Source organism: Pseudomonas sp. OTU5201, from assembly GCF_038440135.1.
GTDB classification, from domain to species: Bacteria; Pseudomonadota; Gammaproteobacteria; order Pseudomonadales; family Pseudomonadaceae; genus Metapseudomonas; species Metapseudomonas resinovorans.
Genome location: NZ_JASATC010000026.1, coordinates 1 through 85,613 on the forward strand (window position 1 = coordinate 1; position 85,613 = coordinate 85,613).

Below are 85,613 nucleotides of genomic sequence, written 5' to 3' on the forward strand. Positions count from 1 at the left end.
AATCCTCGAAAGGCAGAAGGCGCCACGTGTGGCGCCTTCTTTCTTTATCGGGAGCGCAAAAACCAATGACTGGAGATGCTTACTCTGTGGCGGCGAACTGATTCGCTATGTCTGCGTGAGCTGTTGCGAGATTTACCCTCGGGCCGAGAGCCTTGTAGGAGCTGGCTTGCCAGCGAAACGCCGCCACTCGCTGGCAAGCCAGCTCCTACGGGCAATGCAGCTGCCTACAACACGTCATGCAGACATAGACAATTGATTCGTCAAATGACGCGTAGCTACCGCAGGACGTGCGAGAGGCAGAGCCGAGGTTTGCTTGGCAATGGCAATCGGAGCCATAACGCCGCCCTCAACAATCCCAGCACTCGGCCTCAACACGCAATACACGCCTCGAACGCCGACCGCAGCTCAACGGCATCCACCGCCCCGCGCGCTCCGATGACGATCAGTTGGGTATGCGGCGCCCTGCCCTCCCAGCTGTCTTCCGGCTTGATCTCACTGCGGCTGCCAACCAGATGCAGAATACAGCGCTTACCCGGCGCCTCCGCGATCTGGCAGACGCCCTTGGCGCGGTAGATTCCGTTCGGCAGCGCCGCAATCGCCTTGCGCAGCGCCTTGAGGGACAGCGGTCGGTCGCTGACGAAACTCCATGTGTCGAAGATGACGCCATGGTCGTGTGACTGCTCTGAAACCAGCGCCGGTGTGGGCCTCGCGGTTACCGGCCTGAAGCTCCAGGCCGCATTGAAGCGCCCCACACCCAGCACCAGTTCCAGCGGTACCTCGCCGTACTGACTCTCCAGCACCCGAGCATTAGGGTAAAGCCAGCGAGCTTTGAGCGCGTCAATCTGCTCCCGACTGACCCGATCCACCTTGTTCACTACGATGATGTCCGCAACATCCAGCTGCTCCATCGCCAGTTGGGCCATGGTGCCGTCCAGCTGCCCGAACTGCTCGGCATCGACCACCGTCAGGATACTGTCGATGGCCAGCGCTTCGCGGAACTGCGGGTAACGCAGCGTGTTGGCGATCTTGCTCGGATTGGATACCCCGCTCGCCTCGATGACGATGTACTCCGGCCGATTGGCGCGGTCGTCCAGCAAACGCCCGAGCTGCTCGATCAGATCGCTTTCCACGGTGCAGCAGATACAACCGTTGGCCAGGCTGACCATGGTCTGGGTCTGGCTGACGATCAGTTGGCTGTCGATATTGATGGCACCGAAGTCGTTGACCATCACTGCCATGCGCAGACCGTGATCACTGGAGAGGATGCGGTTCAGCAAGGTGGTCTTTCCGGCGCCGAGAAAGCCGGAAACTATGGTCACGGGAATGGGATTGCGTTTACTCATCGTCCTGCCTCTTGGCCGTCGGCCGGGATGCTCCCGGCCTTGCGCATCAGAAGTTCGGCAACTCGCCACGCCAGGTGGCGGCGTAGCTGGTTTCGTCGAACTCGCCATGTCGGTCCCAGGTCACTTCGCCTTCCAGCAGGGTCAGCTGCACTTGGGTGTTGTGGATGTTGCCCTTGGGCGCCACCTCGAACAGGTTGCGATCGAGCACGATGAGGTCGGCGGACTTGCCCACCTCGATGGAACCCGCCTTGTTTTCGATCCCCATGCACCAGGCACCATTGAGCGTCATCACGCGAATGGCCTGCTCCAGGCTGATGGGGCTGCCATAGAACTGACCCTCTTCCTCGCCGTAGGGATTCTCGCGAGTGACCATGGCCTCGAATCCGATCCAGGGATTGATACTGGAAACCGGCCAGTCGGTGCCCATCACGGCCACCCCGCCGTGCTCCAGCACACCCTTGAAGTTGTAAGCGCGCTGCATGCGGTCCTCGCCGAACACGGCGCGGGCGTTGGCGAAGGACGATGGGAACCAGCCCACTGGAGAGAACTCCGCCGTAACCTGCAATTCGGCGAAGCGCGGCAGGTTGGCGTCCAGCAGTGTGGTGCTGTGGGCGCACTGATGGCGCACGCCACTCTCGCCGTTACGCCGGCGCGCTTCGGCTACGGCATCGAGGAACAGGTCGGAGGCGCCGTCGCCGGTGCAATGGGCGATCACGCGAATGCCCTTGCGATCCATGTCCACCACCATGTCGGTGATGTGCTCCGGTGTCAGGTTGAGGTGCCCGCGCCAGCTGCTTTCACCCGGCCAGGCACTGGACAGGTAGGACGAGCGCGACTCGTGGGTGCCGTCGAAGTGGAACTTCACCGCATTGGCATTGAGCCGCGCACTTCTATAGAAGTGCCGCTCGCCGGCCAGCAGCTCCCAACGGCGCTTCACCGGGAAAATATCGTCTTGCCAACTGATGGCGGCTTCCACGCGGACTGAAAGCTCGCCGACCTGGTCGATGGACTTCAGCGCATTGAGGCGGTGTTCGCAGACATGCACGTACTTGGTACCAACCACGCCATGACCGCTCTGGAACCAGACGCCTTCGCGGTACGCACGCCTGAGCGCGTGCTGGGGAGTTGGTGGCATGGCGGCATGAATCAGCGCGTAGGCGCCGTCGACCAGAATGCCGGTGGGCTCACCTGTCACGCTGTCGCGCTCGATGTAGCCATGACGCGGGTCCAGGGTATTGGCGTCGATACCGGCCAGCTCCAGGGCCCTGGAGTTGACCATCATGCAGCCCCAGGACCGGTCGAGGATGGCCACCGGGCGATTCGGCAGCACACTGTCCAGCCATTCGCGATCCGGCACCAGGCCGGCCTGCTTGAAGGTGTAGCGGACAAAATACTGGCCGTAGACCCAGCCATCGCCAGGATGGGCAGCGGCGTAGTCGAGAATGGCTTGCTTGACCTGCTCCGGTGTCGGATCCTCGACGCCGACTTCCAGATAACCCGCGTAGCCAGGCGCCAGCTTCAGGTCCGGATGGGTATGCATGTCGTAGATGCCAGGCATGGCGAAGCGGCCCTTCAGGTCGAGGACCTGGGTATGGGCGCCGATCAGGCCATCCATCTCGGCGCTGGAGCCGACCGCGACGAACCGCCCGCCGCGAATGGCCACCGCTTCGGCCCAGGTGTTGGACTCGTCCACGGTGTAGATGCGGCCGTTGAGCAGCACGAGGTCGGCGGCGCCGGAGGGCCCCGGGAGGTTCGACGAGCGGAAGTCGGTGTGTTTATCCATGGCAGTGAAGTCCGAATCGGGAATCTTGTTATGGGCTTGGGGCCGGGGTACCTGGCGGCACCCCGGCAGCCGGTCAACTGGTCAGCCGACGATCAGGTGGGCCAGCAGCGCCAGGATCGGCAGCGAAACCAGGACCCGCACTACGTAGATCAGCAGCAGGTCACGCAGCTTCAGGCCGATGTCAGCGCGGATCAGCAGAATGGCCGCTTCGGTGAAGAAGATGATCTGGTTAACCGCCACGCCCACCATCACGAAGCGAGTGACCTCGCTCTGGATGCTGGCCCCCAGGATCGACGGCATGATGCTGTCGACCATGCCTGCCAACAGCGCAGGGGCGGCCTTCTCGGCTTCTGGCAACTGCAGCAGTTCCATGTAGGGCACCAGCGGGATCGCCATGTATTTGAACAGCGGAGTGAACTCCACCAGGGCCAGGCCCAGGCAGCCAATCACCATCATTGCCGGGTAGACGGAGATGGCGATGTCCATGCTCACGTGAACGCCATGTCGCACCTGGGCGAAGATCGACGGTGCGGTGTCCGCACGCTCGATGGCGCGGCGCAGGCCCAGGGCGAACAGACCTTCGCCTTCGCGGCGATCGGTCTTCAGTTGCTTGCCCACGACGGGGTGATAGGCATTCGGCTTGCCACGCAGCGGCGGCAACTTGGGCACGATCAGGGCACAGAGCAGGCCGGTGATGGCCACTGCGATGTACCAGGGCACGAAGACGTGCTCCATGCCGATCAGTTTCAGCAGCAGGTAGGAATAGGCAATCGACACAATGGAGAAGTTGGTGGCGATCACACAGGCCTCGCGGCTGGTGTAGAAGCCCTGGCGATACTGCTGGGTGGTAAGGATGATGCCCACGCTGGAGGCCGCCAGCCAGGAGGCCATGCAGTCCACCGCGGCGCGGCCGGGCAGGCCGAACAGCTTCTCGAAGCCACGGCTGACCAGGCTGCCGACGAACTCCATCAGGCCATAGTCAGTGAGCAGCGGCAGCAGGATGGCCGAGAGGAAATAGATGGCCAGCACGACCGGGCCGACGTCATAGAGCATCACGCCGCCGGTGTTGCGGTGCCAGATCCACTCCGGCCCGATCTTCCAATAGGTCATCACCATCAGCACGGCGCCGATGGCGCGCACGGCGGTCCAGCCCAGCCCCGGGTTGAACAGCTGGATGAAGCGGTTGGGGTTCTTCTTCAGTGCGCTGAAGGTCACCAGCAGGGTGATCAGACTGGGGATGGTCGCAACACCGACGGTGACCGGCACCATCATCGGTTTGACCACGTCGTTGATGTAGTCGATCACGTAGGCAATGAGGATGTTGCTCTTGCCGTTGATCTCGAACGGCACCAGGAACAGCATCACGCCGATCAGCGACGGGATCAGGAAACGCAGCAGCTGTGCGGTGCTGTACTGGCTCAAGGGACCTCCGGACTGGGGAAGTACCGATCCGGCATCAGGTTGTTCTTGCATGGTCACACCTTTTTGTATTTGTAGTGGATGATGCACCGGTCGCTGGTGGCCCCGGCTCGCACGGCAGATTCAAGCGTTCGGAACGGGCATCAGGCCCTGAAGGTCGCGCCCAGGCGGTCCAGTCGACGCAATTCGGCCTGCCAGACCAGGTCGACGCTTTCCAGGTGGTAGCGTTCGTTATCGAACTGACGGGCCGTGAAATCACAATCGTCATGAGACGGAATGCGCAGCGGGCGGCCAGTTTTCATGGCCTCCAGCTGAATCTCGCAGGCCTTGTTCAGGTAGAACATCAGGAAGTAGGCCTCAGCCACACTGCGGCCGACAGTCAGCAGTCCATGGTTGCGGAGGATGGCGGACTTCTTGTCGCCCAGCGCGGCGACGATGCGCTGGCGCACTTCCAGGTCCAGCGGAATGCCTTCGTAGTCGTAATAGGCAACCCGCTCGTAGAACGCCATGTTGGTCTGGTTCAGCGGCAACAGCCCTTCTTCAAGGGCCGCCACGGCCATGCCGGCCAAGGTGTGGGTGTGCATTACACAGACGGCATCGTGGCGGTGCATGTGAATGGCGCTGTGGATGGTGAAACCGGCGGGGTTAACTTCGGGGGCGCGGTCGTCGAGCTTGCGGCCGTTGACGTCGATCGCCACCAGGTTGGAGGCGGTGACCTCATCCGGGCGCAAGCCGTACTGGTTGATCAGGAAAGCAGGCTCATCCGTCGGCAGCCTGACCGAGATATGGGTGAAGACCTGGTCGCTCCAGCCATTGACCTCCAGCAGCCGATAAGCGGCAGCGAGGTCGGTACGGAGCATCTGTTCATTGCTGCTTGTTGTCATGGAGCATTCCAGCCGGTCAAGTATCGACATCGCTGGGCAGCTCGGCGCGTCCGTGAGCCTACGCAACCGGGGGATGCGCCTACCCTTCAATGGTCCCTCGGGGCGGAGATTAGAGCGCTTGCCCAGGTGCGAATATCGATATATCTTGCTGACAATCATTCCAAAATGTAATGAACTGCAATGCGCCGCCAGCTCCCCAGTATGATTTCCCTCAGCTGCTTCGCCGCTTTCGCCCGACACATGAGCGTGACCCGCGCCGCCGAGGAGCTGAACCTCACCCAGAGCGCCGTCAGCCGGCAGATCAAGAATCTGGAAGACATGCTCGGCTGCCCGCTGGTGGAGAAGGTGCGCCAGCGCCTGCTGCTGACCGACCAGGGCCGTGAGTACGTGCAAGAAGTCAGCCTGCTGCTGGACCAACTGGAAGCCGCCACCATGCGCGTACGCAGCAGCCACTCCGGACGCCTGAGAGTTGGCGCCGAACCCTCCTTCACCACCCGTTGGTTGCTGCCCAAGCTCAAGGAATACGCCCGAGAGCATCCCGAAGTCGAACTGGAAATCATGAACGACCTGCGCCGCCTCTATGACCGGCACGAAGGTTATGACGTGGGTATTCTGTACGGTGACGGCGACTGGCCGGAGTTCGATGCGCGATTACTGATGGAGGGCGAGATGGTCGCCGTTTGCACGCCGGACTTGCTGGAACGCTTCGGCCCCATCGTCGAGCGGCGCGATATCCTGCGCTATCCCCTGCTCCACCACAGCTCGCTCACCAGCCTGACCAAGTCCTCTACCCAGCTCTGGCTGCACAGTGCCGGCCTTTCTGCCAAGGAAATAGAGGCCTTGCCCGGCCAGCGCCTGGAACATTTCCAGTTCGTGCTCGACGCAGCCCTGCACGGCCTCGGGGCAACAGTGCTGCCGCGCTTCTTCGTCGATCGCGAGGTCAAGGATGGCCACTTGGTGATCGCCTGCCAGCAGCCGCTGGTGGCAGGAAAATACTACGTAGTGATACCGAAGCAGAGCCGTGACCCGAAACTCAGGCGCTTTGCCGATTGGCTGCTGCAATGGGCGGAAGGTCCAGGGGCGGATAGCGACTGAAGGGTGATGATTTCAATGGCAGAGTGAGCCGCAGGTTCGCCCCGCGGCCCTCCCCCGACAACGCTGCCGTCAGACCGGATCGCGGCGCAGCGGCTGGCACATGCAATGCACGCCACCACCGCCTTTGGCGATCATGCTGATGTCCGGGTCATAGACCTTCAGGCCCAGCGCCAGGCACTTCTCCTTCAGCGTCTTGCTGGTGGAAGGCAACAGTACCCTGCCCTCGCCTAGCGCCACCACATTGCAGCCCAGCTCCATCGCATCCTTGAAGGGGATATCGACGATCTCAATGCCCTTGGCCTTCAGCCAGTCAACCAGCTCCGGCTCCACGGCATCCACGCACACGGCGGCCAGACGCTCGGCCAGCATCACGCAGAGGGCGTCCATGTGTACGAAGAACGGGTCCATGCCGTAGAGCTTCACTTCCCAGCCTTCGGCCTCCAGCCAGCCCTTCATCTGCTGCACCGCCGGCTCCTGGGAGCGCTCGCCGGTATAGCCGCAGAGAATCACGCCCGGCTGCAGCATCATGAAATCGCCGCCTTCGAAAGACCCGGCGGTGACCATGTCGTAGATCGGGATGCCGTTGTCCTTGTAGAACTGGATCACCGGCGCGTACTCGCCGCGACGCCACCACTGGGCCATCTGGGTGACGATAGGACCGAAGGGCGTCATCACACTGGAGTCTCGGGCGAACACCTGATACTTCAGGCTCGGGTCCGTCGGCAGCATGTGCACCGTCACGCCCGCCTCCCGATACGCGTCCACCATCTCCGCATGCTGGGCACGCGCGACGGCGGCGTCGAAGCGATAGCCAAGGCGCAGGCTCTTGCGCGAGATGGAGCTGGTTTCCAGCCAGTGGTAGTGATCCACCGGGCCGAGCAGGACGTCACGCAGGACGCCGTACTCGGAATCGGCCCCCCAGTTTTCCAGACGTGGGGTATCGCCACCGTCGCGGCGGTGTTTCAGGGTGAATGCGCTCATCAGGTTCTCCAGGTCAGGATTGAGCCATGCGCAGCATGGCGTGCAGCAGGACGTTGGCGCCGGCCTCCAGGTCGGCAGGTGCGGCGTTTTCCGCCTCGTTGTGACTGATGCCCCCTTCGCAGGGGACGAAGATCATGCTGGTGGGGGCGACCCGCGACAGGTACACCGAATCATGGCCGGCACCGCTGCACATCCGCAGATGCGAATAGCCGAGCTCATCCACTGCGCCTTGCACAGCCGCCACGCAGTCGCCATTGAAAGTCACCGCCGGGGAATGCCATTCCTCGCGAATGTCTGCCTGCAACCGATGGCGACTGGCCTCCTCGGCAACGATGCGGCGAAACTCGGCGTCCAGTCGCTCCAGCACAGCCTGGTCGGGGTGGCGCAGGTCCACCGCCAGTACCAGGCGCTCCGGCACCGTATTGCGCGAGCCGGGCTCGGCGCGGATGTCGCCAAAGGTCACGCGAGCCCAGGGCCCATGTTCCTCGGCCAGTTGGTAGAGGCGCGGAAGGAGGGCGCCAAGCCCCATGAATGGATCGCGACGCACCGTCATCGGCGTGGGGCCGGCATGCACCGGCTGTCCTTCCAGTGTCAGGTCGTACCAACGGATACCTTGCACCCCGGTGACCACGCCCACCTGCAGACCCTCGGTTTCGAGGATCGGCCCCTGCTCGATATGCACTTCGAAGGAGGCCGTCAGTGGGCGAGCCCGCGCAGGGCGCTCTCCCAGGTAACCGATGCGGGCCAACTCGCTGGCGATACTCGCGCCCTGCTTGTCCGTGCGGCCGTGGCCATAGGCAAGGTCGAAGGTACCCGCCCAGACACCCGAGCCGATCATGGCCGGCGAGAAGCGCGCGCCTTCTTCGTTGGTCCACACCGCCACCTCCAGCGGGGCACGCGTGCGAATACCGGCGTCGTTCAGGGTCTGGATCACTTCCAGCCCCGCCAGCACGCCATAGACGCCGTCGAAGCGGCCACCGGTAGGCTGGGTATCCAGGTGCGAGCCGGTGAGCACCGGCGGCAGGTCGTCTTCGAGGCCGGCGCGGCGGGCGAAGACGTTGCCCATCTGGTCCACGCTGATCTCACAACCCGCTTCGCGGCACCAGCCCACGAAAAGGTCGCGACCGGCCTTGTCCAGGTCCGTCAGGGCCTGCCGGTTGCAACCGCCCTGCTCGGTGGCGCCGATCCGCGCCATGTCCATGAGGCGGCCCCAGAGGCGCTCGCCGCTGATGCGCAATGAATGGATTTGTGTGTTGGCCATGCTGCTGTCTCCCGGTTGGCCACCGGCGCGCGGCCGGCGGTGACGATGGGGGACAGCCTAGGTTCGGCCATCGGGCGGAACCATACCCAGATTAGGGTAAGTGCCCGGTCATGCCGCGCCCGGCGTGGCAATGGCGGCCAGGAACAGCGAAAACAGTTCGCCCTGGGAGCTGATGCCGAGCTTGGCATGGATATTCTTGCGATGGACCCGCACCGTATCCGCGCTGATGGCCAATTCATGCGCCACCGATTTCGACGAGTGCCCCCGCAGGATCAGCCGCGCGACTTCAGCCTCCCGATCAGTCAGGCAGTCACCACCGAACCGATTGAAGGCGCGTTCCAGCTGCGCGTGCAGGGCCTGCCCCGCGCCATCGCCGCTGACCGCTTCCGCTGCCCAGTGCCTGCGGGCAGCAGCGGCCACCAGAGGCTCGATAGATGCCAGCACGGCAAGCTCCTCGGGCGCAAAGGCGCCGTGGGAAGCGATTCGCCCCATCGACAGGGCAATACCACCTGCGCGCTCCAGGCCGATAAGAATGTTCACTTCATCCGCCAGCCCGTGGGACGAGTAGAAATTGCGGTAGTACTCGGACTCCTGGAACTGGTCGGGCGCGATATCGGCCAACCGCACCAACCCCTGGCGACGCCCCTCGACACACGCCAGGTGCACCGGGTCCAGCAGGTAGGGGCCGGCCAGATAGCGATGAACCTCCTCGCGCCGCACGGGCAGCACCCGCCCTTCCTCCAGCATGGCCGGGGGTTGGCCCGGGGCATGGGCGACGATGAAGGCCGTGTCGATGGGCACGGCAGCGAAGAGTGCCTGCAACAGGCGCGCGGGAAATTCCGGCTGGCCGATGGTATCGATCAGGCTGGCTTCCAATCGTAGCCACTGGGCGAGGTCGAAGACGGAGGAGCTCAAGGCATCGCGACTCGGGAAAGGAAAACGCTGCATTCTCCACCAGCCCCGGACCGCAGGTCACCCTGCCAGGTATCGCGTTGACAAGAATGTTATCGCTAACATAGAGTCCGCCACACCCAAATACGACTCAGCCGGTGCCCGATGTCCAACTCGAAACCTCGCGTGGCGCTCTTTCACACCTGCCTGGTGGACCTCTACCGCCCCAGTGTCGGCTTCGCTGCCGTCCGCCTGTTGGAACAGGCCGGCTGCCAGGTGGAGGTGCCCGCGAACCAGACCTGCTGCGGCCAGCCGGCCTTCAACAGCGGTGCCACAGGACTCGCGCGTGAACTCGCGCAGAAGCTGATCGAAGCGTTCGCCGGCTATGACTACGTCGTGGGGCCCTCCGGCTCCTGCGTCAGTCTTCTCAAGCTGCACTACCCGCAGCTGCTAGAGGACGACGCGGCCTGGCATGGACGTGCACTCGACCTGGCCGGTCGCAGTCATGAGCTGTTGAGTTTCCTCGACGAGGTCATGAACTTCCGCCCCGCCGCACGCCTGCCTGGCATTGCCACTTATCACGACAGCTGCTCCGGCCTGCGTGAGTTGGGCATCAAGCACCAACCACGGCGCCTGTTGGCGGGGGTCGACGAGCTGGAACAGGTGGAAATGGACGAAGCGGAAACCTGCTGCGGCTTCGGCGGCACCTTTTGTGTGAAGTACCCCGACATTTCCGCGCGCATGGCCAGCCAGAAGGTCGCGAACATCCATGCCAGCGGCGCCGACACTGTGCTCGGCGGCGACCTCGGTTGCCTGCTCAACATCAGCGGTCGCTTGACCCGGCTGGGCAGTCCGGTACGGGTATTCCACGTCGCCGAAGTGCTGGCGGGCATGGCAGATGGCCTTGCAATCGGCGAAGGGAGAAGCGACTGATGGAATTGCGTTCCGCCCGCTTCAAGTCCGCGGCCCGTGTTGCGCTGTTCGACCCCGAACTGCAAGAGGCGATGGCCGATAACCGCCACTTCGCCGCCCACGTTCGCCGCCAGGTAGGTGCCACCGGCAGTTTCCAGGCCCTGCGCGACGAGGCACGCGCCATCAAGGATCACACCCTGGCGCACCTCGACCATTACCTGGAGCGCTACGAAGCCGCCGCTTCCCAACGTGGCGTCCAGGTCCACTGGGCCGCCACGCCGGAGGAGGCCCAGGCGCAAGTCCTCGCCATCTGCCGGCAGGCTGGAGCGCGCCAGGTTATCAAAGGCAAGACCATGATCGGCGAAGAAATGGGCATCAACGCTGCCCTGGCCCGAGCCGGCATCCAGCGCTTCGAAACCGACCTGGGCGAGTACATCCTCCAGTTGGCCGACGAGCCGCCCAGCCACATCAACGGACCGGCGATCCACAAGACGCTCAGGCAGGTCCAGGCGCTGTTCCATGAGCACCACCAGGACCTGGGCCGCGACGAGTACCTGCTCGACCCGGCTGACCTGTTGGCGGAAGCCCGACGATTGTTGCGCCAGCGGTTCATCGACGCAGACGTTGGCATCACCGGCGCCAACTTCCTCGTTGCCGAAGACGGCACGCACGTGCTGGTGACCAACGAGGGCAACGGCGACCTGACCAGCCTGCTGCCACGGGTGCGCATCGTCCTGGCGAGCATCGAGAAGGTGTTGCCGACGCTGGCCGACGCAGGCACCCATCTGCAACTGCTGGCCCTCAGTGCCACCGGCCAGCCGCTGACCAGCTACACCTCGATCTACGGCGGCCCAGCCGATGACGGTCCCGAGGAATGCCATGTGGTGTTGCTGGACAACGGCCGCAGCGAGATGCTCGCCGGCGCATTCCGCCCCATGCTGCGCTGCATTCGCTGCGCCGCGTGCATGGACAACTGCCCGGTGTACAACTGGGTCGGCGGACATGCCTATGGCTGGATCTATCCCGGCCCCATGGGATCGGTCTGGACGCCGAACCTCGCCGGCCTCGAAGACACCCGCGACCTGCCCAACGCCTGCACCCTGAATGGCCGCTGCAAAGAAGTCTGCCCGATGCAGATTCCTCTGCCCGACATGCTCCGCGAGCTGCGCCATCAGCAGTGGCAGCGGCACCTGACACCAACCGGCAGTCGCTGGGGCCTGCGCCTGTGGGGCGCCTTGGCGCGCCGCCCTGCCCTTTACCGGTTCGCCAGCGCGATGCTCGCGCAAATCCTGCACCGGGTCGCTGGCAGTCGAGGACGCTTGCGTCGCCTGCCCCTTGCAGGTGCCTGGACAGCCGAACGCGACATGCCGGCGCCACAGGGTGCGACCTTCCAGCGACTCTGGGAAAAGCAACAGAAGAGGGATGCACCATGAGCGACTCACGCGCAGCGATCCTCGACAAGGTTCGCCTGGCAGTCGGACGTCAGCCGGGAGATGCACCAGCGCCCAGGCCGTTCTCCAGCGCAATCGCCCTGGCCGCTGACGGCGACCTGGAGCAACGCCTGCGCGAACGGCTCGCCGCTACAGGCGTGACCTTGGAATACCTGCCAGGCATGCAGGCGCTGCCCGACGCCCTCGCCGGCTATCTGGCGCGGCGGAGACTGGCAGGACCGGTCGCCCTCGCCCCATCCCTGGCCAGCGTGGATTGGCGTGACCTTCCGGTGGACGTCGGCAGCGCCCTGCCCCATCACAGGGTCGCCGTGGGCGAGGCCTTCGCCGGCATCGCCGCGACGGGCAGCCTGGTGATGCTCGCCGATACCAACAACCCGCCCCGGCTCAACTTCCTGCCGGAGCATCACCTGGTGGTGCTGTCACGCAGCCGACTGCTGGCGCGTCTGGAGCAACTCTGGCCATTACTGAAGGCGCGCGACACCCAGGCGGTGCACTTGGTGACCGGCCCGTCCAGTACGGCGGATATCGGCGGGCAGTTGCTCTACGGCGCCCATGGGCCGCACGCGGTGCATGTGCTGTTAACGCCTTAGCGCCGTCGACTCCCGCGCCACCAATTCGCTGCCCACGTCCACCAGTGCGTCCCAGGAGTGCTCGCCGCGAATGCGCTGACAGAGCAGCTCCACGGTGGCGTTTGCCACCCGCTCGGAGGGGATTCGCACGGTAGTCAGCGAGGGCATCGCCACCCGCGCAATGGGTAGGTCACCAAAGCCACAAATGGCGACTTCGTCCGGAACCCGGACGCCTAGGCGCTGGCAGGTGAAGAGCGCGCCAATGGCTGGCATGTCGTTGGTAAAGAAAGCGCTGTCGCAGTTGATCTCACCGCGGGCGAGGCGCTGGATCACCTCCACGCCGTCATCGATGTGCGGCACAGGCGAAGTCTTGAAACGCTGCGGTTCGATGCCCAGGCCGTCGAGAATGGCCTGGCGGAAGCCGGCGAAGCGCAGGTTCTCGCGCTCATCGTCGTACCCGAAAAAGGCCGGCTTGCGGTAACCGCATTCCACCAGGTGACGTCCCGCCGCGGCGCCGGCGGCCCAGTTGGAGAAGCCCACCACTTGCCCCACAGGCTGGCGCGGCATTTCGCCCTCGGGCAGGTCCCAGAGTTCGATCACCGGAATGTCGGTGGACTGAAGCAGTTCCAGGGTCTCAGGCGCGTGATAGCCATAGGCGAGGATCAGGCCGTCCAGTTGGCGGCCGAGGAACGCCCGCAACAGCTTGCCTTCTTCTTCCTGGGAGAAACGGGTTTCACCGATCAACAGGTGGTAGCCGGCGCGGGCCAGACCCTGCTGGAGGATTTCGATGGTGGTGGCGAGGATGGGGTTGGTGATGGTGGTGATCAGCGCCCCGACGATGCCGCTGCGGCGTGTCACCAGTTGGCTGGCGGCGAGGTTGGGCACGTAGCCCAGCTCGCGCACCGCCTGCTCGACCTTCAGCCGGGTCTGCTCAGAGACCACGTCGGGCTTGGAAAGGGCCCGCGACACCGTCATGCCGGAAACCCCGGCGAGCCGGGCTACGTCCTGCAGCGTGGGTTTGCTCTTGGTCGACATCCTGGCCTCTGGCGGCGTTCTCGGGGAGGGGCATTATTCCCGAACACCCCCTGTGGTGGCGATTCGTGATTTGTAGGGGCGATTTCAATCGCCAAGCGGACCGCAGGTTCGCCCTGGGTTCCACCCGGGGCGGCTACGCCGCCCTAGGCGAATGAATTCGCTATGTCTGCGTTAGCGGTTGCGAGAGATTTCCCATCCGGCCAAGAGCCTTGCAGGAGCTGGCTTGCCAGCGAAACGGGGCCATTCGCTGGCAAGCCAGCTCCTACGGGCAGTGCAGCTGCTTGCAACACGTAATGCAGACAGAGCCAATGAATTCGCCCCCACAGAAAAGCGAAGACCTCGCCTGGATCAGGCCAGGAACTCCGCGTGCTCCCACACCTCGATCACCGTCGGGCGGTCGGCCTTGGCGGCCGTCTTCAGCAGCTCGGCCAGGTGGTCCAGGCTCTCGGCCTTCTCGGCATTGCAGCCAAAGGCACGGGCCAAGCCCTGGAAGTCCGGCGTGTAGATGTCGACGCCGATGGTGGGGATATCGCGGTTCTTCATGTAGCGCTTGATCTCGCCGTAACCGCTGTTGTTCCACAGCAGCACGATGATCGGCGCGCCGGCTTCCACGGCCGAGGCCAGTTCCGGCAGGGTGAACTGAATACCACCGTCACCGATCAGGGCGATTACCGGGCGCTCGGGCGCGGCCAACTTGGCGCCAACGGCCGCCGGCAGGCCGTAGCCCAAGGTGCCGTAGCCAGTGGCGGAGTTGAACCAGCTGCGCGGACGGGTCGCTTCGAACAGGTGGTTGCCGGAATACACCGGCTGAGTCGAGTCACCCGCCACGATCAGGTCCGGCAGGGTCTGCTGCAGGGTCTCCAGTACCTTGCGCTGGCCATTCCAGGTTTCCGGCCACTGGGCGTCCAGTTCGTCACGCACCTTGGCGGCACGCTGCGAACCTGCGCTGTCAGCACTGAAGGCAGCACCCGCGCCGAGGGCGTCGGCCAGGGCAGCCATGGCCTTGCCGGAGTCGCTGAGGATGGCGATGTCGGCCGGGTAGTTGCGGTTCAGTTGTTCGGCGTCGATGTCGATACGGATCAGTTGGCTCTCGATGCGGAAGTTGCCGTCGAACACCACGTCATAGTCGGTTTCGCCCAGCTCGGTACCAATGGCCAGCACCACGTCGGACTCCAGCACCATCTGGCGCACCGGCACCCAGGCCTGGTTGCAGCCCAACGCCAGCGGGTGGCCCTTGGGCAGCACGCCCTTGGCGTTGATGGTGTAGGCGGTGGGCGCATCCAGCGCTTCGACCAGACGCTGCGCTTCGGCGCCCGCATCAGCGCAGCCGCCACCCAGCAGGACCAGCGGGCGCTTGGCGGTCTTGAGCATTTCGGCAGCGCGGGCGATGGCGTCCAGGCAAGGGCCGGGGCGGCTCGGCAGTGCGCCCAGCTTGCGACGTACATGGTCGGCCGGGGCCGTGATCACGTCGATTGGGATCTCGATGTGCACCGGGCGCGGACGGGCGCCATTGAACACGGCGAAGGCGCGGGTCAGTACCTCCGGAAGTTCGTCCGGGCGCATCAGGGTGTGGCTGAAGGCGGCGACACCGGACACCAGGTTGCGCTGCGACGGCAGCTCATGCAGGCGGCCACCGCCCATGCCCAGTTGTTCGGTGTTGTTGACGCTGGAGATCACCAGCATGGGAATGGAGTCGGCATACGCCTGGCCCATGGCGGTGGTGATGTTGGTCATGCCCGGGCCGGTGATGATGAAGCACACGCCTGGCTTGCCAGAGACACGGGCATAGCCGTCAGCCATGAAGCCGGCGCCTTGTTCGTGGCGGGGCGTCACATGACGGATACCGGTATTGGGCAGGCCGCGATATAGCTCCACCGTGTGCACACCCGGGATACCGAACACGGTATCCACACCAAAGCCTTCCAGCAGCTCAACCAGCAGCTCTCCGCAGGTCAACATGGGCAGTCCTCCAAAGGATCGGTCAACGAATGTGGCGCACTCTAACATCAGATTGTTAGCGTTAACATCGCTTTTGTCGGAATTGCCTGTAGGAGCCCGCTTGCTGGCGAAAATGTCCGCGTTCGCTAGCAAGCTAGCTCCTGCAAGGGACTCCAGGGCCTTCAACACTTTACGCAGACATAGCCGCTTCATTCGCCATGGCCAGCAACGCTGCCCCCTTCGGATGTCGAAAGGCGAACCTGCGGTTCGCTTGGCGATTGAAATCACCCCCACAAAAAAGCAGACGCTATCCCAGGAACAGCTTGCAGGCCGGGTTATCGCTCTCCTCCCGATAGGGATAGCCGATTTCGTCCAGTGCCTCGTGGATCAAGTGGGACTCATCCTCCGGCACTTCCAACCCGGCAAGCACGCGACCATTGGCGGCGCCGTGGTTGCGGTAGTGGAACAGGGTGATGTTCCAGCGCCCGCCCAGCTTGTCGAGGAAGTTGAACAATGCGCCGGGGCGTTCGGGAAATTCGAAACTGAACAACCGCTCTTCGCCGATGTACGCAGCGCGGCCTCCCACCATATGACGGACGTGCAACTTGGCCAGCTCGTTATCGGTCAGGTCCAGCACCGGGAAACCCTGCCCCTGCAGATTCTCCACCAGAGCCACGCGCGGATCGGTCAGCGGATGGGTCTGCACACCGACGAAGATGTGCGCCTCGTCCCCCGAGTTGTAGCGGTAGTTGAATTCGGTGATCTGCCGACGGCCCAGGGCCTCGCAGAAAGCCTTGAAGGCACCGGGGCGCTCCGGCAGGGTCACGGCGATGATTGCCTCGCGCTTTTCCCCCAACTCGGCACGCTCGGCCACATGGCGCAGGCGGTCGAAGTTGATATTGGCGCCCGAGTCAATGGCCACCAGGGTGTGATCGCTCACGCCATCGCGCTCCACGTACTTCTTGATCCCCGCCACCGCCAGGGCACCGGCGGGCTCGGTGACCGAGCGGGTGTCGTCGTAGATGTCCTTGATCGCCGCACAGATCTCGTCGGCGCTCACCGTCAGCACCTCGTCGACGAAATGCCGGCAGACCTCGAAGTTATGTGCACCGATCTGCGCCACCGCCACGCCATCGGCGAACAGCCCCACCTGGCTGAGCACCACCCGCTCCCCGGCGGCCAAGGCAGCCTGCAGGCAGTTGGAATCCTCCGGTTCGACACCGATCACCTTCACCTCGGGGCGCAGGTATTTCACATAGGCGGCGATGCCCGCGATCAGGCTGCCCCCGCCTACGGGCACGAAGATCGCGTCCAGGCGGCCGGCGTGCTGGCGCAGGATTTCCATCGCCACGGTGCCCTGGCCGGCGATCACGTCCGGGTCGTCGTAGGGCGGTACGAAGGTCAAGCCGCACTCCTCCGCCAGTTTCAGTGCATGAGCCAGGGCATCGGGGAAGGCATCGCCATGCAGTACCACCTTGCCGCCACGCGAACGCACGCCCAGCACCTTCAGTTCGGGTGTGGTGCGCGGCATCACGATGGTCGCCTGCACGCCCAGCTCACGCGCTGCCAGCGCCAGCCCCTGCGCATGATTGCCAGCTGAAGCGGCGATCACCCCGCGCGCACGCTCTTCGGCGCTCAGCTGCACCACGCGGTTGTAGGCGCCGCGAATCTTGAACGAGTACACCGGCTGCAGGTCTTCGCGCTTGAGCAGCACCTGGTTGCCTAGGCGCTCACTGAGCTGGCGTGCCGGCTGCAGGGGCGTTTCGATGGCAACGTCGTACACCGGCGCGGCGAGAATCTTGCGCACATAGTGTTTGATCAGGCCTTCGCGCTCATCCAGTGGGCGCTCGGTGAGCGGGGTGCCGGGTTGGGTGGTGAAGGTGGTCATGCTGGGCTCCTGGTTTCGATTTCAGCGCCCAGGAGACAGAAGGAAAAAACCCGCCTCGAGGGCGGGTTTCTGTTTGGTCGTCGGCTAACCCGCCACTGCTGGAATGGCGGTAATAATCGCGGGGCCGGACAACCAAGGGAATTGAGTCATGGCGGGCAATCTAGAAGCCCGAATGCCTTCAGGTCAAGCAGCAATTTCATTCAATCGAAACAGCAGCATCCCCTTGCAAGAGTTCAGGAGACATGGTCACGCACCACGCGCAGCTCGGCCGCGTCCTGATTCATTCGCTGGATCACATTGAACAGCTGTTCTTTCAGCGCGGCGTCGCCGATTCGGTCGGCTGCGCGCATCACGGCCACGGCGGCGGCCTCGTTGTTCAGGGCCACGGCGTCGAGGGTCTTGCGGAAGTTTCTAACGATACGGGTCACACCAAAGGCCTCAGTTTAAGCTGCTAGCACCCTATTAGATGAATATTTCCTTATGATTTCAGTGGCTTGGATCAATACAACCGTGCGTCGAATTTGACGTTGTCCCAGCCATTCACCAAGCTACCGCGCTCGAATCACTCACCAGGAACACCACGACGTGATGGCCCCCCTCTTCCGCCGAGGTCGGCTGGCGCTCTGCGTCACCGCCCTGCTCTCCCTGCTCGCCGGTTGCGACAAGGAGCCCGCCAAGCCCGAACCGCCCAAGGTCGACACCTATTCCAAGGCCCGTTGGGAAGACCTCCCCGCCAGCAGCGATGCCGATGTGATTGCCGGCTTCAACGCCTGGCGTTCGGCCTGCGCGCGACTGGCCAAGGACCCGATCTGGTCGGCCACCTGCGCCAGCGCCACCCAGGTGCCGGAAGATCCGGTCGCCGTACGCGCCTATCTGAAGTCCCAGCTGGAGGTCTACAGCCTGCGCAACGCCCGCAATAGCCCCGAAGGCCTGATCACCGGCTACTACGAGCCGGTGTATGCCGGCAGCCTGGAGCAGACCGAGCAAACGCCGATTCCGGTCTACGGGATTCCTGAAGACATGATCGTGGTCGCCCTGGACAGCCTCTACCCCGAGCTCAAGGGCAAGCGCTTGCGCGGCCGCCTGGAAGGTCGCGTCCTCAAGCCCTATGACGACGCCGCCACCATCCGCACCCAGGGCGTCAAGGCCCCGGTGCTGGCCTGGCTGACCGACCCGATGGACCTGCAATTCCTGCAGATCCAGGGCTCTGGCCGCATCCAGCTGGAAAGCGGTCGCCAACTGCGCATCGGCTATGCCGACCAGAACGGCCACCCCTATCGCCCCGTGGGGCGCTGGCTGGTGGAGCAAGGACAGCTGAAGAAAGAAGATGTCAGCATGGGCGCAATCCGAGACTGGGCGAAGGCCAACCCGCAACGGGTGCCGGAACTGCTGGCGAGCAACCCCAGCTTCGTGTTCTTCGGCCTCAACCCAGACAGCAACGAAGGCCCGCGCGGCTCCCTCAACGTGCCACTCACCGCCGGGTACAGCGTTGCCATCGACCGCAAGGTGATCCCCCTGGGCAGCCTGCTCTGGCTCTCCACCACCCGCCCCGACGGCAGCCCGGTGACCCGCCCGGTAGCCGCCCAGGACACCGGCGGCGCCATCGCCGGCGAAGTACGCGCGGACCTGTTCTGGGGTACCGGCGCCGAAGCGGGTGAACTGGCCGGTAACATGAAGCAGCAGGGCCAGATCTGGCTGCTTTGGCCCAAGGGCGTGCCTCTGCCCGGTGCCGCCCCGGCCGCGAAACCGGGCGCCTGAACACGCACCGCCCCAGCACGCCCAGGCTGGGGCATTCTGCGGCGCCTGCACGCAAGCCGACGAGATCGACCTCCTCGCCGCCGAAGCCACTGCCTGAATCCTGGCTGATTCGGTATAAGAAGGCTTTGCGCAAGGGAAGGCGCCAACCGAATCGGCCAGCACGGGGGCAGCCATGAGCGATGACATCGAATCCACCCAGGAGGTATACAAGGCCCTGCTGGAGTCCACCCGGGCGATCCCCTGGAAGATCGACTGGCCGACCATGACCTTCGCCTACATCGGCCCCCAGATCGAGGCACTGCTGGGCTGGAGCCAGTCCAGCTGGGTGACGGTCAACGATTGGGCCGAACGCATGCACCCGGACGACCGTGACGCGGTCGTCGCCTTCTGCGTTTCCCAGTCCCAGGCCGGTACCGACCACGAGGCGGACTATCGCGCCCTCACCTCCAGCGGCGACTACGTGTGGATTCGCGACGTGGTGCATGTGATGCGCAACAGCGAGGGTGACGTGGAAGCCTTGATCGGCTTCATGTTCGACATCAGCGAGCGCAAGAAGGCCGAGCAGCAACTGATCGACCTGCAGAAGCAGCTCGAAGAGTATTCCTACAAGGATGGCCTCACCGGCGTCGCCAACCGGCGCATGTTCGACTCGATGCTCGACATGGAATGGGCCAACGCCCAGCGCACGGGTGAGCCGCTGTCGTTGATCCTGCTCGATATCGACTACTTCAAGCAGTACAACGATCACTACGGCCATATCCAGGGCGACGACTGCCTGAGGAGTGTCGGCCGCGCCCTGATGAATGCCGCCATCCGCCCCCGCGACTTCGTCGCCCGTTTCGGCGGCGAGGAATTCGTCCTGATCCTCCCGGCTACCGACGAGCCTGCCGCCCGCCAGGTGGCCGAGCGCTGCCGCAAGCTGATCCGCGAGCAGTGCATCCCCCACGAGAAATCCGGCGTTGCTTCGCTGCTCACCATCAGCCTTGGCGTCGGCACTGTGGTTCCCCGTCACGACGACCAGCCCCTGCCCTTCATCCAGGCCGTGGACCGACTGCTCTACCAGGCCAAGCAACGCGGCCGTAACCGGCTGGAGTCGGCGCAATGGCGTGCAGCTGACTCCGTGGCCCAGTCGGCGGAGCAAGCCGAACCGGGTTGACCCTTCCGATGCTCATCGGGAGCCGTCAGGTCCCAAATCGAGCCAGGTCGAACAGGATCGTAGTCCTTCACGCCGGATCTGGCGTGCGGAATCGCAGCATTACCGAGGCCCTCACGGGCCTTGGGGGCGGTAGAGGATCGACACAGCCCAGCCCCTTGCGCTGTATACGCCCCATGACGACGACGTCAGCATTCTCCGAGTCGGCGAACTCGACGATTCCCGATATCGGATGCCCCATGACGAAGTGGCGTTGCTCTGTGGATAGGCCGTGGCGCTCGGCCAGGTCGACGAATGCCTGATGCCGGTCTCAACCACACGATGTGATGTGAATCAAACGTGTCCGCGCGCCCCGGCCAGAGGCTGATGGCGTGATACAGGCGGCATTCAGCTGACAGAGTAGAAGCATTAAATATTTCAAACTCAGATACTTAAATCATCAAATAAACAGCAGAAATTTGTTCGCCATAAAACGGACGAACAGCCGTACTCAGGGCACTTCAACCCACTAAACTAAGTGTTTGAAATACTGAACAGGCGCATTCCATGACACATGACTCGCTGGGCAGCACCCCGGAATCGGAGGCGCGGTTGAATATCAACTGCCACGACTGCTCGCTGAGCCGTTTTTGCCTGCCCGTAAGCCTGCTCGAGGCTGAAATCAGCGAGCTTGAAGGCATCATCAAGCGAAACCGACCGCTTCATAAGCACGACTACCTGATCCGCGCGGGTGAACCCGTTCAACACGTCTATGCACTGCGTTCAGGCGCTATCAAGACCTACCTGCTCTCCGCCGACGGCGTGGAGCAGATCACTGGTTTCCACCTGCCAGGGGAACTGATCGGCCTGGACGCCATAGGCTGCGACAACTACCCCAGCTATTCGGTCGCGCTGGAAACCTCGGCGGTCTGCACCATTCCCCTGCACCAGCTCGAAGAGTTGGCGGGGACGATGCCTGTGCTGCGAAAGCAACTGCTGGGCATCATGAGCCGTGAAATCCATGCAGAGCATGAACGTCACAGCCACTCACGAGACAGTGCAGAGCAGCGTTTTGCCGCGTTCTTGCTCAACTTCTCCGCTCGCTACAGCCAGCGCGGCCTGTCGGCATCGAACTTCGTCCTGCCGATGAAACGCTGCGACATCGGCAACTTCCTGGGCATGACGACAGAAACGGTCAGCCGGCTGTTTACCCGCTTTCGCGAGCAGAGCCTGATCGGCAACGAGGGCCGGGAAGTGCACTTGCTGGACCTTCCCGCCCTATGCCTGCAGGGCCGTGCTGTCGAACAGGACGCCCTGGCAGAAGACTCAGACTGACTCGGGACGCACGGCAATGAGACCGGGCACCTTGTAAAGCACCTGCTCTGACGTACTGCCCAGCACCTTGTCTATTCCGCTATGCGTCAGCGTCCCCATGACCACCACATCAATTCCGTCGCGCACCGCAAACTCGGCGATCGTCCTGGCCGGCGCCCCAGCCAGCAAGTGCTGTCGATGGGAGGGCACGCCATGCCGTTCTGCGAACTGGCTGAAGGCTTCATGCACGTGCCCTGTCAGCGTTTTCTGAAGGGCTTCGGTCCAGCCGACCGGACTTGCGGCGTAGGCCAGAAATGACGGAGATACGTCGTAAGCCGCTATGAGGTGCAGGCGGGCGCCACATTGCTTGGCGAACTGCTCTGCCACCGAGACGATGCGCTCGTTCAGCCGGTCGCTTTCCACATCTTTGGCCGACAGGTCCACCGCCGCCGCCACCTTCTTCGGCAAGGGGTTGTCCGCCGTGGTGACGAGGTGCAAGGGAGTCGGGCAACTGCGCAACAACTGCCAATCCAGCGGAGTAATGAACGCGCGCTTGAATCCGGATTCGTGCCGGGTGGCCTTGATCACCAGGTCCGCAGATGAGGACGACAGGATTCGCAGAACCTCCTGCTCCGGCTCATCCGCCCAGAAGGCCTCCAGCGAAACCTGGATACCCCTGGCGCGCAAATGCTGCTCGAGTTCGTCTAGAAGTTCGCGCTGGCGCTGCAGGTACCCCTGCCTGACCTGTTCACGGACCTTCTCGTCCAGCAGCCAGAGACTGCCCGCGGCGCCGCCGCAGACCACGACATCCAGAATTGCCCCAGTCGCCTCTGCCAGTGCGGCTGCACGTGCTACTGCGGGCGTTGCGATACTGGCCGAGTCACTGATCAGTAACAGACGTTGCAGGGTCATGTTCACCTCCGATCTGCGGGCGACGTGGCACTACCACTCGTTCCCGGATTGCCCCAGTCGATACCAGGGTGGGCTGTTTGACGCACGCCCCGGTTGCCCAGGTGCCGAAGCGAGGCCGTGACACCTTCAATAGAGCCAGTCGCCGAACCGTGGCACCTGGGGCTGGCAATGGCGAAGCTGCTGCAAGTAATGGTCGTAGCGGAAAACCGGGCCGTGCATGCAGACATAGGCCGTGCCGAAATGGCAGTGACCACACAGGCCGACGCCGCATGACATACGCCGCGCGATGGACAACCAAATGCTCTCCGGCGCCACTCCTCTGGCCACGCTCAAGCCTGCTGCGGCCTGCATGACCGGCTCGGGGCCGCAACAAAACACGGCATCCGGCCGCTTCTCGGCAAGCAGCCGAGCGATTTGCTGCAACGCCTGACCTTCGGGCTGGACGTCTGTGATGTCCGGTACGACCAGCTCCGCCACGTTGAACGCCTGCTTCCAACGCGCACAGGCCGTATCGAACTCCAACGACGCGCAGCCATTGCTGATACGCAGCAGCCGCAGATTCGCCGGTAGGTTCCAGTTGCACGTTTCCTTAATGTAGGAAGCCAGGGAAACCAGCCCATAGCCCACGGCAATGATCAGGATGGAATTCCGGCTTATCAGCAAGGGCCAGCCCACGCCGTACGGTCCGCGGTAGCCCAGCACCGTTCCTACAGGCTGAGCCACGAGCGCAGCAGTCAGTCGCCCCTTGGAGCGAATGAGCGCACTAAAGCTTCCCAGGCTGTCCGGCAGGTCCAGGTAACTGAACGGCCCTTCCCCTACGCCCGACAGACTAAGCATGAAGAACTGCCCAGGGATGGTTGCGAGGTCCTCATCCTGGGGATGCTCGATAACAAAGCGCAGGACATACGCCTTGTCGCCATCCTTCTGGCGTCTCGCCAGCTTCAGCCTTCTGGGCGTGAGGCAGATCATGGTCTGGCAACCCGGCGCAACGCCTCCTTCGATCCGATGTCCTTGCGTGGTGCGCGCTCGCAACGACCACAACCGACGCAGCCACAGCTGCCGTATCGCTTTTTGAAAGCATTCCCGAACTTATGAAGCCAGATATGTTTCGTGCGCTGTCCGGAACTGCTGCTGGGGTTATGGCCCTGGGCCTCCGATTGGATATCTGCGGACAGGCAGGAATCCCAGCCCTGCTCGCCAATCGACGATTGACCATCGCCAACGGGCTGCATATCCACCGTGAAGCACGCACACCTGGGGCACAGACTCGCGCAGTCTCCCGTCCCCAAGAAGTCCAGTGCGATGGCTTCCCAGGTGTCAGCCGCCTGTTGCCAATGCCACGCCGACCCTTCGCCCGGGCGCACCTCGAAAAACCTGCGACCGTTCACCAGGTATGACCGCAGCTCCTCGGGATGTTCCAACCTGTAGACCCCCATGGTGTTCCTCGCTCGACGCCTGTCGATGATTGTCAAATCCACGCTATGCCCTGGGCAGGCTGGCGCGATTGATCAACATCAAGGAATCCCGATCGCTCCGACCTGTTAGAGAAATCACCCATCGCAGCCTGTGCACTCCGCACAGCCAGACCGGGGGTCATGGGTAGAAATCAACTACTTGACGAAGATCAAAATTCCTTGGCGGAAGGCTCACAGAATCGTTGAAGAGCCGTCCCGAGAAACCGATCGAGGAGCAAGCCACCATGGCCGACACCGAACGCAACCGTCCTGAAGAGATCAAGTCCCCGCCTGCCAAGAGCCCCGCAGTACCGGAGCAATGGCATCCCTTTGAATCCCTTCGCCAGCAGATAGACCGCCTGTTCGAGGATTTCGGCCGGTCTCCCCTGCACTTCCCGCCCGGGCGCAGCGCGCCAGACGTCGATTCGTTCTGGGGGCGTACCTCCCCCGGCCGCGGCATACCAGCAATCGACATTGCCGAGAAGGAAAACTCATTCGAAGTCACCGCCGAGCTGCCAGGGATAGAAGAGAAGGACATCCAGATCCGACTCTCCAATGGCAACCTCGTCATCAGTGGCGAAAAGAAGGCCGAAAAGGAGGAAAAGCAGAAGGACTACCACCTGTCCGAACGGCACTACGGTGCATTCCAACGCGCGTTCAGTCTGCCCAAGGGCGTTGACGCAGAACGGATCGAAGCCAGCTTTTCCAAAGGTGTGCTGACAATTTCACTGCCCAAGCGCCCAGATACCATCAAGCCTGAGAAGCTGATTCCGGTGAAGTCCGCCTGACGGCCCTCACATCAGCGCCGGTGGCTGACTGGCGCCGACGGGGCAACGGCCCCGTTGCCGCCTGTTTGGAGGTGAACCGATGAGTCGAGACATCCCGCTGCTCTTCGCACTCCATGAAGCGCGCCCCTTTGCGGAACGGGTCGCCCGGCACCTGGGTATTCCGTTGGGAACAGTGGCGGAGCGAACCTACGAGGATGGCGAATACAAGTGCCATCCCCTGGAACCCGTCGCCGGCAGGCCAGTCGTGGTGTTTGCCGGCCTTTATGCGGAGCCCGGCCTCAGCGTGCACGACAAGCTCTGTCGGCTCCTGTTCCTCTGTTCCAGCATCAAGGATGCCGGCGCGAGCCATCTGCTGGTGGTTTCCCCCTACCTCTGCTACAGCCGCAAGGAGCGGCGAATCCAGGCGCAAGACCAGGTGATCAGCCGCTATATCGCAACGCTGCTGGAAGCCTCGCGGGTCGACAGCCTGATCACCATGGAAGCGCACAATCAGGCCGCCCTGGACAATGCCTTCCGGATTCCCACCGTCAACCTGGAGAACGCCCGGCTGTTCGCGGAGGGTTTCATTGCCTGGGACGATGGCGGACCAGTGGTAGTCGCCTCTCCAGACCTCGGCGGAATCAAACGTGCCGAGTTGTTCCGGCAAGCGCTCGAGGTGCGCCTGGGGCGCGCAATCGGCCATGCCTGCGTCGAAAAGTATCGGCGCGATGAAACGCTTAGCGGCGGCATGCTCGTGGGCGAAGTCGAAGGCTGCACCGTGATCCTCCTGGATGACCTCATCAGCACCGGTTCCACCCTCCTGCGCGCGGCCCAGGCCTGCCATGCCGGAGGTGCACGCCGAATCTTCGCGATGGCCACCCACGGCCTCTTCACCGAGGGCACGGGGCTGCTGGAGTCGCCCCTGCTGCAGGGCGTCGCGATCAGCGACAGTGTCCCCCTTCCGGGCGTGGAACGGGCCCTGAAGGCCGGTCGCCTGATCGTGGTGGACACCGCCGAGAGCATCGCGGCCACCCTTGTCGCCCGCTACGGCTTGATCCACAACGCCGACGTTCACAAGTCGCCGTCCGCCTGAAAGCAGCGGGGGTCCGCCGCTCGAACCCTCGTAAATTTTTTACGCATTTTTTACGCCGGCAACGCCGGACAGAACGGATACTTGGCGCCCTTTTGTGCGCCACCCCGCCGCAACCCCAAATCCGCATCATCCTCGTGACCACTACGCCATCCGTGACACGCACCTTTCCAGGAGTGATTCGATGAGTTCCACAGCCCTGGAGCCGCAGGCCCATTCTCATGCCGGCTCTTCGTCCTTTGGCCTGCTCGTGGCCGCGGCCGGCGTGGTCTATGGCGACATCGGCACCAGCCCGCTATACACCCTGAAGGAAGTGTTCGCTGGACATTACGGCGTACAGGTCAACCACGATGGCGTGCTCGGCATTCTTTCGCTGGTGCTCTGGTCCCTGCTCTCGGTGGTGTCGCTCAAGTACGTGCTGTTCATGTTGCGCGCCGACAACGATGGCGAAGGCGGCGTGATGGCGCTGACCGCACTGGCGCGCCGCGCTACGGCGGCCCATCCCAAGCTGAGCGGACTGCTGGTGTTGCTGGGGTTGTTCGGTACCGCGCTGTTCTACGGCGATAGCATGATCACCCCGGCCATTTCCGTGCTATCGGCCGTCGAGGGCCTGGACGTTGCCCTGCCCGGGCTGAGCCACTGGGTGGTGCCGGTCACTGTGGTGCTGCTGATCGGCCTGTTCCTGATCCAGAAGCACGGCACGGCGCGCATCGGCATTCTCTTCGGGCCGGTGATGGTGATCTGGTTCGTGGTACTGGGCATCCTCGGCATCCACGGCATCATCCAGCGCCCCGAAGTGCTCCAGGCGGTGAACCCCTGGTGGGCCTTCAACTTCTTCCTGGCCCACCCCGGCATCGGCATCACCATCCTCGGTGCCGTGGTACTGGCCCTGACCGGCGCCGAAGCCCTGTACGCCGATATGGGCCACTTCGGCCGCAAGCCCATCGCCCGCGCCTGGTTCAGCCTGGTGCTGCCCGGCCTGGTGCTGAACTACTTCGGCCAAGGCGCCCTGCTGCTCGCCGACCCGGCAGCCGCTCGCAACCCCTTTTACCTGCTCGCCCCTGAATGGGCACTGCTGCCCATGATCGGCCTCTCGACCCTGGCCACGATCATTGCTTCCCAGGCCGTGATCTCCGGCGCCTTCTCCCTGAGCCAGCAGGCTATCCAACTGGGCTACATCCCGCGCATGCATATCCAGCACACCTCCAGCGCCGCCCAGGGCCAGATCTATATCGGCCTGGTGAACTGGGCCCTGATGGTCTGTGTGGTGCTACTGGTCATCGGCTTCGGCTCCTCCGGCGCGCTCGCGGCGGCCTACGGCGTGGCCGTGACGACCACCATGCTGATCGACACCCTGCTGGTCTCGGCCGTTATGTTGCTGCTCTGGCGCATACCACGCTGGCTGGCGGTGCCGCTGTTGCTCGGTTTCCTGTTCGTGGACGTGCTGTTTTTCAGCGCCAACGTGCCGAAAATCTTCCAGGGTGGCGCCTTCCCGGTAGTCGCCGGGGTCATCCTTTTCGTGCTGATGACCACCTGGAAGAGCGGCAAGCGCATCCTCATCGAACGCCTCGATGAAACCGCCCTGCCCCTGCGTGGGTTTATCGACAGCATCTGCCTGCAGCCGCCGCACCGTGTCGAGGGTACGGCGGTGTTCCTCAGCGCCAGCCCGGATGCCGTCCCCCATGCCCTGCTGCACAACTTGTTGCACAATCAGGTGCTGCACCAGCAGGTAGTGCTGCTGACCGTCGTCACCCGCGACACGCCACGCATCGAAGACGGCCAGCGCTTCGAAGTCAGCCGTTACGAGGGCGGCTTCTACCGCGTGCTGCTCCACTTCGGCTTCATCGAAGAGCCCAACGTGCCAAAGGCCTTGCAGGCGTGCCGCGTCGAGGGCCTGGACTTCACCCCCATGCGCACCACCTACTTCCTCAGCCGCGAAACGGTGATTCCCACCAAGGGCCTGGGCATGTCGCTCTGGCGTGAAGGCCTGTTCGCCTTCCTGCACAAGAATGCCAACAGCAGCCTGCGCTACTTCCAGTTGCCGGTTAACCGGGTAATCGAACTGGGCACCCAAGTCGAAATCTGACATCCGAACGGGTGCTGGCGGCATCAGCACCCGCTCCTGCGTCTTTCCGGTCCTCGATCCTGAACTGCGCGAATCGCGACTTGCACATCCAAGGGTGGGTCACGCTTCACCGACCCACCCTTGGCGCTCGATCCAAACTCCGGACGGTCAAATGCACGACCTTAGCGGCGCACCGCAAGATGCGAAAACGATGCATTTTATGAATGCTCATCGTTCGTGAGTTTGACTGTCACGGTATGAAGTGCCGGATTGCGCCTTGGCACCGTGGCGGTCTTTTTTGGCGCAGAACGCGGCGGAATTCGATGCGGGCCGACAAAAGCCGCCCTGAATCGCCCCGGCTTTCGTCGACACCTCCAAGCCTCATAATGAGGCCCATCAGGAGGTGCCATGAGCAACCAGCGTTACCTCAAGATCCAAGCAGTCAAGCCAGTCACCGAACGCGGTTTGCGTGGCGCCTGAGAGGCCAAGCTCATACCGGTCACCGCCACCCATGTCGCTGGCATGCTCGTACCCACCGACACCCCCTCGGTCGGCATCTCCCTGGTCAGGGCTGATAACAGAGTCAAGGCGCCCCTCAACGAATGGTTCAGACGGCATGGCGGCTCCTATCGAGAAGTCGTCAAGATTCCCTTCCGGGCCGACCTGATCTGGCGGGAAGACAGTCCGCAGGTCGGGCCACTCAGTGCAGCGGTCATGGTCGAACGGCCCCACTACTGGCTCATCGAAACGGCGATAAACCGCAACTAACCTGAAACCAGGACCTTCGCCCTGGTTTCTGCCTTCGGGGGTTCGGACACCACTACAGTCCGTCGCCACTGGGAAGCCAGCAGTCGTCGGGCCAAATAGTGGCTATTTCATAGCTATGCTTAAGCGGCAGACGAGTCCAACCGATGCGGCCCTGGCTGCTTCGGTCATTTCCAGTCTGGACTGCCACCCAGCGCTATCCGCTTGCAAATGCAGCGCCTGATTGGACGTTTGCGCGACGCTGCTACAGGGACTTTGCCCGGAGATCGTGAAATGGATTCTTTCGAAGGTGGAAGCGCCGCCAATCAGGTCCTATCCAGCCATTCCGACAAGCCGCGCTCGACCCGATGGCACCGCATGTACTTCTTTCTCGCCGGTTTCGACGTACTGGTCGTCGTGCTTAGCGTGCTGCTGAACCACCTTATCGTCGACACCTATCACCGCTCCATCAAGGCGAATCAGTCCTGGGTCCAGCAACTGTCGGCCTATTCGACACTGGGCAGCCTGGCATCGGACGTGAACGCCCCCGGCAACAACGTGTTCGACACCCACGATGTCGAAGCCGAGTCGCGCAATATGACGATGGCCTTGCAGGCCTTCAACGAACACCTGGCGATGGTCAAGCAGCAACTGCAAGCGCGGATAGCCCATCAAGCGGAGCACAGCGCCGATATCCAAGTGTTCACCCTGGCGTTGAAGGACGAGGTGGCCGAAGTCGACGCCGCGATGGGCGAGATGGTGAAGGAGGCCTCGCTGATCTTCTCCTTCTTCCGGGAAGGCCAGTCGGACAACGCAGGCAAGCGCATGGCCACAATGGACAGGAAATACGCCAAGCTCCTCGACTCGCTGGCCGCGGTGCGGGAGCGCGTTGGCCTGATTCAGAGCGAGCTGCTGGAAGAGGAGCTGGAGTCGGTCGAGGAACTGCGACGGATCGAGTACTCCATCATGCTGTTCGTGCTGCTGATGGTCAGCGCGGCAGTGTTCTATGGCCGTCGAATCAAGCGCGAAATGGAAGCGCACGCAGCTGAGCGCGAGGGCTACCTGGCCGTGTTGCGCGAGAGCGAAAAGCAATTCCGCCAACAGGCGTCGCTACTGGACAAAGCCCAGGACGCCATCGTCGTGCACGACATGGATCACCGTATCCTGTACTGGAACAAAAGCGCCGAGCGCCTGTACGGATTGTTCAAGGAAGAAGCGCTGGGCAAGTCAGCGCAAGACCTGATCTATCAGGGCCACGCGGCTGTCGATGTAGCCACTCACTGCCTGATAGAGACCGGGGACTGGTCGGGTGAAGTGACGCTTCGTCGCCGGGACGGCAGCACGATCACCTTCGAAAGCCACCGAACCCTGGTGCGCGACGATAACGGCGTGCCGCAATCCGTTTTGTCCATCAACACTGACATCACCCACCGCAAAGCCGCTGAACAGGAGGTCCGGCGCCTGGCCTTCTACGATCAACTGACCGGCCTGGCCAACCGCCGGCTGCTGCTGGACCGCTTGCAACATGTCCTGGCAGGCAGCGCCCGCAACCCGCACACGAGCGCCGTCATCCTGATCGATCTGGACAACTTCAAGGCGCTGAACGACACCCTCGGGCATGACCGCGGCGATAGATTGCTGCAGGAGGTCGCCCACCGCCTGGCCGGTTGCATACGCGAAAGCGATACCGTGGCTCGACTGGGCGGTGATGAGTTCGTCGTCCTGCTCGAAGGACTCAACGAAAACCCTCCAGATGCCGCCATCCAGGCCAGGGCCGTCTGCGAAAAAATCCTCAACGCGCTCAACATCACCTACCAGATGGATGGCTACGAGCATCACAGCACGCCCAGTTTGGGCATCGCGCTGTTCCAGGGGCAGTTGAACTCGGTTGACGACATCATGAAACGCGCAGACCTCGCGATGTATCGCGCCAAGGCGGCGGGGCGCAACACGATGCGTTTCTTCGATCCCGAGATGCAGGCAGTCGCCACTGCACGTGCCCGACTGGAAGCGGATTTGCGCCACGGTCTGCAGGGCAAGGAGCTGCTGCTGCATTTCCAACCGCAGGTGAACATCGAGGGCCGCATCATCGGCGCAGAGGCGCTCATGAGATGGCAGCACCCCGAGCGCGGTCTCGTGTTGCCTGCCGAATTCATTCCGCTGGCCGAAGAGACTGGGCTGATCCTGCCGCTGGGCCACTGGGCGCTGCAGACCGCCTGCGCCCAGCTGGTGGCCTGGGCGAGGCAACCGGAGATGGCGCGGCTGGTGATGGCAGTGAACGTCAGTGCCCGTCAGTTCCACCATCCCGACTTCGTCGAAGAAGTGCTGACCGTACTGCGCTATACAGGCGCCGACCCGAAGAAGCTCAAGCTGGAACTGACCGAAGGCCTGCTGGTGGAGGACATGGAAAGTACCGTCGCCAAGATGATCGAACTGAAGGAGATCGGCATCGGCCTTTCGCTGGACGATTTCGGCACCGGCTACTCGTCACTCTCCTACCTGAAGAGCCTGCCGCTGGACCAGCTCAAGATCGACCAGTCCTTCACCAGGGATGTGCTGGTCGATCCCAACGATGCGGCCATCGCCTGCGCGATCATCAGCCTGAGCCAGATTCTCGGGCTCTCGGTGATCGCAGAAGGTGTGGAGACCGAAGCGCAGCGTGCTTTCCTGGCCACCCATGGCTGCCAGACCTACCAGGGCAACCTGTTCTCCCGCGCGCTGTCGGCTGAGCGGTTCAGTCAGTACGTTCACGAACGGATACTGGCCGAGCACTGAATGCCGCTTCGTTGATGGGTATCGCAGGCTCCACCCATCCTACAAACTGCGGGTTTGTGGCCAGAATCGGCTTTTTCCCTTGTGGGGGCGATTTCATTGGCTATGTCTGCGTTTGCTGTTGCGAGAGATTTACCCTCTGGCCAAGAGCCTTGTAGGAGCTGGCTTGCCAGCGAAACGGGGCCATTCGCTGGCAAGCCAGCTCCTACCGGCAATGCAGCTGCCTAAAACACAATGCAGAGATAGCCAATGAAATCGCCCCCACAACGACAACGCCCGCACACTGCAACGACTTGATGTGCATCAACTCGGCCCATCACGACGCGATCAGACTTGAACAGTGGGCGTTCGCAGACGCTTGCTTTCGGGATTCCAGCTGGAGGGGCCGTCATGGAGAAACAGCATCAGTGGAGCATCTGGTACTTCATCGTCACCTTCAGCGCGCTGATGCTCCTGCAGAGCTGGTGGACGGAACAGCGTGCCGTCGAAACCCTCCCCTACAGCGAATTCCTGATCCTTTTGCAGCAGAACAAACTCGCTGAACTGCAGATTACCGATCAGCGCATCTCCGGCACGTTGAAAGATCCGATCAATGGTCGAACTCACTTCATCACCAATCGGGTGGAGCCTGCCCTTGCCGACGAGTTGGCCTATGCCGACGTACGCTTCACGGGCATACGCGAAAACACGCTGATCAGCACCCTGCTCGGCTGGTTCCTGCCGCTCGTGCTTATCTTCGCCCTCTGGAGCTTTATCTTTCGAGGCCTGGCGGAAAAGCAGGGGTTGGGCGGCCTGGTCAATGTCGGCCGATCCCGCGCCAAGGTTTTCGTACAGCGCAACACAGGCGTCACCTTCAATGATGTGGCCGGTATAGACGAGGCCAAGGCCGAACTGGAGGAAGTCGTGTCCTTCCTCAAGGACCAGCCACAGTACAGCCGGCTGGGCGCGCGGGTACCGAAAGGCATACTGCTGGTCGGGCCGCCAGGCACCGGCAAGACCCTTGTCGCGAAGGCCGTAGCTGGCGAAGCAGGCGTGCCGTTCTTCTCGATATCCGGCTCGGAGTTCGTCGAGATGTTCGTGGGCGTTGGCGCCGCGCGCGTCCGCGACCTCTTCGAGCAGGCGCGCAAGGCGGCCCCCTGCATCATTTTCATTGACGAACTGGATGCGCTGGGCAGGATGCGCGGCATGGGTTCCTGGGGCGGGAATGACGAGAAGGAACAGACCCTCAACCAATTGCTCGCCGAACTGGATGGGTTCGACCCTCGCGAAGGGGTCGTGCTGCTGGCCGCCACCAACCGTCCCGAAATTCTGGATCCGGCACTGCTGCGCGCCGGCCGTTTCGACCGGCAGATCCTGATCGACCGGCCAGACCGCCATGGCCGCGCAGCGATCCTTCGGGTGCACCTCAAGCAAATCCGCGCCGGTAGCGACGTCGACTGCGACCAGGTGGCCGCGATAACGACTGGGTTTACCGGCGCCGAACTGGCCAATCTCGTCAATGAAGCGGCGCTGGCCGCCACCCGCCGGGGTGATGATGCGGTGCACATGGGCGACTTCAATATCGCGGTCGAACGTATCGTTGCTGGTATCGAGCGCAAGAGCCGACTGCTGCAACCCGAGGAACGCCGGCGGGTGGCCTATCACGAAATGGGCCACGCCTTGGTGGCAGTCGCCATTCCAGGCATGGACCCGGTGCACAAGGTGTCCATCATTCCCCGCTCCTTCGGAACCCTGGGCTATACCTTGCAGCGCCCGACCGAAGACCACTTCCTGGTGAGCAAACAGGAGCTGAAGGACCGCATCGTGGTACTCCTGGCCGGACGGGCCGCGGAATTCCTGGCGTTGGGAGAAATCTCCACGGGGGCCGCCGACGACCTGGCCAAGGCCACGGACATCGCTCGGCAATTGGTCACACGGTTCGGCATGAGCGATGAGCTGGGCCAGGCCGTGCTGGAGAAACAGGGCGGAGCCTACCTGGGCGATCATTTCCCGCTGGCGCACGACAAGGACTACTCGGAACAGACTGCGCGGGAAGTCGACCTGTGCGTACGCCAGCTTCTGGATGAGGGCTATGCACGTGCGAAGGCGCTGCTGACTGAACGCCGCAGCGACCTTGACCGAGGCGCTCGCCTGCTTCAGGAAAAAGAATCCCTGACCCCTGACGATTTTGCCCCCCTGGCGCGCGGCTTGAGCACCGTACCGATCAAAGGCACCAGGGCTGCGTCGTAGGACCAGGCTCGGCCTGCGCAGAGGAGAACGTGTCTCCTCTCACCAAGGTCAGCCCTCAGCGGAGTCGCTGACCGAGATAGGCCACCAATGCCTCGACACTGTCGAGTTGCCGGTAGTCCGTTTCCGGAATGTTCACCCCGGTGGACTGATTCAGCATGCCAAGGAACCGCAGCCAATCCATCGAGTCCAGGTCCACTTCTTCGCGCAGGGGGCGATCAGCGCGCAATAGCTGCGGTTCGATCTCGGGCGCAACCGTCTTAAGCGCATCCAGCACCTGCTGGCGAATCTCCTCGTCATTCATCATTCGCTCCCCATAGCAGCTCGGGTGTCTGCAACAGTTGCTCGATCTCAGCGAGGAAGCGGGCGCCCGCGTGCCCGTCACTAGCCCGATGGTCAGCCGCCAGACTCGCCACGATGGTGGGGCTGACACAAACCTTGCCATCCTGGACCCAGGGCCGCTCCGCAATGCGACCGAACCCGACCAATGCTACCTGCGGGGGATAGATCACACCGAACACGGATTCCGCACCTTGGTCGCCCATCTGGGTCACCGTCAGGCCAGCCTCCGCCAACTCCGAACTGCGCAAGGAACCCTTGCGCGCCCTCCCCACCAGGCCACTGAGTTCGAACATCACCTGCGCCAGGTCTTTATCCGCCACGTTCTGCAGTACCGGAGCGACCAGTCCGCCCTGGCGCAGCGCAATGGCAACACCCAGGTGGGTACCCGAGGTGGGCCGGAACGCGCCATCCTTCCAGCAGCCGTTGAACTGCGGATGCCGGTGGAGCGCCAGGGCGACGGCCTTGAGCAGCATGGCTGCCGGCAGCAGGCGCTCCTGGGGCGGTTTCGCGGCGTTGTAGGTACTCAACCATGCCAGGCAGGCTGCAAGGGAAATGGTCTCCGACAGGTAGTAGTGTGGAATCTCACGCTTGGAGCGGCTCATCAACTCGGCAATTGCCTGGCGCATGGCTGCGACACGGTCGACGGGCGTGCTGGCAGTGGCGGCCCGCTCCACGTCCTCCAGCGACACCACGCCGTGAGGTCCGCTCCCCGGCAGGCTGTCAGGGTCAATGCCAAGCACAGCGGCACGCCGCCGTGCGGCCGGCGACACCTTGTGCCGGATCGATGCCGCGCGCTGGTTGGTCTCAGGAGCGGCGACTTCCTGTTCCGGCCTGCGCTGGGCAGTTTCGGCGGATTCGCCAGCCTCCAGCAGCGTCGCGATCAGGGTGCCGACCGGTACCTTGCCGCCGGGTTCCAGGAGCAATTCGAATACCTCGCCGTCGTGCCAGCACTCCACATCCACTGCCGCCTTGGCCGTGTCGACGACGGCGACCACCTGGCCCCGCTGGACCTTGTCGCCGGGTTTGACCCGCCACTCGAGCAACGTCCCCTGGTCCATGTCCGCGCCCAACGACGGCAGTTTGAACTCGATCATCCACACCTCATTGGCCCGGTGCGGGCCGGAAATCGCTCAACCACAGATGCCATGTGCCGCGGCGACGATAGCCGCTACCTGGGGCAGCGCGGCGTCCTCCAGGTGCTTGGCGTAAGGAATGGGCACTTCGGCGCTGCATACCCGCGCCGGCGCCGCATCCAGCTCGAAGAAACCCTGCTCGACAATCCGCGCGATGACCTCGGCAGAGAGGCTCCCGCTGCGCCAGCCTTCGTCCACCACCAGCACGCGGCGCGTCTTGCGCACTGAGGCCAGAAGCGTCGCGTCGTCCAGGGGACGAAGCACGCGCAGATCGATCACTTCGGCGTCGATCCCTTCGCCCATCAGTTGCTCGGCCGCCGCCAGTGCCTTGTGCAGGGTTCCGCCGTAGCTGATCAGCGTCAGGTCCCGCCCGGCCCGGCGCACCTTTGCCGAACGAATATCCACGGGCTCGTCGGGATTCAGTTCGCCTTCCAGGTTGTACAGCTGAGCATGCTCGAAAATCAGGACCGGGTCCGGGTCCTGCAAAGCTGGCCAGAGCATGCCGCGGGCATCCTCGAGGGTCGCCGGGGCGAGAATCTTCAGGCCCGGGATATGCGCGTACCAGCCTTCCAGGCTATGGGAGTGCTGGGCCGCCAACTGGCGACCGGCGCCGGTAGCCATACGCAACACCAGCGGCACCGAGAATTGCCCGCCGGACATATGCCGCAGGGTCGCGGCCGTATTCATCAAGGGATCCAGCGCCAACAGGCTGAAGTTGACCGTCATGACCTCTACGATCGGCCGCATGCCGCCTAGCGCTGCCCCGATTCCAGCGCCGACGAAGGTCAGCTCCGACAGGGGCGTATCACGGATTCGCTCCGCGCCGAACTCCTCCAGCAAGCCCTTGGTCACTGCGTAGGTACCGCCGTAACGGCCCACGTCCTCGCCCATCAGGAACACCCTAGAGTCGCGCTGCAGGGCATCGCGCAGGGCCTCGCGTATCGCCGCACGATAGGTGGTTGGCTGGCTCATGGGGCTGCCTCAGGGGTGTACACATCACGCATCAACTCGGTCGCAGGCTCAAGGCTTCCCGCCTCTGCAAAGGCCACGGCCGCCTCCACCTCCTGGTCCACCGTGTCGGCAAGCGCGAGAAAACCGGCCTCGTCGAGCATGCCCTGCGCTTTCAGCCGCGCGCTGAAGGTATGGATCGGTCCCCGCGCTTTCCACTGCTCCACCTCGGCCTTGTCGCGATAGAGCTCGGGGTCGAACATCGAGTGCGGACGAAATCGGTACGTCTGGAACTCCAGGAAGTACGGCCCGCCACCCGAGCGAATGGCCGCAACGGCTTCGCAGGTCGCCTGGTGCACGGCGACCACATCCATGCCATCCACGGCCCTGGCCGCAACCTTGAATGCCGCCGCCTTGGCGCAGAGGTCCAGCTGGGATTGCGAACGCGCCAGCGCTGTGCCCATCGCGTACAGGTTGTTCTCACAGCAGAAAAGCACGGGCAACCGCCAGAGTGCAGCCAGGTTCATCGACTCGGCGAATGCGCCCTCGGCCATGGCGCCCTCGCCGAAGAAGCAGGCACTGACACGGCTGCCACGCTGCATCCGTTCCGCCAGCGCCAAACCCACCGTCAGCGGCAAGCCACCGGCGACAATGGCGTTGCCCCCATAAAAACGCGTGCCCGCATCGAACAGGTGCATGGAACCGCCACGCCCCCGTGAACAGCCTTCCTGCTTGCCGAACATCTCAGCCATGATCGCCCCCATGGGCACCCCCTTGAGCAAGGCATGGCCATGCTCGCGGTAGGTCGCAACCACCGCGTCGTCGGTGCCCAGGGCATGCAATGCGCCAACCGCCACCGCTTCTTCACCGATGTACAGGTGCAGGAAACCCCGAATATTGCCTTCCCCGTACAGCTCGGCTGCGCGCTCTTCCAGGCGGCGGATGCGCAGCATGTCGCGCAACAGGCGCAAGGCGAAATCAACCGGGTAAGGCACAGGGGGCGCGTTCATGACGGTTTCTCCAAGGTCGAGAGATCCCCTTCCGGCAGGCCGAGCTCACGGGCCTTGAGCAGCCGCCGCATGAGTTTGCCGCTGCGCGTGTGCGGCAAGCTCGCAACGAACTCCAGCTCCTTGGGAGCCACCGCAGCCCCTAAGCGTTTACGCGCGTGCCCCAGCAGTTCGTCATGCAGGACCTGGCTGGCGATATACCCGCCCTTGAGCGAGACGAAGGCCTTGACTGTCTCACCCAGCAGCGGGTCAGGCTTGCCGATCACCGCTGCCTCCGCCACGGCCGGCAGTTCCATCAGCACACTTTCCACTTCGAAGGGGCCGATCAAGTGCCCGGCGGACTTGATCACATCGTCATTTCGTCCCACGAACCAGTAGTAGCCGTCGCGGTCCCGCCGGGCCAGATCGCCGCTGAGGTACCACTCCCCGGCGAAGCAGTGCTGGTAGCGCTCCTCCTGCCCCAGGTAGGCCCGGAACAGGGCCGGCCAGGGTTTCTTCAACGCCAGTTCGCCAATGTGATCATCAGCCTGGAGCGTCAACTGACCGTTCTCAATGGAAACGATCGCCGCCTCTACCCCTGGCAGCGGTTTCCCCATGGAGCCAGGCTTGATGGCCATGCCGGCAGTATTGGCCACCATGATTCCGCCGGTTTCGGTCTGCCACCAGTTGTCATGGATGGGTTGGCCGAGCGCTTCAAGCCCCCACCAGACGGCCTCGGCATTCAAGGGCTCGCCGACGCTGGCAACGAAGCGCAGCGCCGGAAAGCGGTGAGCAGCCGCCAGCGCGGTGCCGGCCTTCATCAACATGCGGATGGCCGTTGGGGCGGTGTACCAGACGCTGACGCGCTGCCGTTCGAGTATCTGGTACCAGCGCTCGGCATCGAACTCGGCACAGTCGACGATGCTGGTCACACCGAGCATCAACGGCGCGAGGATGCCGTAGGAGGTGCCCGTGACCCAGCCGGGGTCGGCGCTGCACCAGTAGATGTCGTCGGGGTGCAGATCCAGCGCGTACTTGCCGGTGACATAGTGCGTCACAGCGGCACCGTGAACGTGCAGCGCGCCCTTGGGCGTACCGGTAGTGCCGCTGGTGAAATGCAGCAAGGAAGGGCTGTCAGCGGTCGTGGCAGCCATGGTGAAACTGTCGTCGGCCTCGGCCAGCAGGGCATGAAGGTCCAGCGTGCCTTCGGGCATCGGCTCACCCTCAGGGACGCCGAACAGCAACACATGCCTGAGCGACGGCAACCCCATGCGAATACCGGCCACCTTGCGCCGGTACAACGCCTCACTGGTCACCAGAATGTTGCCGTCGCCCAGGCGCATGCGGGTGGCAATGGGTTCCGGCCCGAACGCTGAGAACAACGGTGAAACCACACAGCCCTGCTTCAAGCCGCCCAGCACCCCCAGGTACAGTTCGAGGCTGCGCTCGCAGAGCACGAACAGGCGCTCGCCTGGGCGAACGCCAAGGCCCTGCAACAGGTGCGCGAAACGGTTGGTCTGCAAGCTCAGTTCTCGGTAGCTGATGTCGTTTGCCTGGCCCGCCCGGTCCAGCAAGCGCAACGCCACTCGGTCCAGTTGCGGACCGCGGGCATGCCGGTCGACCGCCTCGAACGTCAGGTTGAGTCCGCCATCGGGCAGGCCGGCCAGGGCGCTCGCCTCGTTGTTCCAGGAGAACGCCGCCCGCGCCTGGACGCTGTCCTGCCAGTTCGGGGTTACTGGCAGCTCGTTCGTGACCTTTTCGATAATGCCTGGACGCATGGCACCCTACCCCTTCAAGAATGCTGCCGTTGGAACGTGTCGGAGGTGGGCGCCAGTGGCGCCTATCGAGAGCCAAGCAACCGGTTGGCTAGGCGCTCGCACGTGCGGCTTCGCCCAGATGGGCCTCGAACCAGTCACCCGCCAGACGGGCCACTTCCTGCAGCGTGCCAGGCTCCTCGAACAGGTGCGAAGCGCCTGGAATCACCTCCAGTTGCTGCTCGCAGGACAGGGCCCGGCTCACTTTGCGGTTCAGCCCCAGCACATGAAGATCATGGTCTCCTACGATCTGCAGGGTAGGCGCGCGAACACGGCCGAGCGCCTCTTCGGCCAGATCGGTGCGGCCACCTCGACTGACGATCGCCTGCACATGCCCCGGCCGCTCAACCGCAGCCGCCAAGGCCGCAGCCGCGCCGGTACTGGCACCGAACAAGCCCACCGCCAGCCGGCGCAACTCAGGTTGCACCGACAGCCAGTCGAGGACACCCACGAGCCGGCCAGTCAGCAGCGGGATGTCGAATCGCAGCTCACAGGTCACCCGGTCGCGGCGCTGTTCCCGCTCGGTAAGCAGATCGAACAACAGCGTGGCAAAGCCCCGCTCGCTCAAGTACTGGGCAACCTGCTGGTTTCGCGGGCTCAATCGACTGCTTCCGCTGCCATGCACGAACACCACCAGGCCCGTGGCGGCGGACGGTAACAACAGGTCGCCGGACAACTGCACATCCGCCAACTCAATGTACTGGGGACGACGCTGAAGCATGGAGCACCTCCGGGCATTCAGCCCTGTCGTTGCTGCGCGAGGTGCCAGGCTCGCTGCAGCAGGTCGATCACCGTCTGGTCCATGACCTGGCAGAAGTCCACATACCAGCGGCCAATCGCCGTGAACCACTCGGGCTGGAAGGGACAGATCACCTCGTCGGCCTCTTGCTGCAGCTCGGCTACCGTGTCATCCGGTCCCACTGGTACGGCTACCACTATCCGTGCGGCGCCCTGTTGCCGGGCCGCGCGTACCGCAGCCAGCATGGTGGCGCCGGTCGCCAGCCCGTCATCCACCAGGATCACCACGCGCTCACGCAGGTCAGGCGCGGGGCGCTTGCCGCGATACGCCTGCTCGCGACGCTGCAGTTCCAAAGACTCACGCCCCACTTCCGCATCCAGCGTGGCGTCGTCGATACCGTGCATATGCACCACGTCGCGGTTGACCACCCGCACGCCACCGCTGGCGATAGCGCCCATGGCCAGTTCCCGGTGCGCCGGAACACCGAGCTTGCGTACGATCATCAGGTCCAGGGGCAGCTCCAGCGCCATGGCAATTTCGTAAGCCACCGGGACGCCACCGCGCGGCAAGGCCAGCACAATGGCGTCCGACCTGCATCGGTAATCCGACAGCAGTGGCACGAGCGCCTGGCCCGCGGCCACTCGATCACGGATGGGGATTTGTATCGAACCAGAGCACAACATCAGTCAAGCCTCCCACCTCGTTAACAACTCGCCCCGCCGTGCATAGGCGAGCGCACCTCGCAGCACCGTCCGGTTCGTCCAGCCTCAACCTTCGACAGGCGGCCTGATGGCGAAGATGCTGCTGGCCACCTGGTACAGAGCGTGCTCGGTCGTGCTGCCCAGCACCTTTCCCAGTCCCTTGTGGGTCAGGGTTCCCATCACCACCACATCCATGCCGGCTTGCCTCGTGAAGTCGGCAATGATCCGCAGCGGTGTACCCAACACCAGGTGCCGGCGGTCGTTCGGTACGCCGAAGCGATCGGCCAGCCCCTCGAAGCTTGCGCGCCGCTGCCTGTTCAACTCGCGCTCTTGCGCCGAAGGCCACTCCAGCGTGTCGGTGCCATATACCGGGTAGCCGGATGAATGCTCATAGGCATGCAACAGGTGCAACTCGGCATTGCATTGCAGGGCCAGGTCGCGAGCTGCCGCGAGAATTCGGTCATTGAGCTGGTCGGTCTCGCCAACCGGCGCGGAAAGGTCAACCGCGGCAGCCACTTTCCACGGCAGCGGGTGTTCCGCGAACGACACCAGGTGCAACGGCACCGAGCACTCACGCAACAACTGCCAGTCCAGCGGCGTCATGAAGGCCCGCTGGAGCGCAGGCTCGCGAAAGGTGTCCTTGATCACCAGATCCGCAGGCAGCTCCTCTACATGGCGAAGCAACTCATCGAGGGGGTCTTCGGTCCAGAGCACTTCCGTGGTGGCCTGGATACCTCGGGTGCGCAGCTGCTCGGCGACTTCGCGGAGGCGCAACTCCTGTCCTTTGATGAACTCGATATGCAGGCGTTCTTGAACCGCCCTGTCCATCAGCCATAAAGCGGCATAGGGGCTGCCACAAGTCACGATATGGACCGCGGCGCCGCTGGCTTCAGCCAGGGCAGCCGCCCGATTCAGTGCAGAAGATGGCCCCGCCCCTGGCGCAAGAATCAGAAGCAAGCGGTGATACACGCTCATGGAATCCTCCCGGGGCTCTGTTGATTGCCTCCCGACGGTTCTTTCGATTCCAGACTCGGCCTGCAAAAAATCGGAGCTGGAGATTGGCACTGCCCTGTATGGGTAAAACATGCTGCCAGTCGAGCCGGGTCGAATTGATATGCATCAAATTCACCGCGAACTCGCTCGCTGCGGCCTTTGACCGGATGACCGACAAGGCAGCCGCGCGCGACAAAACGCATGCTGAAGCGGATGCAGAGCATAGAGAAGCGCTTGCTGTTGCCAATGAACGGAAACAAGCCATTGCAGCGCAGGCCAGTTCCCAGCTGTTAGCGTTGCTCGAGCAGAACACTCAGCTCACCGAGTTGGCCAAAGCTCTTACAGAGCGTATCGAGAGACTGACCGTCGAAGTGCACGCCCATGCGCTGAAGGGCGCTTGATTGGAATGTAGTGCGCACGCCTGCACTAGATAGCCGGCGCCCAGATCACGTTCTCGCTGTTGATCACCGGGAGCCGTCCGGGATTGATCTCGAGTTCGTTGTGGAGAAATATCCGGGTTTTCTCGACATTAAAGGACCGGCCAGGTCTCTGTCTGAGAACACTCGCCGTAACGCCGAAGGTTCCGCAATTGGGACACCTGATCTCAGCCCCGTTGAGTTGAAGATCAATCTGTTGGGCCTCGCCAGAGCAGTTCACGCATTTCATGTCCCGTCTCCTCGGCACTCACTCCCCGCCGCGCAGTGCGAAGCGCCTTCGGGTGGCTTCGCCTGCCCGGTATCGACTCCAATCCCGGCTAGTAGCGTCGAATGTTGCCGTTGTCGATTCGCACTCGGTCACCCACGCTCAAACCGCCGTTCGTAGACTGCGTCAGGGTCTGATTCGAGCCATTTTCCATACGAACCGATATGGCGTATCCGGTGGTTTTCTGATTCCGCGTTTCAATTTGGTGCCCGATATAGGCGCCCCCTGCTGTTCCAGCCACGGTAGCAACGGTCTTGCCCGTCCCTGAACCCACCTGGTTTCCCGCCACACCGCCAACCAATGCCCCCATGATCGTCCCCAGTCCGTAGCCCGTGCCAGCCACGCCCTGGTAGTCCTGCCCTACAGGATTGATCGACTGCACTACGCCGTAACCGGAGTAGCCCGGTCCGCCTTGGGTGGTGCTACCGGAGTCAGGGCTACCATTGAAGGCGCCCAGCCCGGAGCATGCAGCGAGCGCCAGTAGACAGACCATGCCGAGGACTGGTCCGAATCTGTTCATGGTTGTCATGTTCGATCTCCTCTTTTGGCTCCTGTTTCCTGGAGCATCGCCAGAGCCATCGGGCGCCACGCGCAAGGGCTGATAGCTTCAGCCGTGGCAGCGGATGCTCGGACTCTAAAGTGTCAGATCTGTCCCAACAGCAGCAGAACGACAACGATGAGCAGCAGCAGGCCCAGCCCACCGCTAGGCGCATATCCCCAATTCCGGCTATGCGGCCAGGCTGGCGCGACTCCGACCATCAACAGGACCAGCACGATCAGTAGAACGATTCCCAGACCCATGGTTACTCTCCTCATCTTGTTGGAAAAGGGCCTCGAATCATGATGAGGCTCTCACTCCAGTGTGCCTGAGGCTAGAGTGAGCGCTTTTGCCGAACGGCATCTGTTCGGTGGCGCACGAAGGCCCGACTTTCAGGGCCCGCCCCGCATCAGCATGCCGGTTATCCGGCCAGATTCACTGCACCACAACCGCTTGCTGGCGCCGGATTTCCTTACGCTTCATGTCCAGGTACTCGCCGAGCTCCAGATCATGTAGTTGAAGCGGATAGCGCTCCACCGCAACGTGCCAGGCTTTGAGGCGTTGCTCCAGCCGATCTGGCGCAGGTGCCGACAACGCGCCGAGGTAGGCCTCGATCGCCAGGTAGTAGCGCATGGTGTTGCGCTCCACCACGCCCAAGGTGCTGCCCACGTAGACCGGTTGGCCCTGGGCGTTGCGACCGATGATGCTGAAGCCAACCTTGTCACGCCCTGTCGTTGCCAGATAGCCCTGCATGGCCATCCGCGCCGCCAGACCGAAAGCGTATGAGTAGGACAGGTGCAGGAAGCTGCGCTGGGCATCAATCCCGACCACCTCCAGCGCAATTCGATAGTCGCGGGTATCCATCGGCCCCACTGGCGCAGTCAGCTGCACGTGAACATAGTCGGGGGTGGACGCAACGACCTGGTAGCGGAACTCGAACTGGTAGGCATCGGCCAGCGGCTGTTCGAACTTGCGCCCAACGCTGAGGCTCAGCGCACTGTCGCCCTGCGGGGAGGCGTTACGACAGCCCTTTACATTCACGTGCAGGATAAGGATGTCACACCAGTGTCCGATGCCCTGCAACGAAGGGTCGACCACCGCGAAGGGTTGCTCAACCAGCGCGTAAATCTCGCCTTCAAGGGTGTCTTTGGTCTCGCGCGACTCCAGGTACAGCGGACGGCTGAAGGGATTGCTCGCCAACTCGTCGACCAGGGCCAGGTGGCGAGCCCTCAGCAGCTGCGCGGGATCCTCTGCCAGCGCCACCGGGGATGCGCCTAGCAGCGTGAAGAGCACAGCCACCCAGAACAGCGCCGAGCCAGTGCATGGCATGCGTTTCACAACCAATACTCCCAAAGGCGTGCAAGGCGTTCCTTGACCCTCACGCTGAGCGGACGCTTGCCCCATTCCTCCTGGGTGATCTCCTTGGACTTCACCAGGTCGGCCTGGAAGGCCACCCGCATCCTTTCGCCGAATCCGGTGCCGAGCACCACGACATTGACCTCCTGGTTATGCAGGAAGCTACGCCAATCGAGGTTGGTGGAACCGACGGTGGACCACACGCCGTCGATCACTGCGGTCTTCACGTGCAACAAGGCCTCGCCGCGCTCGTAAAGTCTGACACCGGCCTGCAACAGCTCGTTGTAGTAGGCACGACCGGCATGGAATACCAGCCACGAATCGGTGCTGCTGGGCAGCACAAGTCTCACGTCGACACCCCGGGCTACAGCATCCTTGAGTGCCGCCAGCAATTGCGGATCGGGCACGAAATAGGCGTTGGTCAACCAGATTTCCGTTTGCGCACTGCCAAGCGCCGAGATAAGCGTCAGATAGATCAGACTGTAGGGCTCGTCCGGCGAACTGCCGATCGCGCGCACAACCTCACTGCCCTTGCGTTCTGATGGAGGAAAGTAGTGGCGGGGTGTCAGGGGGGCGCCCTTCTGCTTGGCCCAGGTGTCGATGAACAGCTTCTGCAACTCGGCGACCACCGGCCCCTCGACCCGCAAATCGGTGTCACGCCAGGGCAGTTCGCCACCGGGCCGAACCTTGGATCGCAAGCTGAAAGAACCGCCTGAGTAAACGCTGCTGATGTTGATACCGCCAAGGAATGCGACTTGTCCGTCGACGATCAGCAGTTTGCGGTGGTCGCGCTCATTCACGTCCCAACCCGCCTTGGCGGTCATCGGATTGACCGGGTTGTACTCCAGGATCTTGACCCCTGCATCAGCAAGGCGGTCGAAGAACGCTGGCGGTGTTCCAAGCGTTCCGACACTGTCTCGGATCAGGTTGACCTGTACGCCTTCGCGCTGTCTGGCTATCAAGGCTTCAGCGAAGCGCTGTCCGACCTCGTCGTCGTCGAGGATGTAGGTCTCCATGTTGATGTGGTCTCGCGCTGCGCCGATGGCTTCAATCATTGCCTGGTAGGTAGTCGGACCATCCTGCAGCAGGTCGACCTTGTTGCCTTCGGTCAACGGGCTGCCGACTATGGATTCCTCGACCGCCAGATGGAGGTCGAAGATGTTTGTTTCCACACCGGTGGACTTGAGCCGATCAAGAACGGCTTTGCTGCGTGCTGCCGACTGCGGGCCACGTATTCCGTCAACTGGCACGGGCGCTGCCGGTGCGTGTGCCATATCAGGCACCAGGGTCGGCAGGGCGCTGCACGAACTCAGCGGCACCAGCCACAGTGCCAAACACAGCGCGATTGGGATACGCGCGCAATGCCACACGACCTGCAGATTCATGCGCCCCCCTTGCGAACAGACAGGATCACGGTGTCGCCGCGGGTCAGGCTCTGGCGGCTAGCGCGCCTGGGCCAAACGTACCGGCAGACCGCTGCCGCGAGGCCTGGCTCATGACGCTCCTGGCGCCTGCCGCAGGGTGCCGCGAACCGCCTTGGCAGCCCCTGGCGAATATCGCGCGGTGACCTTGGCGGGCACCTCCACCTTCTCCTTGGGTGCGCCTCGCTTGGCGGTTTCCCGGGTAGCGGCATCGGGGTCAGGCATGCGTTCGGACTGAGTGAAGGTCGGTGAGTTGATGTTCGGACCCGCGTTCTGGGCAGGGTCCTTGGCCTTTGCGGTGCCGCTGGTGGTGTTGGGTCGACTGTGCTTGTTCATGATTACCTCTGAATGCCCACATGGCTGCCGCGCATCTTCGCGGAGCCGAGACCTTCACAGTGCCAGCGCATGGAGACGGCGTCGGTGCTCTGCCACGCTGACAGCGTTCTGGGGCAGCGGCTTGCCGCCGATCTCGACGTGTGCAGCTCGCACACCTAATCGGCAGCCGTCGCGGCCCCTCCCATCCCATGTCCGACGAGTTGCTTCGATTCAGCGCCGAATGCTGGAAATCTTGGTGCCTTCGATGCTGACGCCGGCCATGAGGCCTTGCTGATCGAAAACGAACGCATAGGCATCGTCCTTCATCGTCGAACTCGACAGGTTTTTCGCGACCCCTTCGTCCACCAGGACGACGGTCGGCCCAACTCCGATTTCCCAGCCCTTGGACTCGCGCAAGTAGTTGACAGCGCTCTCGGTCATCAGGAACACGGCATAGCCATAAGACTGCGCGCCGGCCTGTAGCCCCCAGGAGCCGCTGACAGAGTTGTAGTAACCGTCAACCTTCGAGCCCCTCAATAACTCGCCTTCGCCATAGCTACCACCAAACACGAGGCCAGCTTTGACGACGTTGGGGAATACCAGTATGGCCTTGGCGCTTTCCGACAGGGTCTGCGCCAACGGATGGGATTTGTAGAGTATCTGCAGGGCTTGCCGGGAATCGTTATCCAGATCTTCGGCGGTCGCTGCCTCTACCTGGGTCATGAGGCTCATCGAGAAGACCGAGAGCAGTGAAAGCATGACGGCTAGAACGAAGGTGCGGGAAATGCTCATTGACGTGCTCCAAGGGCCTGAGGGGCATGGCTTTGCAACTGGCAAGGCCTGCCGCCTCCGCCCAAAGACGAGTGTGATGGCAGGAGTTGCCACCAACCCTGCCTCCCAGGACTGCATGGCGACTCTTCGGGGCAGTCCGTTGCATCAGTAACGAAGGTCCGTTGAGCGGACGCTCTTCACACCTCGCACGTTCTGTGCGAGTTCGATCGCAAGGTCACGCTCGGCACCACTATCGACCAGACCGCTCAGCGTCACGATGCCGCTATTGGTACTCACCGAGATATCGGAACCGTTGACGTTGCTGGAATACATCAAGGTGGATTTCACCTTGGTGGTGATCCAGCTATCGGCCACCTCCCCTCCAGCCTCCTTCGTGCTGCTCTTGGTGCTCGCGGCCGCAGCGGGTTTCGAAGCGTCGACCACCAGTTGGTTGTCCACCGACACTACACCATCGGTGTTCATGGCCAGGCGACCAGCAAGATCCTTGTCCGCCTGGTTGTCAGCGTTGCCGGTCAGTGTCACCTTGCCCGCGCGGGTATCCACGTGAGTGGTCATGCCATCGGCCTGTTTACTCCACAGGAGCTTCGACTTGACCGCTGCAGTGGTCGTGGCGTCATCGACCATGGTTCCATAGCTCCGCTCCGGACCCGGTTTCGGGGGAACGTAGTCGGGCTTGACCACGATCTGGTTGTCCACGGAATCGATGCCGCTGACACCCATCGCGATGTCCTTGGCAAGCTCCCGACCGACCTCTTCCGGGACATTACCGGTCAAGGTGGCCTTGCCGTTCATGACCGACACCTTGAGGTCAGCGGCCCGCAGATGAGGGTTCAAGGCGAACGTCGTCCATATCTGGGATTCCTGACGGGCATCGGTGAAGCTCTGTGACTCTGCCGTAGCGATGCCGCCCATGGTCCCTAGCGCCAGCGCGATGCTGGCGGCGAGCAGTAGTTTGTGGGGTTGTGTGTGCATCTGGATTCACCATTCGGGTAAGTGATTGGGCCGAACCGGGAACCCGCTCGCGGCCGGGCTGCTGGTTTGGGCCGCCTGACGCGCCGCAAAGCGGTGCGCCAGGGGATCTTGTTTGGCTCAGAACCGGTGTTTATCCAGGAAACACTTCACCTGCTCTTGTGCCTCATCACGACTGATGGCGTAGCGCTCCTGCACCAGGCCGGACAGGCGCTGTTCCTGGCCTTCGGACTTCAGCAACTCATCTTCGGTCAGCTTGCCCCACGCGATCTTGGCAGCGCCGACATGCTGGTTCCATTTGCCCTTGAGTTCGTCTTTGCTTGGCAGGCTCATGTTTTTCTGGGCTCCTGGCTCATGACATCGTCATCGCCCTTGGCTGCGCGCAGAGGGTCTTTCACAGGGGCCTTGGCAGGTGCTTTTTCGGCATCCTTGGGCTGCGAGCGTGTGGCGTCTTCCCGAGGCTGGCCCCTGGCGTCTGCGCTACGTTCGGGTTTGATGGCCGCAGGGGATTTGTTGGGTTGGGCTGGGTTTTTGGCTGGGTTGGTGGCGGCGCCACTACCCGGGATGGGTTTGCTGTGCTTGCTCATGATGACCTCTGAGGTCGGTGATGGGGCTGTACTGTGGCAGTGCACAGCACACGCGTCGGTGCGCTACCGCGCTTACCTCCATTCACGCGCAAACCGATGGGCACCCGGCATCGTTGGCGCACGGCGTGTGCGCAGCAATCAGCCGACAATCAGGTTGACCGCCCGCACGGGCCATATGTGCACGAGAACGAACAGAGTCGCCTCAGAAGGAAATGCGCGGGACAAAGATCACCGAGTACTCCGCGAGATTGCGCGTCGGATCGCTGGCCTTGCTGCTCTCGAAGTTTCCTGGATCGCCCTTGCCCGGACCTGAGGACGCTCCGTTCGCCACGCGCTCGTCGAACTGCACGTAAGCACTGCGCATCAGCGTCGCCCCGGCCTGTATCACTGGCATTGCCTCGGCCCTGCTGGTCGAGGCAATACCCTCCACCAAACCATCGTTCATCAAGGTCAACGGCAGGACGATCACTGAAGTAAGGCGCAGCCTGTGCAATTGCCGGTGCAGAGATGGAACTTCACGGTCGGAGCAGGCTGGCTCGCCACGCGAGCCGACTGCACGCTCAACGCACGCCTGGATGACTGACCAGCCCATCTCCGCCTCCACCTCTGCTACCCCGCCCTGAGGCGAGGCCTCGAATGCCAAAGGTGGCCATTGGCCCTCGCCCGCGTCGGTGCGCTATCGCTCTTAGTGGACTCTGAAGATGGGACGCCGCCTGCATCAAGGGTGCGATGACGTACATACCGCGATGCATGGACGGCACAGAATCGAGCAAAGACAGCGCCGCACCGACTGCAAAGGGCAGAAACCATGAATGGCACGTACGACTCAACCGTGTTCCCGCGCATCGATACGCAGTGCCAAACGGCGCTGTGCTACCTGCACAAACTTACGGGCATCCGCTACGCAGTGGTCTATCTGGCAAGCGATGTCTACGAGCTAAGCCCTATCCATGGTGAGCAGAAACACGCCAGCCAGGAGCAATTGGCCAATGTTGAGGTCTGGCAGAAGCTGGCCTGAGCCATGGGTGCCTACCTGCTCCAGCAACCTGGGTGCGCTAACGCACAGACACGCCCAATGAGTGCCGGCAAATTCACTCCTCAGGTCGCCGCAATACTGCGGTAGTCGGACATGCACAGGGCATCACAAGGTTCGATGCCCGCGGAGCGAAGTCATGAACAAAGATCAATTCAAAGGCAAGGTCAATCAAGTGAAGGGCCAGATCAAGGAAGCCACTGGCAAGCTCTTCGGTAACCAACGGCTGGAGATCGAAGGTAAGGCACAGGATGCCGCAGGTGATCTCCAGGAAGGAGTGGGTGATATCAAGGAAGACATCAAGAAGGGCCATTGACCCGGTTTCATGATTGACCCCGGACACTGGAGCTGCCTTCGTTCCCCCGTACGCAGGCACTCCAGGGAAAGGGGACCCACTTACTTATCTGCACGTGGAGGTAACCATGAGCTATCAGGAAAAGAGCGCCAGTAACGAAGAACATGAAATCGGACCGTCCACTCGAACAGGACCTGGACCTGAACTGATGGGAGCGGACACGCTCATCGGCAACGATGTCTATAACCTCGTGGGCGATGACCTCGGGGAAATCAAGGAGATCATGCTGGATATGCGCAGCGGCCGGATCATCTATGCGGTGCTAGCCTACAAACCCTTCTTCAGCCTGAGCGAAAAGCTGTTTGCCGTGCCTTGGCGAGCCTTGACGCTCGACACCGAGCACAAGCGTTTCTCGCTCGACGTTGACAGGGATCGGCTGAAGGATGCGCCAGGATTCGATAAGGGCCACTGGCCTGACATGGCTGAGCAGCGCTGGCAGATGGAGATCAGCCGTTTCTATGGCAGGACCGGCTGGGAGTAGAGGTAACGGAACTTCCCGCAGTTTGCGTCTTGGCGAGCTCGCGCGCGGCTTCAGTTGGCTGAGCCTGGCGCTTGCTGCTGGAATGTTCCTGCAAGGAATCCTGGGTGTGCCCACAATCCCTCCACCAAATCCCGCCACCGAATCCCCAAGCGCGGCGTCCCGCCGCAGCGCCGTCATACCCTGCCACACGGAAGCCTTATGGGCGCAGCTCCGCACAGAATCAATCGTCCTCCTGCCAGTGGAAGTGGTGCATCAAGCGATGGACGATGGGGGTGAGTACCAGGGCAGCGGTGACGATGAACACGAGTCCTGCATACAAGGCATATACCCCAGCGAATATCTTGCCTGCCACGCTTTGTGGCGGATTCACCGGTCCCATGCCGCCGAGGAGCATGGCCGAGTTCAAAAAGGCATCAACCCATGACAGGTGCTCGAATACCGTGTAGCCGAGCATGCCAATCCAGAGCGAAATCATTAACAAGGCACAGGCACCGATGAGATGCACCAGCAGCCGCCGGAGAAACCCGGCCCTGGGCAGTGGTGACTGCGTGTGCGACTCGTACATGGCGTGTTCTTCACGTCAAAAAAACGCTCCTGCGCCCCGTTTGGCAGGCAGGCCCGAAAGGGTGCGAGACAATTACCCCCGCGACCCTATGTCTGCTTGAATGTAGACGCCCACGTTCACTTTCTCACTGAGCCACTGGTCATTTTCGGTCGCACAGGTACACATGGGGAAAGCAACAGGGCGAGCTCCTGTGGCGCCCCCACTGTCGGAGGATGCTGGTGCAACGCTCTTCCCAAGGCTCCTGACGGTCATGTCCATTCCCCTCTGGTCACTGCTACTGGGGTTTCTCTTGATCATCATGGTGATGGCCGGAACCCTGCTTTCCCGGTTACTGCTCAGCAGTGCCATGGTCTACCTCTGTGTCGGCTACTCGCTCGGACCGGGTGGATTGGGGGTGATCACGTTCGACCCGATCCGTCATGCCGATGGGCTGGAGCGGGCCGCTGAGGTTGCAGTGCTCATCTCGCTGTTCAATGTGGGGTTGAAGATGGGAGCTGTTCCCTTGTACGACCGGCGCTGGATGCTGCCACTGCGCCTGGCGCTCACATCGATGACCGTTACCGTTGGCCTCATAACCGCCATCGGCGTCTGGGGGCTGGGACTGTCGGTGGGAGCCGCCGTGCTACTGGGAGGTATCCTGGCACCAACTGACCCCGTGCTGGCCTCTGGAGTACAAACCGAAAGCGAGAAGCATCCGGATCGCCTGCGATTCAGCCTATCCGGCGAAGGCGGCTTGAACGATGGCACAGCGTTTCCCTTCGTCATGCTTGGCCTCGGGCTGCTCGGTTTGCACGATCTCGGCGCCGGTGGTTGGCGCTGGTGGCTGGTCGATCTGCTCTGGGCAACTGCTGGCGGCTTGCTCATCGGCGCGGTGATGGGAGCCTTGATCGGTCGACTGGTGGTCCGCTTGCGTACGCGCCACCACCTCGCCGTGGGTCTGGATGAGTTCCTTTCTCTCGGTCTCATGGCCATGGCTTATGGAGTGGCACAGCTGTGCCTGGCATCCGCGTTCCTCGCCGTATTCGCGGCCGGCCTCGCGTTGCAACGCGTGAGGGAACAACCGCAGCCAGGCACAGCGTCTCTCAGCCCGGAGTCCGGCGTGAAAGGCCACGCCTATAGAGAGCTGGCTACCCACTCACACCACGCAAGCGCGACTATGGCAAACGCAGTGCTGGGCTTCAACGAACAACTGGAAAAGCTGGCTGAGCTGGCAATGGTACTGCTCGTCGGCGCACTGTTGCCCTCAGTGGTGACGTGGCCCGCCCTGTGGTGGTTCATTGCACTGCTGTTCATTGTGCTGCGATCACTGGCGGTTGCGGCTGGGACTCTGGGCGAATCCATGCCGATGCAGCAACGAGCAATGATCTGCTGGTTCGGGATTCGTGGAATCGGTTCGATCTTCTATCTGATGTTCGCCATACGCCAGGGCGTGAGCACGCCCCTGGCCGAGCAACTGATTGCACTGACCTTGATGACCGTTGCCGTGTCCATCGTGGTGCATGGTGTATCGGTGTTGCCGATGATGAAGTGGTATGAGCGGCACGAGTCGTGAAGCGCTGCCCCCAGCACAGTGGTACGCGGACGGAGCATGATCGCGTTCGTAGTTGTGCGAGTTTCTCCTTTCACGAGTACCGGTAGCAGAACGATCACTCCAACAAAAAGCCCGCTTCTGCGGGCTTGGTCATTGCGGGCGGCTTGCTGCGGGCTACTCTTCAGGCTTTTTCGTCTGCCCCTTGGTCCACTGCGTCTTCTTGCGGTCGGCGTTCCACCCGGTCGCTCCGGTGGGTATTTCCTTGATCTCGCCGCCCTTTGACAGGAATGCTTGTGTCTGCTCGTCCAGCTGCGATCTCGTTCGGCTTGTCGGTGTATCGGACATCGGAGTCACCTTTGAGTGATGAGCCGTCATTGCGAGCGACTCACTTGGGACTATACAGGCATCCCCCTTGCCGCGCCGTAGCAATTGACCGGCCCTCCAGATTGCTCTCAATCGAGCCCGCCTCAGAAAAAGCTATTCAATGCCAACAAACCCTGTATTCTCACAACACTGCCTGCCCAGTCTTGCGGCACCGTCTTGATGTTTTGTCCTTACGATTCTCCATCTCCTCGGCACCCTTCACTTCGCATTCAGTCACGGTCACGCTATTGCCGACCCCGTATTCCTGCACCTTGGAGATTCATCATCATGTCGACCCGCCAAAACGGAACCGTCAAGTGGTTCAACGCCGAAAAGGGCTTTGGCTTCATCAGCCCCGAATCCGGTCCGGACGTGTTCGTACACTTCCGTCAAATTGAAAGCTCTGGCTACAAGAGCCTGGACGAGGGGCAGCGCGTCTCCTTCCTCGTCACCGATGGCCCAAAAGGGCCTCAGGCCGAGCAGGTTCGCCCGCTGTAACGCCGCTTTAAGAAAAAGCCCTGCACATGTTGCGGGGCTTTTTCGTTTGAGCTTGGGAAACCCACGTCCTTGGAGCGTGGTCTTGACTCATCGGCTCTGCCTGTGACGATCGAACTGCCTGATGTACAGGATGAAGTCGGATCTTCAGTAGCCCGGATGAAATCCGTGGAAAGTCCAATCGCCGCTCCCGGGTTTCATCCGGGCTACGATCTGGCTTGCTGCATCTGCGATGCCCCCATATAGGGGCCATAGGCAAGAGACTTCAATCACGAACAGGTACGTGCCCACCGATCCTTTCCGGCTGCCGGGCACGCGATTTTCTGGCAGGCTGTGGGGCGTCCCCTTGCCCTGGAGTCAGCCGTGCCAAGCACGAGCCACCACACTCAGGACCTCTGGATCAGCCGTCTCCACGGTAGGCTCTTCGCGCGCATCTGGAGCCCCGACCCTCTCAGCCCATCCTTTGACGACGCGCCCATCGTGCTCTTCCATGATTCGCTCGGCTGCGTGGAGCTGTGGCGTGAATTTCCCGCCAAACTGGCGAGCATCACCGGCAGGACCGTAGTGGCATACGACCGGCTGGGCTTCGGCCGCTCGAGCGCGCATCCGGGGCAGCTCGCCTTCGGCTTCGTTGCGATGAGGCCGAGCGCGACTTCCCGCTGGTCAAGGACAGCCTCGGTATTCGCGAGTTCATCGCCTTCGGCCCCAGGCGCCGTTGGCGTCCGGGCACTCGGCTGACTATGATCGGAAGCCATGACGTCCTCACTCCCTACCCGCCAGCCCTGCCCGCCCGGCGCCTGCAATTGCGGGCGTGAGGAGTTGCTGGAGAATCCCGGCGCCGACGTACGCATCCTGCTGCTCACCCGGCAAGAGGAGAAACGCCTGCTGGAGCGGCTGGAGAAGATCCAGAGCCTGGCGGATCTGGAGCACCTGCAGCGACGCCTGTTCGAGCAGCTTGGGGTGCGCCTGCATATCGCGCCTGGATACAACGAAGTACGCAGCATGCGTGGCATCGATATCCGGATCGACGAGTTGCCCGGTCTTTGCCGCAAGACCCGGCAGTCCATTCCGGCGGCCATCCGCCGCGGCCTTGAACTGCACCCGGAAATCGCCTGGCGGCTGCTCGACGCCCACGACCTGTTGCGCGACGCCTGACACCCTTTGGGCGGCCTGGCCTTCCTCTCCGGTCAGTTGACTGAAGCCGTCGGGCACGCCCTCAGCAGCCCTCGACTGGCCTGGCCGATGATTTCCGCGAGCTTTCGCAGGTTGACCTGATGCGCCGCTACCAGTTGGTCCACTGAGTTGCCAGCAGGGGTTTGCAATGTGGTCCGGCAGGCCGTGGTGGCACCCGCCCCCGCCGGTTTAAGGCGCCATCTGGCATCCAGTAGCGAAAACTGACCGGGCACGGTATCGAAGCGCTGCACATCCACCCGCAGGGACGCCTGCGCCGAAGCCGCGGGCGTCGAGCCGAGCTGGTCGACCAGGGCATTCTTCAGCTCATCGGCAAGGCTGGCGCCCCACCATTCGGTCTCCAGGATCGCCAGGCCGGTATCACCCTGGCGCACGACGATCTGCGAACGATCGACCTGCGGCGGCACCGTCACCTGGTCGACGCGAATGTCCATGGCGACGCCACTCGCTGATTGCTTGGGAACAAGCGTGTGGTAGCGGATCGGCGCGCTGCTGCAAGCGCCCAGCATCACCAGCAACCCGGCCAGAAGTGCTTTGTGCAATATCGTCATTCGACTCGACTCCTTGTTCGCGGCGTTCATGGCTGCAGGTTCTGTGCATCGGTGGCTGCCGGACGGCCGCGGATCAGCGATTCGGGATGCCTGCCCAGATAGTCCGACAGGTCCCGCAGCGAGCGGGACATCCGCTCCAGCTGCTCAAGGGTATCGGTCATCTGCTCGCGCTGTGGAGAGTCCTCCGCCAATGCCGAATTGGCCGCTTGCACCGTCTTGCGAATCTCGTCCAGGGTGCCCTGGACGCCTGGCAGGGTCCGGGTGTTGAACTGCTTCAGGCTGCGGTTCAGTTCGCTCAGGTTGCCATCGAGGTTGTTGGCGATACGCTCCAACGGCAGCGCGTTGATCCGGTTGACCATCTGCTGCAGCTGCTCCTGAACCTTCTCGAGACTGCCAGGCACTGTGGGAATCATGAACGGCGTCTGGTTCGGATCGAAGGCGGCCTTTTCCGCATTCGGATAGAAGTCCAGCGAGATGTACAGCTGGCCGGTCAGCAGGTTGCCACTGCGCGCCTGAGCACGCAGGCCATGCTCGATAAAGCTGGCGAGCAACAGGCCGCTGGCCTTTTCATCGTCGGGTGAATGGTTGAGGGCTTCCAGCATCTTGTTGTGGGCGGGGCCTATGCGCTGGGGGTAGATGATCGCATCGACGATCACCGGGAAGGTCCGCTTCACGGGGTCGAAGTCCAGGCGAACGGCGGTGACCTTGCCAAAATTCACCCCCATGAACTCCACGGGCGCATCAACGGCCAGGCCACGCAGCGCCTGGTCGAATCGAAGTCGCAGGCGGCGCGCAATGCCATCGGGTGGCGCCAGGGCGGTTTCTTCATCGTCGAACAGCTCGAAATCGCTTTTCTCCGCCGCTGGCTCGTCGTCGACGATATGTTCGGGCGTGCGAAACGCCAGGCCACCAATCAATATCGACGACAGTGACTCGGTATTGACCTTCACGCCCTTGGAATCCAGGGCCACATCAATGCCACTGGCATTCCAGAAGCGCGTGTTGGCGGTAACGAACGCGTCGCTGGGGGCCGCAATGAATATGCCGATGTCGACGCCTGTACCCTTGGCATCCAATGCGTAGGAGACCACCTCGCCCACCGGAATCTTGCGGTAGTAGATCGGCGAGCCGATATCCAGTGAGCCGAGGTCTTTGGCGTGCAGGGTGAAGATCTTGCCCTTCTCGCCGTAGGTGATTGCCGGGGGTGATTCGAGCCCGGTGAAGCGCTTTGCACGCTTTGTCGATTGCCCGGCGTCAGCACCGATGAAGTTGCCCGACAGCAAGGTGTCAGCCCCGGTGACGCCGCCGGCACCGATGCGCGGGCGCACCACCCAGAACACCGAGTCCTCACTGGCGAACGACTCCGCCTCACGGAACAGTTCCACGGTAGTGTTGACGCTCTTCTTGTCCGCGGCCAGTTCGACGGCGGTGACCTCGCCGATCACCACGTTGCGGTACTTCACCAGCGTCTTGTGCGCGGCCAGGCCTTCACCGGTCTTGAAACTGATGGTGATGGTCGGGCCTTGTTCCATCCAGCTGCGCACCACCAGCGACGCGCCCACCAGCAGCGCGACAATGGGCACTATCCAGACCAGCGACACGTTCCAGCGCCGTGTCCGGATCTCCGCCTGCCCAGGCGCTGAACCGCCTTCAGTGTGCTGCTGCATTGGTTGCATCCCCCGTGGATGGTTCGCCGTCCCAGATCAGGCGTGGATCGAAACTCATGGCCGAGAGCATGGTGAACACCACCACCACGCCGAAAAAGAGGATGCCGGGGCGCGGTTCGATGGTGCCCAGCTCCTGCATCTGTACCAGCGCTGCAACAAGAGCCACGACCAGCACATCGAGCATCGACCAGTAGCCGATCAACTCGACGAAGCGATAGAGCTGCGCGCGCTGGCGCCGCGCCCAGTCACTGTGCCTCTGCGCAGTGACCAGCAAGAGCAGCAAGGCCCCGAACTTAATGGCCGGCACGCCGATGCTGGCAATGAAGATAATCAGTGCGATGTCCCAGGCGCCGCTTTCCCAGAATTCCAGGACGCCGCCAACGATGGTGCTGTCGAGGCCACTGCCGAACATGCGGGTGTTCATCACCGGCAGCAGGTTAGCGGGTATGTAGAACACCAGGGCAGCCAGCAGATAGGCCCAGGTGCGTGTGATGGAGTCGGTCTTGCGTGCATGCAAGGGCGCGCCGCAGCGGCTGCAGTGGTGCCGATGGCTGCCCATGTCGCACGCCAGTCCGCAACCGTGGCACAGGCAGAGGTTCATCTCGCTTGCCAGTGGCGGATTCACAGGCACTCCCAGAGGTCGCGGACGTCGCGGCCAGCGATGTAGATGATCAAGACACTCAGTGCAGCAAGCGCCACCAGGCCGATTCCCGGAATCACATCCAGCAGCCCCGCCAGCTTGATGACCGCCACCATGGCGCCCAGCAGGCAGACCTCCAGCATGCTCCAGGGTCGCAGTGCCTCCAGGCTGCGCATGCAGACGGAAAACCCCGGCGCACGCTGGGCCGCGACGGCGAAGCCGAACACCCAGATCAACAGACCGACCTGCAGCACCGGAGCGAAGATGATCGCCAGCGCGGCGACCAGTGCGATAAAGGTGATGGGGCCGTTACTGAGGATCAGCACCGAGTCCCAGAGCGTCGCCGAATTGCTGAGCCCTTGCAGGCTGATGCTCATGACCGGGTAGACGTTGGCGAACACCAGCAGGATCGCCGCCGTGATACTCAGCGCCAGGCGCTGCTGCACCGAAAGTCCCCCGTGCCGCTGAATCAACCCGCCGCAGCGCACGCACAAGGCGCGTTGGTGCTTGCTCAACGCGGCCTTCCGGTACACCGCATCGCAGTACTCGCAAATGATCAGTCCGTTGCTATTTGCCATATGGGCGCCACCCGACGCAGACATGGAGACACCCCGCACGGTCAGCCCGAGGCGGCTAGAGCCCGCCAACAGCAGGCCAATTAGCACAAAGCCTAGCCAATGAATGCGCAGTGCAAGGCTGAATCTGCCGCAAACAGCCGTCGATGCCGGCAAGTCGCCCGCGCCCTGCGTGTACCCCTACTAAGCTTCACTCCACACACACCAGTCGCCTGATCCTTACTGGTAGGGCACAGGTACCGCCCATGAACGAACCACCGTCAAGCAAGCCTGCCGACTCGGGGCAGGCGCCACGAGCGCCGGCGCCGTCTGGATGGCAACGCTGGCTGCCGGGCGTGCAGACACTGCGCCATTACCAGGCGGCTTGGTTGCCCAAAGACCTGCTCGCCGGCCTCGTGCTGACGGCCATGCTGGTACCCGTCGGGATCGCCTATGCGGAAGCCTCGGGCGTTCCGGGCATCTATGGCCTGTATGCCACCATCGTTCCGCTGCTCGCCTACGCGCTGTTCGGCCCCAGCCGCATCCTGGTGCTCGGCCCGGATTCGGCACTGGTTGCCATCATCCTGGCCGTTGTGCTGCCGGCTTCCGCTGGCGATCCACTCCGCGCGATAACCCTCGCCAGCGCCATGGCCCTGGTGTCCGGGCTGGTCTGCATCGGCGCCGGCCTGTTGCGCCTCGGTTTCATAACCGAGCTGCTGTCCAAACCCATTCGCTATGGATACATGAACGGCATCGCCCTGACGGTACTGATCAGCCAGACGCCGAAACTGTTCGGCATCTCCTTCGAAAGCGCCGGTCCCCTGCGCGATACCCTGCACCTGTTCCAGGCCCTGCTCGATGGCAAGGCCAACTGGTACGCCTTTGCCGTGGGCGCCGGCACCCTGGCCATCATTCTCCTGCTCAAACGACATCCGCGCGTGCCGGGCCTTCTCATCGCGGTAGTCGCCGCCACGCTGGTGGTGGGCCTTTTCGGCCTGGACGCGACCCATGCCGTCAAGGTGGTGGGATCACTGCCTCAGGGATTGCCGAGCTTCAGCCTGCCCCTCATCGGCGCGGCCGACCTGGGCACTGTGCTCGTCGGTGGATTCGCCGTGGCCCTGGTTTCCTTCGCCGATACCAGCGTGCTGTCACGCACCTATGCGGCCAGGACGCGCACACGGGTAGACCCGAACCAGGAAATGCTTGGCCTGGGCGTGGCTAACCTGGCAACAGGCTTTTTCCAGGGCATCCCCATCAGCAGCAGCTCTTCGCGCACCCCCGTCGCCGAGGCGGCAGGTGCGCAGACCCAACTGACCGGAGTCTTCGGCGCCCTGGGCGTGGCGCTGCTGTTGCTGCTTGCTCCCAACCTGCTGCAGCACCTGCCCAACAGTGCACTCGCAGCGGTGGTGATTGCTGCCGCTATTGGCCTGTTCGAGTTCAAGGACCTGCGGCGCATCTACCGCATCCAGCAATGGGAATTCTGGCTGTCCATCACCTGTTTCGTTGGCGTTGCCGTACTGGGAGCGGTGCCCGGCATCGGCCTGGCGGTCGTCATCGCGGTGATCGAGTTCCTGTGGGACGGCTGGCGCCCGCACTTCGCCGTGCTCGGCCGAGTCGACGGCATCCGCGGCTATCACGATATTTCCCGTTACCCCCATGCGCGCCTCGTCCCCGGCCTGGTGCTGTTCCGCTGGGACGCACCGCTGTTCTTCGCCAACGCAGAATTGTTCCAGAACTGTGTGCTGGAAGCCGTTGCGAACAGTCCGACGCCAGTGCGCAGAGTCGTGGTGACGGCGGAGCCGGTCACCAGCGTGGATGTCACCTCGGCCGATATCCTCATCGAGCTGGAGCAGGCACTGCGAGCATCAGGCATCGAACTTCGGTTCGCAGAAATGAAGGACCCGGTGAAAGACAAGCTCCGGCAGCTGGAAGTGCTGTCACGGATCGGCAGCGACATCTTCCAGCCGACGGTGGGCGCCGCCGTGGACAACTACCTTGAAGAGCACGGGGTGGACTGGACGCCCTAGCCGTGCCGGGGCGAGATCATCAACCCTCGATACACACCGACTCGGCGGGAACCACCAACGCCTGCACGCCGAAACTCGACATGCTGCCGAGCACCGCGTTGTGGTGGGCGATGATCTGCGGCGCACTGATCGCGGCGTTGTCCAGGGTGGAGTGGGCATCCGCCGGCAATACCACCTGGTAGCCCAAAGCCAGGGCGCGGCGCACCGTGGTGTCCACACAGTAGTCGGTCTGCAGGCCACAAATGATCAAACGCTGGATGCCGCACTGCTGGAGCGTTTCCTGCAACTCGGTCTTGTGGAAAGAGTCGGGGGTGGTCTTGCGGATGCGGATGTCGCTGTCCGCCACGGCAAGGTCCTCCGCCAGTTGCCAGCCCTCGCTGCCGAACTGGAAATAGTCGCCGGGTTCTTCGTGCTGGATCACCACCACCGGGACGCCCGCGGCTCGTGCCTTGGCGCTGAGGACGTTGATGGTGTCGATCACGCGATCGATCTCGAAGGCGGCGTATTCACCGACGCTGATGGCGCGCTGGACATCGATGATCAGTAGAGCGGTGTTCATGGAGAGTCGTCCCTGGAAAGAAAAATGGAGCTTAGAGCGGCAGACCAATCGACGCCAGTTGGCAGCCGGAAGGATATCAATGGGGTCTTGAGCTGTATCCGCAGATCGCCTGGCGGCTGCTTCGACGCCCACGACCGGTTGCGCAACGCCTGACGCCCGCCGGGCGGCCTGGCCGCCCTCCCCGGTTGGCGCTATACCGAAAGCGTTCGTTTCACGCCGAGGAGTCGCGCCCGATGTCCATCCCGCTGGTGATCCGCAACATGCTCCGCCCCGAGCTGGACGAATTGGTCGGCTGGGCCGCGCGCGAGGGCTGGAACCCTGGCCTGCACGATGCCCAGCTGTTCTGGGCAACCGATCCCGAAGCCTATATAGCGGCTGAGCTGGACGGCGAGCTGATCGGCGGCGGCGCCATCACGTCCTACGCCGGCGAGTTCGGCTTCATGGGCTTTTTCATCATCCGTCCGGAGTATCGCGGACATGGCCTTGGCGACCGCCTCTGGCATGCCCGCCGTGACCGCCTCCTGGCCCGGCTGCGTCCGGGTGCCGCCATCGGCATGGACGGTGTGTTCGCCATGCAGGACTACTACGCCAAGGGCGGTTTCGTCTTCTCCCACCGCAACCTGCGTTTCCAGACGGAAATCACCGAGCCAACGCAATGGACTCCTGGCGAAGAGGTCGTTCCCCTCGCCGAGTTCGCCCTCAACGAGGTGCTCGCTTATGACCGCACCTGCTTCCCGGCACCGCGCCGCGCTTTCCTCCAGGGCTGGATCACCCAGCCCGACGCGCTGGCACTTGGCTGTCGGCGCAATGACCATCTGGCGGGTTTCGCGGTCATCAGGCGCTGTCAGGATGGCTGCAAGATCGGCCCCTTGTTCGCCGATGACGCCAGCGCGGCCGAAGCGCTCTACGTGCAGTTGGCAGGCTTTGCTGCGGGCGGGCTGCTGTTCCTCGATGCTCCGGAGAACAATCCCGCGGCCATGGCACTGGTACAGCGCCACGGCATGAGCGAAGTCTTCGGCTGCGCGCGGATGTACCTCGGCCCCGCACCCGTTGTCGCCCAGGACCGCGTCTTCGGCGTCACCACCTTCGAGCTCGGCTGATGGTCGAGCGCGACCTGCTCGGTTATGGCGGCAAGCCGCCCCACCCACGCTGGCCGGGCGATGCGCGGGTGGCCGTGCAGTTCGTGCTGAATGTCGAGGAAGGCGCCGAATCCTGCGTGCTCAACGGCGATGCCCAGTCCGAAGCCTACCTGCACGAACTGCCGGGACGATCGGCGCGCATCGGCGAACGCGACCTGAGCGTGGAAGGCCTTTACGAGTACGGGTCGCGGGCAGGTGTCTGGCGCATCCTCGACCTCTTCGCCGAACGCGGTCTGCCGCTGACCGCCTTTGCCGTGGGGCGGGCCCTGGAACTGGTGCCGCAGATCGGCCACGCCCTGCGTGCCTGCGGCCATGAGGTTGCCGGGCACGGCTATCGCTGGCTGGATTACCGGGAAATTCCCGAAGACGACGAGCGGCACCACATCCAGCTGACCCTCTCACTGATCGAGCGCATCTGCGGCCGCCGTCCGCTGGGCTGGTACACCGGACGCGTCAGCGCCAACACCCGCCGGTTGCTGCGCGAGGAAGGTGGCTTTCTCTACAGCTCGGACGCCTACAACGACGACCTGCCCTACTGGCTGCCCGGCTCGCCGCCTCACCTGGTGATCCCTTACACCCTGGTCAACAACGATGCCCGCTACCTGATGCCCCACGGTTTCGCCTCGGGAGAGGACTTCTTCCAGCTCCTGAAGGACGCCTTCGACTGTCTCTGGCTGGAGGGCGCGCGGCAGCCAAAGATGATGAGCGTTGGCTTGCACGGCAGGATCAGCGGCCACCCGGCCCGCGCCATGGCGCTGGCGCGTTTCCTCGACCATGTAGGGCGGCATGAGGGGGTGTGGGTCTGTCGGCGGGAAGAGATCGCCCGGCACTGGATGGCCGAGCATGGATATGAGGTGGGCCTCCCTGGGGGCAGCCCGCCTTAGCACCTGTTTACGATCGCGAATCGTCAACAGGTGCTTGGCCGTCCGCCGATCAGTGGAACGGGAAGATGTAGTTCATCCACGCCGCCATGCGCAGGAGGATCTTGCGCATGATCGCCACATGGTGGAAATGCTTGCTGTAGAGCGCCGCCTGGCCATAGGCCCCGCCTGGCATCTGCGCAGCGTACTGGGCGTAGGCCGGATCGGTGATTTCGATAAGCACCGGCACCCGCCCCGGAGGGGGTGAACCCGTATAACTGATCAGGGTGCCGGACGGTTGCACCTGGCCTTCGCCAATCACCCCGATCACCTGCTTCACCTTGCCCGAGAACACCTGGCCAGGGATGCCGTCGAAGGCGACTTCCGCCTCGTCGCCAACGCTCAGACGCAGCTGGCTGTTCTGGCGCATCCAGGCGATGAAGTAGAAGCCTTCGTCGGGGATGAAGACCATGGACGGGCGCAACGGCAGCTTCACTGCACGCACGCCCGGGCGCAGGGAAACATGGGTGACGAACCCCTTGCTGGGCGCCCGTATCACCGTGTTGTCGAGATCGAACTGGGCGATGTTCAGCTGCGCCTGCAGATCGTCCACCCGCGCGGTGGTGAGGTCCACATCACGGCGGTTGCCGACATTGCGCGCGGCCAGCTCACGGGCTCGGGACTGATCGGCACGGGCCGAAACCAGTTGGGCCTTGATCGACTTCAGCTTGTTCTCAAAGGGCGTCGGGTCGATACGGAACAACACATCACCCTTCTCCAGTGGCTGGTTGCCCGTGACCGGCACCTCGATCACCTGGCCGGACACCTCCGGCACGATGGGTACCGAGACGAAATAGGTACGCGCCACCTCCGAATAAGGGTGGTTGTAGTTCATCAGGAAGATCAGCGCGCCGATCAGCACGATGCCGCCCAGCACCGCGGTGGGTACGGTCCACTTGTTCAGCGGGATCTTGAAGATCTTGAAGATGGCGATGCAGATCGAGGCGTAGGTGAGTACCAGCAACAGGTCCATGGCTCAGAGCTCCTTCTGCTCGCCCTGCGGGGCCGGTTCGCGTCCTTCGAGTTGCTCGATGCGCTGGCGCAGCTCCGCCAGTTGCTCCGCCAGCTCCGCTTCCGGGCCGGATCCGGGCGTGCCGGCGCTGAATCCCCATCCCCGGTCCTCGCGGTACAACATGGCCCAGATCCACAGGAAGGGCCAAAGGGCATGCAAGGTGAACAGGCTGACCCAGCCAGCGGCGTGGATGGCGTCCTGGTGCGGATGGTTGCGGTGCACCGCAATCTCGTAGGGAATGTCGTGGAGAACGATGATTCCGTAGAACAGCACAATCCCCACGAAGATAAGAACGCCCAGAGCGAAGTAGTCGAGCATGATGTCCTTTCCTGAGTGCGACCATCACAACGGGAGCAGTCGCATCGAACAATCCGAAAACGGCATCGCCACCTGCCGCAATGCGGCCGGTGGCGATCCCCCGTGTTCCAGATTAGTTCAACTTCTCTCGCTTGCCGGCTGTCGTGGCGAAGACTCCATGCGGGTGCTCTCCGCCGCTTCGGCAGCAGGCGTTGCCTTGGGCACACCGGCAAGACCGACCGCCTGCTCCGCCTCGCCGCGCTCACGCAGCAGGAAGTACGACAGCGCCGGAATCAGGATAAGTGCGCCGATCATGTTCCAGAGGAACATGAAGGTGAGCAGGATGCCCATGTCGGCCTGGAACTTGATCGGCGACCAGGCCCAGCACACAACGCCGGCAGCCAGGGTGATACCAACCAGCGCCACCACGCGCCCGGTGAAGGACACCGCCTGCTTGTAGGCGGCCGACAGAGGCATGCCCTGGCGCTGGTACTGCAGCTGCACGCTGAGCAGGTACAACGCGTAGTCCACGCCGATGCCGACGCCGAGGGCGATGACCGGCAGCGTGGCGACCTTCACGCCGATGCCCATCACTACCATCAACGCCTCGCAGAGCACTGAGGTAAGTACCAGCGGCAGCAGTGCCACCAGGGTCGCGCGCCAGCTTCGGAAAGTGACCAGGCAGAACAGCGTTACCGCCAGGTAGACGTAGAGCAGCATGGTGCGGTTGGCGTCGCGCACCACGATGTTGGTCGCCGCTTCTATTCCGGCGCTGCCCGCCGCCAACAGGAATTGGCGATCCTCGCTGCTGTTCTCGGCGGCGAAGCGCTCGGCGATGGCGACCACTTCATCCAGGGTCTGGGCCTTGTGGTCCTTGAGGAAGGCGATCACCGGCATCAGCGAGCAATCGGTATTGAACAGCTCGGGCGTGTTCACCGACGCCTGCTGGGCGGCGTAGTTGAGCACATCCTGGTTGCGCTGCAGGCTGAGGAACTTCGGGTTGCCCTCGTAGGTGCCAGCAGTGATCTGGCGCACCGCGTTGGCCAGGGACGAGGTTGCCTGTACGTTCGGGTGCTGTTGCAGCGCCCAGGCCAGGCGGTCGGCCTGGATCAGCGTCTGGTAGTTCAGGCAGCCCTCGGCAGGCGTTTTCACCATCACCGCGAACAGGTCGCTGGACAGCGCGTAGTGGCTGGTGATGTAGGCGTTGTCGCGGTTGTAGCGTGAATCCGGCCGCAGCTCAGGCGCACCGGCATCCAGGTCGCCGATCTGCAGGTTCAAGCTGACCATGAAGCCCGCTACGCCCAGGACAGCAGCCACGCCGACCGTGGTCAGGGCCCAACGCTTCTCGGTGAAACGGTCAAGGAAGTCCCAGACATGGCCGAAGCCCTTATGCGCGGCGGCATTGGTATCGATGCGCAGGGCGCGCTCGGCGGCTTTCTTGCCAACACCGACGTAGGACAGCGCCACGGGCATCATCAGTAGCGTCGTGAGGATCAGCACCGCCACGCCGATACTGGCGGTGATGGCCAGGTCCTGGATCACCGGGATGTCGATCAGCATCAGCACGGCGAAGCCCACCGCATCGGCCAGCAAAGCAGTGACCCCGGCGAGGAACAGGCGGCGGAAGGTATAGCGCGCGGCCACCAGGCGATGGGTGCCCAGGGCGATGTCCTGCATGATGCCGTTCATCTTCTGGGCTGCGTGGGACACACCGATGGCGAAGATCAGGAAGGGGACGAGGATCGAATACGGGTCCAGGGCATAACCCAGCCACGCGACGATGCCCAGCTGCCAGACCACGGCCAGCAGCGAGCAGACGATCACCAGCAGGCTGCTACGCAGGCAGCGGGTGTAGGCCAGGATGATGAAGAAGGCGGTGCCAACGGCCAGGCCGAAGAAGGCCATGACCCGCAGCAGACCATCGATCAGGTCGCCCACCAGCTTGGCGAAGCCGATCACCCGGATCTTGATCGCGCCCTGTCCTTCCTCGCCCGAGGCTTGCGCCTGGGTGTCGCCGGCGTATTCGAAGCGCAGACGGAACTTGTCTTCCAGGGTGCGCGAGAACTGGTGGTAGTCCACGCCCTTGCCGCCAGCGGTGGCCTGGTCCAGCAGCGGCACCACCAGCATGGTGGATTTGAAGTCATTGGCGACCAGACTGCCGACGATACCGGCGCGGGCGATGTTCTGCCGCAACTGTTCGATGCTGGCAGGAGAACCGTCATAGCCATCGGGCATCACCGGTCCACCCTGGAAGCCCTCTTCGGTCACTTCGGTCCAGCGTACGCCGGGTGCCCAGAGCGACTTCATCCAGGCGCGGTCTACGCCCTCGGTAAGGAAGAGTTCGTCGTGTACTTGCTTGAGTGCGTCGAGATAGGCCGGGTCGAAGATGTCGCCCTGGGTGTTTTCCACCACCACGCGCACGCTGTTGCCCAGACCGCGCAAGGCCTTGCGGTTGTCCAGGAAGTTCTGGATGTAGGGGTGCCCCTGGGGAATCATTTTCTCGAAGCTGGGCCGCAGTTCGAGGCGTGTGAGGGCCATGTAGCCCAGCAGCAGCGTGACCAGCAGGATGCCTACCACGAACGGAACGCGATGGTTGAACACCATACGTTCCAGCAGGTTGCCACTTCGTGCGTCGAAGTCCTTGATGTCCCGGATCACCGGCATTGCGTCTTGTTTCATGCCACCCATGATGGGTTCGCCTCGCTCTTATTCTTGTTTGCCAGAAGCCAGGGGCCGTTGGCTGAATCCGCGCGCGCCCACCAGCAGCAGGCCGCTATCGCCTGTCGCCAGGGCACCATAGACAGGCACCGGCTGGCCGATGTCCAGGGGCTGGAAACTGCTCCCGTCGTCACGGCTGGCCAGCACCTGACCGGTCTGCCCGAATAGATAGATGCTGCCGCGGGCATCGCGGGCAGACGCGGTGATGCTGCTGTTCAGCCCGGTCTTCACCGGACTCCAGCTGGCGCCGTTGTCATGGCTGCGATAGGCGTGGCCGCGCAGGCCGTAGGCCAGCACCAGGCGCGGCTGGACGGCAATGCCGAAGAAGCTGCCCTGGTAGGGTGATGCCAGCGCCTGGAAGCGCTCCTCACCGTCGCCCAGGCGTAACAGCAGCCCCTGCTCGCCGCCAATGAAAATATGCTCTCCGTCACCCGTGATCGCGTTCAGGTGGTAGGCGGAGGGGTTGTCGGTGCGGTCCGCCCAGGGCTCCCAGCTCTGGCCGCCGTCGCGGGTGCGGAAGATCAGGTTGAAGGCACCAACGACGAAACCATTGCGCTCATCGCTGAACCAGAGGTCGAGAAAGGGCTTATCAGCGCCTTCCGCCTCGATCCGCTTGCCCTCTTCCACCCATTGCCCGGCATCGGGACGGGCGCTGTAGTAGTCCTGCATCAGGCGGCCCAGCTGACGACCATCGAGCTGCTTCTGCCAACTGGCGCCACTGTCGCGGCTGTGCAGGACGACGCCGTCGTGCCCCACTGCCCAGCCTTCGCTGGCCGTGGGGAACTGGACGGCATTGAGGTCGGAGCTGACCGGAACGTTGGCCTGGGTCCAGCTTTTGCCCTGGTCATCGGAGTACAGGATATGGCCACGCTGTCCCACGGCTACCAGCCGCGTACCGGCCTGCGCCAGGTCGAGCAGCGGGCTGCGCACCGCCAGCTCGCTGCGCTGCGCAGGAAGGTCGAGCACATCCACCAGCGGCGCGGCACCACAGCTGCCGGCCGCCAGGGCCAGGCCCAGGGCGACGAACTTGAAAGAAAACATCGGGACGTCCTCTAGAAAAAACACGTTGCCGCGCCCCCACACACAAGGGGAGCGGCAACCAACCTGGCTCAGCGAATGCCGGCGCCGGCCAGGGACTCGGCTGCCCACTGAGCCTTGGTCAGCGGGTCGATGTAACGGATGCCGCCGTAGGGGCCGACGATGCCATTGATGTTGTAGGAGTTACCCACCAGGTCGTAGATCACGAACGGGGTGGTATCCGGTACTTGCTTGTCATAGCTCTGGCTAAGGAAGGCGAAGGAGCCACGGTAGATCTGCCCACGGGCGTCGTACTGGTCGGAGGCCAGGGCCACCCAGCTGTCTTCATCCAGATAGAAGCGGCGCTTGGCGTAGATGTGACGGGCGCCCTCCTTGAGCGTGCCTTCCACGACCCACACCCGGTGCTTCTCCCAACGCACATGATCTGGCGCCAGGTGGCTGGGGGTAGTCAGGGATTTCGGGTCCTGGGCGTAGGTCAGCTCGTAGGTGTTGTAGGGCACGATCATTTCCTGCTTGCCCACCAGCTTCCAGTCGTAGCGGTCCAGTGCACCGTTGAAGACGAATACGTCGTCGTAGGTGCCGGCACCGGCGGTACCTGGGTTCGGCGTGTCATAGGCCAGGCTCGGCGCCAGCTTCACGCGGCGCTGACCAGGCAGGTACTGCCAGGCGCGGCGCGGCTGCTCGACGGCGTTGGCCGCGTCCTTGAGCATGATCGCCTCACCGGCACGGCGCGCCGGGCCCGAGTAATACAGCTTCATCTGGTAGTACACGTCGGTGTTGGCGATCGGCTTGGAGAGGTCTTCGTAGATCGGGTAGTTGATGAACGCCTGCCCGGTGGTGGCCAGGGTGGCCACGCCCGCGGAGTCGACGTTCCAGGAGTCGTACTTGGAGTTGATGGTCACGCCCTGGTAGCGCAGCAAGTGGTTCCACATGGCTTCGGCGCCCGACTGCGGAATTGGGAAAGGCACGCCCGGGAGCACGTTGTCCAGAGCCAGGCCACCATTGGCGGTCTTGGCGCCCGTGGCGTTCTTCACAGCGTTGTCCAGCACAGGCTTGGGCATGGCCACGGTGCGGTGGGTCGGGAAGACGTCTACACGGAAGCTCGGATAACGCTTGGCCAACTCCACGGTCGTGGCACTGAGCACGTCTTTGTACTGATCGACGTTCTTGCCATCTATCACCAGCACGGGCTGCTCGCTGGCGAAGGGGTCCGGACGCATGCTGTCACCGGACTTGAAGCCGGCCGGCGCAGTGGTCAGGCCGCCTTCATAGGCGGGGATCGAACCGTCGGCGTTGGCGGCTTTTTCGGCCCCCACGAGGGTCAGGCTGGTGCCCAGTTTGGCAGCTTCCTCAGGCGACACGGCAGCTTGTACGTAACCGGCGAAGGCCACCGCAAGGGAAGCCGCCATCAGAGTTTTCACGAATTTCATCTCGTTGTTCTCCCGCTCGGGTTGCGAGCAATGCGGATTATCAGAAGGTGGTCTTTAAGGTCAGGTACACCGCGCCACGGTCTTCCGTGGTAGCCCCGCCGCCGGAGAAGGAGGAATAGCCCCCGGCGTAGCAGGTGTAGCGCTGCGTGGCATCCAGTGCGTTAGGTGTCGAGCCGTCTGTGGCTCCGTTGGTGCATTTCTCGGCATCGCCGAAAGAGTCCACGTACTTCAGGTCAACGAAGTACTGGTTGTAGATCGCCGCGCCGACACCGACCGAGTAGGTTCCGGTGTCTTCGGCGCCGCCACCCTGGACCGGGGACACGCCATCCAGGCCGACGTTCACGGACATCGGCGCGGAGAGGTCGACGCCCGGGAACACCTGGTACCAGGTGGGCGTGAAGTTCACCGCCAGGCCCCAGTTGTCACGGGTCGGCTTGTCGATGCCACGGTAGCTGTCGTCGCCCTTGTAGAGCGCCTCGTTCTGGCTATCGAGCTTCAGCAGGTTGCTGTAGTAGAGCTCGCCCAGCAGGGTCGCCGCGTCGAACAGCGGCGTATCGCCGATGGCCATCAGGCCGTTGACCGTCCAGTGCAGGGTGTCGCCGGTGGCGCTCATGCTGTCGCCACTGCTCGGCAGGTCGGTGACGACGCCGGTACCGGGTACACGCGCCGGCAGCAGGCCGAGGCCGGCGGCCAGGCCGCCGGGGCCCGAAGCACTGACGATGGCCGGGATGCTCGCCAGCGGCATGTTGTGGCGGATGTTCAGGTCACTGGACACACTGATGCCGGCGATGTCCTTGGACAGACTCAGACCGAAGATGTCGATGTCGTCGCCATAGGCGAACTTGTAGTTGGTGGTGCGGATGGAGTTCTGCACGTTGGCGATGGGGCCGCCCGTACCGCGCGCTGTCAGCCCGGTGCCATCGAGCACGGCTTGCGGGAGGATTTCCGAGGTGTTGCGGTAGTAAGCGCCGAGTGTGCCGTCCAGCCACTCCGGCGACCACTTGAGCATCAGGCCCCAGTCACCGCGCTTGTCCGGCGTGATGTCGTGGCCGCGGCGGATGGTGGTCAAGGTGCCGTTCGCCCCCGCCAGGCCCGGACCGCCAGTGTGGCCAAGCAGGAACGACTGGGCGCCGAACCCGACCAGGTCGGAACTGCCGTAGTAGGTGCCGGCCTCGGGCAGGCGAGCGGCATCCCAGTCGAGGAAATACTGGGCGGCCACGGTCAGTTCCGGGTTGATGGTGAAGGAAGTGGACACCTGGTTACGTGGTACGAACAGCTCCTTGGCCTCGGTGCCCGGCGCTGCGGAGAGCTTGGCCAGGTCCAGGCCGGACTGGCCATAGCTGATGCCATGCACCGGGTTGAGGATGGTCTCGCCCCAGTAAACGTTGTGCTGGCCGGCCTTGATGCTGAACATCGACTCGTCGCCCACTTCGGTGCTGTAGAACACGAAGGCGTCGAGGATCTCGCCGGACGGGCCGCTGTAGTAGCGCTGGGCGTAGTTGGAAAGGTGCGGGCTGCCGAACGCCGGGTTGCGGGTGCTCGGCTGGCCGACGATGCTGGAAAACGCGTCGTTGCCGTTGACGAACGGGTTGGAGTTGGAGCCGGTATTGTCGTAGGCCTTGTCGTACCAGCTGGCAGCACTGACGCGGAAGCCCTTGTTGCCGCCGTGGATCACGTCCAGCTCGGTCAACAGGTCGACACGGTTGGTGATGTTGGTGCCGGAGCGACGGAAGTTGTAGTCGCCGTCGTTGTTGTTCGGCGTGGCCAGCATGCGCTTGTCCGCGCTCTCGGTGCGCACGCCGTAGTTGTACTTCACGGTGTTGTCGAAGCGTATCGACCAATCCGGGTTACCGGTGTCGACTTCGAAGGCCTGCACCATGGCCGGTGCGCCCATCCCGGCGGCAATGGCCGAGGCGAGCAGGCACCTGCGCAAGTTGAGGTTGTGATTGTTCTTGTACTTCATGCGTTGGCTCCGCTTCTTGTTGTAATCGCTACCGCAACCTTTCCGTGCTCCCTGCTTCGTTGACGCGCAGTCGGTTGCATCGCCGCGCGCTGTATTCGCCAGTCTCCCCGGCCGAAATCGATCTGGTTGTGCTTCAGCGATCCAGCAGCTGGATCAGCTCATGGGCAAAAGGCCATTCGCCGTAACCCGATGCCGGGTTGAGATGTCCGACCTTGCCCAGCTCGACCAGGCTGCTGTCCCAGTCATTGGCCAGGCTGCGAACCGCTTCCAGGCTTGCCAGATGATCGTCGTCACTGGCGCAGACCAGGCTGGGGAACGGCAGCGGCTGTCGAGGCAGTGGCGTCCAACCATTGGCCTGCAGGGATTCGGGGCTCGGGTAGTTCGCCGGCCAGGTGGCATCCAGGTCCGGCGGGGTCGCCAGCAGCGCCCCCTTGATCGGCCGGCTGTAACGGGCCGCCCAGTGCGCCACCATGAGCACACCGGCGCTGTGGGCCACGAGGATTACCGGTCCCTCGATCTGCTCCAGCTCGCGCTGGATGGCCTCTACTCGGGCCGGCAGGCTCAGCTTGTCTCGCTCCAGTGGCGGTACGCTGCGCACCTTGGGCAGTTGCTCGGCCAGCAGGGTTTGCCAGTGCTCCGGCACATGCTCCCGAAGGCCCGGGACGATGAGGATGGTTGCGTTGTTGTTATCGATCACGGCATTACCCTTTTGCGTTCGATGGGATCGCCATCGCGGCGGAAGGAACTTCGTGATGCAAACAGTAGAGACGCAAGGGGGTGACCGCTTTTCATAGAACGTCAGGCGCTTCGCATTTCATGACAGCGCGATTTTGCCCCGCCTTACGGTGCATTCGAGGACCACGCCCGCCGTCCGTGGCCTGGGCCAATTTCCAGGGATTGGCTTTACTTTCATCTGGCCGGAACGAGGAAAAATGCCGGCGTTGTCATGAAAGACAAATTCAAAGACTATCGGCGCCGACAGACTCACTTCGCTTTATCTGACAAGAACAATCGGTGCATGCCTACAGGCCAGCTCCGATACAACGACAGCGTGGCGATCGACATGACCCCAATGGTTCGCGCGGCGGCCCTCACCAACTACATGGAAGTGGCCCAACACCTCGGCCTCAACCCGCAACAGATGCTGCGCCAGGCGGGCCTCAGCCAGGCACTGATAGAGAACCCCGACCAACGCCTGCCCACCTCGGCGGCCGCCACCCTGCTGGAAGACTCCGCTCGCATTAGTGGCTGCCTCACCTTCGGCTTGCGCATGGCCGAGTCCCGCCAGTTATCCGATTTCGGCGTTATCAGTCTGCTGCTCTCGCACCAGCCAACCCTGCGCGATGCCCTGGAAACCATCGTGCAGTACCGCCACCTGCTCAACGAATCCCTGGCGTTGTTCGTGGACGAGGTCGGCAAGACCGTGGTCCTGCGCGAGGAAATCATCACCGACCCGCCGGTACCCATTCGCCAGGGCATGGAACTGGCCATTGGCGTCCTGTTCCGCATGTGCAGCGCCCTGCTCGGCTCGGGCTGGCGCCCGCTTTCGGTGAATTTCAGCCACGACGCACCGCCGGACCTGCAACTGCATCGGCGTGTCTTCGGCTGCAAGGTGGAGTTCGGCAGCGAGTTCAACGGCATCGTCTGCCAGGCCTCGGACCTGGACAAAGCCAACCCCCTGGCCGACCCGGCCATGGCCCGGCACGCCCTCCGTCTGGTGGAGACACTACCCGGCGCCGCCAAGCAATCCACCCTGAACGATGTACGCAAGGCCATCTACCTGCTGCTGCCCATGGGGCGCGCCACCATCGAACAGATCGCCCAGTCCATGGGGTTGAACGTGCGGACCCTGCAGCGCCGGCTCGAAGACAGCCAAGTGACCTTCTCCGACCTGATCAACGATGTGCGACGCGACCTGGTCCTGCGCTATATGGAAAACCCGCGCTACTCCCTCGGCCGTATCGCCGACCTGCTGGGCTACTCGGTGCCCAGCTCCTTCACCCGCTGGTTCACCACCCAGTTCGGCAGTTCGCCGGCGGCGTGGCGGCGGGAGCACCAGGTGAAAACAGAAGAGTAAGCAACGCACTTGCAGTCCGTAGGAGGGTGTAGAGCGAAGCGAAACCCATCACCACGAAACCCATTGACCGTGCCCGCATGTCATTCCCTGTTGGGCTTCGCTGCGCTCTGCGCCAACCTGCGGGGGCCTGCGGCCTCCTTCGCCTATGAATTCGCGCCCACCAAAAAAAGGCAAAAAAAACCGCGCTGCGAAACCCGTCCCACGAGGTTTCGGCGCGGTGAAAGCCCGCTGTGGCAGGCGTCGATGACCCCCTCACGGGAGCAGGAGTAACGCTTTAGAAACCCCAGTGCAGCATGGCCAGGACCAGGGCGGCGAGGAATGCGGTTTCACCCACCATCAGCAGGATCGGCTTGATGCCCACCGCGGCCAGCTCCTTGAGCTGGGTCTTCATCCCCAATGCGCTGATGGCGATTACCAGGCACCAGCGCGACAGTTCGTTGCCGGCATCCTGCACCACCGGCGGAATCACGCCCGTGCTGTTGGTGGCGGCCAGCACCACGAAGCCCACTGCGAACCAGGGCAGCAGCGGAGGCCGCTTGCTGCCGGGTTCGGCGCCACGAAGTCGGGTGATCATGGCGGCACAGAGAATCACCGGCAGCAACATGGCGACCCGCATCAGCTTGACCACCGTGGCGCTGTCGCCGGTTTCGTGGGACATGCTGTAGCCGGCGCCGACCACCTGGGCCACGTCATGGATGGTGCCGCCGATGAACAGCCCGGCGTGCAGCGGCGACAGGCCGAGGGCCTGGGCGATCATCGGGTAGAGGATCATCGCCAGGGTGGACAGTGCCGACACACCGATCACGGTAAACAGCGTGGCTCGCTCTTTCTGGGGATGGCTGGGCAGCGCCGCCGCCAGGGCCAGGGCCGCCGATGCGCCGCAGATGGCAGTGGCGCCACCGGTGAGCAAGCCGAACAGACTATTGAAGCCCAGTAGACGCGCCGCCGCGACTGACACGAGGATGGTAACCACCACCAGTGCCACCACCATGGCGACTGGCTGCCAGCCGAGGGACGCGATCTGTTCCAGGGTGATGCGGATACCCAGCAGCGCCACCCCTACCCGCAGTACTTCGCGGGCGGTGAACTCGATACCGGGTTTGCACGCGCCTTCAGTCGCCAGGAAGTTCACCGAGAGCCCCAGCAACAGGGCGAAAAGCATCACCGGAGCACCGTAGTGCTCGGAAAGGAAGGTGGCCGCCGCGGCGACCATGGCGCTGACGATCACACCGGGCATCAAGACCCGGGTACGCGACCCCAACGAGGCTATTGCAGTTGCAGACATGCGAGCGTTTCCTGCGGCCGGTGCCGCGACAAATCGATAAAACAACGGCCTTGCTGCTGCTCCACCGCATAGGTGGCGACACCAAAGCCGCTCACGCCGGGGACGCAGCCCGTGGCCAGGTCGAAGCGCAGTCCGTGGGCCGGGCAATGCAGCAGGCGCCCTTCCAGCCTGCCCGAGAACAATGAGGCGCCGTTGTGCGGACAGCTTTCGTCGATGGCATAGAGTTCGCCGCCCAGGTTGAACAGCACCAGGGACTTCCCGCCATGGCGAAACAGGCTGCGGCCACCGACCGGCGGTACCTTTTCCGCTGGGACCTCCACCCGCAGGGTCATGCCGGGCAGGCCTCCGTTGTCGGGCGCAGTTCCAGGGCGCGCTGCAGCTGGGCCAGCATCAGCCACGGCGGCTGGGCACCGGCCAAGGACGGGCGCTGGTCGATCAGGAATGAGGGCACCGCCTGGTTCGCCGGGACAGCCTCGCGGCCGACATAGGGTCGGCCATCGTCAAACAGCGCGCTTTCCAGATGGCGCGGCTCGTAGCCGCACTGCCTGGCCAGGCGCAGCAACAGCTCGCCTTGGCCGAGGTCCTCGCCCGCCTCGAAGTAACTGGCGAACAGGCGCTCCAGCAACGCGTCGACCTGCCGGGCACTGCCCTGCGCCATCGCCAGCTCCAGCAGGCGGTGGGCATTGGCGGTGTTAGGCATGGTCGTGATGCGGCGCAGGTCCATGTCCACATCAGCGTGGTACGCGGCTTCCTGCACCTGTTCCTGGCGCGCCCGCACCAGCGCCTCGCTGCCGAGCCGCTGCACGTAGAACTCCATGAAAGGCACGCCCTGCGCCGGCAGGTCGGGCAGCAACTGCACACCCCGCCAGCGGATCTCGACGGGAACGTCCGGCCGGCTCTTGGCCAAGGTGCCCAGGGCACGCTCCAGGTTGCGTTTGCCAATCAGGCACCAGGGGCAGATGAAGTCGAAGGTCATCTCGACCAGCAGCGGTTTCATGGGCGCTCCTCGCTGGCCATCATCGGTGCCAGCTTCTGAATGTCCCGGTGGTAGTGACGCTTGCCGTACCAGAACACCAGGGCTGCAGCGACGCTGATCAGCGGAACGAACTGGAAGGCGCGGTCGAGGCCGAAACTGTCAGCCAGTACACCGGTGATATACGGCCCAGGCGCCAGGCCCAACAGGTTGTTGGCCAGGGTCAGGGTGGCAAAGGCCGTACCGTGGATCGAATAGTGGGTGAGGTTGGCAACCATCGCGCCGGCCGGGCCGGATGTGCCGGTCGCCACCAGCATGGCCAGGCCGATGATCACCAGTTGCGGCAAGCCGGGCGCCATGCGGAAGGCCACGGACAGCAGCACGCAACTGATCAGGCAGTAAGCGATGGCCAGGGCGATCTTGCGGTCAGGAGCGTTGCGGCATAGTCGGTCGCTGAGGATGCCGCAGACGATCATGCCGGCGCCGCCGGTGAGCACGATAATGGCCGAGACCACGCCGGCCTGGTCGGTACCCATGTGGTAGTAGCGGTTCAGGTAGCTGGGGAACCACACCATCACCGCCGCCCCCACGAAGAGCTGCAGGCCGCTGCCGATGTAGGCGCAGATCACCGAATGGCTGGCGAACAGTGTCTTGAGCGGACGGCGGCACGGAAACTCGTCTGTGGCGCTGGCTGCCGGCAGCGGAGTGCCAAGGCGCGACTGCTTGACCACCAGTGGATAGATCACCGCCAGCGCCATGCCGAAGAACGCCATGCCGGCAAAGGACCAGCGCCAGCCCAGTTTCTCGGCGAGGATGCCGCCCAGCGCCATGCCCAGCACCGAGCCAAACATTCCACCTGCCATGAAGGCACCGGTCACGGTGGCGCGCAATTGCCTGGGAAAGACAGACAGCACCACGGCGATGCCAACGCTGCCATAGGCCGCCTCGCCGACACCCACCAGGAAACGGGCAATGAACATGTGCTCGTAGTTCTTTGCCAGGCCGCAGCCCAGGGTTGCCAGGCTCCAGAGCATGGCCATCAGCACCAGGCTCTTTACCCGGCCAAAGCGGTCGGCAAGGAGCGACAGTGGGAAGGTCAGCAGACCCACCATCAAGGCGACGATGCCGCTGAGCAGACCGAGCTGGGAGTCAGTCAGCGTCCACTCGGACTTGAGCAGCGGGAAGACCGCGTTGAGGACCTGCCGCGACATGTAGTCGGAAATCAGCAGGCCGAACGTCAGGGCGAACACCACCCAGGCGTAGGTACGAGGGACGTTCACGGCCGAGTCGTCGAACTCGGTGGCGGCAGTAGCATGGAAAGCCATTGGATTACCTTGAGTGTGCGTATTGTTGTTCTTGTCACGCTGAGTTCAGTAGGAAAACGGCCTTCGCGCGGCGTTTTTTCCTACTGAACCAAACTGGCGGAACGGCGGATCGCCGCTCCACCTGGGCCGGCCTTGTGAGCCGGCCTTTGGTCTACGCGGGTCAGGCACGCATGGGAACGTGCTTCTGGCCCGGCTGGCGGTTCGGTGCCATGCCGTTCATGCGCAGGGTTTCTTCCACGTCCTTGTACTCCACGCCGATCTTGTAGATCTCACGCGCTTCCTTGCCGCTGGCGATTTCGCGACCCAGCTCGTGGGCGATGCGCACGGTCTGCTGGATCTGCTGCACGGAGCTGAAGCGCTTGCCGTGCTGGTCGATGATGGTGTCCTCGATGCCTACGCGCGGGTGCAGGCCCATGGCCAGTGCCATGGTGTTGAACGGCAGCACGTTCTTCAGCAGCGATTCGGCAGTGAGGGTGCCGCCATTCGGGGCGCGGTGGATGAAGTTGAAGAAGTTGAACGGGTTAGGGCCGTCGAAGCCGCCGCCGATACCGATCCAGGTCAGGTTCAGCGGGCCCTTGTAGACGCCCTTGCGCACCAGGCGCTCGAGGGTTTCCAGGGCATGCATGCCGGTGAGCTGGAAGTGCGGCTGGATGCCATTGGCCATCAGGCGCTTGAGGTGCTCTTCGACCCAAGCCGGGCCGGCCGGTACGGTCATCTCACTGTAGGCGGCCTGGTAGACCGGGTTCTCCAGGGAGGTGCCCTTCAAGTACTCCGGATAGAGCAGCTCCATGATGTTCATCTGGGTGGTGTTGATGGCCACGGTGACCTGGTCGGGCTTCGGGGTCAGCTCGGCCAGCATGTGGCGGGTATCGTCGGACAGCCACTTGGCCGCCTCGCCTTCACCCTCGGGGGCGAAGGAAATGGAGCCGCCCACCTGGATGATCATGTCCGGCACCGCTTCGCGTACACCGGCGATCAGCTCGTTGAACTTCGACAGGCGCTTGGAGCCTGTGCCATCGAGTTCGCGTACGTGCAGGTGCAGCACGGTGGCGCCGGCCTCATAGCAGTCCACGGCCTTCTGCACCTGTTCGTCCATGGTCACCGGGATGTCTTCGGGGAAGTCGGCCGGCATCCACTCAGGGCCATAGGGCGCCACGGTGATGACCACTTTTTCCATGTTTTCCGGGTGCAGGGAATCGTCGAAGAATTGCATGGGAATGTCCTCGGTATGTTTTTATTCAGTAGTCCCGGCCGGGTTATGTCCGGCCGGGCGAATCGGTGGTCAGTAAGGCGTGTCGCCGATGATCCCGGCACGCTCCATCTTGCGGACGCAGGGCGGGTAATCCATCACGGCGTAATGCTGGGTGGAGCGGTTGTCCCAGATGGCCACGCTGTTCCTCTTCCAGCGCCAGCGCACCTGGTACTCCGGGATGTAGGCCTGGCTGACCAGATAGCGCAGCAGGTCGCTGCCGCCCATGCTGTAGTCCTGGCCGTAGCGGACATGTTCCGGCGTATGGAAGTTGGTGAAGTGCGTAGCAAAGGCGTTGACGAACAGCACCTTTTCGCCGGTTTCCGGATGGGTGCGCACCACCGGGTGCTCGGCATCCGGGTACATGGCCTTGAGCGCCAGGCGCTTTTCAGCGGGCATGGCCGCACCGAAGCTGGCCTCGATGCTGTGGCGGGCGCGCAAACCCTCGATGCGCTGCTTCACATCCTCGGGAAGCTTCTCGTAGGCCAGCGCCATGTTCGCCCACATGGTGTCGCCGCCCACCGGCGGGCATTCCACGCAGCGCAGCACGCAGCCCATTGGCGGTGCGTCGCGCCAGGTGGCGTCGGTGTGCCAGGCATTCTCGTAGCGGTCGTTGGGCTGGTCGGGATTCTTGTAGATGCGTACCAGGCCGGGATGCTCCGGGTCACTGCCCGCCACCGGGTGGTCTTCCAGCTCGCCGAAACGACGGGCGAAGGCCACATGCTCGGCGCGGCTGATGTCCTGATCACGCAGGAACAGCACTTTGTGCTGGAGCAGCAGCGCCTTGATCTCGGCGAACAGGCCGTCGTCGCGTGACGCATCGCCCAGGTTCACACCGCTGATCTCGGCACCGATGGCGCAGGTGAGTTGCTCGACTTTCATGGTCAGCGGCCTCAGATGACGAAAATGGACGAACCGGTGGTCTTGCGCGACTCGAGGTCCCGATGGGCCTGGACCGCATCTTCCAGCGCGTAATGCTGGTTGATGTCGATGTTGATGCGACCGCTGCCGACGTGGTCGAACAGTTCGCCCACCAGGTCAGCCTTCTCGGCCGGATCGGCGATGTAGTCGGCCAGGGCCGGCCGGGTGATGAACAGCGAGCCCTTCATGGCCAGCAGCACCGGGTCGAAGGCCGGAATCGGGCCGGAGGCGGTGCCGACGCAGACCAGCAGACCGCGACGCTTGAGCGAATCCAGGGAGGCGTTGAAGGTGTTCTTGCCCACGCTGTCGAAGACCACGTCTACGCCGCGCCCGCCAGTCAGCTCACGTACGCGCTTGGCGATGTCTTCGTCGCTGTAGTTGATCACGTGGTCGCAGCCGTGGGCCCGGGCGACTTCTGCCTTGGCTTTGGTGGAAACGGTACCGATCACGGTAAGGCCGAGCAGCTTGGCCCATTGCGAAACGATCAGCCCCACACCGCCAGCGGCGGCGTGCAGGAGGATGCTGTCGCCTTCCTTGAAGTCGTGGATGCGACGCATCAGGTAGGCCGACGTGAGGCCGCGCATGGTCATGGCGGCGGCCGTCTCGAAGGCGATGGTTTCGGGCAGCTTGATCAGCGGTGCCGCCGACACCAGACGCTCGGTGCTGTAAGCCCCGAGGGTGTTGAGGAAGCCGGTGTAGGTCACGCGATCACCCAGGGCGACGTTGCTCACGCCCTCGCCCACTGCCACGACCACGCCAGCGGCTTCCACGCCGATGCCGTTGGGCAGCGGAATGGGATAGGTACCATTGCGGAAATAGGTGTCGGCGTAGTTCAACCCTACGGCAACGTGCCGGATACGGACTTCACCGGGGCCAGGGTCAGCAACCTCGACCTCTTCGTAGCGAAGTACTTCCGGACCCCCGGTCTCATAGAAACGAACGGCTTTGGCCATGCCTTACTCTCCAATCTCGATTCTTGTAGTCGGGTCACGGACCCATGGATTGGACTCTAGGCATCCCCCCCTCTGGCTGCTTCTCATAGGGCGTCAGGCGCTTCGCATTTCATGACAGGCCTGTGAGGGCGGCAAGGAAGCCGCGAGGCCCACGGCGGATTATTCGGCAGGAATCACTCGCGGCAGCGGCTGGAACTGGATGGGCTGGGTCCTGGTCTGCGTCAGGTTGCCTTCCACCTGTCCGGAGAGGTGGATAACGCCGGCCATCACCCCCACTTCCGGGTTGCGCATCAGCTCCAGCCACTCTTCGTCGAAGGCTTGGTTGAGGCTCTTGCGCAAGGTCGCTTCACGGTCAGTCCGCCCTTCCTCATTGAGCATCGCGCTGATGCCGGTGAAGCCAAGGGACAACACCGGGCCAGCGACGCGCCCCATGAAGCTGGTGGCGAAGCTGGCGGCACCGCTGGTCGCCAGCTCCGATTCCAGCTGCTGGCTGGTGTCCCGGGTGATGCGCGACAGGCCGTCATCGGTGGCCCAGGCTCCGGCGCCGCCCGGCGCATCGCGGATCCTGTCCATGAGCGAGGCATAGGCTGGCAGTTCCTCCAGCGGGTCAGCCTTCAGTACTTGGTAGAGGGATGCGCTATGGCCCGGAGGCGCCATCTCGATGGCCGGGATCTTCTGCAGATGCTGGGCGAACTGGTCGTCGGGCACGCCGAAACGCTGGGGAATAACTTGCAGACGCTCATCGAGCTGCTGGATGTAGGTTCGCGTGGCCTGCTCCATGATGTCGTCCGGATCGAGCTCGCGAGCAACCGGCTGCAGCACCTGCTCGTCGTATTCCTCCTGCAGATAGGCGGCCAGCCGGTTCACCGTTTGTTCCCGTTCGCCGTCGGAACTCAGGCGATACCAGCCCACCTTCATGCTCAGCCACTTGCGGGTCCAGAAACTGGAGAACCAGGGAAGGAATTCGCTATCGGTTTGCCGGTAGACCAGGTCCATCCAGCGCTCCATGGAGTCCTGGGCGTAGCGGCGAGCCTGGCTGGTGGCCGCCAGGGAAGCGGCGGCGATGTCCCGGTCCACCCGGTTCCAGGTGGCCTGGGATACCACCACAGGAGGTGGCTCGGGTTTCGACGCGCACCCGCCGAGCGTCAGCGCCAGGATGACGATCAACATCGAAAGCAGCGTACCCGGGGTTCCGAGGAGCCTGCCGGGCACCTGTTCCACTCGGGTCCCAAGGGAAACTTGCGCAGCACTCATGAGGGTTCGCCCGCCCCGTGGGCCATTCAGCCCAGGTCCTCTGAGTATAGGTACCCCGTCCCTCCCCCGCTCCGTTGTCGGACACGCTGCACCACGGAGCAAAAATGCCGCCGCGCGGTCTTAATCGTCGCCAGGTCGAGCAATGCGATGAGCGCGTGGACACTGGCCAACTCCAGTCGTATCGGAATCGAGGTAAAGCAATGAAAACAGGCCCGCTAGTGGGTGTGTTTGTTCTGGTCGCAGCCCTTGCCGGCACTGCGCAAAGTGCCCAGGCCGACCACAGATGGGACAGGGACGACGGCAGGGTCGAGCGGTATCGCGATGGCCCCTGCCGGGTAAAGGAAATCACCGACCGCGGTTACTTCAGGAAAGTCATCCGGTGCCCGGACGGTCGTGGCAAGACCTGGCGACGCGGCGACTGGCACCGCGACTACCGCGAAGGCGCCTGCCGAGTCCGCATCAGCGCCTCCCGCGAAGTATTCGACAAGGAAAAGGTCTGTCGCGGGCGAAACCATTACGACGACTGATCGCTCCGGGACCGGCCAGTCGCGCCGGTCCCATTCCCGCCTCAGATCACGAACAACTCGACGAATCGCTCCACCGGCATCGCCTCAAGGGCGGCCTGGTCCTTGCACTGGGCGAGGACCACGGCGCAACGCTGGGGCGCCAGGCGGGTCGCCAGGCTGGCTTTGAACTTCGCTTCCAGCAAGGGCATCCCTTCGCTGCGCCGCCGGCGGTGGCCGATGGGGTACTCGACCTCAACCTTGTCCGTGCTCCGTCCATCCTTGTAGAACACCTGCACGGCATTGGCGATGGAGCGCTTGTCGGGTTCCAGGTATTCGCGGCTGTAGCGCGGGTCCTCGATCACCTCCATGCGTTCGCGCAGGCGGTCGATGATCGGGTGGGCCTGATGGAATCCGTCTTCATAGTGCTCGGCGGTCAGGTCGCCAAAGGCCAGGGCAACCGCTGTCATGTACTGCAGGCAGTGATCGCGGTCGGCGGCATTGGCCAGGACACCCTCCTTGGCAATGATGCGGATGGCCGACTCCTGGGTATTGATGACGATACGATCGATTTCGGTGACGCGGTTGCGGACCAGCGGATGCAGGCGCACCGCTGCTTCGCAGGCCGTCTGCCCATGGAACTCCGCCGGGTAGCTGACCTTGAACAGGATGTTTTCCATCACATAGCTGCCGAAGGGCTGGGGTAGGCTGAAACGGTGCTGTGCCGAGGGTTTGGTCGCCAGGTCCTTGTTGGTGTGGCTGAAGGACACGTCGTAGAAACCCCATTGGGGCGCCCCCAGCACACCGGGAACACCCATCTCGCCGCGCAGGGCGATATCCGCCAGGCGCACGCCCCGACTGGTGGCATCCCCAGCCGCCCAGGACTTGCGCGATCCGGCGTTCGGCGAATGGCGGTAGGTGCGCAGGGCCTGCCCATCTACCAGAGCGTGGGAAATGGCCGAGAGCAGTTGCTCACGGGTCGCCCCCATCAACCAGGCGCACACTGCGGTGGAAGCCAGTTTGACCAGCACCACATGGTCCAGGCCGACGCGATTGAAGGAATTCTCCAGGGCCATGACGCCCTGTATTTCATGAGCCTTGACCATCGCTTCAAGCACGAGGCGCATGCTCAGCGGCTGCTCGCCACGTGCCACGCGCCGCTGGGACAGGTGGTCGGCAACAGCGAGGATGCCGCCGAGGTTATCCGAAGGATGCGCCCACTCCGCCGCCAGCCAGGTGTCGTTGAAGTCCAGCCAGCGGATCATGGCGCCGAGGTCCCAGGCGGCCTTCACCGGGTCCAACCGGTAGGAGGTACCCGGCACCCTTGACCCCTGGGGCACCTGGGTGCCCTCCACCAGCGGGCCGAGCAGCTTGGTGCACTCGGGGAAGCGCAAGGCCAGCAGCGCACAGCCAAGGCTATCCATCAGGCAGTTGCGCGCGGTATCCAGCGCCTCCGCCGATTCCACGCGGTAATCCAGCACGTAGTCGGCGATGTCCTGGATCACCTGGTCGTAGGGCGGTCGCTGGTTCAAGTCGACGTTGCTGCTCATGGCCCAGCCTCTCGCTTGCCAAGTGGTCTGGACCTAGATTCCACCATCGCGCCACTCACCGATACCCGAGGCGACCGACGGCCAGCACATCCGTCGCCGTTGTGCTGGGCTTAGGGGAAGGCGCAAACCGGAGAGACCCGCGATGAGCAGCGATCCCAATGTCCGCACACCCGCCCCCAGGCCACCAGGGCCCAGCCAGCCACCGGAGCAGGTACCGGCAGCAGACGTGAAACGCATCAGCGACAAGGCACCGAGCAAGGACAAGAAGCCGGATGATTGGGAGTGAAAGCTCGAGGTGGCCCCTGATGGGTTTCACTTCGCTCAACCGCATCCTACGAGTACCGACTCGTAGCGTGGGCTTCAGCCCACCAACCCAGGTCCGTCAAGCAGCCCGCCTCAGAACCCCACGCTGGCCTGCACGTACCAGGTACGCGGCTGGCCGACGTAGATGCCCGCGTTGTTGTCGCTGGAGCGGGTGAAATACTGCTTGTCGAAGATGTTCTTCACACCCACACCCAGCTTCAGGTTGGACAACTGCTCACCGAAGTCATAAGCGCCACGCAGGTTCCACGTGACGTAGCCGGGAATGTCACCGAACTGGCCGTCGGCGGTCGGTTCAGTGATGTAGTCGCCGGTGAAGTTCCCATTGGAGTCGATACCGGTGCCCGGCGCGCGTTGGCCGGACTGGGCGTAGCCATCGAAGTTGTAGGTCCAGCGCTCGACCTGGTAACGCAGGCCGACGTTGGCCACATGGCGCGAGTAGAACGGCAGGTCGCGGGTCTTGAAGCCCGGGATGTCGCCTTCGTAGGTGGCGCGGGTGAAGGTGTAGGTACCGGTCAGGCTCAAGCCGGAGAGAATGTCGTCCAGGTTGTAGTGGCCCGACAGCTCCAGGCCCTGGTGCTTGGTGGCGCCCAGGTTGGTCCAGCCCACGTCGTTGCTGATGTACTGCAGTTCGTGGTCGAAGTCGATGTAGAACAGCGTCGCTTCACCGCCCCAGGTGTCGCCGTTGAAGCGAGTACCCACTTCGTAGGTCTTGGCTTTCTCGGGCTCCAGGCCGTTGGCCGTGCTGTCGCCAACACCGCCTTGGCCGATCTGGAAGTACTGCAGGCTACCGAACGAGGTCTCGTAGTTGGCGAACAGCTTCCACGCGTCGGAGAGGTGGTACATGACGCTGATGGCCGGCAGCGGCTCGTTGTAGTCCTTGCTGCGGTTCTTCTCCTGCACCGGCACGCCGTTGGTGCCGCGCACCGGGCGGTCATGCCAGTCGGTGTTGATGCTTTCGAAGCGGATGCCGGGGGTGATGGTCCAGTTGCCGATATCTATCTTGTCGTCGAGGTAGAAGGCGTTGGCCTCGGTGCCGCCGGTGCGGTCCTGATAGACATGGCCATCGGCCGACGGGCCGGTTGTCGGCGTCGGAACGTTATTCACCAGGCGCACCCGACTGGTCTCTTCGTGCATGGCTTCCTTCAGGTAGCGGTAACCGACGCCCACTTCATGGGTGCTGTCGCCAGCGAAGAAGATGCGCGAAACACGCGGCTCGAAACCGTAGGTGTAGTAGCTGCGCGGGAAGGAACTGAGGAAAGCCTGGTCGCGGCTGGCGAGGTTGCTGCCCCGGAAGCTGTCGCTGTAGTAGGTCAGCACCTCAAACTGGGTAACGTCATCCACCTGACGCAGGTACTTCAGCGAAACGTCCTTGCGGCGGCCACTGAAGTTGTCCCAGTCACGGTCGGACTGGAAGGGATTGTCATCGTACTGCGCCTGGGTCAGGCCGCCGGGCATGTCGGCCGTGGCGTCGTAGTAGTGAAAGTTCAGCGAGATGTCGTCCTGCTCGGTGGGCGCCCAGTGGGTCTTGAGCATCACGTCGTCGATATCGTTGCCGTTATTGCTGTCGCGGTAGCCGTCGCCATTGACGCCCGAGTAGAGCAACGCGGCGCCGACGCCGTTGTCCGCGGTGCCACCGATGAAGGCGCTGTTGAGGTACTTCCAGCCACCGTGGGCGGTGTCTTCCATGGTGGTGGACACATCGCCGGAGAATTTCTCCGGGATGGCGCGGGTGACGAAGTTGATTACGCCACCGACGTTCTGCGGGCCATAGCGAACGGAGCCGGCACCGCGTACCACATCGATGCTGTCGAGGTTGCCGAGAGAGATGGGCGCCATGGACAGCTGCGGCTGGCCGTAGGGGGCGAAGGCTGCCGGCACGCCGTCGATCAGCACGGTGGAACGGGGCGACAGGCGCGAGGTGAGGCCACGCACGCCGAAGTTCAGGGCGATGTCGCTACCGCCGGTGCCGTTGGACTCCTGTACCTGGACGCCGGGGACCGAACGCAAGGCGTCGCGCACGTTCATCGCGCCCTTCTCGATCATGGCTTCACGGCGCACGACGGTGCGGGCGCCGGGGTGGTTCTGTACCACGGCATCTTCGGCCGTACCCAGCCAGTCGCCGACGACGCTGATGCTGGACGCCGGGAGTTCCATGGCCGAGGCGCCTTCTTCGCTGGAAACCCGACGCAAAATGGCGGTGCCGTCCGCCAGGTCGAAGGTCAGGCCACTGCCGGCAAGCAGCGCGGCGAGGACCTCTTCCGGTAACAGCTTGCCGTCGACAGCCGGGGCCGCCTTGCCGGCCACCAGATCAGGACTGAAGAACAGCTGCAGCGAGGTCTGCTGGCCAAGCTGACCAAGGGCGCCAGCCAGGGACTGGGCCGGAATGTGCACTTCCTTGCGCTCGGAGGCCGCGGCGCCGAGGCTGCCCACCGCCAGGGCGACGGCCAGGCTCAGGGACAGCCAGGGCTGGCTACGAAGGGGCTTGCGAGAGGAAGCTGGCGATACCGCGTGTTGCTGTACTTCGTTGTTCACGTTCGTCCGGTCCTGAAAGAAAGCGCTATGTCTGCATGGGCTGTTGCGAGAAATTGGCCATCGGACCAAGAGCCTTGTAGGAGCTGGGGTTGCCGCGGAAAGCGGGGCTTAGGAGGCC

General features: G+C 63.3%; 82 protein-coding genes and 1 pseudogene. 26 read left to right on the plus strand and 57 right to left on the minus strand.

Annotation, left to right across the window (positions count from 1 at the left end; all coding sequences use genetic code 11):
• Positions 1-368: 368 nt before the first annotated feature.
• The 4 genes from AAHM40_RS16780 to AAHM40_RS16795 all read right to left on the minus strand — a co-directional run bounded on the left by AAHM40_RS16780 (position 369) and on the right by AAHM40_RS16795 (position 5,429).
• Positions 369-1,343 carry a CobW family GTP-binding protein gene (locus tag AAHM40_RS16780; RefSeq protein ID WP_342245656.1) on the minus strand — a complete coding sequence of 325 codons (975 nt, stop codon included), beginning with the start codon at positions 1,341-1,343 and terminating at the stop codon, positions 369-371.
• 46 nt (positions 1,344-1,389) lie between these two features.
• Complete coding sequence (locus tag AAHM40_RS16785) at positions 1,390-3,126, minus strand: amidohydrolase (RefSeq protein ID WP_342245657.1); 1,737 nt, start codon at positions 3,124-3,126, stop codon at positions 1,390-1,392.
• Positions 3,127-3,207: 81 nt separating this feature from the next.
• Complete coding sequence (locus tag AAHM40_RS16790) at positions 3,208-4,599, minus strand: YjiH family protein (protein ID WP_342245658.1); 1,392 nt, start codon at positions 4,597-4,599, stop codon at positions 3,208-3,210.
• 89 nt (positions 4,600-4,688) lie between these two features.
• On the minus strand, positions 4,689-5,429 hold the full coding sequence (locus AAHM40_RS16795) for a class II aldolase/adducin family protein (protein WP_342245659.1): 741 nt from the start codon (positions 5,427-5,429) through the stop codon (positions 4,689-4,691).
• A 180-nt stretch (positions 5,430-5,609) separates the two neighbouring features.
• Here AAHM40_RS16795 and AAHM40_RS16800 point away from each other — a divergent pair, with 180 nt between their 5' ends.
• Positions 5,610-6,524: a LysR substrate-binding domain-containing protein gene (locus AAHM40_RS16800; protein ID WP_342245660.1), complete on the plus strand. Its 915-nt coding sequence runs from the start codon at positions 5,610-5,612 to the stop codon at positions 6,522-6,524.
• Positions 6,525-6,593: 69 nt separating this feature from the next.
• Here AAHM40_RS16800 and AAHM40_RS16805 read toward each other — a convergent pair whose 3' ends face one another.
• From AAHM40_RS16805 to AAHM40_RS16815, 3 genes are all read right to left on the minus strand, one after another.
• Positions 6,594-7,505, minus strand: a complete 912-nt coding sequence (locus AAHM40_RS16805) for a dimethylarginine dimethylaminohydrolase family protein (RefSeq protein WP_280285648.1) — start codon at positions 7,503-7,505, stop codon at positions 6,594-6,596.
• A gap of 13 nt (positions 7,506-7,518) precedes the next feature.
• A complete protein-coding gene (locus tag AAHM40_RS16810; protein WP_342245661.1) occupies positions 7,519-8,766 on the minus strand; it encodes a Zn-dependent hydrolase in 1,248 nt (415 codons plus the stop codon).
• A 108-nt stretch (positions 8,767-8,874) separates the two neighbouring features.
• The gene (locus AAHM40_RS16815; protein WP_342245662.1) at positions 8,875-9,714 is read right to left on the minus strand and encodes a helix-turn-helix transcriptional regulator; all 840 of its coding nucleotides are present in this window, start codon (positions 9,712-9,714) and stop codon (positions 8,875-8,877) included.
• Between the two features lie 108 nt (positions 9,715-9,822).
• On the opposite strand from AAHM40_RS16815, the gene AAHM40_RS16820 reads away from it, so the two are divergent.
• From AAHM40_RS16820 to AAHM40_RS16830, 3 genes are read left to right on the plus strand one after another with little or no spacing between them, the layout of a single operon-like run.
• Complete coding sequence (locus AAHM40_RS16820) at positions 9,823-10,590, plus strand: (Fe-S)-binding protein (RefSeq protein WP_342245663.1); 768 nt, start codon at positions 9,823-9,825, stop codon at positions 10,588-10,590.
• Positions 10,590-12,002: a lactate utilization protein B gene (locus tag AAHM40_RS16825; RefSeq protein WP_342245664.1), complete on the plus strand. Its 1,413-nt coding sequence runs from the start codon at positions 10,590-10,592 to the stop codon at positions 12,000-12,002. Before AAHM40_RS16820 ends, AAHM40_RS16825 begins: the two co-directional genes overlap by 1 nt.
• Positions 11,999-12,610, plus strand: coding sequence for a LutC/YkgG family protein (locus tag AAHM40_RS16830; protein ID WP_342245665.1), 612 nt, complete (start codon positions 11,999-12,001; stop codon positions 12,608-12,610). Before AAHM40_RS16825 ends, AAHM40_RS16830 begins: the two co-directional genes overlap by 4 nt.
• On the opposite strand, the gene AAHM40_RS16835 is transcribed toward AAHM40_RS16830, so the two are convergent.
• The 4 genes from AAHM40_RS16835 to AAHM40_RS16850 all read right to left on the minus strand — a co-directional run bounded on the left by AAHM40_RS16835 (position 12,599) and on the right by AAHM40_RS16850 (position 17,878).
• A complete protein-coding gene (locus AAHM40_RS16835; protein ID WP_342245666.1) occupies positions 12,599-13,624 on the minus strand; it encodes a LacI family DNA-binding transcriptional regulator in 1,026 nt (341 codons plus the stop codon). The two genes, AAHM40_RS16830 and AAHM40_RS16835, sit on opposite strands and share 12 nt — an antisense overlap.
• 348 nt (positions 13,625-13,972) lie before the next feature.
• Positions 13,973-15,583, minus strand: coding sequence for a 5-guanidino-2-oxopentanoate decarboxylase (locus tag AAHM40_RS16840; protein ID WP_342245667.1), 1,611 nt, complete (start codon positions 15,581-15,583; stop codon positions 13,973-13,975).
• Between the two features lie 286 nt (positions 15,584-15,869).
• A complete protein-coding gene (gene ilvA / locus AAHM40_RS16845) occupies positions 15,870-17,450 on the minus strand; it encodes a threonine ammonia-lyase, biosynthetic (RefSeq protein ID WP_446731581.1) in 1,581 nt (526 codons plus the stop codon).
• A 233-nt stretch (positions 17,451-17,683) separates the two neighbouring features.
• Positions 17,684-17,878, minus strand: a complete 195-nt coding sequence (locus AAHM40_RS16850; protein ID WP_028629375.1) for a hypothetical protein — start codon at positions 17,876-17,878, stop codon at positions 17,684-17,686.
• A 157-nt stretch (positions 17,879-18,035) separates the two neighbouring features.
• Here AAHM40_RS16850 and mltA point away from each other — a divergent pair, with 157 nt between their 5' ends.
• Positions 18,036-19,208, plus strand: a complete 1,173-nt coding sequence (gene mltA / locus AAHM40_RS16855; protein ID WP_446731582.1) for a murein transglycosylase A — start codon at positions 18,036-18,038, stop codon at positions 19,206-19,208.
• A 172-nt stretch (positions 19,209-19,380) separates the two neighbouring features.
• Positions 19,381-20,364: a sensor domain-containing diguanylate cyclase gene (locus AAHM40_RS16860; RefSeq protein WP_342245668.1), complete on the plus strand. Its 984-nt coding sequence runs from the start codon at positions 19,381-19,383 to the stop codon at positions 20,362-20,364.
• 67 nt (positions 20,365-20,431) lie between these two features.
• Here AAHM40_RS16860 and AAHM40_RS16865 read toward each other — a convergent pair whose 3' ends face one another.
• On the minus strand, positions 20,432-20,647 hold the full coding sequence (locus tag AAHM40_RS16865) for a universal stress protein (protein ID WP_342245729.1): 216 nt from the start codon (positions 20,645-20,647) through the stop codon (positions 20,432-20,434).
• 260 nt (positions 20,648-20,907) lie between these two features.
• Between AAHM40_RS16865 and fnr the strand changes: the two genes are divergently transcribed.
• Positions 20,908-21,675, plus strand: a complete 768-nt coding sequence (gene fnr, locus AAHM40_RS16870) for a fumarate/nitrate reduction transcriptional regulator Fnr (RefSeq protein WP_342245669.1) — start codon at positions 20,908-20,910, stop codon at positions 21,673-21,675.
• On the opposite strand, the gene AAHM40_RS16875 is transcribed toward fnr, so the two are convergent.
• From AAHM40_RS16875 to AAHM40_RS27310, 3 genes are all read right to left on the minus strand, one after another.
• Positions 21,667-22,566: a universal stress protein gene (locus AAHM40_RS16875; protein WP_342245670.1), complete on the minus strand. Its 900-nt coding sequence runs from the start codon at positions 22,564-22,566 to the stop codon at positions 21,667-21,669. The genes fnr and AAHM40_RS16875 overlap by 9 nt on opposite strands.
• A gap of 126 nt (positions 22,567-22,692) precedes the next feature.
• Positions 22,693-23,535 (minus strand): iron-sulfur cluster-binding protein, encoded by an 843-nt coding sequence (locus AAHM40_RS16880; RefSeq protein WP_342245671.1) that lies wholly within the window; start codon positions 23,533-23,535, stop codon positions 22,693-22,695.
• Positions 23,532-24,002: a 4Fe-4S dicluster domain-containing protein gene (locus AAHM40_RS27310; protein WP_446731583.1), complete on the minus strand. Its 471-nt coding sequence runs from the start codon at positions 24,000-24,002 to the stop codon at positions 23,532-23,534. Before AAHM40_RS27310 ends, AAHM40_RS16880 begins: the two co-directional genes overlap by 4 nt.
• Positions 24,003-24,265: 263 nt before the next feature.
• Between AAHM40_RS27310 and AAHM40_RS16885 the strand changes: the two genes are divergently transcribed.
• The 6 genes from AAHM40_RS16885 (at position 24,266) to ftsH (ending at position 33,687) form a co-directional block, all read left to right on the plus strand.
• Complete coding sequence (locus AAHM40_RS16885; protein ID WP_342245672.1) at positions 24,266-24,808, plus strand: Hsp20/alpha crystallin family protein; 543 nt, start codon at positions 24,266-24,268, stop codon at positions 24,806-24,808.
• A gap of 79 nt (positions 24,809-24,887) precedes the next feature.
• Positions 24,888-25,880: a ribose-phosphate diphosphokinase gene (locus tag AAHM40_RS16890; RefSeq protein WP_342245673.1), complete on the plus strand. Its 993-nt coding sequence runs from the start codon at positions 24,888-24,890 to the stop codon at positions 25,878-25,880.
• 181 nt (positions 25,881-26,061) lie between these two features.
• Positions 26,062-27,963 (plus strand): potassium transporter Kup, encoded by a 1,902-nt coding sequence (locus tag AAHM40_RS16895; RefSeq protein WP_342245674.1) that lies wholly within the window; start codon positions 26,062-26,064, stop codon positions 27,961-27,963.
• A 501-nt stretch (positions 27,964-28,464) separates the two neighbouring features.
• Entirely contained in the window at positions 28,465-28,710 is a 246-nt protein-coding gene (locus AAHM40_RS16900; protein WP_342245675.1) for a hypothetical protein, read from the plus strand.
• 270 nt (positions 28,711-28,980) lie between these two features.
• Complete coding sequence (locus tag AAHM40_RS16905; protein ID WP_342245676.1) at positions 28,981-31,461, plus strand: putative bifunctional diguanylate cyclase/phosphodiesterase; 2,481 nt, start codon at positions 28,981-28,983, stop codon at positions 31,459-31,461.
• Positions 31,462-31,848: 387 nt separating this feature from the next.
• Positions 31,849-33,687, plus strand: coding sequence for an ATP-dependent zinc metalloprotease FtsH (gene ftsH / locus AAHM40_RS16910; protein WP_342245677.1), 1,839 nt, complete (start codon positions 31,849-31,851; stop codon positions 33,685-33,687).
• 55 nt (positions 33,688-33,742) lie between these two features.
• Here ftsH and AAHM40_RS16915 read toward each other — a convergent pair whose 3' ends face one another.
• The 8 genes from AAHM40_RS16915 to AAHM40_RS16950 all read right to left on the minus strand — a co-directional run bounded on the left by AAHM40_RS16915 (position 33,743) and on the right by AAHM40_RS16950 (position 41,322).
• Complete coding sequence (locus tag AAHM40_RS16915; protein WP_342245678.1) at positions 33,743-33,988, minus strand: acyl carrier protein; 246 nt, start codon at positions 33,986-33,988, stop codon at positions 33,743-33,745.
• Positions 33,981-35,120, minus strand: coding sequence for a dihydrolipoamide acetyltransferase family protein (locus tag AAHM40_RS16920; RefSeq protein WP_342245679.1), 1,140 nt, complete (start codon positions 35,118-35,120; stop codon positions 33,981-33,983). The genes AAHM40_RS16915 and AAHM40_RS16920 overlap by 8 nt, the downstream gene beginning before the upstream one ends.
• Before the next feature lie 36 nt (positions 35,121-35,156).
• A complete protein-coding gene (locus AAHM40_RS16925) occupies positions 35,157-36,131 on the minus strand; it encodes an alpha-ketoacid dehydrogenase subunit beta (RefSeq protein ID WP_342245680.1) in 975 nt (324 codons plus the stop codon).
• A complete protein-coding gene (pdhA, locus tag AAHM40_RS16930; protein ID WP_342245681.1) occupies positions 36,128-37,117 on the minus strand; it encodes a pyruvate dehydrogenase (acetyl-transferring) E1 component subunit alpha in 990 nt (329 codons plus the stop codon). The genes AAHM40_RS16925 and pdhA overlap by 4 nt, the downstream gene beginning before the upstream one ends.
• The gene (gene acsA / locus AAHM40_RS16935; RefSeq protein ID WP_342245682.1) at positions 37,114-38,871 is read right to left on the minus strand and encodes an acetate--CoA ligase; all 1,758 of its coding nucleotides are present in this window, start codon (positions 38,869-38,871) and stop codon (positions 37,114-37,116) included. The genes pdhA and acsA overlap by 4 nt, the downstream gene beginning before the upstream one ends.
• Before the next feature lie 88 nt (positions 38,872-38,959).
• Positions 38,960-39,628, minus strand: a complete 669-nt coding sequence (locus tag AAHM40_RS16940; protein ID WP_342245683.1) for a dienelactone hydrolase family protein — start codon at positions 39,626-39,628, stop codon at positions 38,960-38,962.
• A 17-nt stretch (positions 39,629-39,645) separates the two neighbouring features.
• Positions 39,646-40,329: a phosphoribosyltransferase gene (locus tag AAHM40_RS16945; RefSeq protein ID WP_342245684.1), complete on the minus strand. Its 684-nt coding sequence runs from the start codon at positions 40,327-40,329 to the stop codon at positions 39,646-39,648.
• 84 nt (positions 40,330-40,413) lie between these two features.
• Complete coding sequence (locus AAHM40_RS16950) at positions 40,414-41,322, minus strand: universal stress protein (RefSeq protein ID WP_342245685.1); 909 nt, start codon at positions 41,320-41,322, stop codon at positions 40,414-40,416.
• A 194-nt stretch (positions 41,323-41,516) separates the two neighbouring features.
• Here AAHM40_RS16950 and AAHM40_RS16955 point away from each other — a divergent pair.
• Positions 41,517-41,741 (plus strand): annotated as a pseudogene (locus tag AAHM40_RS16955) (DUF1003 domain-containing protein); the annotation flags it as partial.
• Positions 41,742-42,094: 353 nt separating this feature from the next.
• Here the strand turns inward: AAHM40_RS16955 and AAHM40_RS16960 are convergent.
• From AAHM40_RS16960 to AAHM40_RS17005, 10 genes are all read right to left on the minus strand, one after another.
• Positions 42,095-42,571, minus strand: a complete 477-nt coding sequence (locus tag AAHM40_RS16960; protein ID WP_342245686.1) for a glycine zipper 2TM domain-containing protein — start codon at positions 42,569-42,571, stop codon at positions 42,095-42,097.
• Positions 42,572-42,684: 113 nt separating this feature from the next.
• Entirely contained in the window at positions 42,685-42,843 is a 159-nt protein-coding gene (locus AAHM40_RS16965; RefSeq protein WP_342245687.1) for a DUF3309 family protein, read from the minus strand.
• A gap of 172 nt (positions 42,844-43,015) precedes the next feature.
• Positions 43,016-43,909 carry a hypothetical protein gene (locus AAHM40_RS16970; RefSeq protein ID WP_342245730.1) on the minus strand — a complete coding sequence of 298 codons (894 nt, stop codon included), beginning with the start codon at positions 43,907-43,909 and terminating at the stop codon, positions 43,016-43,018.
• Between the two features lie 5 nt (positions 43,910-43,914).
• A complete protein-coding gene (gene cls, locus AAHM40_RS16975) occupies positions 43,915-45,321 on the minus strand; it encodes a cardiolipin synthase (RefSeq protein WP_342245688.1) in 1,407 nt (468 codons plus the stop codon).
• 108 nt (positions 45,322-45,429) lie between these two features.
• Complete coding sequence (locus tag AAHM40_RS16980; RefSeq protein ID WP_342245689.1) at positions 45,430-45,693, minus strand: hypothetical protein; 264 nt, start codon at positions 45,691-45,693, stop codon at positions 45,430-45,432.
• A 210-nt stretch (positions 45,694-45,903) separates the two neighbouring features.
• Complete coding sequence (locus AAHM40_RS16985) at positions 45,904-46,431, minus strand: lipid-binding SYLF domain-containing protein (protein ID WP_446731584.1); 528 nt, start codon at positions 46,429-46,431, stop codon at positions 45,904-45,906.
• A gap of 177 nt (positions 46,432-46,608) precedes the next feature.
• A complete protein-coding gene (locus tag AAHM40_RS16990; protein WP_342245691.1) occupies positions 46,609-47,436 on the minus strand; it encodes a BON domain-containing protein in 828 nt (275 codons plus the stop codon).
• A 117-nt stretch (positions 47,437-47,553) separates the two neighbouring features.
• Positions 47,554-47,766, minus strand: a complete 213-nt coding sequence (locus AAHM40_RS16995; RefSeq protein ID WP_342245692.1) for a CsbD family protein — start codon at positions 47,764-47,766, stop codon at positions 47,554-47,556.
• Positions 47,763-48,020: a hypothetical protein gene (locus AAHM40_RS17000; protein WP_342245693.1), complete on the minus strand. Its 258-nt coding sequence runs from the start codon at positions 48,018-48,020 to the stop codon at positions 47,763-47,765. The genes AAHM40_RS16995 and AAHM40_RS17000 overlap by 4 nt, the downstream gene beginning before the upstream one ends.
• A 202-nt stretch (positions 48,021-48,222) precedes the next feature.
• A complete protein-coding gene (locus AAHM40_RS17005) occupies positions 48,223-48,612 on the minus strand; it encodes a hypothetical protein (RefSeq protein ID WP_342245694.1) in 390 nt (129 codons plus the stop codon).
• Between the two features lie 216 nt (positions 48,613-48,828).
• Here AAHM40_RS17005 and AAHM40_RS17010 point away from each other — a divergent pair, with 216 nt between their 5' ends.
• The 3 genes from AAHM40_RS17010 (at position 48,829) to AAHM40_RS17020 (ending at position 49,889) form a co-directional block, all read left to right on the plus strand.
• Positions 48,829-49,038: a hypothetical protein gene (locus AAHM40_RS17010; protein WP_342245695.1), complete on the plus strand. Its 210-nt coding sequence runs from the start codon at positions 48,829-48,831 to the stop codon at positions 49,036-49,038.
• Positions 49,039-49,192: 154 nt separating this feature from the next.
• Positions 49,193-49,369, plus strand: a complete 177-nt coding sequence (locus AAHM40_RS17015) for a CsbD family protein (RefSeq protein ID WP_342245696.1) — start codon at positions 49,193-49,195, stop codon at positions 49,367-49,369.
• A 106-nt stretch (positions 49,370-49,475) separates the two neighbouring features.
• Positions 49,476-49,889 (plus strand): PRC-barrel domain-containing protein, encoded by a 414-nt coding sequence (locus AAHM40_RS17020; RefSeq protein WP_342245697.1) that lies wholly within the window; start codon positions 49,476-49,478, stop codon positions 49,887-49,889.
• Between the two features lie 220 nt (positions 49,890-50,109).
• On the opposite strand, the gene AAHM40_RS17025 is transcribed toward AAHM40_RS17020, so the two are convergent.
• On the minus strand, positions 50,110-50,454 hold the full coding sequence (locus tag AAHM40_RS17025; RefSeq protein ID WP_342245698.1) for a hypothetical protein: 345 nt from the start codon (positions 50,452-50,454) through the stop codon (positions 50,110-50,112).
• A gap of 250 nt (positions 50,455-50,704) precedes the next feature.
• On the opposite strand from AAHM40_RS17025, the gene AAHM40_RS17030 reads away from it, so the two are divergent.
• Entirely contained in the window at positions 50,705-52,006 is a 1,302-nt protein-coding gene (locus AAHM40_RS17030) for a cation:proton antiporter (protein ID WP_342245699.1), read from the plus strand.
• Between the two features lie 153 nt (positions 52,007-52,159).
• On the opposite strand, the gene AAHM40_RS17035 is transcribed toward AAHM40_RS17030, so the two are convergent.
• Complete coding sequence (locus AAHM40_RS17035; RefSeq protein WP_342245700.1) at positions 52,160-52,330, minus strand: hypothetical protein; 171 nt, start codon at positions 52,328-52,330, stop codon at positions 52,160-52,162.
• A 306-nt stretch (positions 52,331-52,636) separates the two neighbouring features.
• On the opposite strand from AAHM40_RS17035, the gene AAHM40_RS17040 reads away from it, so the two are divergent.
• Both AAHM40_RS17040 and AAHM40_RS17045 read left to right on the plus strand, forming a co-directional pair.
• Positions 52,637-52,846 (plus strand): cold-shock protein, encoded by a 210-nt coding sequence (locus tag AAHM40_RS17040; RefSeq protein WP_028629355.1) that lies wholly within the window; start codon positions 52,637-52,639, stop codon positions 52,844-52,846.
• 750 nt (positions 52,847-53,596) lie between these two features.
• Positions 53,597-53,998 carry a hypothetical protein gene (locus AAHM40_RS17045; protein WP_342245701.1) on the plus strand — a complete coding sequence of 134 codons (402 nt, stop codon included), beginning with the start codon at positions 53,597-53,599 and terminating at the stop codon, positions 53,996-53,998.
• Positions 53,999-54,030: 32 nt separating this feature from the next.
• Here AAHM40_RS17045 and AAHM40_RS17050 read toward each other — a convergent pair whose 3' ends face one another.
• The 4 genes from AAHM40_RS17050 to AAHM40_RS17065 are packed head-to-tail and all read right to left on the minus strand — an operon-like array spanning position 54,031 to position 57,470.
• Positions 54,031-54,585, minus strand: coding sequence for a PqiC family protein (locus tag AAHM40_RS17050; RefSeq protein WP_342245731.1), 555 nt, complete (start codon positions 54,583-54,585; stop codon positions 54,031-54,033).
• A gap of 26 nt (positions 54,586-54,611) precedes the next feature.
• A complete protein-coding gene (locus AAHM40_RS17055) occupies positions 54,612-56,252 on the minus strand; it encodes a PqiB family protein (protein ID WP_342245702.1) in 1,641 nt (546 codons plus the stop codon).
• A complete protein-coding gene (locus tag AAHM40_RS17060) occupies positions 56,236-56,853 on the minus strand; it encodes a paraquat-inducible protein A (protein ID WP_446731585.1) in 618 nt (205 codons plus the stop codon). The genes AAHM40_RS17055 and AAHM40_RS17060 overlap by 17 nt, the downstream gene beginning before the upstream one ends.
• A 20-nt stretch (positions 56,854-56,873) precedes the next feature.
• A complete protein-coding gene (locus AAHM40_RS17065) occupies positions 56,874-57,470 on the minus strand; it encodes a paraquat-inducible protein A (protein WP_342245704.1) in 597 nt (198 codons plus the stop codon).
• A gap of 242 nt (positions 57,471-57,712) precedes the next feature.
• Here AAHM40_RS17065 and AAHM40_RS17070 point away from each other — a divergent pair, with 242 nt between their 5' ends.
• Complete coding sequence (locus AAHM40_RS17070; protein WP_342245705.1) at positions 57,713-59,473, plus strand: SulP family inorganic anion transporter; 1,761 nt, start codon at positions 57,713-57,715, stop codon at positions 59,471-59,473.
• Between the two features lie 19 nt (positions 59,474-59,492).
• On the opposite strand, the gene AAHM40_RS17075 is transcribed toward AAHM40_RS17070, so the two are convergent.
• Positions 59,493-60,032, minus strand: a complete 540-nt coding sequence (locus AAHM40_RS17075) for a cysteine hydrolase family protein (RefSeq protein WP_342245706.1) — start codon at positions 60,030-60,032, stop codon at positions 59,493-59,495.
• 233 nt (positions 60,033-60,265) lie between these two features.
• Between AAHM40_RS17075 and AAHM40_RS17080 the strand changes: the two genes are divergently transcribed.
• Together AAHM40_RS17080 and puuE are read left to right on the plus strand one after the other, a co-directional pair.
• Positions 60,266-61,132: a GNAT family N-acetyltransferase gene (locus AAHM40_RS17080; protein WP_342245707.1), complete on the plus strand. Its 867-nt coding sequence runs from the start codon at positions 60,266-60,268 to the stop codon at positions 61,130-61,132.
• Positions 61,132-62,055 (plus strand): allantoinase PuuE, encoded by a 924-nt coding sequence (gene puuE / locus AAHM40_RS17085; RefSeq protein ID WP_342245708.1) that lies wholly within the window; start codon positions 61,132-61,134, stop codon positions 62,053-62,055. The genes AAHM40_RS17080 and puuE overlap by 1 nt, the downstream gene beginning before the upstream one ends.
• Before the next feature lie 49 nt (positions 62,056-62,104).
• Here puuE and AAHM40_RS17090 read toward each other — a convergent pair whose 3' ends face one another.
• From AAHM40_RS17090 to AAHM40_RS17120, 7 genes are all read right to left on the minus strand, one after another.
• Positions 62,105-63,064: an HlyD family secretion protein gene (locus AAHM40_RS17090; RefSeq protein WP_342245709.1), complete on the minus strand. Its 960-nt coding sequence runs from the start codon at positions 63,062-63,064 to the stop codon at positions 62,105-62,107.
• Positions 63,065-63,067: 3 nt separating this feature from the next.
• Positions 63,068-63,421 (minus strand): DUF3302 domain-containing protein, encoded by a 354-nt coding sequence (locus tag AAHM40_RS17095; protein WP_342245710.1) that lies wholly within the window; start codon positions 63,419-63,421, stop codon positions 63,068-63,070.
• Between the two features lie 117 nt (positions 63,422-63,538).
• Positions 63,539-66,088 (minus strand): efflux RND transporter permease subunit, encoded by a 2,550-nt coding sequence (locus AAHM40_RS17100; protein ID WP_342245711.1) that lies wholly within the window; start codon positions 66,086-66,088, stop codon positions 63,539-63,541.
• 18 nt (positions 66,089-66,106) lie between these two features.
• Positions 66,107-67,159: a WD40/YVTN/BNR-like repeat-containing protein gene (locus AAHM40_RS17105; RefSeq protein ID WP_342245712.1), complete on the minus strand. Its 1,053-nt coding sequence runs from the start codon at positions 67,157-67,159 to the stop codon at positions 66,107-66,109.
• A 68-nt stretch (positions 67,160-67,227) separates the two neighbouring features.
• Positions 67,228-68,586, minus strand: coding sequence for a DUF1329 domain-containing protein (locus tag AAHM40_RS17110; protein ID WP_342245713.1), 1,359 nt, complete (start codon positions 68,584-68,586; stop codon positions 67,228-67,230).
• Positions 68,587-68,626: 40 nt separating this feature from the next.
• Positions 68,627-70,549 (minus strand): DUF1302 domain-containing protein, encoded by a 1,923-nt coding sequence (locus AAHM40_RS17115; protein WP_342245714.1) that lies wholly within the window; start codon positions 70,547-70,549, stop codon positions 68,627-68,629.
• A 133-nt stretch (positions 70,550-70,682) separates the two neighbouring features.
• On the minus strand, positions 70,683-71,246 hold the full coding sequence (locus tag AAHM40_RS17120) for an RBBP9/YdeN family alpha/beta hydrolase (RefSeq protein WP_342245715.1): 564 nt from the start codon (positions 71,244-71,246) through the stop codon (positions 70,683-70,685).
• A gap of 375 nt (positions 71,247-71,621) precedes the next feature.
• On the opposite strand from AAHM40_RS17120, the gene AAHM40_RS17125 reads away from it, so the two are divergent.
• Positions 71,622-72,626, plus strand: coding sequence for an AraC family transcriptional regulator (locus AAHM40_RS17125; RefSeq protein WP_342245732.1), 1,005 nt, complete (start codon positions 71,622-71,624; stop codon positions 72,624-72,626).
• Between the two features lie 274 nt (positions 72,627-72,900).
• On the opposite strand, the gene AAHM40_RS17130 is transcribed toward AAHM40_RS17125, so the two are convergent.
• The 8 genes from AAHM40_RS17130 to AAHM40_RS17165 all read right to left on the minus strand — a co-directional run bounded on the left by AAHM40_RS17130 (position 72,901) and on the right by AAHM40_RS17165 (position 80,502).
• A complete protein-coding gene (locus AAHM40_RS17130; RefSeq protein ID WP_342245716.1) occupies positions 72,901-73,911 on the minus strand; it encodes a YeiH family protein in 1,011 nt (336 codons plus the stop codon).
• Complete coding sequence (locus tag AAHM40_RS17135; RefSeq protein ID WP_342245717.1) at positions 73,893-74,243, minus strand: Rieske (2Fe-2S) protein; 351 nt, start codon at positions 74,241-74,243, stop codon at positions 73,893-73,895. The genes AAHM40_RS17130 and AAHM40_RS17135 overlap by 19 nt, the downstream gene beginning before the upstream one ends.
• Entirely contained in the window at positions 74,240-74,908 is a 669-nt protein-coding gene (locus tag AAHM40_RS17140; RefSeq protein ID WP_342245718.1) for a DsbA family oxidoreductase, read from the minus strand. The genes AAHM40_RS17135 and AAHM40_RS17140 overlap by 4 nt, the downstream gene beginning before the upstream one ends.
• Positions 74,905-76,209, minus strand: coding sequence for an MFS transporter (locus AAHM40_RS17145; RefSeq protein WP_342245719.1), 1,305 nt, complete (start codon positions 76,207-76,209; stop codon positions 74,905-74,907). The genes AAHM40_RS17140 and AAHM40_RS17145 overlap by 4 nt, the downstream gene beginning before the upstream one ends.
• Positions 76,210-76,369: 160 nt before the next feature.
• Positions 76,370-77,422 carry a 3-keto-5-aminohexanoate cleavage protein gene (locus AAHM40_RS17150; RefSeq protein ID WP_342245720.1) on the minus strand — a complete coding sequence of 351 codons (1,053 nt, stop codon included), beginning with the start codon at positions 77,420-77,422 and terminating at the stop codon, positions 76,370-76,372.
• Between the two features lie 69 nt (positions 77,423-77,491).
• Complete coding sequence (locus tag AAHM40_RS17155) at positions 77,492-78,340, minus strand: TauD/TfdA dioxygenase family protein (protein ID WP_342245721.1); 849 nt, start codon at positions 78,338-78,340, stop codon at positions 77,492-77,494.
• 11 nt (positions 78,341-78,351) lie between these two features.
• Positions 78,352-79,332, minus strand: coding sequence for a quinone oxidoreductase family protein (locus AAHM40_RS17160; protein WP_342245722.1), 981 nt, complete (start codon positions 79,330-79,332; stop codon positions 78,352-78,354).
• A 159-nt stretch (positions 79,333-79,491) separates the two neighbouring features.
• Positions 79,492-80,502, minus strand: a complete 1,011-nt coding sequence (locus tag AAHM40_RS17165) for a hypothetical protein (RefSeq protein WP_342245723.1) — start codon at positions 80,500-80,502, stop codon at positions 79,492-79,494.
• 284 nt (positions 80,503-80,786) lie between these two features.
• Between AAHM40_RS17165 and AAHM40_RS17170 the strand changes: the two genes are divergently transcribed.
• Positions 80,787-81,113: a hypothetical protein gene (locus tag AAHM40_RS17170; RefSeq protein WP_342245724.1), complete on the plus strand. Its 327-nt coding sequence runs from the start codon at positions 80,787-80,789 to the stop codon at positions 81,111-81,113.
• 41 nt (positions 81,114-81,154) lie between these two features.
• On the opposite strand, the gene prpD is transcribed toward AAHM40_RS17170, so the two are convergent.
• A complete protein-coding gene (gene prpD, locus AAHM40_RS17175; RefSeq protein WP_342245725.1) occupies positions 81,155-82,639 on the minus strand; it encodes a 2-methylcitrate dehydratase in 1,485 nt (494 codons plus the stop codon).
• A 142-nt stretch (positions 82,640-82,781) separates the two neighbouring features.
• On the opposite strand from prpD, the gene AAHM40_RS17180 reads away from it, so the two are divergent.
• Positions 82,782-82,925, plus strand: coding sequence for a hypothetical protein (locus AAHM40_RS17180; protein ID WP_342245726.1), 144 nt, complete (start codon positions 82,782-82,784; stop codon positions 82,923-82,925).
• Between the two features lie 110 nt (positions 82,926-83,035).
• On the opposite strand, the gene AAHM40_RS17185 is transcribed toward AAHM40_RS17180, so the two are convergent.
• The gene (locus tag AAHM40_RS17185; protein WP_342245733.1) at positions 83,036-85,423 is read right to left on the minus strand and encodes a TonB-dependent siderophore receptor; all 2,388 of its coding nucleotides are present in this window, start codon (positions 85,421-85,423) and stop codon (positions 83,036-83,038) included.
• Positions 85,424-85,613: the final 190 nt, after the last annotated feature.

What these genes read in the sequence shown, in the direction of transcription:
- AAHM40_RS17110 (WP_342245713.1), bottom strand. Translation starts at nt 68,586, where the DNA reads ATGAAATTCGTGAAAACTCTGATGGCGGCTTCCCTTGCGGTGGCCTTC.
- AAHM40_RS16960 (WP_342245686.1), bottom strand. Translation starts at nt 42,571, where the DNA reads ATGACAACCATGAACAGATTCGGACCAGTCCTCGGCATGGTCTGTCTA.
- AAHM40_RS16885 (WP_342245672.1), top strand. Translation starts at nt 24,266, where the DNA reads ATGGCCGACACCGAACGCAACCGTCCTGAAGAGATCAAGTCCCCGCCT.
- AAHM40_RS16995 (WP_342245692.1), bottom strand. Translation starts at nt 47,766, where the DNA reads ATGAGCCTGCCAAGCAAAGACGAACTCAAGGGCAAATGGAACCAGCAT.
- AAHM40_RS16800 (WP_342245660.1), top strand. Translation starts at nt 5,610, where the DNA reads ATGCGCCGCCAGCTCCCCAGTATGATTTCCCTCAGCTGCTTCGCCGCT.
- AAHM40_RS16990 (WP_342245691.1), bottom strand. Translation starts at nt 47,436, where the DNA reads ATGCACACACAACCCCACAAACTACTGCTCGCCGCCAGCATCGCGCTG.
- AAHM40_RS17055 (WP_342245702.1), bottom strand. Translation starts at nt 56,252, where the DNA reads ATGCAGCAGCACACTGAAGGCGGTTCAGCGCCTGGGCAGGCGGAGATC.
- AAHM40_RS16795 (WP_342245659.1), bottom strand. Translation starts at nt 5,429, where the DNA reads ATGACAACAAGCAGCAATGAACAGATGCTCCGTACCGACCTCGCTGCC.
- AAHM40_RS17020 (WP_342245697.1), top strand. Translation starts at nt 49,476, where the DNA reads ATGAGCTATCAGGAAAAGAGCGCCAGTAACGAAGAACATGAAATCGGA.
- AAHM40_RS17155 (WP_342245721.1), bottom strand. Translation starts at nt 78,340, where the DNA reads ATGAAAGTCGAGCAACTCACCTGCGCCATCGGTGCCGAGATCAGCGGT.
- ftsH (WP_342245677.1), top strand. Translation starts at nt 31,849, where the DNA reads ATGGAGAAACAGCATCAGTGGAGCATCTGGTACTTCATCGTCACCTTC.
- cls (WP_342245688.1), bottom strand. Translation starts at nt 45,321, where the DNA reads ATGAATCTGCAGGTCGTGTGGCATTGCGCGCGTATCCCAATCGCGCTG.
- AAHM40_RS17160 (WP_342245722.1), bottom strand. Translation starts at nt 79,332, where the DNA reads ATGGCCAAAGCCGTTCGTTTCTATGAGACCGGGGGTCCGGAAGTACTT.
- AAHM40_RS17050 (WP_342245731.1), bottom strand. Translation starts at nt 54,585, where the DNA reads ATGACGATATTGCACAAAGCACTTCTGGCCGGGTTGCTGGTGATGCTG.
- puuE (WP_342245708.1), top strand. Translation starts at nt 61,132, where the DNA reads ATGGTCGAGCGCGACCTGCTCGGTTATGGCGGCAAGCCGCCCCACCCA.
- AAHM40_RS17060 (WP_446731585.1), bottom strand. Translation starts at nt 56,853, where the DNA reads ATGAACCTCTGCCTGTGCCACGGTTGCGGACTGGCGTGCGACATGGGC.
- AAHM40_RS17115 (WP_342245714.1), bottom strand. Translation starts at nt 70,549, where the DNA reads ATGAAGTACAAGAACAATCACAACCTCAACTTGCGCAGGTGCCTGCTC.
- AAHM40_RS16900 (WP_342245675.1), top strand. Translation starts at nt 28,465, where the DNA reads ATGCTCGTACCCACCGACACCCCCTCGGTCGGCATCTCCCTGGTCAGG.
- fnr (WP_342245669.1), top strand. Translation starts at nt 20,908, where the DNA reads ATGACACATGACTCGCTGGGCAGCACCCCGGAATCGGAGGCGCGGTTG.
- AAHM40_RS17065 (WP_342245704.1), bottom strand. Translation starts at nt 57,470, where the DNA reads ATGGCAAATAGCAACGGACTGATCATTTGCGAGTACTGCGATGCGGTG.
- AAHM40_RS16895 (WP_342245674.1), top strand. Translation starts at nt 26,062, where the DNA reads ATGAGTTCCACAGCCCTGGAGCCGCAGGCCCATTCTCATGCCGGCTCT.
- AAHM40_RS16945 (WP_342245684.1), bottom strand. Translation starts at nt 40,329, where the DNA reads ATGTTGTGCTCTGGTTCGATACAAATCCCCATCCGTGATCGAGTGGCC.
- AAHM40_RS16835 (WP_342245666.1), bottom strand. Translation starts at nt 13,624, where the DNA reads ATGTCGACCAAGAGCAAACCCACGCTGCAGGACGTAGCCCGGCTCGCC.
- AAHM40_RS16790 (WP_342245658.1), bottom strand. Translation starts at nt 4,599, where the DNA reads ATGCAAGAACAACCTGATGCCGGATCGGTACTTCCCCAGTCCGGAGGT.
- AAHM40_RS17095 (WP_342245710.1), bottom strand. Translation starts at nt 63,421, where the DNA reads ATGCTCGACTACTTCGCTCTGGGCGTTCTTATCTTCGTGGGGATTGTG.
- AAHM40_RS16840 (WP_342245667.1), bottom strand. Translation starts at nt 15,583, where the DNA reads ATGTTGACCTGCGGAGAGCTGCTGGTTGAGCTGCTGGAAGGCTTTGGT.
- AAHM40_RS17105 (WP_342245712.1), bottom strand. Translation starts at nt 67,159, where the DNA reads ATGTTTTCTTTCAAGTTCGTCGCCCTGGGCCTGGCCCTGGCGGCCGGC.
- AAHM40_RS17100 (WP_342245711.1), bottom strand. Translation starts at nt 66,088, where the DNA reads ATGGGTGGCATGAAACAAGACGCAATGCCGGTGATCCGGGACATCAAG.
- AAHM40_RS16920 (WP_342245679.1), bottom strand. Translation starts at nt 35,120, where the DNA reads ATGATCGAGTTCAAACTGCCGTCGTTGGGCGCGGACATGGACCAGGGG.
- AAHM40_RS16915 (WP_342245678.1), bottom strand. Translation starts at nt 33,988, where the DNA reads ATGAATGACGAGGAGATTCGCCAGCAGGTGCTGGATGCGCTTAAGACG.
- AAHM40_RS17025 (WP_342245698.1), bottom strand. Translation starts at nt 50,454, where the DNA reads ATGTACGAGTCGCACACGCAGTCACCACTGCCCAGGGCCGGGTTTCTC.
- AAHM40_RS17130 (WP_342245716.1), bottom strand. Translation starts at nt 73,911, where the DNA reads ATGTCTGCAACTGCAATAGCCTCGTTGGGGTCGCGTACCCGGGTCTTG.
- ilvA (WP_446731581.1), bottom strand. Translation starts at nt 17,450, where the DNA reads ATGACCACCTTCACCACCCAACCCGGCACCCCGCTCACCGAGCGCCCA.
- AAHM40_RS17070 (WP_342245705.1), top strand. Translation starts at nt 57,713, where the DNA reads ATGAACGAACCACCGTCAAGCAAGCCTGCCGACTCGGGGCAGGCGCCA.
- AAHM40_RS16985 (WP_446731584.1), bottom strand. Translation starts at nt 46,431, where the DNA reads ATGCTTTCACTGCTCTCGGTCTTCTCGATGAGCCTCATGACCCAGGTA.
- AAHM40_RS16860 (WP_342245668.1), top strand. Translation starts at nt 19,381, where the DNA reads ATGAGCGATGACATCGAATCCACCCAGGAGGTATACAAGGCCCTGCTG.
- AAHM40_RS16780 (WP_342245656.1), bottom strand. Translation starts at nt 1,343, where the DNA reads ATGAGTAAACGCAATCCCATTCCCGTGACCATAGTTTCCGGCTTTCTC.
- AAHM40_RS17140 (WP_342245718.1), bottom strand. Translation starts at nt 74,908, where the DNA reads ATGAAACCGCTGCTGGTCGAGATGACCTTCGACTTCATCTGCCCCTGG.
- AAHM40_RS16810 (WP_342245661.1), bottom strand. Translation starts at nt 8,766, where the DNA reads ATGGCCAACACACAAATCCATTCATTGCGCATCAGCGGCGAGCGCCTC.
- pdhA (WP_342245681.1), bottom strand. Translation starts at nt 37,117, where the DNA reads ATGAACGCGCCCCCTGTGCCTTACCCGGTTGATTTCGCCTTGCGCCTG.
- AAHM40_RS16875 (WP_342245670.1), bottom strand. Translation starts at nt 22,566, where the DNA reads ATGACCCTGCAACGTCTGTTACTGATCAGTGACTCGGCCAGTATCGCA.
- AAHM40_RS17005 (WP_342245694.1), bottom strand. Translation starts at nt 48,612, where the DNA reads ATGGGCTGGTCAGTCATCCAGGCGTGCGTTGAGCGTGCAGTCGGCTCG.
- AAHM40_RS17145 (WP_342245719.1), bottom strand. Translation starts at nt 76,209, where the DNA reads ATGGCTTTCCATGCTACTGCCGCCACCGAGTTCGACGACTCGGCCGTG.
- prpD (WP_342245725.1), bottom strand. Translation starts at nt 82,639, where the DNA reads ATGAGCAGCAACGTCGACTTGAACCAGCGACCGCCCTACGACCAGGTG.
- AAHM40_RS16830 (WP_342245665.1), top strand. Translation starts at nt 11,999, where the DNA reads ATGAGCGACTCACGCGCAGCGATCCTCGACAAGGTTCGCCTGGCAGTC.
- AAHM40_RS17150 (WP_342245720.1), bottom strand. Translation starts at nt 77,422, where the DNA reads ATGCAATTCTTCGACGATTCCCTGCACCCGGAAAACATGGAAAAAGTG.
- AAHM40_RS17075 (WP_342245706.1), bottom strand. Translation starts at nt 60,032, where the DNA reads ATGAACACCGCTCTACTGATCATCGATGTCCAGCGCGCCATCAGCGTC.
- AAHM40_RS17030 (WP_342245699.1), top strand. Translation starts at nt 50,705, where the DNA reads ATGTCCATTCCCCTCTGGTCACTGCTACTGGGGTTTCTCTTGATCATC.
- AAHM40_RS17080 (WP_342245707.1), top strand. Translation starts at nt 60,266, where the DNA reads ATGTCCATCCCGCTGGTGATCCGCAACATGCTCCGCCCCGAGCTGGAC.
- AAHM40_RS27310 (WP_446731583.1), bottom strand. Translation starts at nt 24,002, where the DNA reads ATGGGGGTCTACAGGTTGGAACATCCCGAGGAGCTGCGGTCATACCTG.
- AAHM40_RS17000 (WP_342245693.1), bottom strand. Translation starts at nt 48,020, where the DNA reads ATGAGCAAGCACAGCAAACCCATCCCGGGTAGTGGCGCCGCCACCAAC.
- AAHM40_RS17090 (WP_342245709.1), bottom strand. Translation starts at nt 63,064, where the DNA reads ATGGACCTGTTGCTGGTACTCACCTACGCCTCGATCTGCATCGCCATC.
- AAHM40_RS16815 (WP_342245662.1), bottom strand. Translation starts at nt 9,714, where the DNA reads ATGCAGCGTTTTCCTTTCCCGAGTCGCGATGCCTTGAGCTCCTCCGTC.
- AAHM40_RS17010 (WP_342245695.1), top strand. Translation starts at nt 48,829, where the DNA reads ATGAATGGCACGTACGACTCAACCGTGTTCCCGCGCATCGATACGCAG.
- AAHM40_RS17035 (WP_342245700.1), bottom strand. Translation starts at nt 52,330, where the DNA reads ATGTCCGATACACCGACAAGCCGAACGAGATCGCAGCTGGACGAGCAG.
- AAHM40_RS16925 (WP_342245680.1), bottom strand. Translation starts at nt 36,131, where the DNA reads ATGAGCCAGCCAACCACCTATCGTGCGGCGATACGCGAGGCCCTGCGC.
- AAHM40_RS17165 (WP_342245723.1), bottom strand. Translation starts at nt 80,502, where the DNA reads ATGTTGATCGTCATCCTGGCGCTGACGCTCGGCGGGTGCGCGTCGAAA.
- AAHM40_RS16940 (WP_342245683.1), bottom strand. Translation starts at nt 39,628, where the DNA reads ATGCTTCAGCGTCGTCCCCAGTACATTGAGTTGGCGGATGTGCAGTTG.
- AAHM40_RS17045 (WP_342245701.1), top strand. Translation starts at nt 53,597, where the DNA reads ATGACGTCCTCACTCCCTACCCGCCAGCCCTGCCCGCCCGGCGCCTGC.
- AAHM40_RS16950 (WP_342245685.1), bottom strand. Translation starts at nt 41,322, where the DNA reads ATGAGCGTGTATCACCGCTTGCTTCTGATTCTTGCGCCAGGGGCGGGG.
- AAHM40_RS17135 (WP_342245717.1), bottom strand. Translation starts at nt 74,243, where the DNA reads ATGACCCTGCGGGTGGAGGTCCCAGCGGAAAAGGTACCGCCGGTCGGT.
- AAHM40_RS16825 (WP_342245664.1), top strand. Translation starts at nt 10,590, where the DNA reads ATGGAATTGCGTTCCGCCCGCTTCAAGTCCGCGGCCCGTGTTGCGCTG.
- AAHM40_RS16880 (WP_342245671.1), bottom strand. Translation starts at nt 23,535, where the DNA reads ATGATCTGCCTCACGCCCAGAAGGCTGAAGCTGGCGAGACGCCAGAAG.
- AAHM40_RS16890 (WP_342245673.1), top strand. Translation starts at nt 24,888, where the DNA reads ATGAGTCGAGACATCCCGCTGCTCTTCGCACTCCATGAAGCGCGCCCC.
- AAHM40_RS17015 (WP_342245696.1), top strand. Translation starts at nt 49,193, where the DNA reads ATGAACAAAGATCAATTCAAAGGCAAGGTCAATCAAGTGAAGGGCCAG.
- AAHM40_RS17180 (WP_342245726.1), top strand. Translation starts at nt 82,782, where the DNA reads ATGAGCAGCGATCCCAATGTCCGCACACCCGCCCCCAGGCCACCAGGG.
- acsA (WP_342245682.1), bottom strand. Translation starts at nt 38,871, where the DNA reads ATGCGTCCAGGCATTATCGAAAAGGTCACGAACGAGCTGCCAGTAACC.
- AAHM40_RS16970 (WP_342245730.1), bottom strand. Translation starts at nt 43,909, where the DNA reads ATGCCATGCACTGGCTCGGCGCTGTTCTGGGTGGCTGTGCTCTTCACG.
- AAHM40_RS16965 (WP_342245687.1), bottom strand. Translation starts at nt 42,843, where the DNA reads ATGGGTCTGGGAATCGTTCTACTGATCGTGCTGGTCCTGTTGATGGTC.
- AAHM40_RS16820 (WP_342245663.1), top strand. Translation starts at nt 9,823, where the DNA reads ATGTCCAACTCGAAACCTCGCGTGGCGCTCTTTCACACCTGCCTGGTG.
- AAHM40_RS17125 (WP_342245732.1), top strand. Translation starts at nt 71,622, where the DNA reads ATGGTTCGCGCGGCGGCCCTCACCAACTACATGGAAGTGGCCCAACAC.
- AAHM40_RS17040 (WP_028629355.1), top strand. Translation starts at nt 52,637, where the DNA reads ATGTCGACCCGCCAAAACGGAACCGTCAAGTGGTTCAACGCCGAAAAG.
- AAHM40_RS16980 (WP_342245689.1), bottom strand. Translation starts at nt 45,693, where the DNA reads ATGAACAAGCACAGTCGACCCAACACCACCAGCGGCACCGCAAAGGCC.
- AAHM40_RS16805 (WP_280285648.1), bottom strand. Translation starts at nt 7,505, where the DNA reads ATGAGCGCATTCACCCTGAAACACCGCCGCGACGGTGGCGATACCCCA.
- AAHM40_RS17170 (WP_342245724.1), top strand. Translation starts at nt 80,787, where the DNA reads ATGAAAACAGGCCCGCTAGTGGGTGTGTTTGTTCTGGTCGCAGCCCTT.
- AAHM40_RS16905 (WP_342245676.1), top strand. Translation starts at nt 28,981, where the DNA reads ATGGATTCTTTCGAAGGTGGAAGCGCCGCCAATCAGGTCCTATCCAGC.
- AAHM40_RS16785 (WP_342245657.1), bottom strand. Translation starts at nt 3,126, where the DNA reads ATGGATAAACACACCGACTTCCGCTCGTCGAACCTCCCGGGGCCCTCC.